We start from the raw sequence: 115,343 nt of genomic DNA on the forward strand, positions 1-115,343 counted from the left end.
CCTTCAAATTAACTATTCTATTAATAAAGACAGTTACCAGATCAATAAATCCGACGCTTCTCAGGCGCATTCCTGGACCCAAGGGCAATCTGTTTTAAACCAGGCAACATTCCCGGAGCTTGCATTAACCGTAAGGAATATTTACGGGGTACAGCTCATTAGTAAAAATAAAGCAACCGCTAAATACAAATACAACATACACATCAACACATCCCATTCACTTGATGAAACCATGAAAATTATATGCTCGGTTCATCAAAACACTTACAGGAGGAAAAAGAATGAAATAATGATTTATTAAACATAAAAAGCCGGTCTGAAGCAGATCCGGCCCTTAGCAATAGCTGTATCAAGATGGAGTCCTTATCAGCTGTTGACCTTAGTTACCATTTTACATTTCACCAAGTATTCAAACATATGAAAAAAAAATTACGTCGCTTGAATAAAGCCATGCGTATCTGTATTATTACGTGCAGCATTATTATTGCCGGTTTGGGCAGCTTAATAGCCGCGCCGGTAAATGCCGGGGTATTTGAAACGCGTATTAGTGTTTCATTTAAAAATGAAAGCATCAACAACGCCATCAAAAAAATAGAACGGGAAAGTAAAGTTGAGTTTGCTTATGATGCAGACTATCTGGGTTTGCAAACACTAAAAGTTAAAGAAGAGAATTTTAATAACGAACGCCTAGATGTTGTTTTAAAAACTTTATTACAAAACACCGAAGTAACTTTTAAGGAAGAAATAAAAGGTACTATCACCCTTTATAAAAAAACAACGGCGCCTAAAGCCGATAACGGAAAAATCTCGGGCAGGGTAGTTGATGAAAAAGGCCAGCCTTTACCCGGAGCTACTATAAGATTAAACGAGATTAATAAAGCTATACAGGCTACCACCGACGGTTCATTTACCCTGAATGCTGCTCCCGGCACTTATACCTTAATTATCAGCTTCATTTCTTATCAAACATACCGTGTACCCGCGGTAAAAATTGTGGCAAATGAAACAAACGCTTTAGGCAATATTACCTTAGTTGCCGAATCTGGCAGTTTGAACGAAGTTGTGGTGGTTGGCTACGGCACACAAAGAAAGGAAAACCTTACCGGCGCAGTTGATCAAATTACAGCCAAAGCATTTGAAAACCGTTCGCTGCCAAATCTTACCCAGGGTTTGCAGGGGGTTATACCCAACCTTAACCTAACACCCCTTGATGGTAAGCCTATACAATCGCCCAGTTATAACGTACGGGGAACAACTTCTGTTGGCCAGGGCGGTAATGCGCTGGTATTGATTGATGGTGTTGAGGGCGATCCAAGCCGTATCAACCCAAGTGATGTGGCCAGTGTATCTGTGTTGAAAGACGCGTCATCATCTGCAATATATGGTGCAAGGGCTGCTTTTGGTGTTATACTCATTACAACCAAAAGCCCGGCTAAAGAAAAAACAAGCATCACTTACTCTTTTAACCAGTCTATTAAAAGTCCTACCACGGTACCAAATTTGGTAACAAACGGTTATATTTTTGCCAAAATGTTTAACGAGGCCTGGACAGCGGCTAACAACTATTCGCAAACTCCGCAAAATATCAATAAAACAGTAAAGTTCTCGCCCGAGTATTTGGAAGAGTTAAAGCGCCGCGACGCAGACCCAAGCCTGCCTAAGGTGGAGGTTAACGGAGCCGGAGAATACGTTTACTATGCCAATACCGATTGGTACAAGGAGTTGTATAAAGACCATAACAGCTCAAGGGAACATAACCTGGCTATTTCGGGCAACAGCGGCAAATCTGATTTCTTACTGACAGGAAGGTATTTTGCGCAGGATGGTCTTTTCCGTTATAATACTGATGATTACAGCGTTTACAATGTACGCGCAAAGGGTTCATTACAGGTATTTCCGTGGTTGCGTATTTATAACAACGCCGATTATTCAAATGTAAAGTACCACAACCCCCTGAATGTTGGCGAGGGCGGCGGTATATGGAGAAACCTTGCCGACGAAGGCCATACCGTAGCGCCTATGTTTAACCCTGATGGTACCTTAACCTATTCGGCCGCTTATACCGTGGGCGACTTTGTTTATGGTAAAAACGGTATCAATTTCGATAACCGGGTGTTCCGTAATACCGCGGGTTTCGCCAGTTCGTTTTTTGACGATGTATTCCGGGTTAAAGGTGATTTCACTTTCCAGAACACCGATAACAACCAGGACCGCAGGCGTGTACCCGTTCCATACAGTCGTAAACCGGGGGTAATTGAATATGTGGGTACAAACACCAATGACCTGGAGAATATGAGCCAGCGTACGCAATACATTGCTACCAACATTTACGGCGAGTACGAACCTAAATGGAGCAAAAACCATTATTTTAAAGCATTGGCAGGTTTTAACTTTGAGCAATCAACATATAAAAAGTTGGACCTTGTACGTAACGGGCTTATTTTTCCTGATGCTACAGACATTAACCTGGCGCTTGGCCAATCTATTACCACCAGCGGCGGCTGGGACAGATGGGACGTTATGGGCGGCTTTTATCGTTTGAATTACGCCTATAAAGATCGTTACCTGGTCGAAGCAGATGGTCGTTATGATGGTTCGTCAAAGTTCCCGTCAAATCAGCGCTATGCTTTCTTCCCCTCAGTATCGGCAGGATGGCGTGTTACCAATGAGCCGTTCTGGACAATGTCAAAAGATATCATATCCAACTTAAAGATCAGGGGTTCTTACGGGTCATTGGGTAATGGCAGCATCAATTCTTATGCATTTCAGGAGCGATTCGCCATTAAGCAATCAGGCAGGGTATTAAACGGCGTTCGTCCGCAAACCACCAGTCAGCCCGGCGTATTACCTGATGGTTTAACCTGGGAAACATCAACCGTGGAGAATATAGGTTTAGATATGGGTTTATTATCCGACCGTTTAACCATTACAGGTGATGCTTATATCCGCAAAACTAAAGACATGTTTACCGTTGGTAATACCTTACCTGCAGTGTTTGGTACAGATGTACCTAAAGGTAACTATGCCGATATGAAAACTAAGGGATGGGAAATAACCATAGCCTGGCGCGATAAGTTTGACGTTGGTGCTAAACCGTTCAACTATGGCTTTAGGGCAACTTTAGCCGATTATACGTCTGAAATAACAAAATATAACAATCCAGCCAAGAACCTTGGCGACCCAAGTAAAAGTTTGACGGATCAGATATATTATGTAGGTGAAAAGGTGGGAGAAATTTGGGGATTTGAAACAGCAGGCTATTTTACTTCTGCCGAAGATATTGCCAACTCACCAAAACAAACCTTGATAAAAGCATCAGGCGCCAGCCAACTGTTACCGGGTGATATTAAGTTTAAAGACCTGAATGGTGATGGGGTTATTGATTACGGCGATCAGACCGTAAATAAACCGGGCGACCGTAAAATTATTGGTAATACCACCCCAAGATACACTTTTGGTTTTGGCATGGATGCTGATTGGAACAGTTTCTTCTTCTCCGCCTTCTTCCAGGGTGTTGGCAAACGCGACTGGTACCCGGGCCCTGAGGCTGATTATTTCTGGGGACAATATAACCGCCCATACAATAAGGTACCGGTATCACAACTGGATAAGATCTGGTCAGAAACCAATCCTAATGCTTATTTCCCAAGATACCGTGGGTATTCTGCTCAAAACGGATCAAACGAGTTAACACAGGTGCAAACCAAATATCTGCAAAACGCTGCTTACGTAAGGCTTAAGAATATACAGTTAGGTTATCACCTGCCTTTAAGCCTCATCAGGAAGATCAAATTGGGCGATGCGAGGGTGTTTGTTTCGGGTGAGAACCTATGGACATGGTCGCCATTATACAAGATCAGCAAAGACCTTGACCCGGAAAGCATCAATGGATCCGACAGGGTATTAACCGATGGTACCAATGGTAATGGCAACAACTATCCGGTATTAAAAAGCATAACCTTGGGTATATCAGCAACTTTTTAATAACCCAATAATAATTTGAACATTTTAAATCATTAAATATGTTTATTCAAAGCATAAAATCAATCAAAACTTATCTGCTGATCTGCCTGCTGGGCTGCATCGTAATAAGTTGCAAAAAACTCGACCAGGTTCCGCAGGATACTGCTACCGGCAGCGCCGTTTTCAGTAATATTAATGGCCTGGATTTGTATACTAATTCATTTTACAATATTTTACCAGATGCCAACACGGTTCTCCGCGGTGATGCAATGGCCGACTACTCGGCAAGAACTTCCCTGCCCGATTTTTTAAGACCGGGTGTTTTTGATGCAAGACAAAGTTCAGGATGGAGCTGGACCGACTTGCGTAACATCAATTTCTTTATTCAAAACTGCAATAACCCTGCTGTAGCACTTGCCCAACGTCAGAATTATATTGGCATTGCACGTTTTTTCAGGGCCTGGTTTTATTTTGAAAAAATAAAACGCTTTGGTGATGTACCATGGATCAACAAACCAATGCCTGTTGATGACGCCTCTTTATTCAACGGCCGCGATTCAAGAACATTGGTTATTGACTCTGTTATAGCCGATTTGGATTATGCTACGCAGCATATCACCACTACAGACAATACCCGCAGCCTCATCACCAAATATGTGGCTTATGCTTTTAAGTCAAGAGTGTGTTTGTTTGAAGGTACATTCAGAAAATATCATGATGAATACAAGCTGCAGGGCACAGCCAACGCCTTACTTACCCAGGCTGCTGATGCTGCCCAAAAGGTGATGACCGAAGGCGGTTTTACCCTCAACACAGCCGGGGGACTTGATAAAGCATACAGGCAACTGTTTACCACCCAGGCGCCGGTAGCCTCAGAAATCATCCTGGCTTCGGTAGTTGATCCTGCCCTGGCGGTATTTAATGATGCCAACTGGTACTGGACAAGCGCTACCTATGGCGACAGGGTAAGTTTAACCCGTACTTTTGTAAATACTTATCTGAATATTGACGGCACTTCGTTTACCGGTAAAGCCGGCTATCAAACCATTCCGTTTAACGAGGAAGTAAAAGGCAGAGATATGCGCCTGCAGCAAACCATCAGAATGGGGAGTTACAAGCGTATCAATGGTGGCACACCAGAAGCTGCCCCTCCTGTATTTTCTTATACCTATACCGGTTATCAGCCTATAAAATGGACGCTTGATGATGTATCTTTAGATGGCGGCACCAAAAATACTAACTCGATGTCACTCATCAGGTATGCTGAAATTTTGCTAAATTACGCCGAAGCCAAGGCCGAACTGGGAACACTTTCTGATGCCGACTGGAACCAAACCGTTGGCGCTATACGCAGAAGGGCGGGCATTACAGGTAATACAACAAATAAACCGGTCACTATTGATCCTTACCTGCAAGCTAACTACTTCCCGGCTATCTCTGATCCTTCATTGTTGGAGATCAGGAGGGAAAGAGGTATTGAACTGGTGTTTGAAGGTTTCAGGTTCAGCGATCTTATCCGCTGGAAACGCGGCCCGTTGATGGACCAGGTTTGGAACGGCTTTTATGTTCCGGCGCTTGATGTGCCAATGGACCTGAATGACGACGGCGTGCTGGATGTATGCTTTTACAAAGTACTACCTGCTACCCAGGTAAAAGGCGTAACTTACGTTAATGTTGCCGAAACCTTAAGTGGCGGCACACCAAACCCTCAAAGGCTAACTAATAATACGTTTGGCGAGTTAACCTGGTTAACCACCGTGCCAAAAAAATGGGACGATAAATATTATTTATATCCTATTCCGGAAACAGACAGGCTGTTAAACCCTAAATTGGGCCAAAACCCGGGATGGTAATTTAGTTAACATCAATTAGATGAAGATGAAAACAAAATCAATTATACTTTTAGCGCTGGGCGTAATGCTTTCGTTTTATACGAGCGCACAAACCCTTATTGTTGGCACTTATAATTTAAGGTACGCTAACCCACGCGATACCGGGAACATGTGGGTTGACCGCGCCCCTATTGTAGCTTCACTGATCCGTTTCCACGACTTTGATATTTTTGGCACGCAGGAAGGGCTCCTTAACCAATTACAGGACATCAACACTGCTTTGCCTCAGTATGAGCGTTACGGCTTGGGCCGCGATGATGGCAAGGACGCCGGTGAGCACTCTGCTATCTTCTTTAAAAAGGATAGGTTTACCCTACTCAAAAAGGGCGATTTCTGGCTGTCTCAAACACCCGAAAAACCGTCATTGGGATGGGATGCTACCTGTTGCAACCGTATATGCTCATGGGTATACCTGCAGGACAAGCAATCTAAAAAGAAGTTCTATTTCTTTAATGTGCACTACGACCATCAGGGCGTAGTAGCACGCGAAGAAAGCAGCAAACTGATTTTAGAGCGCATAAAAACTATTGCCGGTAGTGAGCCCGTAATATTAACCGGCGACTTTAATGGTTCGCACAGCAGCAGCTGGTACCAAAGGGTGGCAAATTCAGGAGTAATGATAGATACTTACAGCAGGGTTGCTAATCCGTACGCTAACAATGCCTCATTCAACGGGTTCAGAAGATCGGTTCCCGGTAACGAGATTATTGACCATATTTTTACTACCAAAAGCTTTTCTGTAAAACGCTGGGGCATTTTAACAGACAGTTATCACGGCAAATTCCCGTCAGACCATTTCCCGGTGATGACCGAGGTTAGCCTGTAATATAAGTTTGCGGTAATTAAAGCTGCCCGCCTTTCCTGATTAAACATTTTGTTTTCAGGTAGAAGGCGGGCAGCTTTCTTTATAAAGTTTTTTGATCAGCTTGTTACTTCCAGCTTTCTGGTTTAAATAAAACCTTGCCGTCGCGTTTTATTTGCCAGGCGGTTATAGGGTTCATATGATAGCCACTCATTTCAGTACCGCGGGCATCAAGCAATTGCCGTAGGGTTGGCTGAGTATAATTGGTTTCGTCAATGGCGCGGCTCATGATCTCGGTTTCGTCGCCTGTCCATTGCCACAGATGCCTGAAATAGGTATGCGCCTTATCCAGTACGGGCTCCTGTAAGCGTGTGGTGTTCCAGGTTTTACCGGCATCTGTACTTACCTCCACCCGTATTACCTTTCCCCTGCCCGACCATGCTATACCCCTGATCTCCACCCAGCCCCTCTCCAATTGGTTAGGGTAGGCCGGATAAGTGATAATCGACCGGGCATCCATCTCAAAACTGAACTGCCTTATCCTATCCTTTACCGGATAAGTATATTTTGATGTTTCCTCGCGGGTCATGAACGACTCGTCTGATAATTCAATTCTTCTGATCCATTTGATACAGGTATTGCCTTCCCAGCCCGGTAAAAGCAAGCGGGCGGGATAACCCTGTTCAGGGCGGATAGCTTCGCCATTTTGAGCGTAAACGATCATGGCATCATCAAAGCCTTTTTTTACCGGTATGCTACGGGTCATGACGGCGGCGTCTGATCCCTCCGCCAAAAACCAGGTAGCCTTGGGCTCAACGCCCACTTCCCTGAACAGGGTGGAGAGCATTACACCAGTCCACTCGCTTTGGCTGGTTAAACCGCATATTTCCTGTGGTGTCATGGTTTCTTTTCCCGAACGAAAATTGCCCGAACATTCTAAAAAGCAGGTACGGGTTACCGACGGAAACCTTTTCAGATCGTGCAGTTTAAATACCATGGGTTTGCCCACCATACCGTGTATCAGCAATTCGTATTTATCAGGATCAATAACAGGTACACCGGCATGGTGCCGTTCATAATGCAGATCGGATGGTGTTAGCGAACTATACAGATCCTGCAGCGGTGTCCGCGATGAGGTATCAGACTTAATACGTACCGGATGCTCAAATGCCGACCGCTTACCTACCGCACCCGGCCCCGGCCCTATTCGTTTGGTAGGGTCATCAAGTTTCAAAACCGGCTGCTGCGCGGCTACTTGTATCCATTTACCTAATGACGATTGCATGGCAACTATGGCTGTGGTAGCGGCCCCTCCCAGCAAAAACCTGCGGCTTATTTTTTTATTGATAAGCGTTTTTTCCGCTTCTTTATCCGGTTCCGTCTTTTCCATATCATCTTACTTCGGGGCCGCCTTTACGGTCGTCGGTTATAAATAATTTTTGAGCGGGCATTGCTATTTTGGGTAAGGTTTGGGCATTCAGCACCTCATCTGCTTTAATAATTTTATTGGCGTTCAGCAGGTAGGCTGTTACACTGTACACTTCATTATCGGTTAATGAGCCGGGCAAGTTATAAGGCATAGAGCGGCGTATATAATCAAATACGGTACTTGCATAGGGCCAATAATTACCTATGGCTTTGGTTTTTGACGCACTATCGCTCACCAAAACGGGTGCAGGTAATTTTACTCCCGGTGCAACCTTTTCAGCAGAGCCATGGCAGGCTATGCACTTTGTTAAATAAATAGCTTTTCCCTGTATTACCGTACCCGAACCTGTAGGTAATCCAAGCCCGTCGGGCCGTACATCAATATCAAGGGCGGCAATTTGCTGCGGGGTGGCCTCCCGGCCAAAACCAAATGAGGCCGGCCATTGTGCAGTATCAGCATTAAATGCAGGAGCCGGTTTCCCTGCTCCTGCATTATAGCTGTAAGCGCCAAGCACTAAAATCAGCAATGAGCCTGTTATAATGGCCGTATATTTATTACCGATGTTAAATGGCTTTGGCATTTGTTAAGGTTATCAGAATAAAATAAATGCAATTACCAGCGTAATAAAAATATTAAAGGTTTGCGCAATCAGGAATGCGTATAACGGCTTTTTGCTGTTCTGGCCAAACAACTCTTTAAAGTTGGTTTCTAAACCAATACTGGTAAAAGCCAGCGCGAACCACAGGCCTTGCAGGTTCTTTAAACTATCTTTGATATGGGCGCCTGTTTCGGGCGAAATAACAAAGGAGAACAATAACGATGCACCAATAAAACCCAGTACAAACTTGGGGAAGCGCTCCCATATCACCTTCAGTGTAGGTTTTTTATCAGGATCGCTGCCGGCAGGGTGCTTGGTGTAGGTCCAATAAATAGAGATCACAAAAGCGGCCAATCCTAAAAGTACGTTTTGCGAGAACTTAACAATGGTACTTATTTTCAGGGCTATATCGCCAACCAGCGAGCCCGAAGCAACAACCGCTCCCGTGGTATCGATACTGCCGCCAAGCCAGGCGCCGGTTACTTCTTGCGAAAACTTAAAGTAATGCGCGATCATCGGCATAAATATCATCATGGGTACTGCAGTGATCAGGACCATAGATATAACGTAGGACAGCTTTTTAGAATCGCCTTTGATGGCACCCGCAGTAGCTATGGCCGCCGATACCCCGCAGATAGATACCGCGCTCGATATCATCATGGCTATTTCATCGTCTACCTTGAGCTTTTTACAAACCCAATAGGCAAAATACCATACGGACGTAACAACCAGTAAAGCCTGGATCAAACCTAAGGAACCGGCCTTTAATATATCAGAAAAAATAACACTGGTACCCAGCAGTACCAAACCTATTTTAACGTATAACTCGGTTGATAATGCCGCTTTAAACCAATCGGGCAGCTTAAAGAAATTGCCGATCACAAGGCCTATTGCCAAACTGAATATCACTGCTTCGAGACCGTAATATTTTACCTGTTTGTTACCTGCAATTACGAGCGCGATAATAGTTAACACATAAACCGCAGGAAACATTATTGCAAAGCTTTTAATGGGCTTGCCCATAATTAAAGCCCCAAGCGCGGCTATAACAAAAACAAACAAAAACTGAATACCGATAAGCGCCAGGTTGCCGGCATTAAAAACATTGGCAAAAAGCTGGTCGGTACTGCTCCAGCTAAACACCGGGACAGAAAGTATTATACCGCCGATACTTAACAGGATAATCAGCGATCCGAGAATAACAACAGCCCAGTCTTCGTGTAAGGTTAATTTTTTAGAGGATGACATAATTTATATATAAGATGATTTGGTGGCTAATCAATTGGCGGCTTAGTACTTGCCTGCCTGCAATTTACTATCTTTTAAAGCATATTGCCTGTTCACTTTATCAAGAACCACGTAAATGGAGTCCTTGCGCTCATTAATACCCTTTAAAACAATATGATTGCCATCGGTAGTGCTGTAGCTCAGTATCATGCGGTTGCGTTTACGTTTATCTTTCAGTTCTTCGGGGATACCTTTTTCGCGGCGGGTTGAAAGGGCTATCGGGTCAATAGCGGTGTATTCGTCCTGGATGTTGGCGCGCGCCTCTTTTGGTATCCAGTCTTTTTTATCGCCTTTGCCCTTTTTGTTTTTGGCTGACTCTTCACCGCTTTTGCCTTTACCCCGGTTTCTGCGGGCTGATGCGGCGTATTTGTCCTGCAGATAAAGCACATGGTTCACCGTATCGGCCTGGTAGTAAAATACGCGTTGGCCGCCGCCCACGCCGGTTAACTCAAAGGTGCGGTTGATATCACGCATGGGTGAACCGCCACCATTCGATAAATCGAGCGGTACGGGCCGGTTTACCTTAAATGTCAGGGTAGTCCAGTTTTCAAATGTCACCTCGCTCCATCTAACAGAATCAAGCGGCGAATAAGGTATTTCCTGGTTATTGATCTTAAAGGTGGTTACATTATAATTCCCCCTCAGTTCCTTTACCCCTTTTGCAGCAGGTTGTTTGTATGGATCATACCTGAAGTTGATATACTGTATATAAAACAACACCACCAGGAATATCCAGATGGTGGCCACCTTTAAAACTATCCGGGTGTACTTTAACCATTTTTGCAAGATGACCGGATAAAAGTTGTTTGATACCGTATAGCGTTCCAGTATGAGCAGGTTATATAGTTTTGGCACATCATAAATCATTAAAAATGCCGCGAACAGTACAAAATAGGAAGCATAAACGTGTACACCACCATCGTAAGAAAAGTTTACGTAAGTAATATCGCCCAGTGCGCCAAATAACAGGATTGCACCCAGTAAGGTGGTTTTTCTGAAAAACAGCAATGCACCGGCAAGCACCTCCACAACACCTGCAAATACCTGGTACCAGGGTACAATGCCTATAGACAGCCAGTAGATTTTCTGAGCCGTCAAATCGCCAAAATTAGTATTTAATAAGCCCAGTGATGGATACGGCAACTGCACCGGTAACAGCTTGGTAAACCCGAAACCAATAATACCGATACCTGCACGATAGCGCACAATTACTCTTAACCAGTAGTAAAGCGTTTGGTAATTTTTAGTTTTACCACGATCAATGGCTGTCCATATTAAGCCTCCTATTATGCCTATAGCCAATACGGCTAACCAATCTGCATAGCCCATTAAATTATAGGCCGGGTTTTGAAAACGTACCAGCGATGGCTGAAAACGGGCAATATCGTACAAGTCGCGGTAATGCAGGTGAAACCAGTTGATACCAAACAGGTTCTTATACCACTCGCCTGTCATAGGGATGCTCATCCCTACAAAAAACACGAATGCGATGCGGAACAAAACCTTTTGATAGGGTTTCCATATTTTCACCGGCTGCTCATTTGCAACCGGTGCAGCAGCCTGATCCCGGCCGGACGCCTGCTGTAATTTTATAACTTCAGAATGAGTTTCTGCTGACATGATAAATTCTTTTAAATAGTGATTATCAGAGTTTAATGGCTTTGTTTCGGCCTCCGGCTGCTTCCTGTAACAGGTATTTCTTATCAATTTTGTTTAACACCGCGTAAACTGTGTCGCGGCCTTCAACCCCGGTTAAAACCAGCTTTGAATCGTCCGGACGGGTGTAATGCAGTACCAGTTTATCATCAGGATAATTATGATTTTTGTTTTGAAGGATAAGCTGTTGCTTAGCTTCATCTATTTGATAACTATAATACCGGCGACCGACGGACCCTGCTTCCTCATAGCTTCTGTCAGCATCACGATCATTGATTTCCTCGGTAACGGCCGAATCAATTTTAAGAGGCTTATTGGTGCCTATGCTCAGGGTGGCCCATTTTTCAAAGACCACGTTCTTCCAGCGGTTAGTATCAGTTACCGAGTATGGCAGTGTGGTGCTGTTTACTTTAAACTCAGCCACATCATACAACCCGCTGGCGTTTTTTAAACCCACTGTTTGCGGAAACTGGTAAATCTCATGATGATAAGCCGACCAGGTTTTATAGCCATATAAAAACACAAAAAAGAAGATGAACAGCGTTTTTAAGATCAACCTGTTCCGCTGCCATTTTTGCGAAAGCACTATTTTAAAACCGTTAGGCTCAACAGGTCTTTCCAATCCAATGAGTACAAACAACCTGATGGCGTCAAATGCCAGCAAAAACAGACCAAGCACAATCAGATAAAGACTATAGGGTGCTTCGCCGCCTTCATAAGCCAGGTTCGACATGAATACGTTACCGGTAAATATCACTACCATCAGCGCGCCGATGGTTGACGTTTTACGGAAAAGCAACAGTGAACCGGCCAGTATCTCCACCAGCCCCAGGAACGCCTCGTAATTAGGAACTATACCAAGGCTCAGCGAAAACAACTTCCATCGGCTGAACTCCCCATAATGCGTGTTAAGGTTACTTAACGATGGATATGGCGATTGCAACGGAAAAAACTTAATGAAGCCATAAGCTATAATGCCAATGGCCAGGCGGTAACGTACGATAACCCGTATCCAGTAATAAAGCTTATTGTAATTTGTGTCTTTATACCTGAAACTCCAGATAACAGTCCCGATTAGGGCTATGGCCAGTATCACCAGCCAGTCGGCATAGGTGTTTAGCCCCCATCTTGTTGACGAATTATTGGCCAGGATCTGCGGCGTGTAACGGCTGATGTAAAATATATCGCTAAACCGCAGGTGCAACCAGTTTATAGAGAACAGGTTGCGGTAATACTTCCAATCAAGCGGTACCGCCTGGATAAAGAAATAAATGGCGAAGATGCGAAAAGCCCACTTTTCGTATCCTTTCCATTCATCATTTGGTAATGATCCTTTTAATGCACTCATTGCTATATTTTGTTTATGTGTTGGTTTATGACGCCGGGGGCAGGTTCGAACTGCCGTAAAGGGTTTTGCAGACCCGCACTTAGCCACTCAGTCACCCGGCTTTTTAAGTCCTTTTAATTGCTTGCTGTTTTGGTTGATGCCGGTTTAGGGAGTATCGCTTTTCTGTTCAGCAGGTCGAACTTCTCACCTTTTTTGAGGTAGTAGAACGGCCCGTTATTGCCCGAATCGCTCGACGGATTTTTAACCGATCCTGCAAAGTTGTTGGCATCATAAATACCTACATAAGATGCTCCTATCACCTCAAAAGTATTTTGATGAACCACAATGGCGGTGCTTTCGTCAATACCGATACCCAACAGGTCGGGACGGGTTTTGATAAAGCTCAGCAGATCAAACTGGCGGTTACGTTTCAGGATATGCTGATCAATAGCTACGTTATGTATAAAATCGAGTCCCTGTGTATGGTCGCCTACCAGCACAGTATTGCCTTTGGTGTCTCCGCGGAACAGGTATGAACCCTGAATGGTAGCCCCGGCAGAAGTACCGCCAATTACGCCGCCACGGTTAAGCAGCGCATTAAACTCTTTTTGTGTAAGCGTGCCCAGGTAAGCGTCGGCAATTTTCCATTGGCGGCCCCCTTCAAACCAAACACCGGTAGCCTTGCGGATAGGTTCCACAAACTTTTCAGTATTGGCCACTTTAGGGTCGCGGGTGTGCAGGGTGGTTACATTCTTAACGCCAAGCTCCTGCAACTTTTTAACGGTCTTGTCGTTTTTTACGACGGTAGAATCGTCGCCTGCTGTAGGTACATAAATAATATTGGCGTTGGCGCCACCGGCCAGTTCAACAAAGCGGGCCCATATCTCCGGACCAACATTACCGCCGCCAACAATAACCAGCGAGCCTTTATCGGGTCCTACGGGGTTTGTCGCGTTTTGAGCAAATACATTAGCGGCGCTGAAAACAAACACGGCTAAAAACAAATTGATGATCTTTTTCATGTGATTTTGATTTAATGATTAATATCCTGGGTTAGGTGTCAGATCAGGGTCGGCCAGTAACTCGCTTGCCGGTATCGGGAATAAGTATTTAGTTGCATCGGTAATACCCAGCACTGCCGCTACTCGGTTGGTGCGTACCAGGTTAAACCAACGGTCGGTTTCAAAAGGAAACTCCACCTGCCTTTCGGCTTCGATGGCCAGCAGGATATCGCCTTGCGTGGCGGCTTTTGACGCCGCTACACCGGAACGGTCACGTACCGCGTTCAAATCTTCGAGGGCCCCGCTCAGGTTGTTTTGCTCGGCACGGGCCTCAGAACGGATGAGGTAAAGCTCGGCCACCCGTATAATATAGGCCGGATCGACACCCAGCGGTGTGCGATAATATAATTTACCATACCATAAGTTGCCCGGAGGCGCTGTTTGCGCAATTAACGAACTGCGGCCACCGCCAACGTTAGGGTCGTTTAACAACGATACCAGGGTGCTTGACGGCGCCCACTCCCTCCGGCCGCCCAAAGCCGGTGGTAAAAACCAGGTACTATGGTTGTTTTTAAACGAGGTGCTGTAAGCAATTTCAAATACCGACTCAGAAGTGGCTATGTTACCGGTAAAAAATGCGCTGTAAGGTTTCAGCAGGTTATAATTAGCATTATCGCTGATGATCTTGGTTGCATATTGTTCTGCCAGCGCCCATTGCTTGTTGTACAGGTAAAACCTTGCTTTTAGCGCCCAAATTGTTTTTTGAGTAAAACGGTTGCGATTGGTTGTAGCAGGCAACAAACCTTCGGCTGCTTCAAGATCTTTTAAAACCTGGGCATAGGTATCGGCCAGGGTGCTGCGTTTAATACCGGCATGGTCCGACGGGTTATGTGTTGGTGTTAGAATAAGCTGTACACCACCCCATCCCCGTGCAAGATCAAAGTACGACAACGCCCTTGTCGCATAAGCCTCGCCCAGATATTGATTTTTGGTAGCTGCTGTGAACAGTGGGTCGGTAACTTTTGGAACGGCCTCCAAAATATAATTGGCAGATAAAATAGTTTTATAAATGCCACCCCACGCCGAGCTGATATATCCGTTATAAGCAGTTGTTTTATGGGCTGATATTTCCTGTGGGGCCGCTTGCGAACCCGTCCATACCACATCACTCCCATACAGGTAAGAGATGGCAGGAAAATTCGATCCGTAATAATTATTTGAGCCCAGGGTGTTGTACAAGCCGTTAACTGCGGTACCGGCGCTGCCTGCATCAGTTATGGCCAGTGATTCATCAACCTGCTGCTGCGGCTGAACATCAAGAAACTTTTTGCACGAGGAAAATATCACAAAAAGCGGGAGTATATATAGTAGTCTTTTCATTGTATTTGATATAATTAAAAGGTGATGTTGGCGCCAACCTGCAGGGTGCGCGGTATTGGTGGTGTACCCAGGTCATATCCCTGCACATTGGGGTCGGCTGTTACGTTAATCTCCGGATCCGGGCCTTTGTACCTGGTGAGTAACCAAAGGTTTGAGCCGCTGAAATAGATGCGTACTGATGCCGCCTTTATTTTTTCGGCAATAGCTCTTGGTAGCGTATAGCCCAGGTTTACATTGCTCAGCCTTAAAAATGAACCATCCTCAATAAAGCGGCTAACCGGGCTTAGCGTATAGTTGGTGCCCAAAGCTGTTAAGCGGGGCACATCGGTAATGTCGCCTGGTTTTTGCCAACGTTTTAACTGATAGGTATCCATGGCACGGCGATCATCGCGGGTACCGCCGCCTTCTAAAAAGTAAGCGTTGTTATTGTAAACCTTATTGCCGGTCTGGAAGTTGAAGAATACACTCAGGTCAAAACCCTTGTACGCGAAAGTGTTGTTAAACCCACCGAAAAACTTGGGTAATCCGTTACCGTCAATAACCTTATCATTGGCAGTCACCGTTGGACCAGTTGTGCCATCTGCGTGTTGATAAATGGGATTCCCCGTTTGCGGATCAACATATAGCTGCTTGTACACATAAAAGGAGTTCATAGAGTACCCCTGCTGCATTCTGATAGTAGCGTAAGATGCATCTATAGGTATAGGCAGCTTCTCGATCTTGTTTTTGTTGTGCGATATGTTAAAACTGGTTTGCCAGGTAAAATCTTTGGTTTTGATGTTGGTGCTGTTTATAGCAACCTCAAAACCTTTGTTGCTCATTTCGCCGGCGTTTTTAATGATAGAGGTAAAGCCGGAGCTCAGGGCAAGCGGCAGGTTGAGTAGTAAACCGGTGGTGTATTTATTATACAGGTTTAACTCTAAGCTTAAGCGGTTATTAAAAAATCCTGCATCCAACCCAACGTTGATTTGACGGGTTGATTCCCATTTCAGGTCGGGGTTAGCCAGCTGGTAAGGCACTGTACCGGGGTTTTCAAGATAGTTGGCTCCTGCTGTCCATAATCCCCTTGAGGCACTATTGGGGATGCCGTTCTGGTTACCCGTTAAGCCAATGCTGCCGCGAATTTTCAGGTTGCTTAAAAACGATACATTTTTCAGGAAATCTTCTTCCTTAGCCTGCCAGGCCACGCCGGCTGATGGGAAATATCCCCAGCGATGGTCTTTACCAAATTTAGATGAAGCATCTGCACGGAAATTTCCTTCTATAAAATATTTACCGGCGTAATTGTAGGTCACCCTCGAAAAAAATGACGACAGGTTATACTTATCTTCTGAAGATGAAGATGTTGTAGCAGAAGCCGAAGCAATTTGCTGATAAGCGTCATTAGGGAAATTAGTACCCTGCGCCAGGGTTTGTGAACTTACGGTTCCCTGTAAAGAGTTACCTACCAGGGCGCTGAAAAAATGTTTATTGCTAAACGTTTTGTTATAAGTTAAGGTTTGTTCATTTGTCCAGATTGAGTTGGTGCTGATACTTGATGTACCCAGGTTATGGTTCGCCGCGCCCAGGTTGGTTAAACTGTTCCAGTATTGGTATTCGTTATAGGTATTGTAATCAACGCTCCAACTGGTACGAAACTTCAGATCGGGCGTGATGTTGGCATCGGCATAAATATTGCTAATGAGGCGGTTACTTTTGGAGTGCATATTGGTATTGTTGATCAGCACATCCAGGTTATCAAAACCGGCCCACTTAGCCGGACTGCCATCTGCATTTACTTTAGGCAGATAAGTTGGCGTGTGTAAGGCCGATTGCAAAATACCACCCTGCGGCCCATCGCCTACGCGGGCATTGGTACGGTATGTCTGCGAAATAAGGGTGCTTGTACCAATGCTGAATACATCGCTTATTTTTTGATCGAGGTTAAACTTGAAACTTCCGCGCTGAAAGTCGTTTGTTTTCAGATCGGCCTGCTGGCTGTTAAAACCTCCACCTACATAATAGCGTGTTTTATCGTTACCACCAGAAACCGAAGCATCATAGTTCTGGATAAAGCCAGTACGGAATACATCATGCAAACGATCGTAAGTTGGCTGATCCTGCGGTAAACCACGCGGAGCCGGTGAAGCCGATGGATTATCGGTAAGCGCCCTGAAAGGTTCATATTTATAGGTATTAGCGGCCGCTGTGTTACCCGTGGCTATAGCTTCGGCCTCGGTGTTGCGGTAGAGTTCGTTAACCAACTCGGCGTGTTCGGGACCGGTAACCAAATCCCATAATTTTGGAGCTTTGGCAAAACCGAAGTAGGTATTAAAGCTTACTTTGGGCGCTGTGTTATATTTACCGCGTTTGGTAGTGATCAGCACCACACCGTTGGCGGCACGCGCACCATAAATGGCGGTAGCATCGGCGTCCTTTAATATACTGATGCTTTCAATATCAGCCGGGTTAATGTCTGACAACGGGTTGTTGGCCTGCCCCTGTGTAGTAACTTTTTGCAGCGACTGGCTGTTGATGAATACCCCATCAACCACATACAAAGGATCATTACCGGCATTGATTGATGTACTGCCGCGGATACGAAAGAACAAACCATCGCCGGGTATGCCTGTACCGGCCGATACCTGTACGCCGGCCGCTTTACCCTGCAGCTGCTGGTCAAAACTGGCTACGGGTTTATTCCTTATTTCATCGGCACTTACAGTTGATACCGAACCGGTTAACGACTTACGGCTTTGCGTACCATAACCTACCACAACCACGTCATTTAAAGCACGTACAGATTGTTTTAAAAGTATGGTAACCGGGCTGCCGTTAGCGGTAACCTCTTGTTTGTCATACCCTATATAAGTAATAACCAGTGTGTAAGGGAATATCTGGCCGGTTACAAATGAAAATTTACCGTCCTTATCGGTTGCTACTGAGTGCGTTGTACCTGAGATTAGTACGGCTGCTCCAGGTAAAGGCTCCTGCGTAACGGCATCTAATACAATACCTTTAAGATGTGAATTGATAGTTGGTGGCTGCTCTTTTTGCGCCCACGATATAATGGGGATGGAGAAAAGTAAGAGGAGCGTTAGTAGCTTTTTATAAAATGATTTAGCATGGATATATATTTCCATATATTTAACAGGTTTTATTTAATAATTTATTGTTAGTAAAACTCGAAGGAAGGTCAGTGAGTGATTGGCGTTACGTAGCTGATCTTTCCGGAATCTGACCGGCGAGGCTTCCTTGCCGGTCTTGTTTTATGATGTATTTTTTATGCGCGCATCAGAAGTTCTTTAATAAACTTATACTCCCTAAAGCCTGGGCTTTATAAAGCAATTACACAAAAAGAAAATGTTAAAAAAGTAATTTTACAGGCAACAACAGCACATTATAAATGCCGTTGGGTAACTTAAGATTGTTGCATTGGCGGTATACGCCGATAACCTGTTTGAAGAAGCTTTCATTACTTCGTTTCTTGTTTTGACGCAACAAACATATAAATTATATTAATGACTACCAAATCTATAGACAAAATATATTTTATGTTTAAAACATGTTACAAAACATGCAGATCATTGGTGTCCCTACCTATGAATAATCAGGGCCTTCTGACGTTTGCTGTGTGACGCGTTAAAACTGGTAGTTTAAGCCTAACTGATAATAAGCAGAAAAATCCTGCTTTAAGGCAGTAATCTTCCCGGCCTGTGTTTGGGCAGGTAATAGATTACCAGTTCCGTTGGGGTTCGGAACTAAAATATCATCGGTGATACCGTTATTAAATAAATTGGAGGCACTTAATCTGATCTTCAGTTTACTGCCCAGTTTTTTCTCGGCCGAGAGGTTAACAGTTACGTTTTGCCGTTGCCAATAATCGAGGCCGTACCAGGGCGAAACCAGGTCAGTATGTTTGCCTGTATAAATAAAGGAAACGTTAGTCAGCCAGTTACCGGGCATATTTTTGTACAACAGATTAACATTTACCAAATGTTTGGACTGCCCTCCTAAAGGTCCCTGTTCTGGTTTACTTATGGTAACGAGGTTGCTCGTGACATCGTTCGGGTCCTCCCTGGTCAGCAACTTCTTTATGCGGGTAATATTTGATGAAGTAAAGGTATAGCTACCGGTGATAACAAAACTTTGCCAGCTGTAGCTGTAAAAAAGCTCGGCGCCATAATTTGTAGCAGTACCGGTATTTTTTAACTGTTCGGTTAATTGCCCTGCGGGTGTAAAGTCTAACCCGTTTTGGGGTATTGGGTAAAGCTCGTCGTTTCCGTTAAGCAATGTTTTTTCATAAGCGTCAACAATATGCTTATAAAATATGGCGGCTTTTAATTGTGTGCTCCGGGTTTGGTACCAGGTATAGCTCAAATCAAAATTGTCGGCCTGGGTGCGTCTTAAAAACGGATTACCTGCAACCAGGTAATCTTCATAAGCTATGGTGGCAAAAGTAATATCATATAAAGCCGGGCGCGAAATACCCTTAAAATAGCTGGCCTTCAGCTGCTGTCTGTCGTTAAAGGCATACTTCCAGTGAAAATCGGGCAGCCAGTCTTTATAATTGATATTAACTACCTTCCCGTAACTGACATCGGGATCAAGCGTTGAAATAAAGTTTTGATCTGTTTGCTCCAGCCTCAGCCCTCCCGAAAACTCCGATCGCCCGCTTTGCAGATCGGCCATGATATAAGCCGCGTTGATATGCTCCTCGGCTGTATAGTTATTAGGATTGTTAACATTACCAAGCGGGTTTTGTGGGCCGTTATCGTTTACCCATACGGCATTATTAATATCTGTAAAAGGTTCGTTAATGGTGGGAGTAAATGTATAAGAGTTATAAAAATTGTCGCGGTTTTTACGTCTTATAAGTCCGCCTGCACTCAACCTCAGCTTTTGATCAAAAACCTTTGGCCGGTAATGCAGATCGAGATAAATATCCAGGTCGCGTTCTTTGTTACTTAGCCATATCCGGTTAAGCGGGGCCAGTAATAATGGCGATTGTGTTATGGTACCTTCGGCCGATAATAACCTTCCTGTATTGGCGGTTAGCTCAGCCCAATCCGGGTAGCGGCCATTGGCTACTGAAAATACGCCCGCCCAGTCAATACTAAAATTGTGGAGGTTGTGGTTACCTTTTAAGTTTATATTATTGATTTGTTGTTCATGAACGCGTGAACGGTCACTAACATAAATACGTCCTGTACCGGCGCCTGACCGTCCCAGTATTAAACTGGTATCAACCGTGCTGCGGGTTTCTATATCCTTCTGATCGAGATAAAAATGACTCAGTGTGAATTTATTTGCACTATCAGGCTGAAAAACAACCTGTTCATTAGTACTTACCGCAATTTTATTATTGTAGTAGCTGTGTTTATAAAAATCAGAAAAAGCGGGTACGTTGCCCAGGTTAGGCTGTGTGTTTAAAGGGATAAAAAAACCATCAGAACCGGTTTTAATATTCTTATAATCTGCGACTGCTATAAAACCTAACTTGTTATTAAAAAACTTATGCCCAAACAACAGGTTAAAATTAGCATCGGGTAATGGCCTGCTATTTTTGAAGGAAAGATTATCTTTTGAAAAATCGGCACCTGTTGCGTAATAAGCAGGACCGAAACGCTCATAAGGTGAATGGTTCTGGACAACACTGCTATTGAAAGTACGGTAACGGTTATCAAAATAATGCCCGCTATAACCTGTACTTAGGTTTACCTGCAGTAACGGATCGTCGGGTGGCTGCCGCATCACCATGTTTACCGCGCCCCCAATGGCATCACCTTCCATATCGGCTGTTAATGATTTGTATACCTGCACGCTTTGCAACAGCCCGGCGGGGAACAGATCCAGCGATATGTACCGGCTCTTGTCGTCGGGACTTGGAATTTTAAATCCATTGATAAGGGTGTAGCTGTATTTGGCCTCCATACCCCTGATAATGGCTTTATCGGTATTACCCGTATTGGTGCGCGTAACAGAAAGGCCCTGGATGTGCTGCACAACATCGCCCGCGCTGATGCTGCCGGTATGCTCAATCAAATCGCCCGAAGCTATATCTACTGCAGATATGGTATTCCGTTCAGTAAGCCTCGATTGCTGATCTGATCTGGGGTTCACCTTGGCGGTAACAACAACCTCATTCAGATCGATCCGCAGCTTTTCGAGGGAAACATTTAAATCTAATGGTTTCCCTTCGGCTACAACCGCGTTTATAATCCGCTGCTTATAATTCGCAGCCGAAAACATAATAGCAATGCTCCCGGCCGGAACTTTATTTATATAACATATACCATTGGTATCGGTAACGGCGGTTACTGCAGTATTGATTATGGTAACCGAAACATTTGCAACAGGACCGCGCGTAGCCTGATCGGTTACCCTGATTTTAATGGCCGATGCAAATGCATAGCCATTAAAACAAAGTAAAATCCCTAATAATAAGCCCAGGCACTTCAATGATCGAATCGCCGGGTAAATGCAGTTTTTAGTGCTGGTTCCCGGTTCCATCCATCTGATAAGCGCCAATATCTTTACCCGGAGGCGTAATTTCTGTGGCTCCAAATACCTTGTCTACTTTCACAACGGCATACGGGCTGAAACCTGTATATCCCTTACCCACCGCCGGTGAATTAGATTGTAACCTGAAATTATAATTGCCTACAAAATCTGCACTGATAAAATCGGTATTGGCAGGGGCCGGAAGTGGATAATTTACAAATTGGGGGTTATTAGCACCGGGAGTTGTTTTGTTACCGCCATTTATATCACCGGTTTGTACCTTAGTAATAAAGCCCGATGGTAAAAACTGGGTTGTAATAGCGATGTTATCGCCATAGTTATAGGTATAGCCGTATTTAATGTTAGCTGTATCAGCCGCAGGTGTAGTACCCGCTCCCCCCAAAACGCTTAAGCCATAAGCACAGTTCACTATAATATTATTATACGCCAACCCTCTGCCGCCATTTTCAAAATCAAGTGAACCACCTTCACCGGCTTTTTGCTGACGGTAGCCACCGCTTATCATGGTATTGTTGTAGCAGGTCATGTTAGCCTGTGGCGATAAACCACCCGCGTTAGCCGATTTAAAGCAGTTGCCTGTACCGCCTACAGCCACGTTATAAGCAATATCGCCAACGCTGCCACTTTTAATATTTACGCATTCGCCGGCTATAAAACCTACTTTTTCAAAGGTATTGCGCATAATTTCGTATTTGCCGCCGGCAACCCTTAACATATCGTCATGTGAGCCATACAGCCAGCAATCTTCCACAACAAGGTTTGCTTTAGGGTTTTGAAAAAAAACACCGTAGCTGGCTAACGTAGCACGTGTAGGAGAATTTGCGGGGGTTAAGCCACCCAAATATTCAAGGCGGGTCCATTTTAAAATAATATCACCAGAGTTGTTACCGCCCTGTATACCACCCCAATAGCCTTTAAAAGCAGGATCAGTATTTGGGTTCTGAGGATCTTTAGTTGGATCGGATTTTAACGCGGTATTTTGAACGGTGAATAAATTAGGAGCTTGTTTTGTTCCCAATGACAGCAAGGTGCCATTTACCATAATACCTGGGGCATGCTCCTGTGTGCCAATAGCACTGGCTCCGCTTGCCGGTCCAACAATATATACCTTTACACCGCTTTGTATAACCAGTGTATCGCCTGCATTAATGGTAGCGGCGGCATAGTCACTGCTTAGGTAATAGGTTTGCCCTGCTTTCAATGTTCCTTTAATTGCCCTGCCGTTTGATTTATTTTTAGAGTTTAGGGTATCACCATTCTGAATGTATGAACCGGTGTGAAATTCCTGCCCTGATATTTCTATTTGCTGATCATTAGAAGATTTACTACACGAAAACAGAAATAGCGTTGGTAATGAAAAAAGCAGGAATAATTTAAATAATTTCATAGATTAATTGTTTGTAAAATGAATTGTTAAAGTGTTGTTTTTATACAGCTATCGCCATACCTTGCTGCAAGGCGAGGCTATATGTTTATCAACTTGTTTGTTGTAAACTCCTGCTGCTGCATTAATCGTCATCATCCTTCTTTTTCTTTTCGAGGATAACAAAGGCACTCCTTTTTGGGGCAGGCATTATTGAGTTTTCACCTTTTATTGATTTCCAGATCACCTCGTTCAGGTCAAGATCGGGTATGGCATCTTCCTTAGCAAAGTTGAAACGGTCTGATCGTTTGCTGCTTTCGTTCACCGCCATATTGCGTTCTTCAATATTAACCTGAGCCGCTTTGGCTATATAGGGCGAAAAATCGGGCTTATTAGTAAAGCATTCATACATAGGCTGCGCGGCAGCGTCATACTGGCTCATGGGCGGTAAACCCAGTATAAGCTCAATGGTACGCAGCACTCCCGATGTGGAGTACATGTTATGAATTACGGCATTGCGTTTTACATAGGGCCCTGCAACAAATACCGGCGACCGGTGCGCATCAATATGGTCTGAGCCGTTTTGAGCGTCGTCTTCCAGTATAAAGACTACAGATTCTTTCCAGATAGGGCTTTTGGAAAGATGCTCTATAAAGCGCCCGATTGCCTGGTCATTGTCACCAACCGCCGCGATTGGCGATATGGCGCCCTTTTTCTGACCGCTGGTATGATCATTTGATATCCTGATGGTACTAAACTGCGGCACGGCATTTTTGGTAAGCAGCGAATCAAAATCATGCGCCCATACTTCTTCGCGTTTTATATCCTGAACAGAAAGGTCAAAGCCCGGAGACTGCGCGCAGAAATGTCCCTGCAGTGATTTGATATTAGCCTTTCCATCGTCAACAAATTCGCCATAGGTGCGGTAGGTAACGCCCGCCCTTTTGCAGTAATCCCATATATATCCGTCGCGCGGGTCGCCAATCTTACGGGTGCCCTCAGAGTCATAATTTCCTCCCCGACCTCCATAGCCGGTTGGCCATGTTTTTTCTATAAAGTCGGTAGCATACGCGGCCATGCTCCAGTTATGCCCGTCGGCACTCACCTCAGCATCTACATAAAAGTTATCAAGCAAAACAAATTCATTGGCTATAGCATGATGGTTTGGGGTAACCTTATTACCGAAAATGCACAAGGATGTATCGCCATTACCCTGCGGCATGTCCCCCAGGACCTGGTCATAAGTACGGTTTTCCTTAATGATATAAAACACGTGCTTTATAGGTGATTTTTCACCTCTTTTGCGTGGTATAGGATTACCCTCCTGGCCGGCTGCCAATGCTTCTAACTTGCTATTAAAAGGGGTGTTGGCGTATACCTGTTTAGTATAGGTTTTGAGCTGCGCGGGCTGAGGCGCATCAATAAATGAAAGCGTACCCTTAAATAACCCGCCAATATATTGTTCCCTTGTATTGGTGGCTCCTTTTTGATAGCCGCTGTTGTCGGTTCTTTTAACCGGTCGCGGCCCTTTAGGGTTAGCCATAGAGGTAAAGCCCTTACCGTTGGCTACCAGAATTTTATTCCCTAACGTTTTTACATTGGTTGGGTACCAGCCTACCGGGATAAAGCCCATGCTTTGGCTGTTACCGGCTTTTGATACATCAAATACAGCAAGGCAATTATTATCTGCATTGGCTATATAAAGCGTTTTTCCGTTAGCTGACAGGGCTAAACCATTGGTGGTTGAACCGGTTAACTTTGTAGGATAAAGCGCTGCCGATATCAGTTCAATGGTTTTACGGGTTACCGTATTAATTACCGAAACGGTATTGTCATTGGCATTAGCTACATATAAGATATCACCTTTTTTGTTTAACAATAATTCGTTTGGATGATTACCTGTTTTTATGTTGGTTAATGTACCGGTAACTGTGTTATAACAAGTTACCTCATCGCCACCCCAAATGGAAATGTATAATGTTTTTTCGTCTGGCGACAGGATACAGCTGTATGCTTCGGCTGTCAGCTTCACCTGTTTTAAAATTTTACGATTGGCGGGATCGATAACATATAGCGAGCTATCTTCTTTGGTTACCGTGTACAAACGGGTGTTGCTTTTATTTACCGCGATACCGGTTGCACAGATCTTGTTTTTGGGCCATGGCGCACCAAGTTTTATAGTGTCAGCTTTCCCAAACTTATCATTTTGAATTTGGAAGGCTAATATCCAGTTATCGTTTCCGCCAGAGGCATACACCCTTTTTTCATCATGGCTGAATGCCAGTCCATACCATGATTTACCCAATATTTTTTCGTCGAGCTGCTTTTCGCTGTTAGGGTCAATCAACTGTAACGATTGGGTGCTTTGCCCATTGTTGGTAACAGCCAGATATTTGCCCGAAGCAGATAATTGTATATTCAACGGCAGATCGCCCAAAGGCAAACCATGTCCGGCCGGACTTAGCTTCCATCCGTTAGGTAATAAAACCTGATTGGTTTGTTCAACTTTACCCGGTAATTGCGCTTGTGCAAAAAAGCAACACTGGAGCAGGATTGCTACGGATAACACGCTTTTTACAGAGCAAACCTTTTTTATTGACATCATCGTGATTGTGAATTATTGTGTAACAATTACCGATTAAATATTAATCGTCATCATCCTTCTTTTTCTTTTCCAGAATAACAAACGCGCTGCGTTTTGGTGCCGGCATTACCGAATTTTCTCCTTTTACCGATTTCCAGATAATCTCATTCAAATCCAGATCTGGCGCGGCATCTTCCCGTGCAAAATTGAATTTCTCCGAACGTTTACTACTTTCATTCACCGCCATATTACGCTGCTCAATATCAACGATGGCTGGCCTAACCTTGTAGGGTGTTAAATCGGGCTTGCTGGTAAAACACTCATAAAATGGCAAGGCTGCAGCATCATACTGGCTCATAGGTGGTAATCCGAGTATCAACTCTATGGTGCGCAGCATACCTGTTGTGGAGTACATGCTATGAATAACCGTGTTCCGTTTTACAAAAGGACCGGCAACATAAGCAGGAGAACGGTGCGCGTCAATGTGATCAGGACCAGCCTGGGCATCATCTTCAAGTATGAACACAACCGATTCTTTCCAGATTGAGCTTTGCGCCAGATGTTCTAAAATACGGCCAACCGCCAGATCGTTATCCGCAACCGCCGCGATAGGCGAATATTTACCTTTTTGCTGTCCGCTGGTATGGTCATCAGAAATACGTAAGGTATTAAATTGCGGAACGGCATTCATGGTCATTAACGAATCAAAATCATGCTCCCAGGCATCAGCACGTACCTGGTCTTTAATATTCAGGTCAAATCCTGGCGAATGAGGCCCCATGTGACCCTGCAGTGATTTAATGCTGGCTTTACCATAAGCACCAAACTCGCCGTAACTCCTGTAAGTGATCCCGGCACGCTGGCAATAATCCCATATATAGCCATCATTTGGTGCCGAACCGTCGCCAGAAAAGCTTGGGCCGCGGCTGCTGTAATTGGTGGGCCATGTCTTCTCAATTACATCGGTAGCATAGGCGCCCATGCTCCAATTGTGCCCGTCTTCGCTTACCTCAGCATCTACATAAAAATTATCAAGCAAAACAAACTCGTTTGCAATGGCATGCTGGTTTGGTGTAATGGTTTTACCAAAAATACATAAGGAACTATCACCATTTCCCTGCGGCATATCGCCCAGTACCTGGTCATAGGTACGGTTTTCTTTAATGATATAAAACACGTGCTTTATAGGCGATTTTTCTCCGGCTTTGCGTGGTATCGGGTTACCGGCTTCGCCATCGGCCTGTATGGTTCTTTTATCGGTGAATGGTGTATTAGCATAAACCTGTTTGGTATAACCCTTTTGCTGCTCGGGTTTAGGCGCGTCAATAAATGATAAGGAACCTACAAATAAACCGCCTATATATTGTATCTTACTTTTGGTGGTGATGCCTGTATGGGTACCCAGATTATTACCCTTTGAAAAAGGCTGAGGCCCCTGTGGGTTGGCCATAGACGTTAAGCCCTTTCCATTAGCAACTATTATTTTGTTGCCCAGTGTTTTTACATTAGTTGGATACCAGCCCACGGGTATAAAACCCTGGCTTTTACTGTTGCCGGGTTTGGTAACATCAAATACTGCTAAACAATTATTATCGGCATTGGCTATATATAAAGTGCTTTCATTAGCCGATAGCGCAAGTCCGTTGGTGGTTGAACCAGCTAACTTAGTGGGATAAAGCACTGTTGAAATGGTTTCAATAACTTTATTTGATTTGGTATTAATAACAGAAACTGAGTTGTCATTGGCATTGGCCACAAACAGGTAAGCACCTTTTTTATTTAAAAGCAACTCGTTAGGGTGATTGCCTGTATTTATCAGCGTTTCCATATTTTCAGAAACGGTATTGTAAGCCGCAACTTTAGCAACTCCCCATAAAGAAATGTATAAAGTTTTTTCGTCGGGCGTCAGGGTACAGCTATAGGCCATACCTGGTAATTGCACCTTTTTTAGGATAGTATGGGTGGCCGGTTCAATAACATACAGGCTGCTATCTTCTTTGGTTACCGCGTACAGGCGGCTGTTGCTTTTATTGGTAACCATTCCTGTAGGGCAGGTTTTACTCTGTGGCCAGGGCTTGCCTAATCTAATAGTATCCGGGTTTCCAAGTTTGTTATCTTTTATATGAAAATCCAATATCCAGTTATCATAACCTCCGGATACATAAAGGTCTTTTTCATCATGGCTAAAAGCCAGGCCATACCACGATTTATTTAATACCTTTTGATCTAGTAATTTCTCGCCCTTTGGGTCAATCAGTTGCACCGACTGGGTGCTTTGTCCGTTATTGGTTACAGCCAGTATGCGGCCGGTTGCACTCAATTGCATATTTAAGGGCAAGTCGCCCAGGGGCAATGAACGGCCGGCCGGACTGAGTTTCCAACCATTTGGCAGTAACACCTGGCTGGTTTGCTTCATTTTGCCTGGCAATTGCGCCTGGGCGCAAAAGCAAAAAAGAATCAATAACGCAGTAAAGAGAATACTCTTTATTGTGTTGAATTTGGTAAATGGTTTTATCATGGGTAGATTATTATTATTCATATTAAAACGGATGTCGATTATAAAGTGTGCTTTACAACATTCACTTACCTGCTGATAATCAGGCAAATTATTTGTATGCCATAATGCTTATGGGGTAAGCAAAAGTAACAGCCGAGTTAAACGCCCGTGTTAGGAGTTTGTTAACCCAATATTATTAAAACATAACAATTCTGTTGCAATGTTTACAGGCATTGCTGATTAGACCGGAAAACCAGAAACCAATTTTGAGAAGTAATATGAAAGGAATAAATCGCATAAAACTGAGTTTACAGCTTTATGCGATTTGATAAAGAATAATTACCAGTTTAGCTTTAATAAAGCGACGGCCTGGCGCGGTAATGTTATTTCGGTTTGTACGCGACCCGATTTAACCGTTAATTTTTCGGGCTTGCCAACCATTTGTAATTGTCCCGCTTTTTCCAGCTCCTGAATTTGCGCAGTTGTTGGTTTTTGAGGCGAACCCATTTTTTTCCAAACCTCATACGAATTACTGTATTGCTGATCGATGCGATACTGAGTAAGCGTTACGGTTTTACCCGGCAAATCCTTAATATTTATTTGTACAGGTTTACCTGCATTTTGCAGGTCATCGTCGTGATAATTCCAAACCATCAGGGTAGCGGTATTTTTATCTTTAGCAGCCAGGCCGCCAATATCCGTACGTGCACCTCTCACGCTTGAATCGGCAACAGATTCTACGCTGAACATTTGGTTTGCCTTCACCTCTACCCTTTTTCCTCTCATCATGCCCAGCATGCGGAATACATTTAGTACGGGCTTGTCAACTCCATTAGTGGCCAGGTCCCTGAACCCATAAAACCAGGGCTGATCTTCAAATTCAAACGACCATGAAACCGCGCCCATAAAATTGACTTGTAATGAATCGGCCAGCAAGTACTCCCGGGCAAATGAAGCAGCCGTATAGCTGGAATACATGGTACCGTTACGATAAGCGTTTGATGGATTGGTAGCCATACCACAAGCAGCACAGCCTTCGGGATCAGATTCACCAATTACAATAGGAATGTTTTTAGTTTGTGGATGAGAGGCTACTATTTTAAAACCTTCCCGTATATCGCGCAACTGCGGAGCCATATTCATGCGTACATGTCCATCTACAACAGCCGGCTGACCTTTGGCATGAAACGAGATCACATCAAGCGGGGAGCCTGTTTTTCCTGTTACATAGTTGGTTCCGGTTATACAGTGCTCAATAAAGGCCCTCAAAAACTTCATTCCTCCGGGGCTCGAACCTCCGGCCACTTCCGGTCCGCCAACTTTAGCGGTAGGCAAAGCTCTTTTTACACCATGGGCAGCGTAATCATATAATTTAAAAAACTCGGGCATGGTGCCTTTCCAATAGCCAATGTTGGGCTCGTTCCAAACTTCCCAATACCAGCTTTCCACTTCCTTCTTTCCGTATTTGGCTACCTCATGTTTTACCCATTGGTAAATGAGCTCCTCCCATTTGTCATAATCTTTAGGCGGATAAGCCCAACCCGTATATACTTCATTATAATCATGACCGGGCTGCCAATAATGCCGGTAGGGTTCCGGATGGGTTGACAAGGCTTCGGGCATAAAACCAATTTGCGCGTAAGGTTTCATACCCCGTTTAATGTAGGTATCAAATATACTATCAACCAGGTGCCAGTTATAAACAGGCTTGCCATTTGCATCTTCGGTATAAGCGTTGGTTGAGCCCCATTTTAAAGCGGCCTCTCCGTTACCCGTATTCAGTAAATTATGAACGCGCATGTGAACAGGTACAGGACTTAAAGCCGCTAATTCTGTTAGCAGCTTCCTTCCGTCTTTCATATAAGTATAGTTTGGTTCATCGTGACCAAACCATGCCCATATGGGTTTCATTTCCCCAGTTTCCGTTTTTAAATTTACGGTGATGGTTGCCTGTTGCTCATTTGTTTGCTGGGCAAACAAAATTTGCGCACTGGTTAACAGAACAAGTATAACCAAACCGCAGTACCGCGCTTTTATTTTCATGGATAAACGGTTGTTATTTATTAGAAAACTTATAAATGGTAACGGTACGGTAGGTTTCACCTGGCTTTAAAACTGTTGATGCAAATGATGACTGGTTAGGCGCATCAGGAAAATGCTGCGTTTCCATACAAAAAGCCGAGCGGTAACCGTAGGCTACGCCACCTTTTCCATCCTTTGAAGCACCGGTTAAAAAATTACCGGAGTAAAACTGCAATCCCGGCTCGTCTGTATAAACATTCATCACAATACCTGTTTTAGTACTTTTAACTGTAGCAACTGGCGTATTGAGGTCATGCTTATTTAAAACAAAGTTATGATCATACCCTTTGCCGTTTTTTAGTTGATCATTGGGTGTATTAATATCCTGGCCAATAGCTTTGGGTTTTGTAAAATCAAAAGGTGATCCTTTAACCGGCTGCAGTTTCCCGGTAGGGATAAGCGTGGTATCAACCGGCAAAAAGCTATCGGCGTTTATTTGTACCAAATTATCGGTTATGGTTTGATTGCCTGTCCCATTTAAATTAAAATAGGCGTGATTGGTTAAATTAACAATCGTTTTTTTATCTGTTGTTGCTTTGTACTCAATTTTAAGCGAATTGTCGTCGCCAAGCGTATAAGTTACCGTAACTGATAGGTTACCGGGGTAGCTGCCTTCACCATCTTTCGACAGATAAGAGAGTTCCAGTTGCTGCGCGCTTAATTGTTTGGCTGTAAATACTTTTGAATAAAAGCCGTTAAAACCGCCATGCAGGGTGTTTACCCCGTCATTAATATCCAATTGGTAGGTTTTTCCGTCAAGGCTGAATTTGCCTCTGGCTATACGGTTGCCATAGCGACCAATAATAGCACCGAAATATGGCTCCTTAGGTTTCTGATAATTTTTTAAGGAATCATATCCTAATATTACATCGGTAGGAGCTCCGCTGCTATCCGGAACAAGTAGACTCACCAGCCGGCCTCCATAATTAGTTATGGCTGCAACAGCGTTACCTTTGTTTTTAAGCGTAAATAATTTTACTGCTTTGCCTTGCACATTAGCATTGAAGTTTGCCGAATCCGGAACACTGTACCCTGTGGAGGATACGGCGTCTTTATTTGCGTCATTATTGACTTTTGGCTGGCTATTGCAGGCTGTAAACATTACAGCTGAAAGGCTGATCATCAATAAAAAATTATTGTTTTTTTTCATAATTGGATTGGTGGCTTATGTTTTTAATAAAATTATCACGGCTGGTTAACCCTAATAACAGGTGGTGAAATTGACATGTAAGATCAGTTTACTAATGTATAAAAATATTTATAACTGTAAAAAAAACACTTAAATAAATAGAGACTTTAAAGCATTGTAATCAGTTTTTTACGTTAGCTTTTAAAGGTATTAATCAACTGATCTAAAAACCGGTTGTAGCTGAAACGCTAAAAACTCGAAACAAAGGATAAAACAGATATCTGTTGGTTATTTCAAACCACTCATTAACAAAAGAGGCTGCCACCAATTTTGGGCAGCCTCTTTTTATTGGCGTTAATTACTGATTCAGATTCAGGACGCCGTTCTTTTAATTTTAACAGCAAAAAGCGACCATGTAGCCATAAGCATCAGCACTGCCGAAACCTGGTATATGATAGACAGGTCAACATGGGCATCCTTGAGCATCCCGCCTATGTAAACCATAATGCCGCCTATTATGGTACTTAAAAAATTCAGAAAGCCATATCCTGTGGCTATGTAACGGCTATCAACAATCTGGCATAAAATAGGCATCAGGTTGGCATCGTTAAAGCCTCGCGATACACCGTAAACAAGCATAGCTATAATACCCCAAAAAAAGACGGATGTGGACGACATGATAAACAGAAAGGGTGCACCAAGCGTAAAGCCAATGATTACTATATATAAACGCCCCTTTGGATTACTGCGCGACCAGCGGTCGGCGAGCAACCCTCCGCATAATACCCCAATGAACGATCCCACCTGCACGTAACCCGTCGCAGAAAATCCGGCTTCTCCCAGGTTAAGATGGAAATGCTCTTTCAGAAAGGTTGGGAGCCAGCCGTAGATCAGCCAGTTTACCATGCCTAATGTACAGAAATACAATAGCAATATGCGAAAGGACGATTCGGAGAAAAGCAATTTAAATGAGCCTATCAGGTTGATGGGTTTCCCCTCTTGTTTTACAACTGCTAACTTCCCTACGCGTACTTTTGGGGTATCGCGCAAGAAAAACAAAAGTATTACCGAATAAAGTATGCCAAACAAGCCAAACACCTGAAAGCCGTAACGCCAGCCCCACAATTCTGCAATATATCCCCCCAGACCGCCAAGGGCCAAGCCGGCATATAAACCGCTCATGTGTACCCCCGTAGCTAATGACCGCGTACGCCCTTTATGATAATCTGTTATTAAAGCGAGTGCTGCAGGAATATAACAAGCTTCGCTGATCCCCATAATAACACGGGCTGCCACCATTTCGTTAAATGAGCTTACAAAACCCGTCCATATGGTTACAGCCGACCAAACCATTACGCTGAAAACAATTACCGATTTGCGGCCGTACCTATCAGCAAAATAACCACCCAACGGGCTTAATATGCCGTATGACCAAAGAAATGCGGAAGTAAGCAGACCAAATTGTGCGTCATTTAAATGAAAATCTGACACAATAGGATCACGCATGGAGGTAATAAGTATACGGTCGAAATAATTAAGGAAGGCAACTATCCACAACATAGCTACCACAAGCCATGAGTAAGAAGCGTTTGATTTATTTGAGTTTACCATTGATGTTTAGTAATCATGTGTGTTATTCCTTATTGAAATCTAAAACAGCTTTCAATACCTTCGGTGTGCGAACCGCAGGCCTCACCTCCCCTCCCGGAAATATCAAATTTCCATTCCATACTACCAGTGTGGTAGTTACCGGCGCCCAAATACTGTTATTAGGTCTCATATCTGCATCCGCCTTTTTGTCGGTAAATATGTTACCGGCGTCCGCCCATTTATTTTTTACAACATCATAGGCAAGTATCCCGGATCTAAAGCCGGGATGTTTGTCTTTTAGCGCAGATGCTTCTTCAGCCAGTTTACCATCATCCCCTCCAAATATCAGCAACTGCTGTTGCTGACCATGCTTTACAGGATATGCAGGACCTGGGGCAGCAACTGTGGCATAAGGCATATCTGGTAATTTTGTCCAACCCGCATCCGGAGCATACATATAAGCATCATTTAGATACTTTCGTTTTGTAGCGCCCTCTCCATTATCTGTCAACGAAGCGCCACTAAACAGGTAAAATTTATTATTTGCTGCTCCGGCAACACTTAACATCCTGGGTTCGCCGGGCCAGCTATTCAATATTTTCCACTTTTGTTTCGCTACAGGCTGGGCCAGATCAATTGACCAGAAATTAGACGCAGCGCGTTTGTCATCGGGGTTAATTAAGCCACCGGCTATATAAATTGTATTTCCGGCTAAAGCGCCGGCAGCATTGGCCAACGTGGCAGGCAGTTCCGGTAACTTAGTAAATGCTATTTTACCATACAGATAGGTAATACCAAATACCTCTTTGCGATGTCCCTCCTCATTGCTGCCACCAATGCAAATGAGCTGATCATGATAAACTACTGATATCCCGTAACCAAGTGGATGGGGGAGCTTCCCGGCAACTTTCCATACGCCATCGGGTTTTTCAAGTACAAAGATCTTATCGCTCCATGCTTTTTTTGAGCCTGTCCACGGCGCGCCTCCATCCGGAAAATTAGCGCCACCGGCTACAATTAAACAGCCATTTGATACTCCGGCAAAAGATCCGGCAAAACCATGCTGATCCGGTATTGCAGGAAGTTGCGACCAGCTGAAATGAGGAAAACCTGTTATGTGCTGAGCACTGCTATTTGTTGCTAAAAGCATAAAAATTATCCATAAATAAATATTATTAACTCGCATAGTACAGCGTTTTAAAGCTACAATGTACCTGTTGTACCTGTTTTAGCCGAATAACTTTTTAGCAAATTGAAAAAATCAAGTGCTTCCAGGTCAGCTTTTAGCTTATCATAAGCTTGCTGGGTTAATGAGCTCAGCGGCAGTCTTGCATCTCCTAAATCCGTACCCAGCATTTTCATGATCGCACGTTGCGCGGCGATGGAAGGATGCTTGATGATACAGCGGATTACGTTAATCATGGTTAGCTGTAGTTGACGGGCTTCCTGATTTTTGCCTGCAGCATACAGCTCCATAACATTTAAGTAAACCGGCGCAGCGAACGTATAGGTGCTGCCGATAGCCCCCTCTGCCCCAACAGCCAACGCTCCAAGCAGCATTTCATCATAGCCAAAAAGCGTGTCGAAACTACCACCTTTGTAATTTAAACATGACTGATATTCATGCAGTGTTGAAGCGGTATATTTTATGCCTGCAAGATTCGGGATAGCGGTTTCGCCGAGTGTTAAAAACTCCATCATATCCATACCCACACCGGTAACTGCAGGTATGTGATAATAGTAAAATGGAAGCTCTGGGGCAGCCGATGCGATTTGGGCCATACAGTCAACAAGGTTTTGAACCGATACCGGTTTAAAATAAAATGCCGCTACAGCCGAAAAGGCATCGGCTCCTATAGCCGCAGCATGAACAGCAAGCTTCTTACTTTCTTTAATAGAGGTATGACCAACATGCACCAACACCAATATACGTTTACGGGCAGCTTTTACATAGGCCTCGGCAACTGCCATCCGTTCTTCCACGGTCATATTCGGCCCTTCGCCATTTGTACCGCAGATAAAAACGCCCGAAACCCCATCTGCAACAAGCTTATCTACCAGTAATGGTATCACATCTGTATTTATCTCACCGTCGTTATTATAAGCTGCAAATGTTGCCGCAACTATGCCTTTTATTTTCATTTATATGTTATTAAGTTATAAGTTATTAAAAAATTCGGGTATTAAATTTATAGCCCGCTTACGAACCAGCGTTATGTCTTCCGCCGATATATACTGATATGGCCAACGTAAACGCGTACCTAATGGCATCCATCCGCCAACGGCTGCCAGAAATTTATCCAGCGCCGGGTTTGAATACTGCTTTTGCTGATAAGGCGCTATACACTCTCCAAAAAACTGTAAAATGCGCTGTTCAACATCGAGTGCGCTGGCTATATCCGTCTGCATTTGTGCCCACCACCGTTGGGCCGCACCCGGATTAATGCAAGCTACATTAGAATACGCTCCGGAAGCGACACCATTTTTTACACCGCTTGCCAGCAAATGTCCGGGTACAAACACAGAAAGATTGCCGGCATACTGCTTCATATCCGCAAACCAATGCTCATTTCCACTGAGTACTTTTAGCCCTATAAGCTGCGGAACTGCCTGTTTAAGCGTTGCAAATTCATCAGGCTTAAGCACCGTTTTAGCGTGTGGCGGATTATATAATACCAGTGGGACATCAAAGCCGGCCATTACCTCCAAAAATGATATTTGTTCCTGCTGGTTAGCCGTAACCCAGTCCGGAAGAATAACTTGTACAGCATCAGGTTTAAGGTCGATGCTTCGTTTAACCCGCTCAAGCGATATCATCGGCGATGGATGACTTGCACCGATCTGAAAACGCATACCTGCTGCCGTACAACGCTCAGCCAATATGGCGTTGATCTTGTCAAACTCCTCTTCTGTTTGATTGTGGAACTCGCCCGCGGTACCGTTAGAATATATCCCATCCACACCGGCGGCTATCAGGTAATCTATCTCGGCGGCCAGTAAGTGGTAATCAATGGAATCGTCAGAATTAATAGGCAGTAACAAAGTTGCCCAATTTCCTTTTAAGGTTTCCGCAGTGAGTTTTTGATTCATTTCAGGTATGCTCTATAATTCGGATTCAAACTGTTTCACTTCCTCAAATCTGGTGGTACCTTTTACCAGACGGCCCAAACGCGGTTTACGGCCATTATATACTTCAATAGCATCTGCATCAGCATATCGTAAAAACAATATACGGCGGTCGCGGCTATCCGAGTAATTACCATCCGATTTGTGCAGCATCCAGCAGTTGAATATCAACGCATCACCGGCTTTCATTTCCATCGGCACGGCCAGGCTCTCATCGGCTTCAACAATAATTTCAGACTGACTTTTCTTTTGCTCTTCATTTTGTGCCACCCTGATCTGGCCTTGTTTATGGCTGCCGGGTATGAGCCACAGGCAACCATTACCCCGGTCGGTATCATCCAGCGCGGTAAGCGTGGTTAATGCATTATACGGTTCCAACTCGCCATAGCCATTATCCTGGTGCCAGCCAAAAGGCTTGGTGTTGCCCTTCATTTTAAAAGTTAGCTGTGAAGTGGCCCCCTTTATATTAGGGCCGATAAGCTGCGAGGCTATATCAACAAGCGGTCCTTCAAAATAATAATCGCGCACGGCCGGTGACTGGTGGTGAATATTTACCAGTAAAGAATTTTGCAGCCAGCTTTTATCCGGATCAAACGATTCTTTTTCCTTTTTCCAGGCCGTCATGCACTCGTTCTGTATTTGTGTAATCCCGGCCGGATTAATTATTTTTTTTATGATTAAAAAACCATTTTCCCGGAATGTATTTAATTGTTCGGCATTTAGCTTTTGATAATTGAACCATTCTTCCCTTTTCATGACAGCTTAGATAAATAGTTAGTAACCTTGTGTTTGTACCAGTTTGGAGTTTGCCGCCAAAACCGTTGTTGATAGGGGCCAGAATAAAGGCGTAGTTTTTCCTTTCAAATTAGGCACGTAATTATAGGCATCAACGGTGCCACCAAAATGAAAACGCACTATATCATACCAGCGCTTATTTTCAAAAAACAGCTCACGTCCTCTTTCATCAAATATGGCACGCTCAATAGTTGGCTTATCGGCTGCTCCGGCATAATTTTCAATACCCGCCCTTGTTCTTACCTTATTCAGGTAACTGATGGCCTGATCTGCGTTATTTAAACCGGCATAGGCTTCCGCTTCTATCAGATAAATATCCGCGAGGCGCCACATGATCAGGTCATTGTCAGATACCCTGTCGTCAGCATATTTATTACCGGGAAGTTTTGTAATCCAGGCACTTTTTTGAACACTGCCCTGGCGTTCAATAATAAATGTTGCCGGGATCCTTTTATCATTAGGCGAACCACTGAAAAGCGCCCGGCTTTCTTTACTGATCTGATACCCCCCCTGCCCGTTAACCGAAGTTAAGCAGTAAGCGATACTATCCAGGTTGGTCGCGTTGGAAATGGCCGTTAAAAATGGCAGCGCATTTACACCATAGTTAGCACCGGTTTCATCGCGGTTATAATAAGCAGCCATAATTATTTCGGCATTGGCCCGGGTAGTAGTTACATCTTTAAAATTAGGCAACAAACTAACGCCGGTGCTTTCAACTGCTGCCGCAGCGGTCAGAGCATCTTTGAAATCCTGTTCGCCACCGGCCAGTACTTTGGCACTCCAAAGCTTTGCCTCTGCTTTCAGTGCCTGTGCCGCGCCATAAGAAAAGCGATATTTATTTGCATAATTTTTGTCCGGAAATAAGCTGATAGCCATATCCAGATCGGCAAAAATTTGCTTCATTACATCAGCTGCTTTGGCCCGGGGCAATAGTGGCACATCATCGGTAGTAATGGCCTGCAGCATTAATGGTGTGTCGCCAATAACCCGCACCAGGAAAAAATAGGTATAGGCGCGCTGACAAAGCGCTTCGGCCTTTAACTTGTTTTTAACCGCCTGATTTGAGAAATTGAACGGCTCAATTTTAGCCAATAGTAAATTAACGTTACCTATGGCTTTATACTGACCGTTATAATTAAGGGCCCCAACAGTAGGGCTTAATATTTGCGACCAGGCCGTTGTTAAACGGCTATTGGTGCCGTTAATCAATTCCTCGCTGCGCTCATCACCGTATAAAATGGAGTTGGCGAAGGCACGGATAGAAGTATAGGTGCCAACTACATAAGGTTCAAAGTCGGTTTCGCTTTTAAAGTATACCTGGTCTGTAATTTGCGATTTTGGTTTTACCTCTAATAACTTATTGCACGAGGTAGAAACGGCCCCCATTAAAATGAGCAATGCCGGTATGATACATATCTTTTTCATTTTCATGATAATTGAATTAAAATCTTAATGATGCTCCTAAAGTGAATTGCCTTGCCCGTGGATAACCTCCCGGATCAAAACCGGTAACTACCTCGGGATTTTGACCTCTATAAGCTGTTAAGTAACCCAGATTGGTAGCGCTGACAAAAACAGTTAGCCCGGTTGCTTTAATTTTAGACAATAAAGTTTTAGGCAGGTCATAACTTAAGTAAACTTCGCGGAAGGCAAGAAAATCTCCTTTACTGATCAGTGTGGAAACATCGACAGAATAGGCGCTGCCAGTACCTACATCACTGGCTGCCTGACGGATAAAGTTCTTTTGTCCGAAATCTGCATCTCCGAAAGAGAAACGTGCATACTTCTTACCAACATCACCCGGTTTCTGCCAGATATCAGGACCCAAAGCCTCTATAGGCGCTCCTTCATTATATGCACGCCCTTGTCCAAGCTCACGCCCCAGCGAACCATTATCTATCATGTTACCCATTGAAAAATCAACATTTACCCGCATGGTAAAACCTTTGTAGGTAAATGTATTCTGCATGCCGCCGGTTTTGTTTGGCGTTTTGTAACCCATAAAAACCAGGTCACGGTTATCAATAATACCATCGTTATTAAGGTCGTCAAACTGGTAATCGCCGGCATGTTTACCGGTTTTGATACCTGCCGCTGTCGCAATCTGATCAACATGTGTAGATTGCCAGGCGGCAGCCTCCTCCTCGGTTGAAAATACTTTCACAACCTTCCATGCGTAATAGCCAAATGGACGTTCGCCTTCGGCATAACCGCCTACTTCTATTTCTTTTCCGGTATGCGGATCAATTACCACACCGCCGCCCTGACGGTTTTTAACGCGCCCGTTATTTGGCAGCGATATTACTTTTTGTGCATTGTAAGCAAACGAGAAATTAGTACGCCAGTTAAAATCTTTGGTACGCAGTACGGTAGCCTGCAATTCTATTTCGACACCTTTATTCTGAATAGTTCCGTTGTTAAATATAATGGATGAGAAAGGTGCTTCTGCCGGTAATGGCTTAGAATCGAGCCTGTCCTTGGTTAACTTATTATAAAAATCGACGGTCAGGTTAATCCTGTCTTTAAAAAAGCCCGCATCAACAGCTACATCTGTAGTTTGGGTAGTTTCCCATTTGAGGTTAGGGTTTGATAAGTTAGCCCGCTGGATCCCCGAAAGCTGATTGTACACGGTAGAGGTATAATTACCATAGGTATCGGTCAGGCTCAGATCGCTGGAACCGGCCTGGCCCCAGCTGCCGCGCAATTTCAACGTGCTTACCACATTTTCCTTCCAAAAACCTTCTCGATGTATATTCCAGCCTACAGAAGCTGAGGGGAAAGTACCGTATTTATTTTCCGGCGCGAAGTTGGAGAAACCATCCCTCCTGACCACCGCACTAAACAGGTATTTAGATTGATAATCATAGCTGAACTGGCTAAAAAAACTGGCCGATCTTGATTCGCTTAGGCTGGTACCAAAGTTGGTTACGTTGGTGACCGTTACACCATTTATAGTGGTTACCGTAGGCTCGGTAATGGTACTGATATAATCATTTGCCCCTCTTTGCGAACCAATATCAACCACGTTACCTGTATTACGGGTATAGTTAAAGCCGCCTAATATCATAAAATGATGATTTTCGCGCAGGGTATAATCGTACTGCAATATCTGATCTATCATCAGCTGGCGGGTATTATTTACATTTTCTGTTTTTAAACGGGAGGTAGGAAATTGTATGGGATCAGGAAATGCTTTCCGTGAAAAAATAGTTGTGCCATCGTTAATTAAGTAAGACAAAGCAGGCCTGAAATGCAAACCTTTAACAATGTTCCAGTCGGCATCAACCCTGGTTGCCAGTCGCTCGGTTGATGCGTTGGTATTGTCATAAGCCAGGGTGTGGAACCGGTTACGCGTAGTTAAATTTTCGCCGGTAGTTGGGGTGCCATCATCTTTAAATATCCTGATCAGCGGGGTAATGCGTGTAGCCCTCACCAAGTCATTGGTATAAGCATCAACATAATTTGGCAGCACGTTCTGATAGTTAACCATCGCGTTGATCTGCACATTATTGGTAGCTTTAAAACTGAAGTTACCCAAAGCGCTATAACGCTTATAGTTGGTACCTACAAAAGTTCCGGCCTGATTAATATAATTGAACGACACATTATAATTGGCCACTTGGCTACCGCCATCAATACCCAAATTGTAGTTATTGGTCATGCCGGTGTTCCATAATTTATCCTGGTAATGGTTATCGGCAAAAAGCAGCGTGGTTCCGGGATTAATGGGGTCATCCATTACTTCCCACCCTTTGGCCAGCAAGTTATTAACATAATCCTGACCTTCAACTGCCACAATGTTATCATACAAAGCGGTGAGATTGGTACCAACGCCATACTGTCCTTTGGCTGTATACACCTTGGTACCGGCTGAAAAGCCGCCGTTATTCAGTAATGTATTTTTATCAATGGCATCGAAAGTATTTTTAACGGTGGTACGTGCTAAACCGAGGTAATCACGTGCACTCATATAGTTTTGTGCCCCGGTTGGTACTTCCCAGTTGGTGCGGTAATTGAAGGTGATATTAGCCTTACCTGATCCGAACTTGCCACCTTTGGTTTTAATGACGATTACGCCATTGGCGCCCCTTGCACCATATATAGAGGTTGAAGCCGCATCTTTCATCACCTGCAGTGATTCGATATCATCGGGATTAATATCTTTCATCGGCCTGAAAATACCATCTACGATAACCAGCGGGCTGGAAGCATCTGAACTGAGCACCTGATTACCGCCCGAGTTGCCGGTGCCTGTACCATACACATTTAGTTTGGAACCGCCGCGAATGATGATATTGCTTGGGGCCGACCCCGGCTGGCCATTGGAAATGGGAATGGATACACCAGCTATTTTCCCTTGCAATGCGTTAATAGCGGTTGCATTGGCGGTATTCACCAATTGTTTTGGGTCAATTTTGGAGATTGCCGCCGTGTTTTTTTCCCGGGTTTGCTGCGAGTAGCCAACTACTACGACCTCAGATAAGGCTTGGGAACTGGGGTTTAAGGTTACATTCAACACCGGCCTTTCGTTAACAGGCACCTCGGCATTGTCATACCCCATAAATGAAAATACAAGGGTTGAACTGGATGAGGGTACACGCAACGTGTATTTACCATTCACATCTGACAGTGTACCGATTGTAGTGCCTTTTACTTTTACACTTACACCGGGCAGTGTTTCGGCCTTAGTGCCGTCGGAAACTACCCCCGATACGGTAAATGCGGTTTGCGCATTTACTTTGCCTATAGCCATGCAACAGGCCATGAGCAATAACATTAGTACTTGTTTTCTCATAATTAATCAATTTGTAGTTATGTTCTACATATCTAAGTTCAAAAAAATGGGATGGTTTATAGGTTTTTAAGTTTTATGGTTTAAAGAGGTTATTGATATTTACAGATTGAAAGGCAATCCCTTCGTACGGCCTGGTAAGGCCAGCTTCATAAAAGCAGGCTATTTGCGCGTCATTAATTACAGCAATGTCTGAATAAGCAGAAGGGCCCGGATAGATCACCTGGCTTGCGGCCCAGGTTTTACCGTCATTAAGGCTCAGGCGTAAGGTGAGGTTTGACCTCGACATTTTATTAGCCGGGTTACTGAAAAATAAAAAACGCTTTTTTGACGACGGTTGGTAACTCAGCAGGCTCCCCTGGCATATTGGTTCAATAAGCACAGTGTCCGTCCCCATATTTCTCCAGGTTTGCCCGCCGTCCTTACTGATTGCTATTTTACGGGTTTTATCCCTCCTGCCGCTGTTGCGCATATTCAGCATGAGGCGGCCCTTTTTTATTTCGGCAACGGTGGTTTCATTTGCCATATCAAATGGTGTATTGGCACCCAATTGCCATGTAACACCATGATCATCTGAGTAAATAATATGCGCGAAATTTTTACCGGTTGCCCTTTCAATATGATTAATTGGCACCACCAGCCGGCCCTTAAACTTACCCTGGCTTATTTGTAAACCATGACACGGACCTGTGGCATACCATGTCCAGTCGGGCATTTTTACTTGTTGAGTGATCTCTTTTGCAGGCGACCACGTTTTACCCGCATCATCTGATGACAGCACAAATACGCGGCGGGTGTCTTTACTTGTGCCGTCAACTATTTGCTTTTCATGATCAGTTCCGAGATTCCACGTAGACAAAAGCCATATTTTACCGGTAGCAGCGTCCTGAATGGGTACCGGGTTACCGCAGGTATTGGTAGAATCGCTCCATACAACCTGCATGTTGCCCCATGTTTTGCCGCCGTCTTGTGAACGCCTAAGCACCAGATCAATATCGCCGGAGTCGCCGCAATTATTTTTGCGGGCTTCAGCAAATGCCAACAACGTTCCGTTTGAGGTATTTAACAACGCAGGTATTCGGAAACAGGCGTACCCGTTATCGCCCGGTTTGTACAGGTAATTAAGAGACGCCGCATTATTGTCCTGGGCTTGTGCAGCCAGCGTACAGAAAAATGATATTATTAAGCCCGAAAGCCTTAAGCGTGAAAGCATACTATACATCATAACTATAATTGGTTTATAAACCCGGTTTTGGAAGCCGGGAAACAAATGTAATTATTAAGTTATTATGTAGTACATAAAAAATGAAATTATTTTTTCATCTGCTCAAGTTTATCAAAATGGGGCTTTAAATGCTCATACATGCCTTGCCTAAACTGGTGTTTATCGCCCGATTTAAGCAGATCAACCAGATCATGATGAGAAACTTTACCAGAAACTAGCTCTTTCTCCAGCTTTAATACATATTCAAATATGGGCAATAACATATTTTGGAAACGCTTGAGGGTATCGTTTCCGGCAATTTCATAAAGTTTACCATGAAAAGCAATTTCATTTTTTATCCGAAACCCCTGCTCACTCACTTTTGCTTCATTATTCACAATTGACTCCAATTCATGTAAATGCTTATCATTAAGGTTGATAAATAGGATATCGGCAAGCCCCATTTCAAGTACCAATCTGAGTTCAAATAAATCCTGCAGGGTTTCCTCCGTAATAATCAACGGATCCAGCACCCGTTCAAAAACACCAAGAATATCAGGGCTGGCTAATATCATCCCTCTCTTTTTCCGGGATTCTATCATACCAAGCATCCTTAAACGACTTAAAGCTTCGCGCACCACATTGCGGCTTACACCCAATGCCTCAGCCAGTTCCAATTCTTTAGGCAACGAATCGCCAGGTTTAAAAAATTTCTTTTTGAAATAGTCACGCAAACGCGATTCCACCACATCTGCCATCGTATCAGAAGAAATACGGCCAAGATCTCTATTTAGTTCAATTTGTTTCGACATACATGCATTACGCTTTGAGCGTCAAAAATGGTGTTTATTTTATGTTGTACAAAAGAATATATTGTAATTCGTACACGAAGTGGCTTTTATTACACTACCTATATCAGATAGTGAAAGCAAACGTAATCTGCTTACTTGTTTCAAATACCAATGTTCAAAAATATAAAATTTAGGTTATACGATTTATTATTATGTTGGACATAAAAACAAAATATATTATGTTTGCGTGCCAACTATAAATTTATGAAAACAATTTTAATGATTTCTGCTACCATTGCATTAAGTGCATGCTATATATCTGTAAAAGCGCAGATGGTAATACCGCTTTATAAAACAATACCGAATTCAAAACCAAATAACATTGTTGAAAAATCAGACAGTACTTCGGTACGTGGCAAGGTAAGTAATGTAGTTTTACCTACCATTACGGCTTATCTGCCCGAAAAATCAGCAGCAAACGGCGTAGCGGTGATCATATGCCCCGGCGGAGGCTATAGTTACCTGGTTGTTAATCATGAGGGAAAAGATGTGGCGCAGGAATTTGTTAAACGGGGCATAGCGGCTTTTGTATTAAAGTACAGGTTACCAAATGATCTGATCATGATCAATAAAGAAATAGGGCCGCTTCAGGATGCGCAACAAGCCATTAAAATTGTACGTGAGCGCGCCGTAGAATGGCATATTGACCCGGCTAAAGTGGGTATCATGGGCTTTTCGGCCGGGGGGCATGTAGCCTCTACCTTATCAACGCATTATCAAAAAAGTGTGATTGATAATCCTTTTAACATCAGCCTCCGTCCTGATTTCTCATTGCTCATTTATCCCGTTATCACCTTTCAGGACAGCATTTTGCACAAAGGATCAAAGAAAGCCTTGATTGGAGAAAACGCGTCAGTTGAAAAGGTTAATGAATACTCCAATGAACTGCAGGTTACAACAGATACGCCGCCGGCTTTTATTGTACATTGCTCTGACGACCAGGTTGTCCCGGTTGCGAATAGCGTAAATTATTATACTGCTCTACAAAAACATCATGTAAAAGCCGAATTACATATATATGAAGCCGGAGGCCATGGGTTTGGAATGCACAATGCAACAACATCAGACAATTGGATGGACCGCTGCTTTAACTGGATAGCAGCAAATAAGCTATTCAGCGAACCGCAGAAATAACTCATATAATTTAAGGTATCCACCCGGATTTTTTCAGGAATTCGATCAGGCGAGGGTCTGTGGTAGACATGGCCGGGAGCCAAATATCGATACGTTCACGGCTCCACCAAAGTCCTTGTTTATTGTTTGAATTAACAAACCGGTACCGGTACAAAACAGCCCGGACATATTTCGGCGGTTTACCGGCAAACGGATTACCTGCAAATAAACTTATCGCACCCGGATCATTATGAAGCAGTTTCCATACCAGGTTCAGCGTCCATGGGTATTCATTGGGAGACGACATGGCAGCAAACCACATTTGCCAGTCTAACCGCAACTGATAAGGCGCTATTTGAGGAGGCATTTTGTTAAGCTCAACCGGTAAACCTTTGTATATATAGGGTTTCCAGTTGGTTTCGTTTGTAGGATTGTTGTCCATTGTTCCTTCAAATATCACATTTAAGCGTTCTTGTCCCACACCTCCAAACGCGCCATACGTGTTTACCAGATCCAATGGATCAAAAGAGGTATTCATAACTTGTCCGGGCGAGAGCAGGTTCATCGCCGGCTGTATGCTAAGCAATGAAATAACCCCGGCTACACACCAAGATGTAATTACACTGGTTTTGGATGGCTGGGCATTACCGGCAGCCGCCTCTGCCTTCCGGACAAGCACACGGGGAAGCAGTCTGGACCAGAAACTATCATCAAAGCAAGCTAAAGCAGGAACAATGGTTAACCAGTTTAAAAACGAGAGGTTTCCGCTAAGGATAATACTAATCTGGAATAATACGATAATCACTCCCGCAATATGCCGTGCAATTCGGGGCCAGAATATAAACCATGGTGCAACAAGCTCAGCCAGCCAATTGAACCACACCCCTATTTTCAAAAATATATGTGGCAGAAAATGGAACCACCGGCTCAACGGACCAGGGATAGGCTGTGTTTCAAAATGATAATAAAGGGCTGTTCCATTACGCCATATTTTATCTCCCCGGAACTTGATCAACCCGGAACCAAGCATAATGCGGAAGCTAAGCCAACGAAATAAAACAATGATTGGCAAAGGTGGCGCATGCTTTGGAAATGGGCGGGGATCAAACAGCGGACAAAGAAAAATCGCAAGAAACCCGGTTTCGTTAAGCTGTATTTCCCAGCCGTAACCATACCATTCTTGCCCGGCATGAACAAAAGACATATATAAAAACCACAAAACGGCAAGCATTGGACCATTCGCGAAACCTGCTATTACTACACAGGAAATTATAAACCCAACCCAGGCTACGGTTAAGAGCGCGATGTCGGAATGCCAAAACCAAAATAACGACGGTAGCCTTACAAAGCCGGCGCCCGTTGAACCCAACGCCTGACTTACCTGTTTTAAGTAAACATCTACCGGGAGAAGCCCGTGACTGCCTATTAACGGAACGATCTGATTAATAGCTACCAGGAATGCAACGGCATAAACAAGCCCGAGTAATCGAAGAATAACGAAGCGGGTAAGCCAATAGGTTGGGCGGGCATCCGAACTGTAAAAAGCGCTTAAAGAATCACTATCTATGTTGTTTGTCACTTCCATTGTAGTTTATTTCTTTAAGCGCTTTTCCTGTTAAGCCGCGTTGCGAATTATAAAATCAAATCTCTATTTCATTTAATAACAAGTTACAGATCATTTATGATTTAATTCCAATAAATTTTATTCGCTACTTAACTTTACAGATTATTTCAACTCGCGAATTCTTAAGTCTTTGAGTGTTGCCTTTCCTTCGGCAAACACAGAAACACCGGTTGCATCTTTATCAGGATAGATCATGGTAGATATTACTTTTTCCCCATCATTACCAAACACTTCCAGTGATGATTTATCTACCAGGACTTTCATTTTAACAACGCCGTTAACAGCTTTCATCGGGGCTGTTTGAACCAGGTTTACAGCCTGCTTATTTTCCCTTTCTGATGAACTGCAATCAATAAACAGTTGTTGTTTTTCTGCATCATACCCTACAACTACTTTTTTTGACTGGTCATTATTTGCAACAACATTAAAGCCAACTTTTTTTGAATCATTGATCAAAAACTCGGCCTCTATCCAAATAGAGTTACTATCAAAAGCTCCTTTTTTTGATAAGGTGATAGCCTTATTATCTACATCAATATTTTTCTTGGAAAGCACACTCCCTTTTGTCACTTTTGATAACCCTTTGCTAAGCATTGCGGGCGGATCCTGGAATAACCTGACACCTTCTTCGGTTGTTTTCAGGGTAAGATCATGCGGAATTGACATTTGTCCCTTCCACGGATAAGTTTCCTGCTTGCCGTTTTGTAGCCAGCCTATCAGGAGCTTTTTATTTGCAGGTGCATCACGCCAGGCTATGGCCGCATAAAAGGCATCGCCGTAATCAACTGTTAATACTTTATCATCCGAGTTATCATTTTTAAAGGTTGTGCCGTCAAAATCACCAACATAATATTGCATTAGCGGGCCATGATCACCGCCACATGAAACAAAAAGCACCCACTTGGTTTTTTGAGGATCGTTATCAACTGTTATTGGAAGTAATGATGGGCATTCCCATCCGTTTCTGGTATAACCCGACGGGCCAAAATCGCTCAGCTTCGTCCACTCCTTTAAGTTTTTTGAACCATAAATACGTACCATGTGTTCATCAACCATAGCAACAGTCATAATCCATTGCTTTGTCGGCTCGTGCCAAAACACATTAGGGTCGCGAAAGTCGCGTTTATTCAAATCAATTACGGGGTTGGCTGCATATTGTTTATAGGTTAAACCATTATCAAGGCTATAAGCTATAAACTGCGATTCCTTTTTTTGCTTTGGCTGGTCGGCGGTAAAAATGGCAACCAACGGGGGTTTGCCGTTTGTACCAAAGCCACTGGTGTTATTCTTATCCTCAACCACCGATCCAGAGTATATCCAGGTGGTAGTATCCTTGCTCATAACTTCCGGAATAGCTACCGGCAGGTTTTTCCAGTTTATCAGGTCTGTACTGGTGGCATGTCCCCAGCTCATGTGCCCCCATTTGTTTTCAAATGGGTTATGCTGATAATATAATTGAAACTCGCCATTTAAAACTATTAACCCGTTTGGATCATTTGTCCAGTTAGTTGGCGGCGAAAAATGGTATACAGGTCTCCATTGTGGAGTAGGGGTTTTAGTTTCCTGAGCGTATGATTTTAAAGCTAAGGCGATAAAAAGTACACCTATAATTTTAATTCTGATCATGTTATATAGAAATTTAGATAATGAATAATCTGGTTATGATTGATACTACCAACCCTGGTTTTGTTTATACAATCCTTTACTAAAGTTAATCTGATTTAGCGGAATTGGCATATACTCGTCCCTGTTCTTTTTAAATACGGCGTCCTGTAAATGCGATTTTCTTGTTTTCTCTACTGCAAAATAGCTATTCATATAGTCTGCTGCAATACCCCAGCGCACCAGGTCAAAAAAGCGGTAACCTTCCATAGCAAACTCTAACCGGCGTTCAAAACGCATTGCCTGTCTTGCAAAATCCTGTGTCCAGTTACAATTTACCCCTGGTTTGTAAATATCAATTTTGTAATTGGATATTGCACTGCCATTAGCTTGTTTCAATAACGATTCGCTGTTCAATGCCCGCTGGCGGATCTGGTTAATAAGCGGTACTGCTTCCAATTGCCTTCCCAATTCAATCAAGGCCTCCGCCTTAAATAATAGCACATCGGCATAACGGATAATTGCCCAGTTTTTTCCGCTCGACATAAATGGTGGGAATTTTTTGAATGCCGCATCATCGGGTAAAACAGTTTCTTTCATGCTCAGGTGTGGTCCATAAACCTGCGGAGCACGGGCCCATGAGGTTTGAAAGATAAAGCTCGCACGGTATTTATAAGGGTGCCCAGGTGTGGCTACGGTATGATCTATTCGCGGATCAAACGAATTGGTTTTGTAATCGCCACTTGGCTCAATATCGTTATTATTAAAAGTACCAAACATAGGCAAACCGGTATTATCTGTTTTAAACGCATTGATAAGGTTATTGCTCGGAACGTGAAAGCCGCAGCAGCCATACTCCTGGTTCATAGGATAATTAAGCTCATGACCAAAATCCTCGCGTCCCTGTGGGGTACCATCATTTATAGAATATTGAATAGCAAAAACAGATTCCTTACCGTTTTCATACTGTGATAAAAAGTTGTTGGCAAAATCGGGCAGCAGTGCGTAAGCGCCTGAATTGATAACATCATCGCATAAGCTGTTAACCTCAGTAAGTTTAGCCTGGTCAATTCCGGTTACATTGTTATTATCATCCTGCGTATAAGCATGGTACAATAGCGCTTTAGCCAGGTATGCCTCAGCGGCATATTTATTGGCCCTGCCCACTTCCGGCTGTGTTTTTGGCAAACTGGCCACGCCGGCACGAAAATCATCTTCAATTTTTTTCCATAAAGCATCGTCGGTTAATGCCCGGTTTGAAATTGTCGGGTAATCGGTTTTAGCTACATTTTCATCAATATAAGGTACATACTTAAACAATATTTTTAGTAGGAAATAAAAGTGCCCGCGTAGAAAACGAAGTTCACCCTGCCTTACTGCTTTATTCGGAAAATCTGTTTCAGATATAACATTTACTCGGCTTAACGCATCATTTACTCTGCCAATGCCTACATAAATCCTAAACCAAAGGGCATCGGTAGGTCCGTAATCTACACGGTTAAGTGAAAATGTTTCGTACCCATGAAATTCGCTGACATCGCCGGGGCCATCACCGCCTTTGTACGCGTCGCCGCTTCTGATACTGCCGTAAGGCCACATACTGCTATAAGGGGTCATGTACTCATCATTACCCAAAGCCGAATAGGCGGCAATAACCATTTTATCAACATTGGCAGGCGTATTTAAATCGCTGCTTGCTGCTGTGCCTTGTGGCACCGTATCGAGTGTTTTCTTGCACGATAGCAGGCAAACACAAACTAAAGCTGCTATATATATTTTACTTTTCATGTCTTTATTTTCTAAATATTTAAAAGGAAAAATTTACACCCACGGTACCAATAACCGGGATAGGATAAATGTTATTGGGGTTCTCGGGATCGATGGCTGTATAAGATTTACTTTTAACTGTAAACAGGTTACTGGCCTGCACATATACCCTTGCAGATTTAACATTAATGCTTTTAAGAGCGTCTTTAAGGTTATATCCCAACTGTATGTTCCTTAATTTTAAATATGATCCGTTTTCAATATAATAGGTAGACGAGCGGCCTTCGTTATTCCTGTCAACCGTAGTTAATGCAGGGATAGTGGAGCCTGGGTTTTGAGGGGTCCAGGCGCTTAGGGTTCTTGTTCCCCAGTTTGCACCTGGTGCTATTGATGAAAAATCGGTAAGGCCCTTATAAGTGTTATACTCCTGCACACCCTGCACGCCCTGTAAAAAGAATACCAGGTCAAACTGACGGAAGCTGACCGAGACATTCAATCCATAGGTAAAATCAGGATCTGTTGTGGCTATAAACTGCTGATCTTTACTGTCAATTATCCCATCACCGTTTAAGTCTTTGTACCTGATACGGCCTAAACCCTTACCTGGCTGCGCCGCTGAATTATCAACCTCAGCCTGCGACTTAAACAGACCATCAGCAACATATCCGTAAATGGAATTAACCGAGCGGCCCAATATGGTTTGGTCGGTTCCGTTACCCGGATAGGAGGCTATAGCATCCTGCGGCAAGCTGGTTATCTTGTTGCGATATGCGGCTACGTTACCCGTTAAGGTAAAAGCAAGATCATTTGACACTCGTCCGCTATAATTCAGTAAAAATTCAAAACCTGTATTCTTAACCGACGCCGCGTTTATGGTACGATTACCCGCCTCGCCTAAAACGGCAAGATATGCGGGAGTAAGTAAAATGTCTTTGGTGTTTTTCACAAAATAATCGGCCGATCCGGTGATAGTATTATCGAAAAGACCAAAATCTAACCCGAAGTTTGACTGTGTGGTAGTTTCCCATTTCAGGTTGTCATTGCCTTGTTGTATTTGTGTAAAGCCCGAAGGAAGCTGCCCTGTACCGGCACCACTGATATCATAAGCCGAACCCGATTCATAACCAAAGACGTGATTAATACCATAAATAGCCGAATAAAGCGTATAAGGCGCGTAGTAAGGGCTGGCCTGATTACCGGTTTGTCCGTAAGAATAGCGCAATTTCAAATCGGATATGGCAGAAATGTTATCTTTTATAAAACTTTCCTGACTCAAACGCCAGCCAACAGAAACCGAAGGGAAAACGCCATACCTGTTATTCGCCCCAAACCTTGACGAACCGTCGCGACGCACTGTTACTGATGCCAGATATTTATCATCGTAAGAATAATTAGCCTTACCAAAATAGGAAAGCAGGGAATAATTACCACCAGAACCCCCATTATCAATATTGGTTGATCCTGAGCTTAAATATGCATAATCAATATTTTCCTCACCTACACCCTGCCTGGTTCCGTAAAAGCTTTGGTTTATATATTTAAGCTCTTCCTGGCCTGCCAAAACATCCAGCTTGTGCTTGCCTTTGTTTAAATTGTAAGTTAATGTATTGCTGAATATCCAGTTACCTTCATAGTTGGCGTTTTGATTTACCAGATTTGTTGGATCTGAAAGGAAGCCTGAAACGTATGATTTACGCAATGTACGGGCATAGTTACCGCTGTAATCGGCAGAGATGCTGGTACGGAAATTAAGACCTTTAATGATGTTTAATTCGGCATAAGCATTGCCCAGTATCCGGCCAAAATTATTTTTGTTCTGTTTATTATCCTCAATTAACCTTACGGGGTTTTGCCTGTCGGCCATACCCGGGCCGGGACCACCCCACCCTATTCCATCTACCGTATGCACCGGAACAGCCGGCTCTTCAATTTGCGATAGACTGGTAACGTCACCGGTTGGAATCAGCACATCTTTCATATATGTGCCGGTAAAGGTTTCGCCAATCTTTAAACGGTTATTGAAAAAGTTATACTCGGAGTTAAAGCGCGCAGTAATCTTTTGATCATGAGTTTCTTTAATAACACCTTTATTATCATAATAGCTAACAGAAAACAGTGAATTACCTTTTTCGTTACCATTGGCTACCGATAAATTGTATGACTGAATGACTGATGTTTGTCCAATTTCGTCAAACCAGTTGGTATTGGCAGGCTTCATGGTTTTGGCGGCATCCAGAAACTCGGGCAGTATGACACTGTTAAGTACCGGGTTATTATAATCCTTATTCCAATCGTACTGATAGGTTTGGTTCAGGTTAGGATCCAGCTTATCATTTACCGAAGCGCGCCAATAAGCTTCGCCGCGTTCCTGGGTATTTAATGTTTTTAATTTGCTGGTATAAAACTGCAATGAGGTGGACGCGTCGAAATTAATGCGGCTGTAACCGGCCTTTGCCTTTTTGGTAGTAACGATGATTACACCTGCTGCTGCACGTGAACCATAAATAGAAGCCGATGCGGCATCTTTCAAAACCTGTATCGACTCTATATCACTTTGGTTAATTTCCTGTAAACCACGTTGGGTTTGTACCCCGTCAATAATATAAAGCGGATCATTACCCGGAAGACCTGGTAAAGGCAATGTAGTATTACCGCGCACCCTTACGGTTGCACTACCATTTGGCGAACCATCTGAGGTTATAAAAAGACCCGGTACACGCCCCTGTAAAGCCTTAATAGGGTTTCCTACCGGAATGTCTTTTATCTCGCTTACGTTCACTACAGCTACCGCCCCGGTAATATCTTTCTTACGTTCTTTCTGATAACCGGTAACCACTACTTCGTTTAGGTTGGAATTACCTTCCAGCGTGATCTGTAAATTCTTCGTATCGGCAGCTACCTTAATCGTTTGAGTATTCAGGCCGATATAAGAAAACTTTAACGTTTGACCATTAATGGCTTGTATGGTAAATTTTCCATCTTTATCTGTTAACGCGGCTTTTTGTGTTTCTACCACAACCACCGTAACAGCTTCCAGTGGGCCGGCCGACTTATCAGTTACCCGGCCGGTAATACTTCGGGCCTGCCCGAAACCATGTAATGCTGTAGTAAGCATTACAAAGGCAATTAGTAATAATTTTCTCATTATTATTTATTTATAGGTTAAATATTTGGGTTTTAAAATTCAAGTATTCGTCTAAGCGGTAATCGGGGCAGCCACCTTTTTTAGTGGCTATAAAACCGCCCATGGCTATGGCATTTTTTAATATTGTTTCGGGAGCCTCTCCCCTGAAATGATTGGCGATAAAAGCAGCTAAAAAGGAATCGCCGCTGCCTATAGTGTCGGTTACTTTTACCTCTCTCCCGGCAACATGGTAAGCCTTATCATGCTCATAATACGATGCACCGAACTCACCTTTGGTCACTATGATCTCGGGAACGTTAAAGTGCTGCTGTATGAATTTGATTTGTTCGGCTTCATTGCCAAACGAACCGCGGAAAAAGCTCTGAACCATTTCCAGTTCGGCTTGGTTAAATTTTACGATATCGGCTTTATGCAGCAGATCGCTGAGTAAATCGCGACTAATGAATGGCGGGCGCAGGTTTATATCAAATACCTTTATGGCATCATTTTCCAAAAGCTCCATAAGTGTATCGCGCGAAACATCATTTCGTGAACCAAGACTGCCAAAAACAAAGTAGGTTGAGGGCCTTATCTGCCCGGCAATATTTTGGCTGTCGCTGATAAAATCCCAGGCTACCGGGAAAACAATCTCGTATGATACTTCATTGCCATTATTCATTTTGGCGAGTACCTCGCTTGTAGGATGTTCATGGTCAACCTGCAGCAAATGCTTTTTAATACCCCAGTTATCGAGCAGTGTTTCCAGTTTGTGACCGTTTACATCATCGCCTATTTTGCTCACCAGGCTGGTTGCCATACCCAGCTTGTTTAAGTGATAAGCCACATTAAGCGGCGCGCCGCCGGGCTGTGGTCCGTCGGGTAGAACGTCCCATAGTATTTCGCCATAGCAAATGGCCGGGGTAGGTGTATTGGTTGGTGTGTTCATTGTATTAATGCATTACCATGTTAGTTTCAATCTGCTCTAATGATTTTCCCTTTGTTTCGGGCATAAACTTCCAGACGAATATGAGCTGGCAGAACATCATTACCCCGAAAAAGGAAAAGGTAGTGCCCCCTCCAAGCTTCTCGGCGAAGTAAGGGAAGCAGAACGCTATCAGCGCCGCCATAATCCAATGGGTCGAGCTGCCCAATGTTTGTCCCTTTGCACGAACCTGATTAGGAAAGATCTCTGATATGAATACCCAGATCACCGCTCCCTGCGAAAAAGCAAAAAAAGCGATGAACACCATCATGTAAACCGGGATGGCGAAACCATTGAAATGTCCTGAGTAAAAAGTAAATGCTACCAGGAACAGGGAAATAATAAGCCCAAATGAACCGATGAGCATCAGCATACGCCTACCTACTTTATCAATTACATTAATGGCCAGTAGGGTAAATATAAAATTGATAAGGCCTATACCTACGGTAGACAACAGGGAGGAATGTTGGCCGAGTCCGGCCATTTCAAATATGCGGGGAGCGTAATAAATAATAGCGTTGATACCCGATACCTGGTTGAAAAAGGCAAACAGCACAGCCAGCACCACAGGTGTTTTATATTGGCCCGAAAAAAGGTTATCACTTGTATTGCCGTCATGAAGTTTTGAATTTTTTATTGACACCAGTTCCTGTTCGCTATTAAGCGGATTGATAATATTGAGTATTTTAAGCGCCTTTTCATCCGCTCCCTTTTTGAGGATAAGCCATCGTGGGCTTTCGGGTATGAAGTAGATTAGAACAAGGAACAACAATGAAGGAAATGCCTGCACCCCAAGCATCCAGCGCCAGGAAGCCTCACCACCCTGGCTAATGAGGTAGTTCGACAGATAGGAAATCAGTATACCCAACACCACATTGAACTGGAACAAGCCCACCAGCCTGCCACGCCTATCGGCAGGAGATACTTCTGAAATGTAAATAGGTGCAGTTACCGATGATATGCCTACGCCTAAGCCACCTAATAACCTGAATATTAAAAACACATACCAGTTATCGGCAAGGGCAGTACCTGCGGATGATAATAAATAGGCTGCTGCTACAAAGTACAAGGTGTTTTTACGCCCGAACAGGTCAGAAGGACGGGCTCCGAACAACGAGCCTATTACTGTTCCTATTAAAGCGATAGATATAGTTAAACCATGTTCAAAAACCGAAAGATGCCAGAATTGCTGAATAGATTTTTCGGCGCCTGATATCACTGCTGTATCAAACCCGAACAAAAAGCCACCGAGGGCCACGACCATAGACCAGGCCAGAACGGAATGTTTTCTCATAAAAATTTTAAAGGTGTTATTGGATTTACAGTCGCAAAGTAGAACGATTGACCAGGTAGTAGTTATTGATTTTGTACCAGAAGCGTACAAAAATGAAACATTGCATAAATAATTGATTTACAGATAAATAAAATACACCCCTTTAAATATTTAACTAAAATCTTTGTTTATGTTACCCGCTTATTTCAATTTTGATACATAGCCCGGCGGTGTACGCGCCATTCAGGAGAGTCATTGTTTGAATTGTAGCTACATTTATTGATAACTTTGTACATAGGATGGGCCCAAGGGCGGCATCAATCAAATAAACCAGTTATAAAATTTTACCTAATTATAGCTCCATAGCTAATGGCTTTGTATCAAAAACTGCGTACCGCTATTCTGTTACTTATATTGCCCCTATTCTTATTTTCAGGCTGTAAGCATGCTGATAAAACATCGCGTTATACCATAGGCTTTTCTCAGTGCGTTGGTTCGGACCTTTGGCGCCGCAATATGCTTGATGAAATGAAGATGGAGCTGTCATTGCATCCTGGTGCCCGGTTTATTTATGCCGATGCCGACAACAGCAGTAAAAAGCAGGTAGCACAGGTAAAACAAATGCTTGATGAAGGTATCGATCTGCTGATCATATCACCAAATGAAGCACAGCCGCTTACAGGTATAGTTGAACAGATCTACAATAAAGGCATCCCGGTAATTGTTATCGACCGTAAAACTTCGTCTGATTTATATACCGCTTATGTGGGTGCCGATAATTACCAGGTAGGCAAAATAGCGGGAGAATACTTAGGCACAACACTCAAAGGCCATGGCAATGTAGTGGAGGTTATGGGATTGCCGGGTTCATCGCCGGCGATAGAAAGACAAAGGGGTTTTAGCGATGCGCTTTTAAAATATCGCGGAATCCACATTACAGCGCAAGTATATGGCGATTGGCTTAAGAACAACGCCGAAAAACAATTAATGCAAATACAGCCCATACTAAAAACCACCAATGCCGTATTTGCGCACAATGACGTTATGGCGCAGGGCTCCAGGAATATCCTGAATAAAATGTCGCTTTCGCATCACATAAAGGTACTTGGCGTTGATGCGCTGCCCGGTAACGGCGGCGGTTTGCAAATGGTGGCGTCAAAAACAATTGATGCCAGTATGCTATATCCAACTGGTGGAAAGGAAGCCATTACTACGGCTTTCAGGATATTGAACAAGGAGACATTTTCGAAGGAGAATATTTTACAATCGCTGGTTATCGATTCCAGCAACGTTCAGCTCATGAAGGTACAATGGGCTAAGATCAACAACCAGCAAAAGGACATCGAGCGGCAGCAATCATTATTAGCAGAACAACGCGAGATTTATAACAGCCAGCAGCTGATTTTAAATATTATAGTAATAACCCTGGTATTGGCAATTGTTTTTGGAGGGCTCGCCTTTTATTCGCTGATGGAAAACCGCAAGATCAATAAAAGCCTGGAAGCCAAAAACAAGGAGATATTGATGCAGCGTAACCAATTGATAGAAATGTCGGCAAAGGCTGAGGCAGCAACCGAAGCCAAGCTAAATTTCTTCACTAATATTTCACACGAGTTCCGCACGCCGTTAACGCTTATCCTATCGCCCGTAGAAGATATGATGCGAAACGAAAAACTGAATTTAGTGGCCGGCAAGAGTTTAAAACTAATGCATAAAAACGTATTCAGACTATTAAGGTTGGTTAACCAGCTGATAGATTACCGGAAAATTGAATATGATAAGCAGCAGATCAACGCGTCGCCCAATAATATTGTTGAATTTGTAACGGATATTTTGAACAGCTTTCAGCATAATGCTCAAAAGCGCAATATTAACCTGGCACTCACCTCACCGGAAAAAAATATTACGGTATGGTTTGATATGAATATGCTTGATAAAGTATTTTTCAACCTGCTGTCAAACGCTTTAAAATTCACGAAAGACAACGGCCGCATACAGGTTATATTTACCCAGCATACCAATACCGTCGAAATTGCTATACAGGATAACGGTATTGGCATGGAACCGGAAGAAGCAGAACACGTATTCGATCAGTTTTACCAGGCCGACAACGGGAGTTCTAAAGGATCGGGCCTGGGGCTATCTTTATCGAACGAAATAATTGGCATCCATCATGGCAGTATAAAAGTAAACAGTAAAAAATGGCAGGGTACAACATTTACAATAACCCTGCCACTGGAACCATTATATAACCAGGACGAGCCCCCTCATACCCGTACACCTGATATTTCAGTTATTGACGACAGGGCCAGAATGTACACCACCGATCTTGACGAACCGCTAATCAAAGCTGAACCGGATTTCGATTTAATGCCCAAGGAACAATCCATACTTATTATTGAGGATAATGCTGACCTGCTTACTTATCTGACTAATAAATTAAGTGCTGATTATGAAATATTTACCGCTGACAACGGAACACAGGGATTGACCGAAGCATTTGAAAAGGTACCCGATCTGATCATATCTGATGTGGTAATGCCCGGAATGTCAGGAAAAAAGATTACAGAATACTTGAAAACCGATATGCGGACATCGCACATACCCATAGTTTTATTAACAGCCCAGGCAAGTGTTGAGCAACAAATTGATGGAGTACGCAGTATGGCCGACGTGTATATGGTGAAGCCTTTTAATTATGAACATTTACTGGCAACCGTAAAAAACCTAATTAAAAACAGGGTAATACTAAAAGAACATTTTACCAGCGAAATTAGTCATGGCAAAATGCCCGTATCCAAAACACTTGATAAAAAATTCCTCAATGATTTTGCAGGCATTGTAGAGCAAAACCTGGGGAACGAGGGTTTAAATGTTGATGATATATGTAAAACTATCGGAATTTCGAGGGTACAACTTTACAGTAAGGTAAAAGCGTTGCTGGGGTGCAGTATTACCGATTACATTTTAAACCGGCGGCTTAAAAAAGCAAAGTATTTGTTGGTTAACGAAAGCTATTCTATTTCCGAGATCACTTATATGGTTGGCTTTGCCAGTCCTAATTATTTCTCGACCGTATTTAAGGCAAAGTACGGCTGTACCCCAAGCGAGTTTAAAAGGAACAGTATTAATCAGGCTTAGTATGGTGATTGATATTTTAAATCAACTCTAATATTTTTTAGTCGAAAGATCTATCCTGTGATAACCGGGTTAATGCTTCTTCCATAAGTTGATTAAGCCACCGGTCTTGCCTGTGAAAGGGTCGGTTTTAGGAATGGGCAAAGCGGCTATAGTTTCATCCGTCTTGGGTCTTTCGCCGGGCAGCCCTTTATTAACATCCCAACTGCGGCCATCCTCATAGGCGCCAACAATGCCAAGGTTATCACTACCAAGGTTCTTATGCCCCACACCGGCAGGAATAACGATGATGTCGCCTGCCTCTACTTTTACTTTTTTTCCTTTTTCGCCACCAAGATGCAACAGCGCTGTACCCTGGTAAACACCTAATACCTCATGAGAGGTACTGTGGTAGTGGTGAAACGGATAAACACCGTTTCGCCAGGAGTTTGTCCAGTTGTTGCCTGCGAAATGATTTTCGAGCCATGCCGCGCCCGCGTCCTCACGCGCTGTAAAAGCGCTGCGGTACAGCAATAAAGGGAACTCACTATTAGGTATTATCCCATCATCCTGAAAAAGGAGCTGTTCTGGTTTCATTGTCTGATCAGTATCAAAAGGCTTACGCATGTTTATGGCTAATAAGCCCAGCCATGATAAAAATGTTTGACGTTCCATGATCGTTTTCTTTGGATTGAATGTAATAGCAGGTAAAACCTTAATCCATTTTAGTTAATAACCTGCCACTTTTTGATGATGTACCTGGTATTTTTTAACTTACCATCCCGCCTGGTTTCACCTTTATTTTTATTCCAAATCAGGTTTAGCATATTATAGCCACCTTTTTCATAATTAAAGGTGATGCCATCATCTTCAAACAAGGTCGCCTTTGCATCAGCATTGCCGTATATGTAGCAGGTGATTTCGAACCTGGTATCAGGTGCAACATGCTCAACAGGTTTGGCTAATGGCAATATAGTCCCTGCCTTAATAAATATAGGTAACTGTGTTAAATCTGGTTTAATGGTGTACTCCCGCCCGCCTTCAAATCGTTGATTGGTATTATAATCATACCAGGTTCCTTCCGGCAGATAAACTTTTCTTTCATCCTGTTTTTCGGTTAATGGAGCAGCCAGTATGCCGTTTCCAATCATGTATTCGTCTGATAAATTATAAGTGTTTTTATCCCCGGGGTAATCCATCACTAAAGCCCTGAAAGGTGGTATTCCTTTAAAATGGTAATCGGCAAAGGCACTATATAAATATGGAATAAGGCTCATCCTGAAATTGAGCAGCTTACGAATATCCGCCTCCACGGCCTGAGCATTGTCCATCAATTCGCCATTGTTGTTCTTTTCCTTGTTTATCTGTAGCCACGGCGGATTTTGCAGATACCATGAATTGAACAGCATTTGAGCAGAAAGCACAGCCGTTTGACTGCGGCGCATGAAATCTTTAATAGAATTGGATTCACGTACTTCAGGCGACCAGATCATGCCCGAAAAACCCGAATTCAGGATCATCCGGATATACTCTTCATGAACGTAGGTATCACTGTATAAAGCAGCCGGATATGATGATGCAAAAGCGTTAGATGCCCTTACATCAAGATAGGTACGCTGATTTAACTTTTTATAAATGTTATATATCGTTTTTTGATAAAGCAAGCCAAATAATTGGTGCATTTGTTCGCCATCAATGCCAGACGGAAACTGGCTCAGCTCCGGAAAGCTCCAGGTATCACTGCCAAATGATATATTGGAGTTGTCGCACTCATCCATTTTAAAGCCCGAAATGCCATACTGCACAAAGGTTGCCTGATGATAGTTTGCAAAAATGTTGCTCGCGGCAGTATCGGCAAAATCGGGCACCAATCCATTCCACACTAAATAGTTACCAGCCTTATTTTTTAAAGGCCTATATAACGGCGATTTCGGCGACACAAACGCATGCTCCCACAGATTTATATGGAAGCCCTTATTTTTCATGCTATCAATAAACTCATTGGGTGTCGGGAAAAAACTTTTGTTCCATACATAAGAGCAGGAATAAGCAGCTGTTTGCCATTTGGGTTCCAAACCAAGCACGTCGCACGGAATATGATTATTGCGGAAGTAGGCAGCCATTTTATCAACCTGGTTTTGGTTAAAATCTGCCTTCACGCGGTATTTTACACCGAGCCCCCAGATAGCAGGCATAGCCCCACCACCGCCAAACAGGTTATAACGCTGCATTACATTTTTAAGATCGGGGCCTTCAAAAACAAATACTTCTATTCCTTTAGCACCCGGAATATCCGCAGTAACATAACCCGAGGCTTTATGGTCACTTTTGTATAACTCCTCCACCGAATTGCCACTTTTAACTACAGCAGTTGTATCGTTATTGTTTTTTAACCTGGCTGTACTGCCGCAATAAAAAGTGGTATAACGCGCTGTATTAATCAAAATACCGTAGCCTTTGTTGGATACATAAAATGTAGCGGGACCGTGCGTATAACCCAGATCATTTAACGGGTTATCGTTAACAATTGGGCGTTTTTTTAATCCCCTTTGATTGAAAGAGCCTATCTGCATACCAAATCCGTACAATTGCTCACTCTGATCTAAAGGCACTTCAACCACAACGCCCCTTTTATTAATACTGATCTTGATGTCAGCGATATTGAAAGGCAATTTGCCGGGAGGCAGTTTATCCAACGCGGCCTTTGAGGGCGGCTCGGAACAAAAACCATAGGGTGTAAACTTATCCATTTCGCCAGTTGATATTTTGATTACCCCCGCTGCCACTTGCGCAGTTTGGCTATAAGCGCTTACTATACCTATTTGAAGCAACAGGTATAGCATAACGGAATTAATAAAATACTTTTTCATAGTTAAACAACGGCAATATACAAATCATCCCGCTTGCTGTGCTACACGGAACCGGGTATTTAGATTTGACTATTGTTCCTGACTTATTAAAGCGAGTGAAAGAGCGGCGATATCTCCTATATTTTCACCCAATCCGGCCGGAACGATGCGGCAGTTCTCTACCGATTCAGCATACGCTTCCTGTTTAATGATATCCATCATAACCGGTTCAAGCAATTGTTGGGCGCGTCCGTAGATACTACCCAGCACAATCATTTCGGGGTTAAGAATATCTATCAGTAAGGCCAAACCTCGGCCAAGGTACTTTGCGCATATTTTATACACTTCTATTGCCAGTTCATCTCCCTGCAATGCGGCTTCGGCTATTGTTTTTGCGGAAATGTTTGGTAACTCATCTATATTACTGCAAAAACTTACCTTTTCACCAACCTGCAGTTTTTCCCGTGCCTTGATCTGTCCTAACTGTGCAATTCCACCGCCGCTGCAATACCCCTCAAAAGATCCGGCTTTACCAAAGCCAACCGGCCCCATATCCGACAATCGTATATGCCCTACTTCGCCGGCAAGGTCAGAAGGGCCGGAATAAAGTCTTCCATCAAGTATAAGACCAGCCCCCATCCCAGTGCCAAAAGTTAAAAAAATCAGGTTATCAACACCTTTACCTGCGCCGTATTTCCATTCGGCCACGGCACAGGCGTTCGCATCGTTTTGTAACAACGTTTTCACTTTAAAACGTTCTTCCGTCATTTTTACAATGGGAATTTTATCCCAGCCAATCAAATTTGGCGGGGATAAAATAAGTCCTTTTTTACTGCTTAACGGGCCACCGCAGCTAATACCTATGCCATTTAGTTCACCAGTGGTTATATGATGTTCCAATAATAAATTTTCTGCAGTTGTAAACAACAGCTCAATCATTTCATAAACCGGCTTATCTGTTGGAATCACCCGTTTATCTACAATAACAATTTCATCATCAGCAACCTTACCCATTACCACCGCGCATTTGGTGCCGCCAATATCAAATCCTAATAACATATATTTTAATCTTCTTTAAGGGGACTAATTGTAATTGACTTAAAATTCACCTGGCCATGTTTGGCGTAAAACCAAACAAAATTTCCGTTTTGTTCATAAGTACGGTTAACAATAGTTCGTTTGTGGTCAACGTCCACATCAATAATTCCATCTTTGATCACTACATCTACTTTGATCGGTTTATTTAACCCGTCAACGCCTTCAATAGCAGTGTTGCCCAGCTTTACCGTTTTATTGGCTGCAGAAAAATTAAGCCGGTAACCGCCCTCGGCCCTGGGTCCTGAACGAAGATAAAGACCAAATTCCTCATTTGAACCCAATGGTTCAATTTCCAGGGTGATACGGCAATTAAGCGGTACGTTTTCAATATGTGATGACCCTACCCCACCAGGCGATTTAATGTTAATGCTTTTACTATCTGGCGATGATGATTGCAGATCGTTAACAATTTTAATATCTAATGGTCCGGTTGTTTCGGGGACCATCTCTGCCGGAAAACTGGTTGTCAATGTACCATCAGCTTCCTGGCCTACCTCTCTAAATAGTGAATTTCCGCCGAATATCTCGCCATTGTTGTCCTTACTTTCAAAGCGATTGGGTACCCAGGCGGCGGCTATACGTCTTCCGTTTTTAAACTCGGCTGTTTTAACCACGTTAGACCAATCTTCATTTAAGGCCTGGTAACGAGGGGCTTCCCAGGGGCCATAAGGCTTACGCGATTTTACATAGGATGTGTTGCTGTTGTCGCTGTAAACCAGGTAATACCAGCCTTTCCAGAAAAAGTAATCCGGACATTCAGGTGTAGATGGCTGACCTGTTAATATCGGTTCATGCACATTCCAGGTTTTAAGATCTTTAGAACTCAGGTGCACCAAACAGCCCGACGCTCTTTGCATCACCGGGTTTTCCTGATCGCTTGACACAAAAAGGTGAAATACACCATCGGCATCAATAAAAACCTTGGGGTCTCTAAAATTCCGCTTGCTGTACCCAGGGGCAGAAGTATAAAACGGATTTGGCTTTTGTTTGTCAAAATGCACCCCATCTTTGCTAATGGCGTAACTCAACTGTTCGTTTACCTTGCCATCATTGAGCAGCCGGGTAGCATAAAAGGCATAATATAAACCTTTATGGTACACTACAGATCCCGTACAGATAGACTTTTCCCAGGGCTCGTCAATTTTTAATACCAGCGGAAATTGTTGCCATGTTTTTAAATCGCTTGATTTGCTGAGCGCCCACTGGTGCCCGCCCAAGCCGTTCAGACTTTTGTGATGGGCAGAGTCAAGCAGCCAGTAGTAGTAATATACCCCATCTTTTGAAAATGGGATGCAATCGCCTACAAACAGGTTTCCCTTAGGCTTAAAGTATTGCATGCTTTTGGTTGATTGTATAGTTGGATCATATTTAACACCCAACTGCGCCTGTGCATAACATACCACTAAGGCAAATACACAGGTAAATAGTATTTTTTTCATTTGATATTAATTAAAATAAGCAGATTAAATTTCTTTGGGACTATCCCCATTACGCCAGTGGCTTTCTATAGCCTCCAGCGATTTTCCTTTGGTTTCGGGAATATAATAATACCCCCAAACCGCGCCAATTACACATATTACCGCATAACTCCAGAAGGTATAATCAATCCCCAGTGCGTTTACCAGTTTTAAAAAAGTAAATGCAATAACCGCGTTAAACCCCCAGTGAGCCAGTGAACCAATGCTCATGCCCACACCACGTACACTAAGCGGAAACACTTCTGAGATCAACAACCAACCCAGCGGCGCCAGGCTAATGGCGATAAAAATAATATAGCACACAATACTCAGCACCGCGAAAACAGGCAAACTTGCACCTAAAGCTTCCTTGAAATGAAAACAGGCGCCAAGCAATGCAAGCGAGGGGATCATACCGAAAATGCCGATAAAATACAGCTTGCGCCTGCCTACTTTATCCAGCATAAATACAGAAAATAAGCAGGCCAATACGTTCACGCCACCAATAATAATGGCCGGGATGATACTGGCCGTATTGCTGACAATACCTGCTATTTTGAAGATAATGGGAGAATAATAAATGATAGTGTTAACCCCAGAAAACTGCTGAAAAAAGAAAATGCCAACTGTAATAATAAGCGGGGCCCTAAGCCAAGGCTTCAGGATTTCACGTGATGATACTTTAGCTTTGGATGATAAAGTTATCTCATCTTCCAGTTCGGCGATGGTTTTATCAACCAGGTCGGCATCTTCCAGTTTCAGCAGAATTTTCTTTCCCTCGTCCCACCTGTTCTTACTCATGAGCCAACGCGGTGTTTCGGGTAAAAAGAACATTCCAAACAACAGGATGGCGGCCGGTACAAAACCAACCAGGAACATCCATCTCCAGCTTTGATTGTCATTGTCATTAGACAGCCAGTAATCCGTAATATATGAAAGCAAAATACCCAGGGTAATCATGAGCTGGTTCAGCGTAACCAATGCCCCCCTTACACGTGCCGGCGATATCTCAGAAATATACATAGGCACCACATAGGATGTAATACCGATAGCAAAACCAATGATAATACGCATAATGATCAGAACGGTAACACTTGGCGCGTAGGCGCATCCCAGTGCGCCAACAGTAAAAATTATAGCATTAACGATGATCATCTTTTTCCGGCCGATAATATCAGATAGCTTACCGCTGGTTACCGCGCCTGCCACAGCTCCAATCAACACCGTAGTGGTTATCCATTCAATATTATCATCACTAAGGTGCCAGTACTGTTTCAGAAAGGGTAATGCCCCGGAAATAACCCCGGTATCAAAGCCGAATAAAAGACCTCCGGTTGCTGCAATAACCGCGATAAGAAAGACATTGGATTTCAATTTCATATTTTCAGTTGTATTTGGTTTAGAATCCTGGATTTTGCTTGTATAATCCCTTACTATAGTTGATCTGGTTAAGCGGAACAGGCAAATACTCATCACGCCCTTTCGTAAATTTAGCGGTTTTGAGATAAGTTCGCTTGGTCGATTCTGAAGTAAAATAACTATTCAGGTAAGTATCCGCAATCCCCCATCGTACAAGGTCAAAAAAGCGGTTACCTTCCATCGCAAATTCCAACCGGCGTTCCTTGTGCATAGCCTGACGTGCATAATCCTGTGTCCAAACGCAGTTAACACCAGGCTGGTAAACACCCACTTTATAGTTAGATATAAATGATCCGTCTGCCTGTTTCAAGCGTGCGGTGCTGTTAGCAGCACGCTGCCTAACCATATTGATCAGCGGGAGTGCTTCTAAAGGGCGGTTTAACTCAATCAATGCTTCAGCTTTCCAAAGTAATACATCAGCAAACCTGATCAGTTCCCAGTTTTTTGAGCTGGACATAAACGGCGGAATTTTCTGAAACGAAGGATCGTTAGCCGCTGCATCATCCTTCATACTGGTGAAAAATCCGTAAATAGCAGGTGCGCGTGCCCAGGAAGTTTGGTAAACAAAAGTAGGAACATATTTAAACGGATGCCCCGGAATGCCAACGGTATGATCAAGCCGAGGATCAAATGTTTGGTTCAGAAAGTCGCTAACCTTGGTTGCGTCCGTGTTGTTATAACCGGTAAACATAGGCAAACCATTATTATCGGTTTTAAAGTTATTAACCAGGTCCTGGCTTGGAATATGCTGCCAGCAGCAACCATATTCAGGGTTCATGGGATATGTCAGGGAGTGCCCCATATCTATCCTCCCAAATTGGGTACCATCGTTTTTAGAGTACTGTATAGCAAAAACAGACTCAGGGCCATTCTCTGTAGCGGCCAAAAAGTTGTTCGCAAAATCAGCCGCCAATGCGTAGCCGCTAAAGTTGATCACACTGTCGCATAAGGTAATCACCTGGTTAAGTTTAGCCTGATCAATACCTGTAACACTATGGTTATCGTCCTGCTTGTATGCCTGGTACAATAATGTTTTTGCCAGATAAGCTTGTGCTGTATACTTAGTAGGTCTTCCCTTATCTGTCTGGGTTGCGGGTAACGTATTAACTGCAAACCTGAAATCAGCAGCAATTTTGTCCCACAGCTGATCGCTGGTAAGCGCGACATTTGAAATCTTGATGTAATCTGTGGTGGGTACGTTTTCATCAATAAAAGGCACCCTGTTCCACAAAATTTTAGCCATAAAATAATAGTTACCCCTCAAAAAGCGCATCTCTCCCTGCCTGGCTGTTTTAAGCGGATAATCAGCCGGGGCAATGGTATTTACCCTGAGCAGCGCATTGTTTACCCTTGCTATACCATTGTAAATCTGCGCCCACATCTGGTCGGTTAAACTGTTGGTATTTTGATTGGTTACAAAAGTTTCATAATCATTCCATTCGCTGTTATCCCCTACACCATCTCCGCCTTTGTAGGCATCGCCGCTGCGCATGCTGCCCCAGGGCCATAAACTGTTTGATGTATGAAGGTTTTCGTTTCCGAGCGATGAGTAGGCCGCAACCACCATTTTTTCGACATTAACAGGCGTATTGAGCTGATCACTTGCCAGTACACCCTGCGGCTGCTCGTTAAGCGATTTTTTACAGGAAACCAATGTTCCCAGCAAGCACGCAATGTATAATAGATATTTTTTCATTTCCTTAATTTTTGAGGTTCTTAAAAAGACAGGTCTAAACCGATTGTTGTAATAGCCGGAATCGGATACGCGCCGCTGGGATTTTCAGGATCTGTTGCAGTATATGATTTGCTTTTTATGGTAAACAGGTTATTAGACTGGATAAAAATCCTGGCCCGCTGTACCTTAATACTGCTCAAAGCATTTTTAAGATTATACCCTATTTGTATATTCCGCAACTTTAAATACGACCCATTTTCAAGATAATAAGTAGATGTTCTGTTTTCGTTATTCCTGTCAACCAGTGTTAGCGCCGGGATGGTAGACGAAGTATTGCTTGGTGACCATGCGTTTAGTACGCGCGTTCCCCAATTTGTTCCAGGCCATATTGAGGAAAAATCGGTGTAGGTTTTATAGGTGTTATACACCTGTATGCCCTGCACACCCTGAAAAAACAAGGCCATATCAAAATCCTTGTACGACAGATTAAAATTAAGCCCGTAGGTAAAATCCGGGTTGCCATTAGAGATGTACGTTCTGTCATTATCATCAATTTTATTATCACCATTCAGGTCCTTATACCGGATGCGACCAAGGGCTTTGCCCGGCTGTGCCGGCGAATTGGTAACCTGGTCCTGGCTGGTAAAGAGGCCATCAGCAACATAGCCAAAAATAGAATTGATAGAATGCCCAACAATGGTTTGGGTGCTTCCGTTACCGGGATAAGCCGTTAAAACCTCCGATGGCAGGAAAGTAACCTTGTTCCGGAAAGTTGCGATATTGGCGCCTATCGAGAAGTTTAGATCTTTGCTGATCTGGCCATCATAATTTAATAAAACTTCAAAGCCTTTATTCTGCATGCTGGCGCCGTTAAAGGTTCTGGTACCGCCTTCACCAATTACGGCCAGGTACCCCGGTGTGATCAATATGTTGGAGGTTTTTTTAATAAAATAATCAACAGAACCGGTTATCTTTTGATCAAACAAACCAAAGTCGACACCAAAGTTTGATTCTTTGGTTCCCTCCCATTTTAAAGAGTTGTTACCTTCCTGTATCTTAACAAAACCCGACGGTAGTGTCCCTGTTCCGGCACCGGTTATATCATAAGCTGTTCCTCTGTCGGCATTAAATGTAGGGTCGGTACCATATATGGCCGAATACAGCGAATAAGTTGCATAGTTACCCGCAGTTTGATTACCTGTTTCACCATAGCCGTAGCGCAGTTTTAAATCAGAGATAAAAGAAAGTTTTTTGATAAACTGTTCCTCGCTCAAGCGCCAGCCCAATGATGCGGAAGGAAATGTACCGTACCTGTTATTCTGACCAAATCTGGATGAACCATCCCTTCTGACAGTGACTGAAGCGATATACTTGTTATCAAAAGTATAATTGGCCTTTCCGAAATAAGAAAGCAAGGAATAAGCGCCGCCATTACCACCATTCAGGATATTGGTTGATCCGGCATCAAGGTAGGCGTAGTTAATATCTTCTACTGCATAACCTTGCCTGCTGCCAAAAAAATTCTGGTTCATATAATGAATGGACTCTTGCCCGGCGAAGAAACTCAGCTTACTTTTCTTGAGGTCAAGATCATAAGTGAATTGATTTTGCCAGATAAGGTTACCATCATAGTTCTGCGAATTTTCTGTCAGGTTTGAGGGATCTACCAAAAAACCTGAGACGTAAGACTTACGCAGCGTTCTTTCATAAAGGCCATCATAATCAACTCCAAATGTTGTTTTAAAATGTAAACCGGGTATAATGGTGAGATCTGCGAATGCATTTCCCGTGATCCTGCCAAAATAACTTTGATTTTGTTTATTGTCCTGGATTAATCGTACAGGGTTTTGTCTGTCGGTCATCCCTGCTGCCGGGCCACCCCAGCCGCCGGTAACGGTATACACCGGAACAATAGGGTTTTGAACAAGAGCAGAAAACAAAACGCCGTTAACATCAATCAGCCTGTCGTTAATAAAGCTTGTATTGAAGTTTTCTCCTACTTTTAAGCGGCCGTCAAAAAAACTATAATCAGAGTTTAATCGCAGGGTGACTTTTTTTGTATGAGTTTCTTTAACAATTCCCTTGTTATCATAATAACTTACCGAAAAAAAGCTGTTACCTTTCTCTCCGCCGTTGCTAAAGGCCACATTATAATTCTGCAGCAATGAAGTTTGCCCTATTTCATTGAACCAGTTAGTGTTGGCTGGCTTCATGGTTTTTGAGGCGTCAATAAAATCGGGTAAAATAATCTTGTTAAGCACCGGGTTATTAAAATCCTTATTCCAATCAAACTGATAGATCTGATTATTATTAGGATCTGTTTGGTCGTTTACGGAAGCCTGGAAAAATGCTTCGCCATGCTGCTGGGTATTGAGCACAGATAACTTGGAATTATAGTATTGAAGGGAAGTTGAGGCATTCACATCAATCCGGCTGATACCTTTTTTCCCTTTTTTGGTTGTAACAATAATTACCCCGTTTGCCGCCCTTGATCCGTAAATTGTAGCCGAAGAAGCATCTTTCAATACCTGCATCGATTCGATATCAGCCTGATTGATTTCTTCAAGTCCCCGGGTTGTCGGCACACCATCAATAACATATAATGGATCATTATTATTTAAGGTACCTATCCCACGTATACGCACGGTGGCCCCGCCTTCCGGTGAGCCATTGGTAGTAATAAATACCCCAGGAATTCTACCCTGCAACGCTTTCGTAGCGTTCCCCTGGGGGATATCCTTAATATCGGTCATTTTCACAACCGAAACTGCTCCTGTGAGGTCGGCCTTCTTTTGGCTCTGGTAACCAGTTACTACAACCTCGTTCAAATTTCCCGATAAATACTCCATAACAATAGATATGGGATTGGAAACATCTTTTACAGTATAGCTAAACGGCTGCATGCCTACATAGGAGAAATTGATCTGGGAATTGAGGGCCGCGGTTATACTGAATTTCCCATTAACATCAGTAATAACGGTGGATTGACCCGACTTAATGGTTACCCCGGCCAGTGGTTTTCCAAAGTCTTTGTCAGTGACCGTTCCGGTCACGGTTTTCTGCTGGGCATACAAGCCGGTACAGAAAAAAAACAACATGATTGTTAAAATTTGTTTCATAAAAAATAGGTTTAAATTTTGGGTTCATAATTTGTTCAATGGCGATATTAATCAAGGTGGAATCCACTTTAATCGATTAAAGAAATATATAATTCTTGTTTTCATTGATCCAATTGTTAAAATCTACGTTATTTTACCCTTTAATCGATTAAAGAGTATATAAAAAATTATTCTCTGCAGGATTTTCCCGCTATAAAATCGGTTTGAAAGTATAATTGTTTATGCGTTTTCTGTTTATTGATCAGGTCAACCAGTATATCTACTGCCGCCTCTCCCATTTTTTCCAATGGTTGCCGGGAATGGCTTACCGGGCAATAAAACAGATCGAAAGCATCGGCTTCATCAAAACTCAGTACAGATATATCTTTTGGTATACGGATACCATAATCATTAAACTGCTTAAGACCAGCGATAGATAACCTGTCGGTAGCAAACAGTACGGCATCGCATGGGTTCCCCCTTTCAAGGATCAGCCTGGTAGATAGTTCCATATCTTCTTTCAGGTGCTGTGGCCGCAAATGCCTCATCCATTCCGGGTTAACTTCCAGATGATGATCCTTCAAGGCGTCTACATAGCCACGATCGCGCTCCTGTAAATGAAAAAGTGAGGTCTCCAGATTGATAAAGCTAATTTTTTTGTGACCTGTTTTTACCAGGTACGAAATAGCATCATACGTTGCTTTATAATTATCTAACGCTACATAATTGGTATCAATATTGGGAAAATAGCGGTCTACCAGTACAAAAGGGGTACCCGACTGCTGTAAAAGCAGGATTTGCTCTTCCGAATCTTCTCCCGGAACTAAAATAAGCCCGTCAACCTGCCTGTTTACGAGCACATTGGTTAGTTGGGCAAACTTTTCTGGGTCCTCATCACTACTGCCATAAATAACCGTAAAATTCCGGCGCTTAGCTTCTGCCTCAATAGCACGGGTTATGCCGGTGCTGAAACGATAGTTGATATCGGCCACTACCAGGCCAATGGTGTGGGTTTTTTGTATTCTCAGGCTTTTAGCTACCTGGTTGGGTTGGTAATTTAAAGCGATGGCGGCCTGTCTTATTTTTTCCGCGTTTTCTTTACTTACCTGCTTTGTTTCCGCCTGACCATTCAGCACGTATGACACCAACGCGGTAGACACACCTACGTATTGCGCGATATCTTTGAGCACCACTTTTTTCACGGAAATAAAGATATTATAATTTGGTTAAATTGGAATATGATTCAAATGTAGCACTTTAAACGATTAAAGCAAATTTTTTGTAAAATCTTATTGTGTTGAATGAATCACAGTTTTTCAAAAACGGATCAGTAAGTCAGACGCTCTCCTGTTTATACCCGTGGTCTTCTTGGTCTTTTGGCGTTTTCTCCGGCCACCGGTCTCTTAAAATTCGATTTTGGAGCAACGGCTTTCTCTTCTGATATTTTTACGGTGAGTTTTCTGTCTTGCATCTCCAGGCCATCGAGTGCGGTAACCGTATTCTCCGCGCCAGCCTGGGAAGCCATTTCAATAAAGGCATAGCCCTTACATATCCTGGTTTTTTTGTCGCGAACTATTTTTAGCGTAACAATATCCCCGTGGATCGCAATAAGTTTTGCCAGTTCCAGCTCTGTAATTTCTAAAGGGAAGCCGCTTACAAAGAGTTTTATCATAGCCATAACATTAGCAATAATTAACGGTAAAACAAAATGGCAATCCTAATATTATATGATCATTCCATCTCTCCAATGGTAAACATGGCAATACCCAAATACTCAACATTTACCGTTGAATAATTTTGGAGCGAAAGATCGCACTTTACCCTTTTGCCCAATTCCTGCACCAATATTTAAATCGGTGCAATATAGCTATTTAGTTTTCTCATTTATCCACACCTGGTAGGGATTTCCGGCCTGCCGGTTTCCGATTGTATAAAAAGGGATAGCGGTAAATTCAACTTGCTTACCCGATGTGTCTGCGGCCTTGCCGGTAATAACATTTATACCGTTTAACAGATTTGGCTTATAGCTAATGGCAAGTGACGCGTTTGATTTTAACCTATAGTCTTTCAAGCCCGGGTTATCAAGTGATTCAAAACTATAAATAATAGGCCCCGAGGCCAGTGCCAGCTTCCCTTTAACTGTTTGAACAGAATCATTAGTTGTTATTAGTCTTGGCTGCATTGGCAAATCAAGCTCTATCACGTCTCCTTTTTTCCATGATCGTGTGATGGAAGCGTAACCCTTTACCGGTTGAACAGGTACTTGCTGTCCGTTAACCTTTAGCGAAACCCCGCCGTTAACTTTTGAATGATACAGATCAAAAGGATTTTCCTTGCCCTCAGCCCAGCCGGGTATGCGGACATTAATGGCAAACTTTGTAGTGTTTTTAGGTGTTACCTCGATCTTATTGGCTCCTTTCCAGGGGTAACCGGTGGTTTGCTTTAATAAAACGGCTATACCATTGATGTTAAATGATGCTTCGCTGCCGATAAACAGGTTAACATACAGATGATCGCTGTCATAGGCATAAATATATTGCGGCAGCGCTCCAACCATTTTTAATATCATTGGCGGGCAGCAAGGGCAATCATGCCATGCCCATCGTTTATTACCATTACCAACAAGCGGGTTTTCATAAAAAAAATGATCTCCCGTTAATGAAATGCCCGAAAGTAAATTATTATAAATAACCCTTTCAAATTCATCCATATACTTTCCATCGGCTTTTAGCTCGTTCATTTGTTCGCTAAAAAAGCCCGAACTAATTGACGCGCAGGTTTCCAGATAGGCCGACTCCGGTAAAAAATAATTGGCGCCAAAACGTTCGCCATTGGCAATTGCTCCTTCACCACCGGTAATAAACATCCGCTTGCCAACCATATTGTTCCAGTAGTTGTTGGCAGTGTTGGCATAACGCGTGTCGCCGGTTTCTAAGGCTGTAGCAGTTACTCCTGTGGCTAATAGTGTTGCACGTACCGCATGCCCTTCTATTGTTTCCTGCTTTAATACAGGCATGTGATCCTGATTATAAGAACTGTCGCTTTTTCTTGCATGCGATCCGTCCTTTTCGCCATAATTACCCCGGTCTTCAATCCAGAATTTCACCATCGCCAGGTAATCGTTCTCATTTACCGGAATAGTCATCTTCTTTTTCAGCGCAGGTTGTTGTTTAAATAACTGATAAACCTTAAGCAGTGCTTCCTCAGGGCCGCCATGACCGGGTATAACATTGCTTTTGGGTGCAGGTCCCATTTGTGTGCATATATAATTACTCATTTTAACAGCCACGTTCAATAACTTGGTTTTTCCGGTGGCTTTGTAATAATGAACACCCGCTTCCATCAACATGCCCGAATTGTAAACATCATGCTGCCATTTATCATCTCCGCCATTTGTCCCCCAACGCTGGTTTGGCCTCATGAGCGTGGTATAGGTATTGATGTAACCGTCCGGATCTGCATTTTGGGCAGCGGCAATGCGAGCTATATAAGCATCAATTTTAGCTTCAAGTATTTTATCAGGATGCTCTGCGAGCAAATCGGCAGCCCCCCTGATTGTTTCGTAAACTAAGCCATCATACCAGGGTGGGCCATCATGTTGTTGCGTATTTTTTTTGCCCTCGGCCACCCAATCAAAATTCTGAAAAGCGTTCCTGGTTCGGCCAAGTTTTTCTTTTTCTTTGATAATATCCGGCCGGTCCGGCTCATACTTGCCTTCCAGCTTATCAAACACATCATAAACCGTAGTTGAGTTCCATACCTTGAATTTAGGACTCCAGAACTGGTCATCTATCCATACATTCTGAAAACTTACAGGATGAATGGTATGTGTGTCTGTGTTGCTTGTTTGAGCCAGAGCCTGATAACTAAAAAACGTTAGCTGACCGCATAATAATAAAAGGCGATAGCTTTTGATAATGGCCATTTTAAGAAGATTATAAAGGTTAAAAATTGGATGTTTTGAAAAGGATCATACCGTTAAAGCATACCATTTCTATTTAGTGTGCAAATTGAGCTTTATGTAAAATTACTTTTGCACAATATTAACTTTTTCTTTTCATCAATGTAGTGTATCTTGAACACGTACGAATTATATTGACCAAAGATACCAATGAAACACTTTATTATGCTGCTTCTTCTTACAGCAGTTACCGCAGTTCATTCTCAAACTAAAAAGGATACGATCAGACTGGCAGATCCGACGATATTTTATGAGGATCACATTTATTATCTGTATGGCACAGGCAGTCCTAACGGTTTTGCTGTTTATACCTCTACCGATTTAAAAAACTGGCAGCGGCATAATCAAAATGCTTTATTGAAGGGAAATAGCTATGGCACAAAAGGTTTTTGGGCTCCGCAAGTATTTAAGTATCAAAGCAAATATTATATGGCCTATACCGCTGATGAGCATATTGCGATAGCGGGCAGCGATAGCCCTCTGGGGCCCTTTAGCCAAAGTGTACACCAGGCAATATCAGGACAGGGGAAACAGATTGACCCGTTTATTTTTAAAGATGCCGACGGTAAGTTATACTTATATCATGTTCGCCTTGGCAATGGTAACCGTATTTTTGTAGCCAGGCTTAAAGACGATCTGAGCGATATAGACGAAACAACGGCCACCGAATGTATCCATGCAGAACAGGGATGGGAAAACACAGCTAATGCCCCATGGCCGGTATCGGAAGGCCCAACGGTGACTAAAATCGGTGATTTATATTATTTATTCTACTCGGCCAATGATTTCCGGAATATCGATTATGCGGTAGGTTATGCAACTGCTCCTACTCCCATCGGCCCTTGGACCAAATACCCGGGTAACCCTATCTTAAGCAGAAAAAACAGCGGGCAAAACGGCAGCGGGCACGGCGATCTGTTTTCGGCCGGTGACGGCACCTTATATTATGTTTTCCATACACATCATTCAAATAACGTTGTTGGTATGCGTAAAACCGCTATTATAGCTTTGAATGTTTCCAGGCAGCATCCGGCGGTTATTTCCGTCGTGCCGGGTACTTTTCGTTACCTGGAACGTAAAAAACCTCTGGCTGATACTACAAAAAATGAGTAATAAGTATTTATAGCCCTTTTATAGCGTAACACCTGCTGTATCTATCGGCATTTGATGGATATAAAAGGTGTTCGTTTTTTGAGAGTGCAACCACCGCAAACACCTGCGAACACTGACAATATCCTGTCAGTGATTTATCTTAAATATGGGGTAGCAAGCATTTGAAGTAAACAAATGAGCAGTGACCACTCCGACCGGATATTTTTGTAGGCTTTTTGCAACAGGTTATGGGCCGATTGTCTGCTGATATCCATCACGGTAGATATTTGATCAAAGTCAAGATTTTCATAATATCTCAAATAAATGATCTCTTTCTGGCGGGGCGGTAAGGATTCGAGAGCTTTTTTGACTTTTTCCGCAAGTTCAAGGTCGTCGGCATACTCAATTATCTTTTTCTCAATGCTGTATTCAAACAAAAAATTGTAATCGTCAGCATCCAGGCTTTGATTTTTGTTCCATTTGGTTTGCTCGCGGAATATCCTATTACGGGCCGCCACAATCAGGTACCATTTTACCGAATTGGGCTCCTGAATAATATTCCGTTTATTCCATAACTCTACAAATAACTCTTGTATACAGTCCTTCACAATATCACGGTCCTGGCAAAACCGAATACCATAGCTGAATAATGTTTGGAAATACTTATTAATAAGCTTGTCAAAAGCCATCTCATCTCCATTACTAAGACCCTGCCAAAGTAGGGCATCCTCGTTCAGGTGTGGCTGTGCTTTGTCAAAACTCATTATAATTGGTATTATTCAGGTACGGTGTCGGTGTTTTTAAAGGTAACTATACGTCAAAAGTAAATTAAAGTTAAGGCTGAAAATAGATAATATATGGAATAAAATGCTTTTTTGCTGGATTTTAAACAGAATACAGTACTTTCTAACGTCAATATCAACTATTTAACATTCTTATATCCAATTAATTGCACATTTTTTATAAAAAACACACAATTCCGGGGGTAATATACAAGCCGGCCTGTATCTTATGTGTATAAGGCCTGTTAAACCAACTGAAAAACCTCCATTAATGAATTTTAACTTACACATCCGTTTTTGCCTCTTTGCGAAAATAAAAATATCGGTCATCCAATGGCAGCAGACTTTTCGTCCGGATGAACACTATTTTAAATGCCTGAAATCTCCATCATTGGACAATCATCATATCCTAAACTAATATCACCTAAACTATATGGATAAGTATGAAGACTATACAATAGAAGACTTTTTAAGCGACGAGCCTTTTATGACCTGGGTATTAACCCCTGATCCCGCTCAGGAAAAATTCTGGAACAACTGGCTAACGGAACATCCGGAGAAGCAGGCGCTCGCCAGCAGGGCAAAAAATATCCTTTTGTCTCTTCATCCTTTGCCCGCTGCCACGCCCCTCTCTGCAGACGAATTAGCCGTTATCGTGCATAACATTCGTCAAAATATTATACCTGCAAAGCAAAAGCCTTTAATCATCAGCTTAATCAGTTCTACATGGTTTAGGGTTGCTGCGGTGTTATTAATTGTACTATCATTTACATTTATCATTTTCAAAAATAAAAACACGCAGTCTCTCCTACCGGCTGCTGTACAATATACTTCCGCTGTGGTTAATTATGTCAATCGTGACCAACAGGCTAAATTCATTAAATTAAGTGATGGAAGTTTAGTGATACTTAAACCAAACTCCTCACTGTCGTACCCACAACGTTTTACCGGTGCCAGGCGCGAAGTTAAATTAGTTGGTGAAGCCTTTTTTGAGGTCCATAAAAATCCACAGCAACCATTTTTAGTGTACACCCATAATATGATCACGAGGGTGCTCGGTACCAGCTTTACAGTCAGGGCATTCCCGGGCGAAGCAAAATTCAAAGTGATCGTAAACACCGGACGGGTGGAAGTGTACGAGCGAAATAAACAAGACTTAACCGTCTCTTCCGTGGTTTTGATCCCTAACCAGCAGGCTACATTCACCAGGAAGCAATCGCACCTGTTTAAAGATACGGTTACGGTACCGCTCATGTTATCTCAAAAAATAGCAACACGCGTATTTTCATTTAACAATGCACCACTGGCCGATATTATCGGCAAGTTGGAAGAAGCTTATCATGTGCACATCAACTATGATCAGGCCAAATTTTCCGGAGCCACCGTAACGGCCTCTTTATCCAGGCTACCGCTTGATGAAAAAATAAAAATGATATGCAAGGCCATAGGCGCGCAATGCGATTTTGATAACGGAACAATTACCATTAAATAAACCCCATTAACCAATTAAACCAAACAAATACATGAAGAAGAAAAGAAATACTTAAGTCATTAAAAAAAAGAACCGATAGTAATGCGAATACTACCGGTTACTTTAAAAAAGCCCGTAAATGTTTTCGAAGCCATTTTAACGCACCCTAAAGGATGTGATGGGGCTTTTTTTGTCGAGTTATTAATGTAGTTATAACCCAAACCAAAATTATGAAATATAAATATTTACTCGTAAAAATTATGAGAATAACATTTTTACAGTTAATTATTCTATTCTCGCTGATAGGCAGTTCGTTGGCCAAAACGGCCGGCGCGCAAGCCGTACTGATGAAAAAAATCTCCATTAATAAAAACGGAGTAACCATCGGAGATCTGTTTAAAAAACTGGAGACCGATTATGAGGTCAATTTTGTTTACAGCCCGCAAGTAATAGACCCACAACAAAAGGTTAACGTATTTAGCCAGTTAAGGCCATTATCAGAAGTGCTCGACCAATTTCTTGCACCACTTGGATTAACTTATGAAGCCTCCGACGATGTAATTGCCATCAGGCGGCAGAACGAGCAGTCGACCCAGGAGAATGCAGCTAACCCTGTCAGCATAACCGGGAAAGTGGTTGATGAAAAAGACGGCCAGCCATTACCTGGGGTTACCGTAAAAATAAAAGGAAGTAACACCGCTACTACTACCAATCTTAACGGTATATATACCATCAATGTTCCCAGCACCGAGGCGGTGCTTGTTTTTTCATTTGTTGGATATGAGGCCCAGGAAAAACCGGTTGGCACCGAAAAAATAATCAACATAACTTTAAAAAGGACCGAAAACAGCCTTAACGAGGTGGTTGTGGTAGGTTATGGTACACAGAAAAGGCAATACATTACCGGGTCTGTTGTAAGGGCCAACCTTGACGCCTTCCGCGATGCTCCCAATACCAACATTGCGCAAAATTTACAGGGCACCATACCCGGACTGAATGTTGGTCCGGTAACCATCGCAGGCTCAACACCAACTATTTCAGTACGTGGGACAAACACTCTAAGTGGTAACACCAACGTATTGATCATTCTGGACGGCATACAATTTAATGGCTCACTTAACTCCATTAATCCCGACGATATAGCATCGATAGATGTTTTGAAAGATGCCAGCGCCACAGCTGTATACGGCGCCCAGGCCGCCAACGGCGTACTCCTGATTGCCAGCCGCAAGGGGACAAACAACCAAAGGCCTCGCATCAACCTGTCTACCTCATATACTACCCAAACCCCGTCCGGTAATCTTCACCCGATGGAGCGGGACGAATACCTGGAACATGTACGTGAATTGTACTATAATAAAGCGTTTTTGGCGCCTGATTATACCACACCAGACCCATCTTTTAACTTAGCACTGTATGTTGACCATACGCAACGTGATGCCAGCAACAATTTAGTGCCAACAGACTTTAATTGGTGGGATGCTGGTACCAAACAGGGATTTATTAATGATAATCAGCTAAGTATTTCCGGAGGTGGAGATAAGGTAAATTACCTGCTATCTGGTAATTATGCAAACCAAGCCGGATTTATTACCGGCGATCTTTTTAAACGCAAAAGTTTGCGTGCCAATATCGAGATGCAGCCGACTAATTGGTTAAAGGTAGGGGTACAGGCATTTGGTTCATTTGTTAATAATGATGGTGCTGAACCTTCATTGACAGATTTGTTTCAAATGGCACCGCTTAATTCACCTTATAACCCCGATGGCAGCCTTAATCCGTTCCCGATGGGCACAAACCAGAATAATCCTTTTGAGGGATCTAATGTAGACGATTATGAACGGCATAATTTTTTATTTGCTAACATTTACGGCCAGATCGATTTCCCCTTTCTTAAAGGTTTAAGCTACAGGGTAAATTATGGCAATAACGCACGTACAGACGATCATTATTATGCCAGTCAGTATGGCGCCGGCCTTACCGGATCAGCTTATAAAAACAATGAGCAATATTATGATTATACCATTGATAACATCTTAACCTATAACCACAATTTCAAAAAACACAGTGTTACGGCAACCTTACTTTATGGGGCTGTTCAGCGCAAAGATGAATCTACAGGAGCATCGGCCAATGGGTTTACCCGTCTTACATTAGGCTATAACAGGTTAGACCAGGGTACTAATCAATTTACCACTTCAAATGCCTGGTCAGAGGCTTTAAATTACCAGATGGCCAGGGTGAACTATGCTTATGATAACCGGTACCTGCTTACAGCAACTGTAAGGCGCGATGGCTATTCGGGTTTTGCGGCCAATTATAAATATGCGGTTTTCCCGTCAGTCTCTGCCGGCTGGAATTTCTCTGACGAACCTTTTGTACACCTGTCATGGCTTGATAATGGTAAACTGCGCGTTGGATATGGCCAGAGTGGTAATCAAACCAAACGCTATTATTCGCTTGATCAGGTTTCAACCCAGCCGGCTTATGTGTTTGGCGACGGCGGCACCACACAATATGGACAATATGTAAGCACGCTGGCTAACCCCAATTTAAAGTGGGAACGCACTGCCGAGCTTAACTTTGGCCTTGATTTTTCTTTATTTAAAGGACGTTTGTCTGGTAGTGTAGATTATTATACAAGGCATACCAAGAATCTTTTATATGATGTTCCGATACCAACAATAACAGGGTTTAGCATCATCAGCAGCAACATAGGTGAGGTGGCTAATAAAGGCGTTGAATTATCGCTCACATCTAAAAATATTGCCGGCAAAAATTTTAACTGGAGTACGACCTTTTCGTTTTCAAGAAACGTTAATAAAGTGCTTGCGCTATTAGGTACTGGAGATCTTCCTTCTGTACCGGCATTCGTTGGCCAGTCTATCAATGTGATTTACGGTTATCGGTTAAACGGTATTTACCAGGTGGGCGAAACACCTCCTGCCGGCTATTTTACCGGTAACCTGAAGATAGCGGATGCAAACGGTGACGGAAAGATCAGTACAGACGATAGAGTTATTCTTGGAAAGGGAGACCCTGCTTTCCGTTTCAGTTTCCTTAACAGTTTTAATTATAAAAAATTAACCCTTAGCTTCTTTGTAAACTCTATTCAGGGTGGCAGCAACGGTTATCTGGGCGCTAATACCCAAACAGTGCTACAGGATGATAACGGTGTACGCTGGAATCACACAAGCGGAATCGATTTCTGGAGTCCAACCAACCCTAACGGCCGATATCCGATGTACATTAAAGGCCCCGCCATTGCACCAACACAATACTTTAGTCGCAGCTTTGTAAGGCTGCAGGATGTATCGCTGTCTTACAAATTCGAAAATAGTTTCACCAAACGTCTTGGAGTTCAAAGCCTAAGCATTTTCGCCAGCGGTAAAAATCTATATACCTGGACCAAATGGCAGGGATGGGACCCTGAGATTGCCAATGGAGGCCTTACCATCAATGGCCGCCCATTGCTCAAAGGTTATTCAATCGGACTTAATATGACGCTTTAATTCATTTGTTATGAAAAAGATATTTTTTTCCATTACTTTATTATTCCTTGTTACCGGTATTTTTTCGTGTAAAAAAGCATTTTTAGATGAGAAACCGCTTGATTTCCTGAGCGGCTCAAATGCCTATACAACCTATGCCGATTTTAATATTGCGGCCACCGACCTTTATCGGGTTACCCGTGTTGAATTCTATACGCGCAATGAAACCAATCCTTTTGATTATCTGTATGGTTGCGACATTGTTTTTGATGGGCAGCCGGCTACGGCGCGGCACACACCTATGATTTCGGCGTACGCAACTACGGGGGATATTCCCCTCACCCACTGGTCCGCTTTTTACAAAATCATCTCTGAGGCCAATGCAATCATCAGCCGTGCGCCAAATTCAACCATGACAGACGATCAAAAAAACCTGGTTACCGCCAAAGCCAAATTTTTCAGGGGCTTTGCGTATCGTACATTGGCGTACCTTTATGGCGGCGTACCATTAATTACCCAGGAAGTAACCAGCGCCAAAACAGATTTTACACGGGCAACCAAAGAAGCTGTTTATGTACAGTGTATAGAAGATCTTAAGTTTGCAGTTGCTAACCTGCCTTCTATTAATAAAGTGCTGGATGGCGAGGTAAACAGCCAGGCTGCAGGCCATTTATTAGCCGAAGTTTACCTGGCTGCAGGCAAATACCAGGACGCGGTTGATGCTGCAACGAAAGTAATCACTAACCCGAATGTGCACCTGATGACATCGAGGTTTGGGGCAAAGGCCAATGAAGCTACCGGCAATGTGTACTGGGACCTATTTCAGCCCGGTAATCAAAACAGAACAAAAAGCGGTAACCAGGAAGGTTTGTGGGTGATACAGTTGGAAACTGACGTTCCCGGCGGTTCCGCTGTTTCAACAGGTATGGGCGGCAATTACCTGCTGGAGCGCAATTGTGCCCCCGATTTAACGCTGATCACCTCGCCAAACCCCAACCCTTTTCTGTGGCCGGTTGACGACCTTACGGGCGGCCGCGGCATTGGCTGGGCCATTTCTACCAAACACTTCAGCGACGAAATTTGGGCAAGCGATTTTGATAATGACATCCGTAACGCCAATATCAATTTTGTGCGTAATTTCACTGCTACTAACCCCGCTTCGTCATATTATGGCAAAGTGATTTCTACCCAGGCCCCCATTCCGGGCCTTACCGTTCCGTCAAGGCAATTTTATGCTTACGAAGCCAAATGTACTACCCCGGGCGGGCATCCGGCAGGTTTGATCATGGATCCGTCGACCGGACTATTAAAGGCCACTGCAGGCGGTACTTATCTTGACCAGTACATGTTCAGGCTGGCAGAAACCTATTTCATCAGGGCCGAGGCTTACATGAATCTTAACAACACTACAGCTGCTGCCGCAGATATCAACGCAGTCAGGGCGCGGTCAAACGCCAAACCCGTGGATCCGGCGAATGTCAATATCGATTATATCCTGGATGAACGTCTGCGCGAACTGGGTTATGAAGAAAAAAGACGGCTTACGCTTATGCGTTTAGGATTGTGGTATGATCGTGTAAAACGCTTTAACCCTTATTACAGCGACGCGCTTCCAACATACAACCTGTGGCCAATTCCGCAAACTGAGATCGAGCGAAACAACACAAGTAAACTCACTCAAAACCCGGGATATTAATTGTAAAGTGCCCGGTTAAAACTAAAACGTAATTATTCGAATAACTTATGAAAAAAATAATTCTGACTGCGATATGCTGCAGTATTGCATATAACAGCATTGCCCAGTCAAATAAAACCGAAGAGGTAGTGCGCAGGGTGGCAGACAACGTAATAACACATACAAGCTACCAGTTTATCAATGCAAAGACGGGAGCTAAATATACATCGTTAAAGGGTGTGGAGCCAACCACAGATATAAGGGCAGAAAGCCCATACAACAAATGGTATTACCCCATGGGGGTATTGGCTATTGGCATGGTTAAAACAGGCAGCACGCTAAGTGATCAAAAATATGCTGATTACGCGCTGCATAACTATGACTTTGTTTTTAACAATTCCGCCGGTTTTGAAAAATTGTACCAGCAAACACACAAAGGAGAATGGGCACCCTTTTTTGCCATGAACAACCTTGATGCCTGCGGCGCCCTGGCCGCAGGCCTGGCCGATGTAAACGCCACAGCAAACCGGAAAGAGTTCAGGAACTACCTTGACCGCGTGGCCGATTATATCAGCAACAAGCAACTACGCTTCGCTGATAAAACACTTATACGCGACGATCCCCGGAACATGACGCTTTGGGCCGATGACCTGTACATGAGTGTGCCATTTCTGGCCCGAATGGGCAAACTTACCGGCGATAAGAAGTATTTTGACGACGCCGTCAGGCAGATAGAAAACTTTACTGGTTATCTCTACAACGAACGTTCGGGACTGTACTATCATTGCTATTACACTGATATTAAACAAAACGGTGTGGCTCAGTGGGGCCGCTGCAATGGCTGGCTCGCACTGGCCCAGGTAGAGTTGCTTAATTTGCTGCCTGCTGACCATCCTAAACGCGCGGAACTGCTGCAGTTACTGCAGCGGCAGATCGTTGGTTTTTCCCGTTATCAGGATATCTCGGGTCTATGGCATCAGCTATTAGATAAGCCTGATTCCTACCTCGAAACATCGGTTACTGCAATGTTTGTTTATGCTGTTGCCAGGGCTGTAAATCAGGGCTGGATACCAAAAACTTACATCAGAATTGCTGAAAATGGCTGGGAAGGTCTGGCAAAAAAAATTGACACCGAGGGCCGTATAGCTGATGTATGTATCGGTACAGGAACATCAGAGAACATCCGGTTTTATTACAACCGTCCCGTAGAGCTTAACGATACACATGCTATTGGTGCCGTGCTGCTGGCAGGTGATGAATTGATTACCTACCAACGTAATAACTCCGGCAAATAATAAACTATTTCAAACCCTTATAATTACAGATTTTAAAATCATGAAAAACTACAAATTGATACTTGCTGCATCCGCAGCGGTTTTTACAGTTAGCCTCGCGCACGCTCAAAGTAATAGTTCAAAGGTAAATACACTTAGCGCAAGCGAAAAGAAAAACGGTTTTACCCTTCTTTGGGATGGTAAAACCAGCACCAACTGGCGGGGCATCTTTAAAGATAAGTTCCCGGAAAAGGGTTGGGTGATGAACGACGGCGTGTTAACCATACAGGGCTCAAACGGCAAAGAAGAAGGTATGGGAGGCGATATTGTGACCACCAAAGAGTATTCGGCTTTTATACTCAAGTTTGACTTTAAGCTTACTCCCGGAGCAAACAGCGGCGTAAAATATTTTGTGACCGAAAAAGAACAGACCTCTCTATCAGGCATCGGTCTGGAATACCAGGTGCTGGATGATGAGCGGCACCCCGACGCTAAATTGGGGCGCGATGGCGACCGCACGCTGTCTTCGCTGTATGATATGATCACCGCTAAGAAACCTGCCGCCGCTGTTAAGCCTATTGGTGAGTGGAATTCGGGTGAGATCAGGGTTTATCCAAACAGCCACGTAGAACACTGGCTTAATGGCTACAAAGTACTGGAGTATGAGCGCGGATCAAAAGAATTTGAAGATCTAGTAGCCCTAAGCAAGTATAAAAAATGGGATCATTTTGGCGTAGCACCGCAGGGTCATATTTTGCTGCAGGATCACGGCAACACCGTTTCGTATCGCAATATCAAGATCAAAGAACTAAAATAAAGTGTTAAAGCAATTTCAAGACGGATTTTCGTCGCTTTTGCGATGAATAATTTTGCACAAAAGGCCTTCTATCAACTGGAAGGCTTTTTTAAATTAAATAAACCCGTATAAAGAGCCATGTTTTGGCATGTAATTTAAATTAAACGGCAGTAGATTCTCTTTTTATTAAAACTGATTTTAAAATTCTTGTTTCATTGGGTTCGAAATATTTTTTGTCAAATATTTTAAACAGGGCACTGGCCGCTTCGCTTCCTATTTCAAATGCCGGCTGTGTAATGGTCGTGAGTGATGGATTTAAGAGAGGTGCACAGTCCAGGTTCGAAAAACTGATGATCTTTATATCGCGTGGTATATTTAAATCTAACTCACGGCATGCATAGTAGCAGGGAAATGCCAGCTCTTCAATTGACGAAAGTATGCCATCTGGTTTATAATATGTCAGTAAATTTTTAATTAAGGCGTAGTTTTCATCCTGATTTGGTGTACTCGTAACCACGAAATCTTCATTGAAAGGAATGCCATTATCTTTCAACGCTGTCAAATAACCATTTGATCTTTTTTCACCGGTAGATAAATTGTGCAATGCCAGCAGGTAAGCAATCTTTTTACACCCCGAATCTATAAGATGCTGAACCGCCTGGTATGAGCTTTCATAATCATCAGTTATAATTTTTACTCCTTCGATATCTTCATAAACCCTGTCAAAAAAAACTACGGGAATACTCTGTGAGGCTTCAATAAGATGCTGTTTATTATTCGTTTCACCACTTGATGTTGATATGAGTATGCCATCAACCCGGCCGCTTAAAAGCTTAAGTGTAAAGGCAATTTCGGCTTCACTATTTTCATGGGTTTGATAAATTAACACATGATAATCCCGCTTTCTGGCAATCTCTTCAATTCCGTTAATGGCTAATGAAAAAAAGTGATTGGCCACCTCAGGAACAATTACTGCAATAGTTTTGCTTTTTTGATTGCGCAAATTGCTTGCAATAGGATTTGGCTCATAATTTAAGCTCTTGGCCAATTCCAATACCTTCCTTTTGGTTTCACTACTGATCTGGTAGCTATCCCCTAAAGCCCTGGAAACTGTTGCTGTTGATAAGTTGAGCTCCAGGGCAAGTTTTTTAATATTGATGTTACCCATAATGTTATAATAAGTGGGGTTTAATTAGTATAAAAAAATGGCGTTTCTGTTAAATTGTAATCGTTTGCGTAAATAAATAATGAAAATTTTAAAAATTCGCTTCTAAAAATCTACACTTTTAACCGATTTGTAATTACTACCATCTGCAAGTACAAATCATAATTATAGACTAAAAAAGCCTGACCATTAAAGTTGCTGCCTGGTAAAAAAACAGCTGATTAATGAATGAATATCATTTTTTAATAATCAGCAGCAACAAATTTGGCAAAAATTTAAGTGTTAAAAGAACACGTGGTTTATTAGTGTAAAACTAATTAAATTATAATAGATATGCGAGAGATTTATATACCTGCTTAATTGTCAAAACAACACAAAACCAACAAACATAAAACAATAAACTATTATGATTACAAACAGACCCAAACTATTGATGAGGACAACCCGGCCGGGCATACTCCTCCTGTTACTGCTCTGTATCTTTACTTATAGTAAAGCACAAACAAACAATGCCATTAAAGGAGTGGTAAAAGATGCCCAGGGAGGTCCTTTACCCGGGGTAACCGTACAGGTAAAAGGTACAGACCGGTCTACAGCTACTTCTGTTAGCGGGGCTTTTACCATTAATGCCGCTAAAGGCAGTGTTTTGCAGTTCCGCTTTATAGGATTTGAATTAAAAGAGGTAACCGTAGGAGACGAAACCAGTATAACAGTAACTCTTACCGAAAATCAAAGATCTTTAAATGAAGTGGTTGTAGTAGGTTACGGTACTACTACAAAAAAAGAATTAACCAGTGCCATTACAACCGTTAAAGCCGAACAATTTAATGCAGGCGTGGTATCAACCCCAGCCGATCTGTTGGAAGGTAAGGTTGCCGGTTTAAATATTACCAACGATGGTAATCCAAATGGAACCGCAACGGTTACACTCCGCGGTCCGTCAACCGTACGTCCTGCAGGTTCAGCAGCCTTTTATGTGATTGACGGCGTACCTGATGCTGATTTTAAATTGCTTGCACCGGCTGATATCGCTTCAATTGATGTATTGAAGGATGCCTCGGCCGCTGCTATTTATGGTACCAGGGCAACTAATGGGGTAATTATTGTTACCACGAAAAAAGCTAAACCAGGGCAGTTAAGGATGACCTATGATGCTTATGCTTCGATGGATAAAATATCTAACTCATTTAAAGTAGCCAGCGCCGATCAGTTAAGGGCTTATGTTAAAGCCAACGGACAAAGCTTTACCCCGGCTAATGATAACGGAGGTAATACCGACTGGCAAAAAGCAGTGGAACGCAGCAGCGGTTTTTCGCAGAACCATAACCTTTCATTTGGCGGTGGCACAGATAAAACAGTTTACGGCGGAAGTTTAAATTACCTGGATAACCAGGGCATTGTGAAAACTAGTAGTTTAAAGCGTGTAATTGGCAGGCTTAATGTATCGCAAAAAACATTGAATGATAAATTAAAGCTCGACTTTTCTGTAAGCAACTCGGTAACCAATTCCGGTTTGTTGGTGAATGATATTCCGTTATACACAGCAAACGGCCAAAGCCCGGGCTTGTTTAAATCAATAGTGCAGTATTTACCAACCCGTACAATTTATAATACTGATGGTACATTGTATAATGACCCAACCTTAAAATTGGGTTATAATCCGGTAGGTCTGATCACCAATGATACTTATCAACAAAAAATTAATCTTTTGTTGGCTAATACCAAGGCCGAACTACAGTTGCCTTTTGGCTTATTGTATAATTTGAATTTAGCCTATCAGAGCAGGACCACCAATAATAACACCTATTATGATTCGGCTTCAGAATTAGCGCCAAACCTTGGTGGAAAAGCTATACGCTCAACCTATGGGGATACCAAAAAGGTATTTGAAAACTATTTATCCTATGCACATAACTGGAGCAACAAGCATGATTTTAAGGCCTTATTTGGTTACTCCTATGATGAAACTACCGTAGGCAATGGCTTTCAATCAGCCGCACAGGGCTTTCCGTCCGATGCCACCAGTTATTATAACCTGGGTTTAGGTAACCAGACCGGCCTTAGCTCAGATCTTGGAAATACAACTACATCATTTAATACGCTACGTTTAATATCGTTTTATTCGCGCTTAAACTACAGTTATTTAGGCAAGTATATTCTACAGGCATCTATACGCAGGGATGGTTCAAACGCGTTTGGCACCAATAACCGCTGGGGGTATTTCCCAGCGGCTTCAGCTGCGTGGCGGGTTATTGACGAGTCGTTTATGAAATCCCAAACTTTGTTTGATGATCTGAAACTTCGTGTCGGTTATGGGCAAACCGGTAATGCATTAGGGTTCAATCCGTACACACCGCAAACTTTATATGGTACAACAGGATACTTTTATTATAATGGAGCTTATACCAGCGCTGTTGGTATAACCCAAAATCCTAATCCAAATTTAAAGTGGGAAACCACAGCTACCTTAAACGGAGGTATCGATTTTTCAATACTTAAGGGACGATTAAGTGGATCCGTTGATGTTTACAATAAAAAAACAACTAATATGATCTTTGATATTCCTGTTTCTACCATTAATAACTTTGTGAACATTACTACCGCTAACGTGGGCAGTATGAGCAATAAAGGAGTTGAGCTGGCTTTAAACGGAACCCCTGTAAAATCAAAGGATTTCACCTGGAGCAGTTATGGAAATATTGCTTTTAATAAAAACAAGATCACCTCAATGGGTGCCAACCTTTCAAAAATTTATGTAGGTGATCCGGAAGGCCCTGGACAAAGCGGTATCAAAACGTCTATTATTGAAGCCGGATACCCGCTTGGTGAGTTTTATACGTTGAAATATATTGGCCGCACTAACGGCGTATCAACTTATCAGGGTGCCAACGGCCAGCCTACTACCACGCCAACAAGCGCCGATCAAACCTATGCCGGCAACGCGCAGCCAACTTATACATTTGGTTGGGGTAACGATTTTAGTTATAAAAAATTTAGCTTAAATTTCTTTTTCCGTGGTCAGGGTGGTAATAAAATCATGAATGCTTCGCTGGCAAGCTTTAATCAGCCCACGCAAGCCTCGGCACATGGTGTACCTGTGTTAACATTGAGCGAGCCTGCTAATGATGTAAATGCAAATTTATATTCAACCCGTTACCTTGAAAGCGGCACTTTTGTGCGGTTAAGTAATGCGACTTTATCCTACAAAACCAAAATTCCGGGCAACTACATACATGGGTTACGTTTATATGTTACCGGTACCAACCTGTTTATCATTACAAAGTACAAGGGTGTTGACCCAGAGTTGAACTTGAGCCTGAATAACCAGGCCAGCGGCCAGTTTATAGGAGTAGATAGTAATAACTTTTATCCTAAAACGCGGAGCTTCCTGGCTGGTGTACAAGTAGATTTATAATACCTAAAAACTTAATTGACATGAACCAAATCAATAATATATATAAGAAACTCAGCATTGTAGCTTTGCTTGCAGGAGCAGTTTACCTGCCAAGCTGTACAAAATTGGATGTCACTGCAAAGTCTGCACTTACTCCAAACAATTTTCCTACAACAGCTGCACAATTTGTGGCAGCAACCGGACCTATTTATACTTCATTTCGTGGAGCAGTTGGTCGCGAGTACTGGCTGCTACAAAACCTGAGCACAGATGAGAACGTACTGGTAGCCCGGGGCGGCAACTGGCTTGATGGCGGTACATACTCCACCGTAAACCTGCACACGGTTACTCCTGATAACGGCATGACTGAAGCTTGCTGGACATGGGGTTATACTACCATCAGTAACTGCAATAAGGTATTGTCGGTATTTGCTACAGCACCTGAAAGTACAGCCAAACAACAAACTATTGCCGAAATAAAAACAATGCGCGCAATGTCATACTTCTATATGATGGATTTGTTTGGTAATGTACCTATCTCTAAAACTTTTGGCGATACCACCAATTTAGGCACGCAGCCAAGGGCACAGGTATTTGCTTTTATTGAAAGCGAATTATTAGCACAGATCCCTAATCTGAGCTCTACAACCGGTGTTTCAACCTACGGTAGGCCTACAAAGTATCTGGCTTACGCGGTTTTAGCTAAAATGTATTTAAATGCGCAGTACTATATCGGTACACCAAGGTATCAGGATGCGGTTACCATGTGCGATAATATTATACAAGGCGGCCAGTACGGTTTGGATACCGACTATTTGGGTATGTTTAAAGCCAGTAACGGACCTGCCATAAAGGATTTTATTTTTGCTGTTCCTTTTGATGCTTTACTGGCCCAGAATATGTATTACGCACGCTGGACAATAAACCCGAATTTGGCAAAAAAATACAAAATGCCGTACACACCTGATGGCCCCGTGTACACCTTTAAAGAGTATTATGCTTTGTTTAATGATGTTAATGACATCCGCAGAAAGCAATATCTTACCGGGAAACAGTACAATAATGATGGCACACCAATTAACATTACTACAACCAACATAGGTCTTGATGCCAGTTATAGCGGTCCGAATCCTAATGCTACTGTTGTTCATCAGCTGGAGTTCACCCCAGATATTGTATGGAAAAACGTTGCCACCTTTGATATCGGCAATGATGAATTGGCTAACGAGTCGGGCTACAGGAACAATAAATTTTATCCTGATAGCTTGAGTACCACCCGTAACCAGAGTAATGACGTACCGATGTTCAGGTATGCCGATGTTTTATTAGAAAAAGCAGAAGCAATATTAAGAGGGGCAACCGCTACCAATGGCGATTCGCCTTTATCATTGGTTAACCAGGTTCGCACCCGTGCTAAAGCGGCATCACTAAGTGCAGTAACCCTTTCTGATGTATTGGACGAGCGTGCCCGTGAATTGGCTATGGAAGGCTGGAGAAGGAATGACCTTATCCGTTACGGCCAGTTTGAAAAGTCATGGGGTATAAAAACTGATGCCAATCCCAGTAAACGTATTTTCCCAATTCCAAGACCCGAAATGCAATTAAACCCTAAATTGGTGCAAAACCCGGGTTACTGATAAATGATTATTTTTAGCTGATTTATTGATTAGAATATGGGCTAACCCCCATATTCTTTTTTCATTTTAACCATAGTTATATTTAAACCCCAGTATAATCACAGAGTTCTATTTATGAAGAGAAAATCCTTTTATAATATTTACTACCCGTGTATTACCTTAACACTAATTGTATTTAGCTGTATATCATTAAAAGCACAGGTAAACCCAACTGCATCTTATGCTCTTATTAAAAGGGTAATCCCACAAAAAGCTGCCTACTTTACAGTAAGGGAAATAAAAGGCGAGGCTGGCAAGGATGTATTTGAAATAGAGAGTAAAGGCGGTAAAATTATACTGAGTGGAAATAATGGGATAGCAATTGCCTCAGCACTATACTATTACCTGACTGAATATGCTCATTGCCAGGTTACCTGGAATGGCATTAATCTGAAACTGCCCGAAAAATTGCCTGTATTGACTACCAAAATTCACAAAAATACACCTTACCAGTACCGCTATTACCTTAACTACTGTACGTTTAATTATAGTATGAGCTGGTGGGACTGGAAACGCTGGGAAAAAGAGATAGACTGGATGGCTATGCATGGCATCAATATGCCATTAGCCTTAACCGGGCAGGAATATACCTGGTACAAAGTTTATAAAGACATGGGGTTTACAGATGATGACCTGAAAGCTTTTTTTTGCGGCCCTGCTTATTTTTCATGGTTTTGGATGGGTAATTTAGACGGCTGGGGGGGCCCGCTGCCATTAAGCTGGATGCAAAGCCATCGCGATCTGCAACAAAAAATAGTAGGCCGTGAGCGCGAACTGGGTATGAAACCGGTTTTACAATCATTCACAGGCCATGTCCCCTCCTCTTTTCAAAAACATTTCCCGGCATCCAAACTAAAAAAAACGAACTGGAATAATGGTTTTGCCGATACTTACATCCTGGATACCAACGACCCGCTTTTTGCCGAAATAGGTGGTAAATTTATTAAGGCCCAAACCGAATTATATGGTACCGACCATTTGTACTCTGCAGATACTTTTAATGAAAACGAGCCGCCAACAAATGATACTACGTACCTGGCTGCATTAAGCAACCGGGTTTACCAGGCCATGAGTAAAGCCGATCCCAAAGCCATTTGGGTAATGCAAGGGTGGCTTTTTTATAGCGACCGCAAATTCTGGGACCCGCCGCAGGTAAAAGCTTTGTTAGATGCGGTACCTGATGAACACATGATCCTGCTTGATCTTGCTACAGAAATTGAACCTGTTTGGAAACGAACAAAAGCATTTTACGGAAAGCCCTGGATCTGGAACATGCTGAATAATTTCGGCGGCAACGTGAACCTTTTTGGGCGGATGCAAGGTGTAGCAGATGGCCCCGCGCAGGCACTGCATGCTGTTGATAAAGGTGATCTTAAAGGTATAGGCCTAACTATGGAAGCCATTGAGCAAAACCCGGTTTTATATGAATTAATGTTGCAAAACACCTGGCAGGATTCTGTGATTTCCGTTGATGCATGGTTAAGTAAATATGCAAGAAACCGTTATGGCTCTGGTAACAAAAACGCCGTTGCGGCCTGGCAAATATTAAAGAAAACCGTTTACAACGGCACAGCTATTCGCGATGGAGCCGAGAGCATCATTACCGGAAGGCCGACTTTTGATTCCACAACCGTATGGACCAGGACAAAACTGAACTATAACCCTAAAGATCTTCTACCTGCCTGGGATGAGTTAATAAAGGCTGCCCCTGCCTGCAAAAAAAGCGATGGCTTTAACTATGATCTGGTTGATGTAACCCGGCAGGTGCTGGCCAATTATGCATTACCCCTACAACAGAAGTGGATTGAGGCATATCGCCAAAAAAACATAGCCAAATTCAAATTATACAGCGCCGAATATTTACAATTAATAAGTGATATGGACCGGTTACTGGCAAGCCGCAAGGATTTTTTACTGGGGCCCTGGATAAGGGATGCCAGAAGCTGGGGAACTACAGTTAACGAGAAAGCCATCTATGAACGTAACGCCCGCGATCTGATCACCCTTTGGGGCGATGCTGAAAGTCCGCTTCATGAATATGCCAACAGACAATGGAGCGGCTTACTCAATGATTTTTATAAAGTACGGTGGGAGAAATTCTTTGCAATGTTATCGGCTTCGTTAACTTCAGGCAAGGATGCGGACCTGTCCGCCTTTGAGCAATCCATAAAAACCTGGGAATGGCAATGGGTAAACGCCAGGAAAGATTTTCCTGTACAAACAATTGGTAATCCTATTACGGAATCTCAGTACATGTATCAAAAATACCGTCAGCAAATTGCAGAAGCTTATTAGTATGAACTCAACAAAATTATGCAGCAAATGACAACTCCTACTCCGCCCCCAAAACTTAAACGGCTGGTTTCACTTGATGCCCTGAGAGGTTTTGATATGTTTTGGATAATGAGCGGTGAGCAGATAGCACATACACTGGCAAAAGCTACCGGGTGGCCCGTATTCTTATGGCTTTCGGGGCAATTACACCATACTGTATGGGATGGGTTTACCTTTTACGATATGATCTTCCCCTTGTTTTTATTTATAGCCGGCGTATCCATGCCCTATTCCATGATGAATAAAATAAATAAAACCGGGGTTAACTCTGCAGCACAGTTGCCAGGTCATGCCAAATGGAGCATCTACAGATCAATGATCAGGCGTACACTAATCCTGCTTTTATTAGGCATGATCGTCAATGGTTTATTGAAATTTAATGGGTATGAAAACACGCGTTTTGCCAGTGTTTTGGGCCGTATAGGCTTGGCTTGGTTCTTTGCCGGGCTAATCTATTTAAATTTCAATCTGCGCGGGCAAGTTATATGGTTTATTGGCCTGCTTGGTGGTTATTGGGCAGCTATGATGTTTATTCCTGTTCCTGGTTATGGCGCAGGTGTATTAACTATGGCCGGATCTTTAGAATCATATATTGATAGATTGTTATTACCAGGGCGCCTGCATGATAAAATACATGATCCCGAAGGTGTATTATCAACTATTCCAGCCATTAGTACAGCATTGCTTGGTGTTTTTACAGGCAGCTTTTTAAAATGGGATTCTCCTAAATGGAACATGTTAAAAAAAGGTGCAGCATTATTTGCAGTTGGCATGGCATTGCTAATTGCCGGTAAATTATGGGGACTGGAGTTCCCGATTAATAAACGTTTATGGTCAAGCTCATTTGTCCTGTATGTTGGTGGGTGGAGCCTGCTTTTTTTGTCAGTATTTTATCTGATCATTGATGTTGCAGGCTTTAAAAAATGGGCATTCCCATTTATTATTATCGGCACAAACTCCATCGTGATCTACATCTGCTCAGAGGGACTTGTCAATTTTAACTATACCGCTAATTATATATTTGGCGGACTTATACATCTGACCCCCACAGCGTGGCAGGCGTTTTTTGCAGCAACCTCTGTTACCCTGACTCAACTGGTTTTCTTATACTTTTTATATCGAAACAAATTGTTTTTAAAAATTTAATTATTGAAACATAAATTTATGAAATCCTTATACCTGTTTTTAATACTATTATTAATTGGCAATACAATTTTTGCCCAGCAAAAATTGTACAACATAATTACATACGGTGCAAAACCCGATGCTAAAACCAACAATGTACTATCCATTCAAAAAGCCATTGATGCTGCCTCTGCAAATGGCGGCGGTATAGTATTGATACCTGCCGGTAAATTTGTTACCGGAGTAATCAATTTAAAATCGGGCGTCGATCTTCATTTGGACGCTAAGGCCCAGCTATTGGGTAGTACAATAAGAGCTGACTATGGGGTTAAACAGGCATCAGCATTAATTGTTGCCTCCCAGCAACACCATATTGCTATAACAGGTAAAGGCACCATTGACGGACAGGCAGTTGAACTTCTAAAAGATATTTACAAACATTTACAAGACGGCACATTGGAAGATAATGAATGGCAAGTATACAACCCTTGGCATCAGATGCGCCCAGCCGAAGCTAACCGGCCAAAACTTATTGAATTCATTAACTGCGACGATATCAGCATAAAAAATATAACCATTAAAAATGGCCTGTGCTGGATACAGAACTATAAGAACTGCTCAAACCTGATTATTGATAGTGTAAAAGTTGAAAGCACTACCTTTTTGAACAATGACGGCATTGACCTGGTTGATTGTAAAAATGTAAAGGTCACCAACAGCTTTATTAATGCTGCCGATGATGGTATCTGTCTCAAATCAGAAGATCCGAAGGGAAGTTGCGAAGATATTTATATCGCCAACTGTACCATCCGCTCCAGTGCAAGCGCTTTTAAATTAGGCACAGCATCCTACGGCGGGTTTAAAAAAATAACGGTCAGGGATATTAAGGTATATGATACCTTCCGATCTGCCATTGCTCTGGAAAGCGTTGATGGCGCAGTTCTGGAAGATATTGATATACGGAATGTAACGGCAAAAAATACCGGTAATGCGATATTTATACGCTTAGGGCAACGCAATAAAAAAGCCGACCCGGGAAAAGTACGCCGTATTTATATTGGTAATGTAAAAGCAGAAATACCATCAGGTAAACCAGATAAGGGTTATTCAATGGAGGGGCCTGCAGTAAGATATCCGCATAATGTTTTCCCTTCGTCAATTGTAGGTATTCCGGGTTATCCTGTGCAGGATGTCATGCTCGAAAATATTGAAATAACTTACCGTGGTGGCGCAAAAAAAGAAACAGCTCATTTTGGATTAGACAGCCTGGATAAAGTACCTGAAAACATTTCAGATTACCCCGAATTTTCCATGTTCGGCGAATTACCAGCCTGGGGCTTTTATATCAGGCATGCAGATGGTATTAAAATAAAGAATATGACCTTAAAATATCAGAAAGACGATTTTCGTACAGCCTGTATTTTTAATGATGTAGTTGGCTTAAACTTGAATGAGGTTAAAATACCGACGGTAAAAACATATCCTGTAATCATATTTAAAAATGCGGCCAATCCGCTGTTAAAGGCAATACAAATACCTGGTGATAGTAAGGAAACTATAAAAAAGCTATAATAATGTTAAAAAAGTTATTATTGATAACCGGTTTAAGTGGCTTATTTATTAACGCTGGTTTTGCGCAGTCAACTGACCTGGTTAAATATGTACAAACATTATCGGGTACTGCGGCCAGTACCACATCATCAGCTTTGAAACACGGTAGCGGAACAGAGAGTTATGCCAACACCATTCCGGCGGTTGGGCTTCCTTTTGGAATGACCCAGTGGACACCGCAAACCCATACTTCGGAAAATAAATGCCTACCGCCATATAGTTATAAGGATAGTATACTCAACGGCTTCAGGGCTACACACTGGCTTAGTGGTTCATGCACACAGGATTATGGCAGTTTTACCATAATGCCCATTAGCGGAAAGCTAAAAACAACTCCTGAAACTTATGCCGTTCTGTTTTCGCATAGAAATGAAGTTACTACGCCTGCATATTATCGGGTTGATTTAAATAATCACGAGTTAAGTACCGAGATAACGGCCACTCTTCGGTGTAGCATGCTGCAATTTACCATGAATAAGGCCGATAGTTTATATTTACTGGTTATGCCCAACAATGATAAGGATAAAGGATCAATAAGTGTCGATGCCAGTCAGGGTGAGGTATCTGGTTATAATCCCGTTTATCGCATTTACCAGGGATGGGGTAACCCTGCCGGTTTTAGCGGCTATTTTGTAATGAAAGTGGAACGCAGAATAGGCAACAGCGGCACATTCAGTGGTGATCAGGTATTTTCATCCAATAGTATAAAAAACCTCAAAAATATTGGCGCTTTTATAGGTTTTAAATTACAAAAGGGCGAAAAACTCAGGGTAAGGATCGGTACATCATTTACCAGCATAGCTGATGCCCGGAAAAACCTGCAGGCCGAAATTAAAAATTGGGATTTTGATGCCTTAGCTAAGCAAAACAAACAGGTATGGCAAAATGAATTAAGCCGGCTTAATGTGGTAACTGCCAATGAGTGTGATAAATATATTTTTTATACCGCTTTTTATCATGCCATGCAGCATCCGCGCTTATTTAATAATGTGAACGGTACTTACCCGCGCTTTGCTGGCGATTATCAAACAGAGCAACTGGATAAAGGAAACTATTATGATGATTTTTCCATGTGGGATATTTACCGGGGGCAATTGCCTTTATATGAGATCATCAGACCCTCTATAATCAAGGATTTTGTACGGTCAATGATTCTAAAAGGGCAGCAAGGGCAGTGGATGCCTATATTTCCCTGTTGGAACAGTTATACCTCGGCCATGATCGGCGACCATGCAACCGCTTTTATTGCTTCGGCATATACTAAAAATATCCGTGATTATAATATAGCCGAAGGTTACCGGCTGATGCGCCAGAATGCTTTTGATGTAGCTTCTCAAACTGATTATTTAAATGGCAAAGGAAGGCGGGCGCTTACCTCCTACTTAAAATATGGTTATATCCCAATGGAAGATAGCGTACAGGATGCCTTTCATAAAAAAGAGCAGGTGAGTCGGACGCTGGAGTATGCCTATGATGATTACGCGCTTGCCACGATTGCCAAAGCATTAGGCAAAACCGCCGATTATCAGCTGCTTAGCAAACGCGCCCTGAACTATAAAAATGTGCTTGATCCTAATACTGGATTAGTGCGGGGCAGATATGAAAACGGCAGCTGGTTTACACCATTTAAACCTGATAATCGTGAACCTTATATTACGGAGGGCACCCCCAGGCAGTACACTTTTTACGTCCCCCAGGATGTTCCCGAACTTAGTCATTTGATGGGCGGGCAGGCACAGTTAGAAAAAAAACTGGATACATTATTCCATAAAGATGAATACTGGCATGGCAACGAACCGGGGCACCAGATCCCATTCATGTACAATTATACCCATGCCCCCTGGAAAAGCCAGCAAGAGGTAAGGCGCATACTGGCTACAGAATATTCAGATGGCCCAGGTGGTTTAAGCGGTAATGATGATGCCGGGCAAATGTCGGCGTGGTATATTTTTGCTTCTTTGGGCTTTTATCCCGTTGATCCGGTTTCTGACCAATATCTCCTGTGTTCACCCATTTTTGACCAGGTAACGGTTAAACTCCCCGGCGACAAGTCATTAAAGATCATCGTCCATAAAGAATCAAAAAACGCGATATACATCAGTGCTGTAAAATTAAACGGCAAAGTATATACTAAAAACTACATTCGTCACAATGTTATAATGCAGGGCGGAAAATTGGAGTTTTATTTAAAAACCAAGCCCGATAAAACCTGGGGAACAAAAGCAGCAGATCAGCCTAAAGGCTTATCCTCCTCGATCAACAAATCTTAAAATAAAATGTGATTAAGATAGTCTTAACATACATATAACTGTCCTGCTATCATGTTTAATCCTGGAGCAACGGATTAATCAGTTCCGGATATAGTAATTTCCCCCCGCAGGACGATGTTTATTTTCATCAACTTGTTTTGGCCGTGTAATTATTACTAACTTTAGCGTCAAACAGTTACCCCTAATGAGTTTTATTCGCCTAGTAAATGAGAGAGAGCTAATGGAAAACCTGCAAAGCGGGGACGAAAAGGCTTTTGAAAAACTTTACCGGCATTATATCGATCCGATCTTCCGGAAAATTCATTATCTGACCAAATCGGCTGAGATTGCTGAAGAACTCACGCAAGACGTTTTTTTGAAGATATGGGAACGCAGAGTGTCTATCGACCATAATAAATCTTTTGGTGCATTTGTGCATATCATTGCCCAAAACTTAATTACTGATCTGTACCGCAAGCTGGCGCATGACAGAGCTTTCCGTGAGCAACTTATCAATTCGGTTACCGAACTATATGATCCTATAGCGTCCGAAGTTGATCGCCAATTAGTTTATCAAGCGCTTGAATCTTTGCCGGCGCAGCGCAAAAAAGTAATGGCCATGGTTAAAATCGAGGGTAGGTCTTACGAAGAAGTGAGTAGTCTGCTCGGTGTATCAACCTCAACCATACGCGATCACGTTGTCAAAGGCACCAAAAGCCTGAAAGCTTATTTCATGAAAAATGAGTTGACGTTGATGCTCATTGCCGCGGCTGTGATCGCCAAGTCTATAAAAGGCTAAGTCATTAAAAAAAATTTCAGACGAACAGACCTAATCGCCTTTTCGACCGTACTCTTCAAAAAACCTGACAAAATTGGGAGCAAGAGAAAACCTCAACAAGCTTTATGAGCGATTTTTACGTAATGAAAGTAAACCTGAAGATATCCGTCGTTTGATGGAACTATTCGGCACGGCAGACGATCAGACATTACAGGATCTTGTGCGTAAGCAATTAGATGATCCATCTGCTATTGCCCCTCATAGTACAGAAAATAACGAACGGTATGATCGTATTTTTAACAACCTGAAACAGCAGATAGAGCCTGCCAGGCGGGCAAGAACACTATGGGTTAAAATTTCTGCGGCAGCAAGTGTTGTTTTACTGCTGGGTACAGGCAGTTACTATTTCTTCCGCGGCCCCGTGCCTCATCCGGTCATCGCTGAAAACAAAATACATAATGACGTAAAGCCCGGTGGGAATAAAGCCTATTTAATCTTATCAAACGGGCAAAGCATCGCATTAGCCGGACAGCACTCTGGACTTATCGGAAAAGACGCCGGAAACAGTATTTTAAAAACGGCTGACGGGCAAATAAAATATGTTAACAGGCATAATAATCATAACAATAACGAAAGCGCTCTCAACACATTGAGGACACCTGTTGGCGGCTTTTACAAAGTGGTTTTAGCCGACGGTACAAAAGTCTGGCTCAATGCGGCATCACAATTAAGATACCCTGCAGACTTCAGGAATCTGAAGCAACGCAAGATTGAACTAACGGGTGAAGCTTACTTTGAAGTGGCTAAAGATCCCGCTCATCCCTTTATAGTGCAAACAGATGACCAGCAGATCAGTGTATTAGGGACGCACTTCAATGTAAATGCCTACCATGACGATGGCGGAAGTAAAACCACCTTACTTGAGGGCAGTATCCGCGCCGCTGGAAAAAATGCTCAAGCGATCATTAAGCCCGGGCAACAAGTTATCAGCAGCAGTACCGGTAGATTAAATATTGACCAGGTTGATACCGAGCTGGCAGTAGCCTGGAAGAACGACCAGTTCATGTTTGAAAGTCAGCCTGTCAGATCATTGATGAAAACAGTGGCCAGATGGTATGATGTTGAAGTCATATACGGTGCGGATGTCCCGGATGTACGCTTCAACGGCGCAATTTCAAAGTTTGAAAATATATCGGCGGTACTGAAAATACTGGAGTCTACCGGAAAGATCCATTTTGAGGTGAGCGGCCGGAAAGTTTACGTGACAAAATGATAAAACATTTATAAACAACCAATTAAAACCTAAAAAGAAGATGAAGAAAGCATTACAATAGACCAGTCTTAACACGAAACAGGGCCCGATCAGATCGGACCCTGGATGCCGTTTGGCGCAATTTACTTAATTCAACTGTTTATCCGCAACTGCCTTCGCCTGGAAAGTAAGGGTATGTTGCATCACCAAACAAACAAATGTATAGAATTTATACCATTCAAACAGGTATTACCGGAAGGTTATTACCCAAACTATGGCTGATTATGAGACTTACAATCATTATCATGATTGCTTCTTTAGTGCAGGTGAGCGCCACTTCATTAGCACAGAGGATAACCATAAACAAAACAAATAAAAACCTGATCAGTATACTCCGGGATGTGCGAAAGCAAACCGGGTATAATTTTGTGATCACTGATGATCAGGCAGAGAAGAGCAAACCTGTTACTTTAAATGTATCTCAGGAGGAGCTGCTTCAGGTGCTGAATGAGCTGTTCAAATCGCAGCCGCTTAGTTACAAAATTGATAACAAGACCATTGTTGTGTCGGATAAAAACACAGCGGTTACCAATGTTTCGCAACGTGTTGCATCAGCCGTTGTTGAAATACGGGGTATCGTGCTCGACGAAAAGCAGATTCCTATGCCGGGTGTCACGGTTAAGCATAAAGAGAGTGGGATGGCTGTTTCGACAGACACAAAAGGTGAGTATCTGATCAAACTACCGAACGCAACCGGAACCCTGGTATTTTCTTTTTTAGGGTACCAAACTCAGGAAGTTCCTGTAAATAATCAAACCAAAATAGATGTTAAGCTTAACCCTGCAGCAAGCAGTCTTAACGAAGTGATAATTATCGGATATGGTACAAGTAAGAAAGAAGCAGATCTCACTGGCGCGGTGGCACATATCAGTGGCACTAAGATCCAAAGCCGCCCGGTTACAGGAACTTTAGATGGTTTGCAAGGCTTGATCCCCGGTGTGGGCATTACGCGTTCAAGCGGTCAGCCGGGGCAGCAAGGTTTTGCACTCACTATCCGCGGAGCATCATCCATTAATGGGAATGTTCCGCTTGTTTTAATTGATGGTATTCCCGGCGACCTTAGCCTTATCAATCCGGAGGACATTCAAGACGTAACGGTACTAAAGGATGCAACTGCAGCAATATATGGCGCACGTGCTGCCGACGGTGTTATCCTGGTTACCACCAAAAGGGGCAAACGATCAAGCGCACCCAATGTAAGCTATGGATTTAATTTAGCAGTTAAAAAAGTTGGTTTGAGAAAAAAAGCAGCTACAACTGATCATTTTGTTCGGATGTTTAACGAGGCAAATAAAAATGATGGTGAAAAGCAGACATTCTCTGATTCTACCCTCATGAAGATCGCAGCCAATGACCCGGGTGTAGGGCCTGGTGAGAACCGAAGTGTAGAATCATTCCCGATGTTTTACCAAAACCATGACTGGTACGGCAGGCTGTTTAAGACGGCGTATCGCCCAACGCATAATTTCAGCGTATCTGGCGGCGGGGAGAAGTCTTCCTACCTGGTGTCCTTTGGCGACATGCGTGACAATGGTAATATTTCGGAAGGAACCAATACATCTGTGCGAGACAATCTCCGCATTGCATTGCAAAGCAATCTTACCGACAACCTGAAGTTAGAACTGACAACGGCTTATGATTATCTGAACACCCGTACGCCTTCGCAATTGAATGATGCTATAAGCAACGGCTTGAAGATGTTTTCTTATCTGCCCGAAAAAAATCCGGCTGGCAATTACTATGGCTATCAGGGTTATGAAAACCCTGTGCAGGAACTAATTAAAGGCGGCGATAAGACGACGACGAACAACCGTTGGAGTAACAATGTAAAGCTGGATTATGAGCCTATAAAGGGTTTGGTATGGACGGGGCAGGTTGGTATAAACCTAGAGCGTTATGATGATGAAGCAAACTTCCCAACCAATACAGAATATAATTGGGATAATACACCGAACTTGCTGGTACGTAACAATCCAAACAGGGCTACATACAGGAATTCCAGCACTGTTTACAAAAATTACAGCACCTATGTCAACTATTCAAAGACATTTGGTCAGCATGAGATCAAGGCGATGGTGGGCGTTTCGCAAGAAAAATTCACGCAGGATTCCAAATATTTCCAGGGGCAGGATTTTTTCAGTAATGAGATTTTTACCCTGCCTCTGTCCGACAACAAGAATCTTCGAGCTGGTGATGCAAGTGACTGGAACCGGGATCCCTGGGCCTTACGATCTTATTTCGGACGCGCCAGCTATTCTTTTGCAGGCAGATATTATTTAGAGGGTACGCTGCGTAAAGATGGCAGCTCAAAGTTTTCTCCTGATAAACGCTGGAGCGCAATTTATCCCAGTGTATCCGCTGCATGGAAAATCTCAGAAGAGTCATTTTTCAAGCAACTTTTTACCGATAACACATTAAACCTTTTAAAAGTTCGCGCATCCTGGGGCAGAACAGGTAACCAGGATATTTCACAGTTAGGGTTGTTTGATTATGTACAGCTCATTAATGTTTTTGGTCAGTATCCAATTGATGGATCAACAGCTTCAAGATTGGCCGCGCTTAAGGGCCTTTCTTCACCACTGCGTACCTGGGAAACCATCGAAACGAAGAACCTTGGCTTAGACGTTTCATTATTTGCATCAAAACTGTCCTTGTCATTTGACCTCTACAGAAAAACTAATAATAATATGTTGGTCAGCATTACCTACCCTACAACATTGGGAGCAGCTGCTCCTTCATCAAATGCGGGAACGCTTAAGGGTAAAGGATGGGAATTTAATGGTCAGTGGAATGACAAGATTGGCGCTGTCAGCTACAACGTGGGTGCCATCTTAAATTACAACACAAACGTTGTTTCTGACTTGAAAGGTAATGATGCCTATAATTTGGGTTTAACCCAAGCCAGGCAGGGCTACCCGCTTGACTCGTATTTCGGGTTCAAGGGTACGCTAATCAGAAACCAGGCCGACCTCGATAGTTACGCTTCGAAATACGGCGGAAAAGGTATAGTACCTTCTGCACAGCCTAATGGTTATGGTGGTTTGGGTATAGGTGATGTTATGTACCAGGACATTGATGGTGACGGACAAATTACCACTTACGGCGACAAGTCAAAAGGACTTAGCGGCGATGCGGTGTATTTAGGCTCTCAAATACCTAAATTAACCTATAGCTTAACCGGCGGATTTTCTTATAAAGGTTTTGACATGAGCTTTATCATGCAGGGAACTGGCAATAAATATGTGTGGAGAGGTAATGGCAACTTCGGAGTGCCTCTGGCTCACTTCTGGTTCCAACCGCTTGATTATTTTTACGGCAGAACCTTTACTCCCGAAAACCCATCGGCCGAGTATCCGCGTCTTTCTAATAACGAAACGGTGAAGAATAATAATTATCAGTTCTCTTCCCTGTGGCTTGAAAATACTCGCTATTTAAGAATGAAGAATATAACCCTTGGATATACTTTCAATAATATTCAGATTGCGCGGCTTAAGCTGCGTAGCATCAGGCTTTATCTGAGCGGGCAGGATTTGTTTGAGTTTGCCAAAGGTACGCGGAATGGTATGTATGATCCTGAAGAAACCCGGGTGCCGCAAACCCTAACTGCGGATGATGCAAATAATACGGATTTTTATGAGAACAACTACCCGATGTACCGCACATTTTCTATAGGCCTAAATGTTAAATTTTAAAATCTTGCAGCAATGAAAATACTTAAAATTTCCAGCATAATTTTTCTGGCCATCGTGGCTACGGGTTGTAAAAAGTTTCTTGATCTTAAACCACAATCCGATATTTCCGATTTCACATTCTGGCAATCTGCCAATGATTACCGTTTGGCAGCAAACTGGTTCTATAATTCTTCACTGGATGATCCTCATTACGGAGGGTCGTATATGAATGATAATAATTCGGACATTGCATTCGGAACTGAGGTTAGTTCAATAAGTTCTGGCAAGTATGTTGCGCCAGAACAAGATGATAATTGGGATAATAGCTATGCAGCTATTCGTAACGCAAATAAGTTGATAGAGGAAGGGACAACTTCTTCTATCAAAAACGACGTCAAGCCTTTCCTTGGTGAAGGATATTTCTTTCGTGCGTATAACTACTTCCGTCTTTTAGACCTATACGGGGGAGTTCCCATCATTGACAAGGTGTTACAACCAACCGATCCATTAGTATTTAGTGCTCGTGCCTCCCGTGAGGCCGTGGTGAACTTTATATTGGGTGATCTCAACAATGCAATAACCAACCTGCCGGTGAAGGGTAGCGCGGAAAAAGGCCGGATTTGCAAAGAAGCTGCCCAGGCCTTTAAGGCCCGTGTATGTCTCTTTGAAGGCACCTGGAGAAAATTTCATGCTTCAGGTGACGGAAACGCTTTGCTGGATCAGGCGATTGCAGAATCAAAAAACGTGATCAACAGCCACGCCTATTCATTAAACAAAACAAAAAGCGACTCGAGCTACCGGTTGATGTTTATCGACAACTACAGCATGGATAACCCGGAAACAATAGTCTCAAAAAAATATCGTACAACTATTAATGTGAATGGTTGGGCTTATGGCGTATCCTGGGGTAACCTCAATCCCACAAAAGCTGCTGCCGACCTGTATCTCTGCAAAGACGGGTTACCTATTGATAAATCTCCATTGTTTAAGGGGTATGATTCAGCCCGCACAGAGTTCCGTGGCCGGGACCCGCGAATGACGCAGTCTTTGATTCTGCCTGCTATAAAGATTGTTCGACCGCAATATGATAAGTACCGCCCTCAGTGGCCCGGAGTAGACAATAATCGAAATGTAAATTCCGGCTATATGTTGTATAAGTTTATATCTCAGCAGGCCACGCCTGGTGATGGCGGTGGCGCGTTCGACTGGAATATTATCCGCTATGGAGAAGTACTGGCGATTTATGCCGAGGCGTCTTACGAACGTAACGAATCAATTTCTGATGCAGATCTCGACTTATCTATAAATTTATTGCGTGATCGCGTTAACATGCCGCACCTCACCAATGCCCTGGTAAATGCCAATGGTCTGAACATGAGGTCGGAGATACGCCGGGAAAGAACAGTAGAATTAGCATTCGAAGGTTTTCGCTGGGATGACCTGCGCAGATGGAAGACAGCAGAAACAATACTGCCAAAATCTGTACTGAGTGTGAAAGTTACTGGATCGGAATGGTCTAAACAAGTGATTACGCTGGATGGTGCAAGCTATAATAGTTATTTTTATAACACCCCAGCCGCTCAGTTAGAGAATGGTTTTAAAGTATTGCAACCAGGTTCGCAACGGGCTTTCGATGTAAACAAAAATTATTTGTTGCCGATACCAACAAAGCAGATATCTCTAAATCCAGACAAACTCAAACAAAATCCGGGCTGGTAGATCACATAACTATTTTAGAAAATATGGTGAGCATTTAAGCAATGGTCACCATATTAATGGGATCCCGGATGACAATATCTCCGGGGCCCTTAATCAACAATAGTTATCTATCTTGAACAATATGCATTATTTTGACCACCAGACCTGTTTCTGAAGCTATAAATCTGGAATTGTCTGTGGTAAATAATTGCCAATTAAAATTTTAATAAATAAAATATGAATAGACGGTCATTCGTAAAGAATACTTGTTTAACGGGTGCGGGGTTGTTAGCCGGGGCGCATATACTTAACGCTTCACCCCTGGGCATGTTGGCACCAACCCAACTGATTGGGGGACGATTCGTCACCCTCTGCATTATGATCCGAACTACGCCCTGGGAAGTATCCAGAGATGTGAAACTGCATCCTCGTGACGAAGAAAAATGGCATACCCTGGAGGGTGTTAAAAACCTGCGTGAGGCCTTTGGCACCAATAACCCAGAAGGCCGTTTAACCTGGGGTTTTACACTGAATGCACTTGAAGATAAGCGTAATAATTATGCGCAAATCCGGGAGTATACGGCTTACTGCCAGGCGAAATATGGAGATGAGGTAACGGTGTTTCCAGGGTATTTTCCGGCAATGTACCTTCCGCCAGCGCGAATCAATAAAGAGTTATCCGAGGCCTTACAAATCATTTCAGATTTTGTTGGACGCGGCTATAAGCCACAATCTGTTATTGGCGGTTTTTTGCCGGCAGAGTCCTTGAAATATTTGGCTGAAAAGGAAAACATACATGTAGCCCAAGCGGTTATATGGAGTCAGCACAATATTGACGGTGGCGGAGCAGATGGTTCGCTATCCTATCCTTATTATCCTTCTACTGAACATTTTTGTAAACCGGGTCAGAATAAAAAAGATATTATAGATTGTGTGAACCTGGATGGATGGTCAATGGATTTTATCTGCGCACGGCAGAGTGGGCAAACTGGGCATGAAATAACTGGTTATAATAGCCGGCGCGGTGTAGGGCCAATAGAAACCTATAAAGGTTGGGGGCTGGAACTGGGGAACATGGAGGTAATGCATACCCAGTCAATACATTTTGATAAGGGATTCCAGCTAAATGGCTTTGGATGGGTGCCCAATATATGGGAAGCACAATTAGTGTATGAATTTGGAATGGATTTTATCTGCAGCGCGATGAAAAAATGGGTTACCGATACGTTGAAGCGGTGGCCGGACACCAAATGGGTAAGTTTTGGAGAATTTGGAAATATCTGGCGTAAGCATTATAAAAACAATGATGATTACAATTACAAATTCGTTGAGCGGGGCTGCGGACTGGGAGATTCGTATAACAATCTGGAAATCAGGTGGTTTATGAATAAAGCCTTTAGACTGGCCTTGTTGCATGACTGGCATCATAAGACCCCGGAAATGGTCATTGACTTCACGCGGTATGATTTGCCTGTGCATGAGCCAACAGGCGCGCGGCCAGATAAGCCCGTAAAGGACTGGAGCCTGATAAACCGGATCAACCAGAAGGGGCTGCGGCCAGAGGATAAACCCGTGTTGTTGAAAGAACTTACAGACGTAGAGCAGGAATTGATATACAAATATTACCCTGAGCTTAAGGGTTAGTATGTCGGGTTATCATATCATACGTGACCGGGCTGGTCTACGGCATCTTAACAACACAGTTGTAAACCTGAACACATTAAATATGCGGCCCAGGCGCAATCGTAAAAGTACAATTCGTGCACGCTTCAACAATAAAAGTCGGCACGCTAATAGCATATCTAAACAATATTTATGAAAATCAAATCATTATTTCAATTATCCAGTTTGTTCCTGTTGCTTTTTTTTAATGCCCAGGCACAACAAAAAAAGCCAAAAGAAACATCAAAACTGATGGGTAACAGATTCCTTACATTAAATGCGGTTATCAGGGTGAACCAGATAGAAGTGTCCAGAAACCGCAATGTAGGGGAAGATGAACGGGCCCTGCACACCCCTGAAAGGGTAAAAGCTTTTAGAAATGCGGTAACGGAAGGTTTCCCCGGAGGTAAGATGACCTGGGCTTTAAGCTGGCTTGCCCTCCAGGATACCACCGCCGCATATCAGGAGATCAGGAAAATAGTAATAGGGTACCATCATCAATATGGTGATGAAATAACCTTTATACCAGGCGCTTACTTCGCAAACGCCTACAATACTACCGAACAGGTTAACAAGGATATTCATGATGCTCTTAGTATTATCAGCAAAATGGTAGGTAATGGTTACCGGCCAAAAAGCATTGTCGCTGGTTTCCTGTCTTCAGAAAACCAGCAATACCTGGCCGAAAAAGAAGGCATTCATGTATGCCAGGGAATTATATGGAGCCAGTTCAGCATTGACAATCAGGATGGAGATGGTTCTGTGTGTTACCCCTTTTACCCTTCAAAAGAACATTTCTGCAAACCGGCGCAAAACGCGGCAGATTTTGTTGATTGCGTAAACCTTGATGGCTGGTCGGTCGACTTTCTTGCGGGCAGAAGGGCTGGGTTTGCAGAGGGGTTTAACAGCAGGATGGGTGTTGGCCCCATTGAAACGATCGGCAAATACGGAAAGGAGATTGGTCTGAAAGAAATGATCCATACAACAGCTATTCATTTCGACAAAGGATATGAACTGAATGGCTTCGGGTGGGTAACCAATTGCTGGGAAGTGTCCCTACCAATGGATGTTGCATCGCTAAAAGACTGGTTGACCCAGGTCAGGGCGCGGTGGCCGGACACCAGGTTAATTACTCAAGGTGAGTTTGGTCTGAGGTGGCGCGCACATTACAAGATGAATACCTTCAATTACCGTTTTGTTGAAAGAGGTTCCGGTATCGGCGGTTCCGACGCCGATAAAGAGATCAGCTGGTATATGAATAAGGATTTTCGACTGGCATTGTTAAAAAACCCGGGAAAAGACACATCTGCCAAAGTGATCGATTTTACTAATTATACAATTCCGGCAAAAGAACCTGCGGAAATGACACGCAAATGGAGTCTTTTGGGCGAAATCAATCAAAAGCAGACACGCCCACAGGACAAGCCGATTCCGATTGATTCATTATCTGCGGCCAGCCAGGTATTAATTAGCAAGGATTATCCGCAGTTACTGAGCAGTCCAAAAAAGAAATAAGTTACTTCGTTTCTAAATCCTGCCTTCACGTTGGCTGCCTCAGGCATTGGTCAATGCTTTGGGCAGGAATTGGCTAAACAACCATCGAGTGTTTCCAGCAGGGAAAATATCTTCTCTTTGGCCTTTTATTGTTGACATTCCCATTAATGCTATTTGCACAGCGGAATGACGGAGCCGTTATTCCCGGAGATTTTGCAGATCCTTCGGTTATTAAGGTAAACAACACTTATTTTGCTGTGTTTCTTCATCAGAGTGGGCGCCAAATTTCCCAATCTACTGGTCTACTGATTTAAGAAACTGGCACCAGAGCGGTTACCTTTTTGATAAGGTACCAGATTGGAAGTCAGGATCATTTTGGGCGCAGGAGTACTATAAAATAAAAGATACCTACTACATTTATTATACTACCCGGCGTAAATCTGACAATGCGTCCTACATCAGCGTAGCCACATCGAAATACCTACAAGGTTACGAGGATATTTTAATTTCCTTCGGCTTAGGCAAAAAAGGCCTTTTATGGTGAAGCAAAATAGCGAGCGAATCACCGATAGCACTTCAAAATAGTCCAAACTACAAAGATATCCAACCATTGCATAAATGATTTAAAACCATCTATAAATCCTGCTGAAAAAAAAATATTAATTTTCCTTTGAATATAAATTTTAACTATTAATTTTACTTCTATTCTTTGTAAGCCGCTTCTATTTTTAGGCTACTTTACAGGACTCCCTAATAGATTCATTGAATCTTGCCTGTTAATTAAGTATCTATCCCTATTTTTTAGGTATGATTGGTTACCATCCAATTGTGCCGGATTATACCATATAAACAAATTTATACAGTAATAACTGGCTTTATTATCTGCTTAAACGATCACCAATTATAAACCTTGGTTAAAGTTCCTTAATCGTTACACTATGGAATATCTACCAACCATTTGTAATAAAAAGAGTTCTCAGCGATCCCGTTGCGACTATTCGTTATATCCGGATAAACCAATGGTTAACCCACCGCCGAAATTCATGGCGAACCCGAACTCTTCATAAGAGTTAATAAGCTATCCCGGTTCTATTTAAATCTGATTTAGTATATCCCCCCTGTAAACCTTTCTCAAATTACAAATATGACCTCAATAACCCCTCCCCTGAACCCCGGTGACAACACTGACGCTGTTGCCAATCTCAAAGCGGCGTTAAGCCTGCTCATTACCCGGCAATTTATTGTTTTAGGCACTGACGTTGCGGCAGACTGGCCTGCATTAATTAATAACGAGATCGGATATGGCGATATCACAAAACGTGCAGTGACCACATTCCAGCAGTTAAAGCAGATTCAGGCAACGGGCATTGTTGATGCGGCCACGGCAACCGAACTTAATACTGTACTGAATCAGTTAGGCGCAATAAACAATGTGGGCGGATATATCTATATGGATTACGGCATTCCGGCCAATAACGTAAAGCTGCGTTTATATTCAAGAAATTTTGGCGGCAACGACACTGTTGTGGCCGAAGCTAATACTGATGAGCAGGGAAAATACAATCTCAACTATAATGCTGCCGGCATTAACTCCGGTAACTTTGAAGTACGTGCGGTAGACGCTGCAGGAAAAGAAACGCTGTTATCAGATACGCTTTTCAATAGCCAAACTGTTTCGAACCTGAATTTAATTGTACCGGCGGCTGTCTCACCCGTTACTCAAAGTGAATTTACGCGTTTAAGCACCGACATAACGGGTGCAATAGGCGATTTTAGCAAATTAACCGATGCCCAGGAAAAGGATGACAGGCAGGACCTGACACTGCTTAGCCAGGCCACCAACTGGGATGCCCGCCCCATCGCTCTGGCGTCATTAGCCATAAAAATGAGCCAGGCTACCAGCTTACCACAGGAGGCGGCTTATGCGCTGGTGAGATCAGGGCTGCCATCAGATGCAGACCACCTGGCCCAGGTTAATGCTGATGATGTGCATAAAGCGCTGGATACCGCAACTACTGCTGGGATCATAAATTTCAACGATGATCAAAAGAAAGCCGCGGTAGCCGCGTTTCAAACCTTTGCAAATAAAACAAGATTAAGTACAAAAGATTTTAGCTCATTATCAACATATAGCGATCTGTTAACCAATCAGAACCTTACAGCGGATGAACAGCAGACCTTCGCTAACGCGTATTTCTCACCACGTAAAAATGCTGCAGAACTTTGGAAAAAAGCTAAAGACGCGGGTTTAGCAGATGATAAAATTAAAGGACTGCAACTGCAGGGAAAACTTGGTATGTTAACCGTTAATAATGCGCCACTTACAAAGGATCTGCAAACAAACTTTAGCGACCTCGACGGCCTTGTAGCTGCGGGATTATATGAACCTGAAGCCTGGGATGCCAAACTAAAAACGTTGGCTGGGACACAGGATGATAATGCCGACGCGCTGGATAAAATGATTCCACCAGCCTATATTGGCGGAACTGTTGCAGAGCGGAAGCAAGCTTACATAACCGATATGGCAGCTAAGGTGAGCATTGCTTTCCCCGAAAAAGTAGTACGTGATAAAATTGACAAGGGTAAGATTGTATTGGGTGATGCGACAACACAAACAAGTGTTAGCAGCTTTTTGAACAAGGCCGAAGGATTGGGATACAAATTGAGCGGTACGCACATTGACACATTTGCCAGTGCGAATGACGCCACCTTATTTGCCGGCGTTTCAGGCGCCGATAAAAGTAAAACGATTGAAGGTGTAAAAACGCTAAGCCGTGTACACCAGATTACACCAAATGACCAATCAATGCAGGTATTACTTGAATTGGGTCACGTATCTGCCCAGGATATTGTAGCTGTTCAAAAAGTGGATTTCGTGAACAGATTTGCAAAAACCTATGCTGATAAATTTAAAATAACGCTGGATGAAGGCATACGGATAGGTACAATTATCTATAACAAATCGCAACAAGTTACCACGGTAACTTACAATTTTTTTACCTCTGCAAAAACCGCCCAACAGGCTCCGCCCGTTTTCGCCATTTCAGGTACTTCGGAAAGACAAGCACAGGACAAGGGCAGTTTAGATACTAAAATTGCAGGTGCTCCCAATTTACAGGAGTTGTTTGGGTCATTGGATTATTGCGAATGCGAACATTGCCGTTCGGTACTGAGCCCGGCAGCATACCTGGTTGATCTGTTGCAGTTTCTTGATCGTAAAGATACCGACTGGCAGTACTTTATTGATAAATGGAAAACTGATCATGCGGGGCAAGACTATACCGCAAAATATGCCAAGCCGTATGATGCTTTAATAGACAGAAGACCGGACATTGTGAACTTGCCGCTAACCTGCGAAAATACCAATACGGCACTCCCGTATATTGATATCGTAAACGAAATATTAGAATATTATCTTGTAAACAATAAGCTTAGCGTTGATACGGCTCATGATACCGGCAATGCAACAACCGCTGAATTACTGGCAGAACCACAGTATGTAGAGCCAAAAGCATATGGTATGCTTAAATCTGCAAAGTATCCTTTAGGCTTGCCGTTTGATTTATGGATTGAAACAGTCCGTCAATTTTGTAATCAATATGAAACCCCGCTTTGGCAGTTAATAAAGAACATACAGCCGGTAACCGGTACCAGTTTTGAAACTCAAAACAAAATTGCTGTTGAATCTTTGGGAATTTCGCCCGATGAATATGCAATTTTTACCGGAGGAGATTCGCTTAAAAATTTATTTACCCTTTATGGGTACAAAAGCAATGCAGAGATGGCCACAGGTCTCAAATCGGCTAAGCAATTAGCAAATAGGCTTGGCGTTAGTTACAAAGAGTTGCTTTCATTAATGCAAACACAGTTTATAAATCCCAACCTCAGCAAATTGATCTTGTTGCAAAAAATGTCGGTATCCGTAAATGATGTATTCCGCTTTACAAAAGCCGCCAGCTTTACTCCATTTACTGATGATGAAAGACAAGCTTTTGATGATAAACTGGACAGGATAAAAACGCTGTATGGCACTGATGCACGCGCGGAAATCAAATCTTTATGGAGTGCAGGAGTATTTAAGCAACTTTTACTGCTTAATGATACCAATGCCGTTTGCAATTTTGACGCTACAATTGTAGGTTATGCTGATAAAGATGCATCAACGTTTGACTTGCTTAAATTTAATTTACTGGTAAGGCTATGGAAAAAACTCGGTTGGAAAATTGAGGAGGTTGACCAAGCCCTGCTTGTCCTTTTACCAGCCAATTTACGAGCCATAATTCATGATCCAACCAAAGCAGATGCCGATCGTGCCAAAGCCCTGGCTGATGGCTTTGACAGCGCGTTGTTAAATATCGCTCATTTAAATGGATTGGCTTCACAGGTAAATATTGGCGACAATGCATTGATAAAGCTGACTTCATTTTGGGCAGATATACCCAATATAACCACAAATTCATTATACAGCCAGTTATTTCTTTCACAAAACGTACTTAAAATTGATACTGTATTTGACGACGCGCTGGGTAACTATTTGACCAAAGATGTTAACATTAAGGATGCTCAAAAAGATCATTCTATTGCCATACAAGCTGCACTAAATTTAACGGCAAATGATATTGAGCAAATATTTAAAGACAATGCTCAGAATTTAGCTACGGCCAAACTTACCATAGCTAATATTTCATTAATATATCGCCACGCGGTACTCGCCAAAGTTTTGCAATGTTCGGTTCCTGATCTGATTGCGCTTAAACAACTATCCGGATTGGATCCGTTTACACCCCTTACTGCTAATGCTTTACAAAAAAATGAGGATGACACTATTTTAAATCAAACACTACAATTTGCAGAATGGGCTGCACAAGTGCGAAACAGTGGTTTTAAGTTGGAGGATATTACCTTTCTTTTCAGGCATCAATTTGATCCGACCGGAAAATACCGTAATGTACAAACAGATGCCGCCGCGGCTATAACATTAATTGCCAATGAAATAAAACGCATTAATACTGATTACGCCGTACCCGGGAATCCAGCCAATGCAGCCGACCTTAGTTCATTTGCAACTTTTACCGACGACATACTTCAGCAAACATTATCACTTGTATTTCCATTAGATAAGGTTCAAAGCTTTTTAGCAATGTGGACAGGCAGGGTAGCCAATAACTGGACCGTTGTGAGCGCCAATTTTGCCGGAATTTTGGATCAGCCTAAATTTAACTCACTTTTTGTACCCGACGCGGCGGCGGCTACCGATGTGGTAAAACAACAGAATATGTTAACCAAACGGGCAACTCTGGCCAAAGCGTTGCTTCCGTTTATTCAGAGGAAGCTGATCGTACAGTCGATTTACAAGATATTAGCAAGCTCAACTTCCGGCGATCCTGCTCTTATTCAATGGCTCATTACCAGTCCGACTCGTTTACATAATACGACCCAACCTAATTTAGCATTAATTGAAACATTTTTTCTTTCTAATAATGCCGTAAATGCAGTTGCCGCGCACAATGCTTATATTTTGCTTAATAAAGTTATTCAACTTGCTTCCGGATTTCAGTTGAGTACTAAAGAATTGCAGTATTTTGTTAGCCACGCGAAAGATTTCAATAATCTTAATTTGAGCAGCATACCCGTTGCCGGCAATAGCCCGCTTCCTAATGCCCAGGCATTGTTTAAAGCATTTATGCGCCTCTCTGATTATGTGAACTTAAGGCAAGACCTTACCGGGGGCAGCGATGACCTTATCAATATATTCACCAAAGCAAGGCACTCATACGCTGCTGGGTCTAACAGCGCGACAACTCAAACTGCGCACTTGAATGCCTTGTACCAGCTAATGGCTAATTTAACCCGCCGGGATTTGAGTGTGGTTACAGCTGTGGCCAAACCATTAGGCATACAGGCAACTGCCGCAACTGTCGATGGCCTGCTTGCGGTAACAGCCGCTGCCTTCGTGGATGAACGTGGGATTACCACTTTATGGAACGCTTTAAAATTGGTCCAAACCTTTGGTATTCCGGTAGAGTCGTTAACTGAAGCTTCAAAAATAACTACTACAGGCCTGCCTGATCAGGAATACCAGGCTATTGCCGAAAATTTAAAAAACGCGGTTAAGGCAGGATATGATTTAGACGCATGGCAGCAAATTGCCCAACCAATATTTGACAAACTGCGGCAGAAACGAAGAGATGCCCTTGTTGCCAGTTTACTGCATAATTTTAGTAATTTATTTAGCAGTACCGAAGAAATGTATGAGTATTTCCTCATAGATCCGGGTACTGAACCAATTGTGCAAACTTCGCGCATTCGTATAGCCACCGCCTCAGTTCAGTTATTTATTCAGCGATGTTTATTAAACCTGGAAAATCGTTGGGACAAAAAAGTCCCGCCCGGCGCTATCAATTCTAAATTTTGGCAATGGATGAACCGATACCGGGTTTGGGAAGCAAACAGAAAGATCTTCCTGTGGCCTGAAAACTGGCTCGAACCCGAATGGCGTGATGACAAAACCTTTTTATTTAAGGAACTGGAAGCAAAATTATTGCAGGGGGATGTGTCAAATGACCTGGTTGAGGACGCCTT

66 protein-coding genes, 1 tRNA gene and 1 pseudogene (2 of these 68 cut by a window edge) are annotated in these 115,343 nt (G+C 43.0%); 26 read left to right on the forward strand and 42 right to left on the reverse strand.

Annotated elements, in window-relative coordinates; translation table 11 throughout:
- The 4 genes from SNE25_RS25770 to SNE25_RS25785 all read left to right on the forward strand — a co-directional run.
- Positions 1-301 carry the final stretch of a FecR family protein gene (locus SNE25_RS25770; RefSeq protein ID WP_321561897.1) on the forward strand. 656 nt of this gene lie to the left of the window's left edge, so the window shows 301 of its 957 coding nt (coding positions 657-957); its start codon lies off the left edge, out of view; its stop codon occupies positions 299-301.
- A 116-nt stretch (positions 302-417) separates the two neighbouring features.
- Positions 418-3,984 carry a SusC/RagA family TonB-linked outer membrane protein gene (locus SNE25_RS25775; protein WP_321561898.1) on the forward strand — a complete coding sequence of 1,189 codons (3,567 nt, stop codon included), beginning with the start codon at positions 418-420 and terminating at the stop codon, positions 3,982-3,984.
- 38 nt (positions 3,985-4,022) lie between these two features.
- Entirely contained in the window at positions 4,023-5,816 is a 1,794-nt protein-coding gene (locus SNE25_RS25780) for a RagB/SusD family nutrient uptake outer membrane protein (RefSeq protein WP_321561899.1), read from the forward strand.
- 25 nt (positions 5,817-5,841) lie between these two features.
- Positions 5,842-6,681 carry an endonuclease/exonuclease/phosphatase family protein gene (locus SNE25_RS25785; RefSeq protein WP_321561900.1) on the forward strand — a complete coding sequence of 280 codons (840 nt, stop codon included), beginning with the start codon at positions 5,842-5,844 and terminating at the stop codon, positions 6,679-6,681.
- 103 nt (positions 6,682-6,784) lie between these two features.
- Here the strand turns inward: SNE25_RS25785 and soxC are convergent, their stop codons facing one another.
- The 24 genes from soxC to SNE25_RS25905 form a co-directional block, all read right to left on the reverse strand.
- A complete protein-coding gene (gene soxC / locus SNE25_RS25790) occupies positions 6,785-8,047 on the reverse strand; it encodes a sulfite dehydrogenase (RefSeq protein WP_321561901.1) in 1,263 nt (420 codons plus the stop codon).
- Position 8,048: 1 nt separating this feature from the next.
- Complete coding sequence (locus SNE25_RS25795) at positions 8,049-8,666, reverse strand: c-type cytochrome (RefSeq protein ID WP_321561902.1); 618 nt, start codon at positions 8,664-8,666, stop codon at positions 8,049-8,051.
- 12 nt (positions 8,667-8,678) lie between these two features.
- On the reverse strand, positions 8,679-9,932 hold the full coding sequence (locus SNE25_RS25800; RefSeq protein WP_321561903.1) for a YeiH family protein: 1,254 nt from the start codon (positions 9,930-9,932) through the stop codon (positions 8,679-8,681).
- Between the two features lie 42 nt (positions 9,933-9,974).
- Positions 9,975-11,591 carry a hypothetical protein gene (locus SNE25_RS25805; RefSeq protein ID WP_321561904.1) on the reverse strand — a complete coding sequence of 539 codons (1,617 nt, stop codon included), beginning with the start codon at positions 11,589-11,591 and terminating at the stop codon, positions 9,975-9,977.
- A gap of 25 nt (positions 11,592-11,616) precedes the next feature.
- Positions 11,617-12,975 (reverse strand): DoxX family protein, encoded by a 1,359-nt coding sequence (locus tag SNE25_RS25810; protein ID WP_321561905.1) that lies wholly within the window; start codon positions 12,973-12,975, stop codon positions 11,617-11,619.
- 30 nt (positions 12,976-13,005) lie between these two features.
- Positions 13,006-13,076, reverse strand: a tRNA-Cys gene (locus tag SNE25_RS25815).
- A 12-nt stretch (positions 13,077-13,088) separates the two neighbouring features.
- Positions 13,089-13,976 (reverse strand): cyanophycinase, encoded by an 888-nt coding sequence (locus tag SNE25_RS25820; RefSeq protein ID WP_321561906.1) that lies wholly within the window; start codon positions 13,974-13,976, stop codon positions 13,089-13,091.
- Between the two features lie 18 nt (positions 13,977-13,994).
- A complete protein-coding gene (locus tag SNE25_RS25825; protein ID WP_321561907.1) occupies positions 13,995-15,335 on the reverse strand; it encodes a RagB/SusD family nutrient uptake outer membrane protein in 1,341 nt (446 codons plus the stop codon).
- A gap of 14 nt (positions 15,336-15,349) precedes the next feature.
- Positions 15,350-18,457, reverse strand: coding sequence for a SusC/RagA family TonB-linked outer membrane protein (locus SNE25_RS25830; protein ID WP_321561908.1), 3,108 nt, complete (start codon positions 18,455-18,457; stop codon positions 15,350-15,352).
- Positions 18,458-18,956: 499 nt separating this feature from the next.
- Positions 18,957-21,881: a TonB-dependent receptor domain-containing protein gene (locus SNE25_RS25835; RefSeq protein WP_321561909.1), complete on the reverse strand. Its 2,925-nt coding sequence runs from the start codon at positions 21,879-21,881 to the stop codon at positions 18,957-18,959.
- A complete protein-coding gene (locus SNE25_RS25840; protein ID WP_321561910.1) occupies positions 21,805-23,226 on the reverse strand; it encodes a hypothetical protein in 1,422 nt (473 codons plus the stop codon). Before SNE25_RS25840 ends, SNE25_RS25835 begins: the two co-directional genes overlap by 77 nt.
- 121 nt (positions 23,227-23,347) lie before the next feature.
- A complete protein-coding gene (locus SNE25_RS25845; protein ID WP_321561911.1) occupies positions 23,348-25,807 on the reverse strand; it encodes a bifunctional YncE family protein/alkaline phosphatase family protein in 2,460 nt (819 codons plus the stop codon).
- Between the two features lie 40 nt (positions 25,808-25,847).
- Positions 25,848-28,304, reverse strand: a complete 2,457-nt coding sequence (locus SNE25_RS25850; RefSeq protein ID WP_321561912.1) for a bifunctional YncE family protein/alkaline phosphatase family protein — start codon at positions 28,302-28,304, stop codon at positions 25,848-25,850.
- Positions 28,305-28,622: 318 nt separating this feature from the next.
- Positions 28,623-30,326, reverse strand: coding sequence for a GH39 family glycosyl hydrolase (locus SNE25_RS25855; protein ID WP_321561913.1), 1,704 nt, complete (start codon positions 30,324-30,326; stop codon positions 28,623-28,625).
- 13 nt (positions 30,327-30,339) lie between these two features.
- Positions 30,340-31,515, reverse strand: coding sequence for an aldose epimerase family protein (locus tag SNE25_RS25860; RefSeq protein WP_321561914.1), 1,176 nt, complete (start codon positions 31,513-31,515; stop codon positions 30,340-30,342).
- A 351-nt stretch (positions 31,516-31,866) separates the two neighbouring features.
- A complete protein-coding gene (locus SNE25_RS25865; protein WP_321561915.1) occupies positions 31,867-33,105 on the reverse strand; it encodes an MFS transporter in 1,239 nt (412 codons plus the stop codon).
- A 22-nt stretch (positions 33,106-33,127) separates the two neighbouring features.
- Positions 33,128-34,234: a galactose oxidase gene (locus SNE25_RS25870; RefSeq protein ID WP_321561916.1), complete on the reverse strand. Its 1,107-nt coding sequence runs from the start codon at positions 34,232-34,234 to the stop codon at positions 33,128-33,130.
- 53 nt (positions 34,235-34,287) lie between these two features.
- Positions 34,288-35,226, reverse strand: a complete 939-nt coding sequence (locus SNE25_RS25875; protein ID WP_321561917.1) for a dihydrodipicolinate synthase family protein — start codon at positions 35,224-35,226, stop codon at positions 34,288-34,290.
- Between the two features lie 15 nt (positions 35,227-35,241).
- Positions 35,242-36,174 carry a dihydrodipicolinate synthase family protein gene (locus tag SNE25_RS25880; protein ID WP_321561918.1) on the reverse strand — a complete coding sequence of 311 codons (933 nt, stop codon included), beginning with the start codon at positions 36,172-36,174 and terminating at the stop codon, positions 35,242-35,244.
- 12 nt (positions 36,175-36,186) lie between these two features.
- On the reverse strand, positions 36,187-36,966 hold the full coding sequence (locus SNE25_RS25885; RefSeq protein ID WP_321561919.1) for a phytanoyl-CoA dioxygenase family protein: 780 nt from the start codon (positions 36,964-36,966) through the stop codon (positions 36,187-36,189).
- Between the two features lie 18 nt (positions 36,967-36,984).
- Positions 36,985-38,430 (reverse strand): RagB/SusD family nutrient uptake outer membrane protein, encoded by a 1,446-nt coding sequence (locus SNE25_RS25890; protein WP_321561920.1) that lies wholly within the window; start codon positions 38,428-38,430, stop codon positions 36,985-36,987.
- A 16-nt stretch (positions 38,431-38,446) separates the two neighbouring features.
- Positions 38,447-41,800 (reverse strand): SusC/RagA family TonB-linked outer membrane protein, encoded by a 3,354-nt coding sequence (locus SNE25_RS25895; RefSeq protein WP_321561921.1) that lies wholly within the window; start codon positions 41,798-41,800, stop codon positions 38,447-38,449.
- Positions 41,801-41,873: 73 nt separating this feature from the next.
- The gene (locus tag SNE25_RS25900) at positions 41,874-43,022 is read right to left on the reverse strand and encodes a sialidase family protein (protein ID WP_321561922.1); all 1,149 of its coding nucleotides are present in this window, start codon (positions 43,020-43,022) and stop codon (positions 41,874-41,876) included.
- A gap of 86 nt (positions 43,023-43,108) precedes the next feature.
- Positions 43,109-43,813 carry a FadR/GntR family transcriptional regulator gene (locus SNE25_RS25905; protein WP_321561923.1) on the reverse strand — a complete coding sequence of 235 codons (705 nt, stop codon included), beginning with the start codon at positions 43,811-43,813 and terminating at the stop codon, positions 43,109-43,111.
- A gap of 243 nt (positions 43,814-44,056) precedes the next feature.
- On the opposite strand from SNE25_RS25905, the gene SNE25_RS25910 reads away from it, so the two are divergent.
- A complete protein-coding gene (locus SNE25_RS25910) occupies positions 44,057-44,986 on the forward strand; it encodes an alpha/beta hydrolase (RefSeq protein ID WP_321561924.1) in 930 nt (309 codons plus the stop codon).
- 10 nt (positions 44,987-44,996) lie between these two features.
- Here SNE25_RS25910 and SNE25_RS25915 read toward each other — a convergent pair whose 3' ends face one another.
- The 6 genes from SNE25_RS25915 to SNE25_RS25940 all read right to left on the reverse strand — a co-directional run bounded on the left by SNE25_RS25915 (position 44,997) and on the right by SNE25_RS25940 (position 55,358).
- Complete coding sequence (locus SNE25_RS25915; RefSeq protein ID WP_321561925.1) at positions 44,997-46,550, reverse strand: lipase maturation factor family protein; 1,554 nt, start codon at positions 46,548-46,550, stop codon at positions 44,997-44,999.
- A gap of 141 nt (positions 46,551-46,691) precedes the next feature.
- The gene (locus SNE25_RS25920; RefSeq protein ID WP_321561926.1) at positions 46,692-48,215 is read right to left on the reverse strand and encodes a glycoside hydrolase family 32 protein; all 1,524 of its coding nucleotides are present in this window, start codon (positions 48,213-48,215) and stop codon (positions 46,692-46,694) included.
- A gap of 45 nt (positions 48,216-48,260) precedes the next feature.
- The gene (locus tag SNE25_RS25925) at positions 48,261-49,979 is read right to left on the reverse strand and encodes a RagB/SusD family nutrient uptake outer membrane protein (protein WP_321561927.1); all 1,719 of its coding nucleotides are present in this window, start codon (positions 49,977-49,979) and stop codon (positions 48,261-48,263) included.
- A gap of 19 nt (positions 49,980-49,998) precedes the next feature.
- The gene (locus tag SNE25_RS25930) at positions 49,999-53,103 is read right to left on the reverse strand and encodes a SusC/RagA family TonB-linked outer membrane protein (protein ID WP_321561928.1); all 3,105 of its coding nucleotides are present in this window, start codon (positions 53,101-53,103) and stop codon (positions 49,999-50,001) included.
- Between the two features lie 10 nt (positions 53,104-53,113).
- Entirely contained in the window at positions 53,114-54,028 is a 915-nt protein-coding gene (locus SNE25_RS25935) for a carbohydrate kinase family protein (RefSeq protein ID WP_321561929.1), read from the reverse strand.
- A 4-nt stretch (positions 54,029-54,032) separates the two neighbouring features.
- Entirely contained in the window at positions 54,033-55,358 is a 1,326-nt protein-coding gene (locus SNE25_RS25940) for a sugar porter family MFS transporter (protein ID WP_321561930.1), read from the reverse strand.
- 348 nt (positions 55,359-55,706) lie between these two features.
- Between SNE25_RS25940 and SNE25_RS25945 the strand changes: the two genes are divergently transcribed.
- Positions 55,707-58,478, forward strand: a complete 2,772-nt coding sequence (locus SNE25_RS25945) for a substrate-binding domain-containing protein (protein WP_321561931.1) — start codon at positions 55,707-55,709, stop codon at positions 58,476-58,478.
- A 69-nt stretch (positions 58,479-58,547) separates the two neighbouring features.
- On the opposite strand, the gene SNE25_RS25950 is transcribed toward SNE25_RS25945, so the two are convergent.
- The 10 genes from SNE25_RS25950 to SNE25_RS25995 all read right to left on the reverse strand — a co-directional run bounded on the left by SNE25_RS25950 (position 58,548) and on the right by SNE25_RS25995 (position 73,975).
- Positions 58,548-59,129 (reverse strand): cupin domain-containing protein, encoded by a 582-nt coding sequence (locus tag SNE25_RS25950; protein WP_321561932.1) that lies wholly within the window; start codon positions 59,127-59,129, stop codon positions 58,548-58,550.
- A gap of 50 nt (positions 59,130-59,179) precedes the next feature.
- The gene (locus SNE25_RS25955; RefSeq protein ID WP_321561933.1) at positions 59,180-61,324 is read right to left on the reverse strand and encodes a TIM-barrel domain-containing protein; all 2,145 of its coding nucleotides are present in this window, start codon (positions 61,322-61,324) and stop codon (positions 59,180-59,182) included.
- A gap of 69 nt (positions 61,325-61,393) precedes the next feature.
- Positions 61,394-62,362: an ROK family protein gene (locus tag SNE25_RS25960; protein WP_321561934.1), complete on the reverse strand. Its 969-nt coding sequence runs from the start codon at positions 62,360-62,362 to the stop codon at positions 61,394-61,396.
- A 5-nt stretch (positions 62,363-62,367) separates the two neighbouring features.
- Positions 62,368-63,840: a family 43 glycosylhydrolase gene (locus SNE25_RS25965; RefSeq protein WP_321561935.1), complete on the reverse strand. Its 1,473-nt coding sequence runs from the start codon at positions 63,838-63,840 to the stop codon at positions 62,368-62,370.
- A 24-nt stretch (positions 63,841-63,864) separates the two neighbouring features.
- Positions 63,865-65,238 carry a sugar porter family MFS transporter gene (locus SNE25_RS25970; RefSeq protein WP_321561936.1) on the reverse strand — a complete coding sequence of 458 codons (1,374 nt, stop codon included), beginning with the start codon at positions 65,236-65,238 and terminating at the stop codon, positions 63,865-63,867.
- A 19-nt stretch (positions 65,239-65,257) separates the two neighbouring features.
- Positions 65,258-66,973 (reverse strand): RagB/SusD family nutrient uptake outer membrane protein, encoded by a 1,716-nt coding sequence (locus SNE25_RS25975; protein WP_321561937.1) that lies wholly within the window; start codon positions 66,971-66,973, stop codon positions 65,258-65,260.
- Positions 66,974-66,993: 20 nt separating this feature from the next.
- The gene (locus tag SNE25_RS25980) at positions 66,994-70,071 is read right to left on the reverse strand and encodes a SusC/RagA family TonB-linked outer membrane protein (RefSeq protein ID WP_321561938.1); all 3,078 of its coding nucleotides are present in this window, start codon (positions 70,069-70,071) and stop codon (positions 66,994-66,996) included.
- Between the two features lie 167 nt (positions 70,072-70,238).
- Entirely contained in the window at positions 70,239-71,252 is a 1,014-nt protein-coding gene (locus SNE25_RS25985) for a LacI family DNA-binding transcriptional regulator (RefSeq protein ID WP_321561939.1), read from the reverse strand.
- Between the two features lie 149 nt (positions 71,253-71,401).
- Complete coding sequence (locus SNE25_RS25990) at positions 71,402-71,722, reverse strand: RNA recognition motif domain-containing protein (RefSeq protein ID WP_321561940.1); 321 nt, start codon at positions 71,720-71,722, stop codon at positions 71,402-71,404.
- Between the two features lie 195 nt (positions 71,723-71,917).
- Positions 71,918-73,975: a glycoside hydrolase family 127 protein gene (locus SNE25_RS25995; protein ID WP_321561941.1), complete on the reverse strand. Its 2,058-nt coding sequence runs from the start codon at positions 73,973-73,975 to the stop codon at positions 71,918-71,920.
- A 186-nt stretch (positions 73,976-74,161) separates the two neighbouring features.
- Here SNE25_RS25995 and SNE25_RS26000 point away from each other — a divergent pair, with 186 nt between their 5' ends.
- The gene (locus SNE25_RS26000) at positions 74,162-75,124 is read left to right on the forward strand and encodes a glycoside hydrolase family 43 protein (RefSeq protein ID WP_321561942.1); all 963 of its coding nucleotides are present in this window, start codon (positions 74,162-74,164) and stop codon (positions 75,122-75,124) included.
- A 134-nt stretch (positions 75,125-75,258) separates the two neighbouring features.
- Here SNE25_RS26000 and SNE25_RS26005 read toward each other — a convergent pair whose 3' ends face one another.
- Positions 75,259-75,867 carry an RNA polymerase sigma factor gene (locus SNE25_RS26005; RefSeq protein ID WP_321561943.1) on the reverse strand — a complete coding sequence of 203 codons (609 nt, stop codon included), beginning with the start codon at positions 75,865-75,867 and terminating at the stop codon, positions 75,259-75,261.
- Positions 75,868-76,318: 451 nt separating this feature from the next.
- Between SNE25_RS26005 and SNE25_RS26010 the strand changes: the two genes are divergently transcribed.
- The 5 genes from SNE25_RS26010 (at position 76,319) to SNE25_RS26030 (ending at position 84,613) form a co-directional block, all read left to right on the forward strand.
- Positions 76,319-77,377, forward strand: coding sequence for a FecR family protein (locus SNE25_RS26010; RefSeq protein ID WP_321561944.1), 1,059 nt, complete (start codon positions 76,319-76,321; stop codon positions 77,375-77,377).
- Between the two features lie 239 nt (positions 77,378-77,616).
- On the forward strand, positions 77,617-80,868 hold the full coding sequence (locus tag SNE25_RS26015; RefSeq protein ID WP_321561945.1) for a TonB-dependent receptor: 3,252 nt from the start codon (positions 77,617-77,619) through the stop codon (positions 80,866-80,868).
- Between the two features lie 10 nt (positions 80,869-80,878).
- Complete coding sequence (locus tag SNE25_RS26020; RefSeq protein ID WP_321561946.1) at positions 80,879-82,543, forward strand: RagB/SusD family nutrient uptake outer membrane protein; 1,665 nt, start codon at positions 80,879-80,881, stop codon at positions 82,541-82,543.
- 47 nt (positions 82,544-82,590) lie between these two features.
- Positions 82,591-83,817, forward strand: coding sequence for a glycoside hydrolase family 88/105 protein (locus tag SNE25_RS26025; RefSeq protein ID WP_321561947.1), 1,227 nt, complete (start codon positions 82,591-82,593; stop codon positions 83,815-83,817).
- A gap of 40 nt (positions 83,818-83,857) precedes the next feature.
- A complete protein-coding gene (locus SNE25_RS26030; protein ID WP_321561948.1) occupies positions 83,858-84,613 on the forward strand; it encodes a 3-keto-disaccharide hydrolase in 756 nt (251 codons plus the stop codon).
- Between the two features lie 139 nt (positions 84,614-84,752).
- Here SNE25_RS26030 and SNE25_RS26035 read toward each other — a convergent pair whose 3' ends face one another.
- Complete coding sequence (locus tag SNE25_RS26035) at positions 84,753-85,760, reverse strand: LacI family DNA-binding transcriptional regulator (RefSeq protein ID WP_321561949.1); 1,008 nt, start codon at positions 85,758-85,760, stop codon at positions 84,753-84,755.
- 403 nt (positions 85,761-86,163) lie between these two features.
- Here SNE25_RS26035 and SNE25_RS26040 point away from each other — a divergent pair, with 403 nt between their 5' ends.
- The 14 genes and pseudogenes from SNE25_RS26040 to SNE25_RS26105 all read left to right on the forward strand — a co-directional run.
- Complete coding sequence (locus SNE25_RS26040) at positions 86,164-89,172, forward strand: SusC/RagA family TonB-linked outer membrane protein (RefSeq protein ID WP_321561950.1); 3,009 nt, start codon at positions 86,164-86,166, stop codon at positions 89,170-89,172.
- Between the two features lie 20 nt (positions 89,173-89,192).
- A complete protein-coding gene (locus tag SNE25_RS26045) occupies positions 89,193-90,788 on the forward strand; it encodes a RagB/SusD family nutrient uptake outer membrane protein (RefSeq protein WP_321561951.1) in 1,596 nt (531 codons plus the stop codon).
- Positions 90,789-90,902: 114 nt separating this feature from the next.
- Complete coding sequence (locus tag SNE25_RS26050; RefSeq protein ID WP_321561952.1) at positions 90,903-93,122, forward strand: alpha-N-acetylglucosaminidase; 2,220 nt, start codon at positions 90,903-90,905, stop codon at positions 93,120-93,122.
- Positions 93,123-93,149: 27 nt separating this feature from the next.
- Positions 93,150-94,307, forward strand: coding sequence for an acyltransferase family protein (locus SNE25_RS26055; RefSeq protein ID WP_321561953.1), 1,158 nt, complete (start codon positions 93,150-93,152; stop codon positions 94,305-94,307).
- A gap of 18 nt (positions 94,308-94,325) precedes the next feature.
- On the forward strand, positions 94,326-95,858 hold the full coding sequence (locus tag SNE25_RS26060; protein WP_321561954.1) for a glycoside hydrolase family 28 protein: 1,533 nt from the start codon (positions 94,326-94,328) through the stop codon (positions 95,856-95,858).
- A 2-nt stretch (positions 95,859-95,860) separates the two neighbouring features.
- The gene (locus tag SNE25_RS26065) at positions 95,861-98,167 is read left to right on the forward strand and encodes a GH92 family glycosyl hydrolase (RefSeq protein WP_321561955.1); all 2,307 of its coding nucleotides are present in this window, start codon (positions 95,861-95,863) and stop codon (positions 98,165-98,167) included.
- Between the two features lie 220 nt (positions 98,168-98,387).
- Complete coding sequence (locus SNE25_RS26070) at positions 98,388-98,945, forward strand: RNA polymerase sigma factor (RefSeq protein ID WP_321561956.1); 558 nt, start codon at positions 98,388-98,390, stop codon at positions 98,943-98,945.
- Between the two features lie 73 nt (positions 98,946-99,018).
- Positions 99,019-100,197 (forward strand): FecR family protein, encoded by a 1,179-nt coding sequence (locus SNE25_RS26075; protein ID WP_321561957.1) that lies wholly within the window; start codon positions 99,019-99,021, stop codon positions 100,195-100,197.
- 197 nt (positions 100,198-100,394) lie between these two features.
- Positions 100,395-103,928, forward strand: coding sequence for a TonB-dependent receptor (locus tag SNE25_RS26080; protein ID WP_321561958.1), 3,534 nt, complete (start codon positions 100,395-100,397; stop codon positions 103,926-103,928).
- 12 nt (positions 103,929-103,940) lie between these two features.
- Positions 103,941-105,626 carry a RagB/SusD family nutrient uptake outer membrane protein gene (locus tag SNE25_RS26085; protein ID WP_321561959.1) on the forward strand — a complete coding sequence of 562 codons (1,686 nt, stop codon included), beginning with the start codon at positions 103,941-103,943 and terminating at the stop codon, positions 105,624-105,626.
- Positions 105,627-105,842: 216 nt separating this feature from the next.
- Complete coding sequence (locus SNE25_RS26090; protein ID WP_321561960.1) at positions 105,843-107,249, forward strand: DUF3863 domain-containing protein; 1,407 nt, start codon at positions 105,843-105,845, stop codon at positions 107,247-107,249.
- Positions 107,250-107,420: 171 nt separating this feature from the next.
- Complete coding sequence (locus tag SNE25_RS26095) at positions 107,421-108,782, forward strand: DUF3863 domain-containing protein (protein WP_321561961.1); 1,362 nt, start codon at positions 107,421-107,423, stop codon at positions 108,780-108,782.
- A gap of 244 nt (positions 108,783-109,026) precedes the next feature.
- Positions 109,027-109,305: pseudogene (locus tag SNE25_RS26100) on the forward strand (family 43 glycosylhydrolase); the annotation flags it as partial.
- A gap of 600 nt (positions 109,306-109,905) precedes the next feature.
- Positions 109,906-115,343, forward strand: partial view of a neuraminidase-like domain-containing protein gene (locus SNE25_RS26105; protein ID WP_321561962.1) — the 5' portion only. Its footprint extends 1,561 nt past the window's final position; the window shows 5,438 of its 6,999 coding nt (coding positions 1-5,438); it begins with the start codon at positions 109,906-109,908; its stop codon lies beyond the right edge, outside the window.

Origin of the sequence: Mucilaginibacter sabulilitoris (assembly GCF_034262375.1) — a bacterium.
Classification (GTDB): Bacteria; Bacteroidota; Bacteroidia; order Sphingobacteriales; family Sphingobacteriaceae; genus Mucilaginibacter; species Mucilaginibacter sabulilitoris.

Coding starts and splice junctions, on each gene's coding strand:
- SNE25_RS25845 (WP_321561911.1), bottom strand. CDS start 25,807: ATGATGTCAATAAAAAAGGTTTGCTCTGTAAAAAGCGTGTTATCCGTA.
- SNE25_RS26010 (WP_321561944.1), top strand. CDS start 76,319: ATGGATAAGTATGAAGACTATACAATAGAAGACTTTTTAAGCGACGAG.
- SNE25_RS25975 (WP_321561937.1), bottom strand. CDS start 66,973: ATGAAAAAATATCTATTATACATTGCGTGCTTGCTGGGAACATTGGTT.
- SNE25_RS25950 (WP_321561932.1), bottom strand. CDS start 59,129: ATGGAACGTCAAACATTTTTATCATGGCTGGGCTTATTAGCCATAAAC.
- SNE25_RS25850 (WP_321561912.1), bottom strand. CDS start 28,304: ATGATAAAACCATTTACCAAATTCAACACAATAAAGAGTATTCTCTTT.
- SNE25_RS26065 (WP_321561955.1), top strand. CDS start 95,861: ATGTTAAAAAAGTTATTATTGATAACCGGTTTAAGTGGCTTATTTATT.
- SNE25_RS26035 (WP_321561949.1), bottom strand. CDS start 85,760: ATGGGTAACATCAATATTAAAAAACTTGCCCTGGAGCTCAACTTATCA.
- SNE25_RS26005 (WP_321561943.1), bottom strand. CDS start 75,867: ATGAGTTTTGACAAAGCACAGCCACACCTGAACGAGGATGCCCTACTT.
- SNE25_RS25880 (WP_321561918.1), bottom strand. CDS start 36,174: ATGAATCAAAAACTCACTGCGGAAACCTTAAAAGGAAATTGGGCAACT.
- SNE25_RS25795 (WP_321561902.1), bottom strand. CDS start 8,666: ATGCCAAAGCCATTTAACATCGGTAATAAATATACGGCCATTATAACA.
- SNE25_RS25870 (WP_321561916.1), bottom strand. CDS start 34,234: ATGCTTTTAGCAACAAATAGCAGTGCTCAGCACATAACAGGTTTTCCT.
- SNE25_RS25930 (WP_321561928.1), bottom strand. CDS start 53,103: ATGAGAAAATTATTACTAATTGCCTTTGTAATGCTTACTACAGCATTA.
- SNE25_RS25780 (WP_321561899.1), top strand. CDS start 4,023: ATGTTTATTCAAAGCATAAAATCAATCAAAACTTATCTGCTGATCTGC.
- SNE25_RS25820 (WP_321561906.1), bottom strand. CDS start 13,976: ATGAAAAAGATCATCAATTTGTTTTTAGCCGTGTTTGTTTTCAGCGCC.
- SNE25_RS26055 (WP_321561953.1), top strand. CDS start 93,150: ATGACAACTCCTACTCCGCCCCCAAAACTTAAACGGCTGGTTTCACTT.
- SNE25_RS26080 (WP_321561958.1), top strand. CDS start 100,395: ATGTATAGAATTTATACCATTCAAACAGGTATTACCGGAAGGTTATTA.
- SNE25_RS25865 (WP_321561915.1), bottom strand. CDS start 33,105: ATGGTAAACTCAAATAAATCAAACGCTTCTTACTCATGGCTTGTGGTA.
- SNE25_RS25805 (WP_321561904.1), bottom strand. CDS start 11,591: ATGTCAGCAGAAACTCATTCTGAAGTTATAAAATTACAGCAGGCGTCC.
- SNE25_RS26040 (WP_321561950.1), top strand. CDS start 86,164: ATGATTACAAACAGACCCAAACTATTGATGAGGACAACCCGGCCGGGC.
- SNE25_RS26085 (WP_321561959.1), top strand. CDS start 103,941: ATGAAAATACTTAAAATTTCCAGCATAATTTTTCTGGCCATCGTGGCT.
- SNE25_RS25990 (WP_321561940.1), bottom strand. CDS start 71,722: ATGATAAAACTCTTTGTAAGCGGCTTCCCTTTAGAAATTACAGAGCTG.
- SNE25_RS25840 (WP_321561910.1), bottom strand. CDS start 23,226: ATGAAATTATTTAAATTATTCCTGCTTTTTTCATTACCAACGCTATTT.
- SNE25_RS25885 (WP_321561919.1), bottom strand. CDS start 36,966: ATGAAAAGGGAAGAATGGTTCAATTATCAAAAGCTAAATGCCGAACAA.
- SNE25_RS25890 (WP_321561920.1), bottom strand. CDS start 38,430: ATGAAAAAGATATGTATCATACCGGCATTGCTCATTTTAATGGGGGCC.
- SNE25_RS25895 (WP_321561921.1), bottom strand. CDS start 41,800: ATGAGAAAACAAGTACTAATGTTATTGCTCATGGCCTGTTGCATGGCT.
- SNE25_RS26090 (WP_321561960.1), top strand. CDS start 105,843: ATGAATAGACGGTCATTCGTAAAGAATACTTGTTTAACGGGTGCGGGG.
- SNE25_RS25785 (WP_321561900.1), top strand. CDS start 5,842: ATGAAAACAAAATCAATTATACTTTTAGCGCTGGGCGTAATGCTTTCG.
- SNE25_RS25825 (WP_321561907.1), bottom strand. CDS start 15,335: ATGAAAAGACTACTATATATACTCCCGCTTTTTGTGATATTTTCCTCG.
- SNE25_RS26050 (WP_321561952.1), top strand. CDS start 90,903: ATGAAGAGAAAATCCTTTTATAATATTTACTACCCGTGTATTACCTTA.
- SNE25_RS25970 (WP_321561936.1), bottom strand. CDS start 65,238: ATGAAATTGAAATCCAATGTCTTTCTTATCGCGGTTATTGCAGCAACC.
- SNE25_RS26015 (WP_321561945.1), top strand. CDS start 77,617: ATGAGAATAACATTTTTACAGTTAATTATTCTATTCTCGCTGATAGGC.
- SNE25_RS26020 (WP_321561946.1), top strand. CDS start 80,879: ATGAAAAAGATATTTTTTTCCATTACTTTATTATTCCTTGTTACCGGT.
- SNE25_RS25830 (WP_321561908.1), bottom strand. CDS start 18,457: ATGGAAATATATATCCATGCTAAATCATTTTATAAAAAGCTACTAACG.
- SNE25_RS25980 (WP_321561938.1), bottom strand. CDS start 70,071: ATGAAACAAATTTTAACAATCATGTTGTTTTTTTTCTGTACCGGCTTG.
- SNE25_RS25940 (WP_321561930.1), bottom strand. CDS start 55,358: ATGAGAAAACATTCCGTTCTGGCCTGGTCTATGGTCGTGGCCCTCGGT.
- SNE25_RS25915 (WP_321561925.1), bottom strand. CDS start 46,550: ATGGAAGTGACAAACAACATAGATAGTGATTCTTTAAGCGCTTTTTAC.
- soxC (WP_321561901.1), bottom strand. CDS start 8,047: ATGGAAAAGACGGAACCGGATAAAGAAGCGGAAAAAACGCTTATCAAT.
- SNE25_RS25860 (WP_321561914.1), bottom strand. CDS start 31,515: ATGAAAAAAAACAATAATTTTTTATTGATGATCAGCCTTTCAGCTGTA.
- SNE25_RS25900 (WP_321561922.1), bottom strand. CDS start 43,022: ATGATGTATAGTATGCTTTCACGCTTAAGGCTTTCGGGCTTAATAATA.
- SNE25_RS26030 (WP_321561948.1), top strand. CDS start 83,858: ATGAAAAACTACAAATTGATACTTGCTGCATCCGCAGCGGTTTTTACA.
- SNE25_RS25995 (WP_321561941.1), bottom strand. CDS start 73,975: ATGGCCATTATCAAAAGCTATCGCCTTTTATTATTATGCGGTCAGCTA.
- SNE25_RS25855 (WP_321561913.1), bottom strand. CDS start 30,326: ATGAAAATAAAAGCGCGGTACTGCGGTTTGGTTATACTTGTTCTGTTA.
- SNE25_RS26045 (WP_321561951.1), top strand. CDS start 89,193: ATGAACCAAATCAATAATATATATAAGAAACTCAGCATTGTAGCTTTG.
- SNE25_RS26095 (WP_321561961.1), top strand. CDS start 107,421: ATGAAAATCAAATCATTATTTCAATTATCCAGTTTGTTCCTGTTGCTT.
- SNE25_RS25965 (WP_321561935.1), bottom strand. CDS start 63,840: ATGAAAAAAATACTATTTACCTGTGTATTTGCCTTAGTGGTATGTTAT.
- SNE25_RS25935 (WP_321561929.1), bottom strand. CDS start 54,028: ATGAACACACCAACCAATACACCTACCCCGGCCATTTGCTATGGCGAA.
- SNE25_RS25920 (WP_321561926.1), bottom strand. CDS start 48,215: ATGATCAGAATTAAAATTATAGGTGTACTTTTTATCGCCTTAGCTTTA.
- SNE25_RS25955 (WP_321561933.1), bottom strand. CDS start 61,324: ATGAAAAAGTATTTTATTAATTCCGTTATGCTATACCTGTTGCTTCAA.
- SNE25_RS25910 (WP_321561924.1), top strand. CDS start 44,057: ATGAAAACAATTTTAATGATTTCTGCTACCATTGCATTAAGTGCATGC.
- SNE25_RS25775 (WP_321561898.1), top strand. CDS start 418: ATGAAAAAAAAATTACGTCGCTTGAATAAAGCCATGCGTATCTGTATT.
- SNE25_RS26060 (WP_321561954.1), top strand. CDS start 94,326: ATGAAATCCTTATACCTGTTTTTAATACTATTATTAATTGGCAATACA.
- SNE25_RS25875 (WP_321561917.1), bottom strand. CDS start 35,226: ATGAAAATAAAAGGCATAGTTGCGGCAACATTTGCAGCTTATAATAAC.
- SNE25_RS25800 (WP_321561903.1), bottom strand. CDS start 9,932: ATGTCATCCTCTAAAAAATTAACCTTACACGAAGACTGGGCTGTTGTT.
- SNE25_RS26070 (WP_321561956.1), top strand. CDS start 98,388: ATGGAAAACCTGCAAAGCGGGGACGAAAAGGCTTTTGAAAAACTTTAC.
- SNE25_RS25925 (WP_321561927.1), bottom strand. CDS start 49,979: ATGAAAAGTAAAATATATATAGCAGCTTTAGTTTGTGTTTGCCTGCTA.
- SNE25_RS26000 (WP_321561942.1), top strand. CDS start 74,162: ATGAAACACTTTATTATGCTGCTTCTTCTTACAGCAGTTACCGCAGTT.
- SNE25_RS25810 (WP_321561905.1), bottom strand. CDS start 12,975: ATGAGTGCATTAAAAGGATCATTACCAAATGATGAATGGAAAGGATAC.
- SNE25_RS26025 (WP_321561947.1), top strand. CDS start 82,591: ATGAAAAAAATAATTCTGACTGCGATATGCTGCAGTATTGCATATAAC.
- SNE25_RS25960 (WP_321561934.1), bottom strand. CDS start 62,362: ATGTTATTAGGATTTGATATTGGCGGCACCAAATGCGCGGTGGTAATG.
- SNE25_RS25945 (WP_321561931.1), top strand. CDS start 55,707: ATGGCTTTGTATCAAAAACTGCGTACCGCTATTCTGTTACTTATATTG.
- SNE25_RS25905 (WP_321561923.1), bottom strand. CDS start 43,813: ATGTCGAAACAAATTGAACTAAATAGAGATCTTGGCCGTATTTCTTCT.